The 112169-nt window shown below is 70.9% G+C and carries 108 protein-coding genes, 4 tRNA genes and 1 pseudogene (1 of these 113 only partly in view); 49 read left to right on the top strand and 64 right to left on the bottom strand.

Features of this window, described 5'->3' with window-relative positions; genetic code table 11:
* A pseudogene (locus AB0C73_RS02505) lies at window positions 1-109 on the top strand (RNA repair domain-containing protein); its annotated part reaches 662 nt to the left of the window's first position; the annotation flags it as partial.
* A gap of 113 nt (window positions 110-222) precedes the next feature.
* Window positions 223-2253, top strand: coding sequence for a PIG-L family deacetylase (locus AB0C73_RS02500; RefSeq protein WP_362523658.1), 2031 nt, complete (start codon window positions 223-225; stop codon window positions 2251-2253).
* Between the two features lie 115 nt (window positions 2254-2368).
* Here AB0C73_RS02500 and nshR read toward each other — a convergent pair whose 3' ends face one another.
* The 6 genes from nshR to AB0C73_RS02470 all read right to left on the bottom strand — a co-directional run bounded on the left by nshR (window position 2369) and on the right by AB0C73_RS02470 (window position 8486).
* A complete protein-coding gene (gene nshR, locus AB0C73_RS02495) occupies window positions 2369-3181 on the bottom strand; it encodes an NshR/TsnR family 23S rRNA methyltransferase (RefSeq protein ID WP_362523656.1) in 813 nt (270 codons plus the stop codon).
* A 118-nt stretch (window positions 3182-3299) separates the two neighbouring features.
* Complete coding sequence (gene tuf / locus AB0C73_RS02490; RefSeq protein ID WP_362523654.1) at window positions 3300-4493, bottom strand: elongation factor Tu; 1194 nt, start codon at window positions 4491-4493, stop codon at window positions 3300-3302.
* Window positions 4494-4657: 164 nt separating this feature from the next.
* On the bottom strand, window positions 4658-6784 hold the full coding sequence (fusA, locus tag AB0C73_RS02485; protein WP_362523652.1) for an elongation factor G: 2127 nt from the start codon (window positions 6782-6784) through the stop codon (window positions 4658-4660).
* Window positions 6785-6823: 39 nt separating this feature from the next.
* On the bottom strand, window positions 6824-7294 hold the full coding sequence (gene rpsG, locus AB0C73_RS02480; protein WP_128985143.1) for a 30S ribosomal protein S7: 471 nt from the start codon (window positions 7292-7294) through the stop codon (window positions 6824-6826).
* A 2-nt stretch (window positions 7295-7296) separates the two neighbouring features.
* Window positions 7297-7668 (bottom strand): 30S ribosomal protein S12, encoded by a 372-nt coding sequence (gene rpsL, locus AB0C73_RS02475; RefSeq protein WP_003948652.1) that lies wholly within the window; start codon window positions 7666-7668, stop codon window positions 7297-7299.
* Between the two features lie 365 nt (window positions 7669-8033).
* Window positions 8034-8486: a helix-turn-helix transcriptional regulator gene (locus AB0C73_RS02470; RefSeq protein WP_362523650.1), complete on the bottom strand. Its 453-nt coding sequence runs from the start codon at window positions 8484-8486 to the stop codon at window positions 8034-8036.
* A gap of 244 nt (window positions 8487-8730) precedes the next feature.
* Here AB0C73_RS02470 and AB0C73_RS02465 point away from each other — a divergent pair, with 244 nt between their 5' ends.
* The 3 genes from AB0C73_RS02465 to AB0C73_RS02455 all read left to right on the top strand — a co-directional run bounded on the left by AB0C73_RS02465 (window position 8731) and on the right by AB0C73_RS02455 (window position 10113).
* Window positions 8731-9099: a WhiB family transcriptional regulator gene (locus AB0C73_RS02465; RefSeq protein WP_362523648.1), complete on the top strand. Its 369-nt coding sequence runs from the start codon at window positions 8731-8733 to the stop codon at window positions 9097-9099.
* A gap of 100 nt (window positions 9100-9199) precedes the next feature.
* On the top strand, window positions 9200-9904 hold the full coding sequence (locus tag AB0C73_RS02460; protein ID WP_362523879.1) for a hypothetical protein: 705 nt from the start codon (window positions 9200-9202) through the stop codon (window positions 9902-9904).
* Window positions 9898-10113 carry a hypothetical protein gene (locus tag AB0C73_RS02455; RefSeq protein WP_362523646.1) on the top strand — a complete coding sequence of 72 codons (216 nt, stop codon included), beginning with the start codon at window positions 9898-9900 and terminating at the stop codon, window positions 10111-10113. The genes AB0C73_RS02460 and AB0C73_RS02455 overlap by 7 nt, the downstream gene beginning before the upstream one ends.
* A 55-nt stretch (window positions 10114-10168) precedes the next feature.
* Here AB0C73_RS02455 and AB0C73_RS02450 read toward each other — a convergent pair whose 3' ends face one another.
* Entirely contained in the window at window positions 10169-11017 is an 849-nt protein-coding gene (locus tag AB0C73_RS02450; RefSeq protein WP_362523644.1) for a hypothetical protein, read from the bottom strand.
* Between the two features lie 320 nt (window positions 11018-11337).
* Between AB0C73_RS02450 and AB0C73_RS02445 the strand changes: the two genes are divergently transcribed.
* From AB0C73_RS02445 to AB0C73_RS02430, 4 genes are all read left to right on the top strand, one after another.
* Window positions 11338-11745, top strand: coding sequence for a hypothetical protein (locus AB0C73_RS02445; RefSeq protein WP_362523642.1), 408 nt, complete (start codon window positions 11338-11340; stop codon window positions 11743-11745).
* Between the two features lie 157 nt (window positions 11746-11902).
* The gene (locus tag AB0C73_RS02440; protein ID WP_362523640.1) at window positions 11903-12511 is read left to right on the top strand and encodes a phage tail protein; all 609 of its coding nucleotides are present in this window, start codon (window positions 11903-11905) and stop codon (window positions 12509-12511) included.
* Window positions 12512-12606: 95 nt separating this feature from the next.
* Window positions 12607-12897, top strand: a complete 291-nt coding sequence (locus tag AB0C73_RS02435; RefSeq protein ID WP_362523639.1) for a hypothetical protein — start codon at window positions 12607-12609, stop codon at window positions 12895-12897.
* A gap of 47 nt (window positions 12898-12944) precedes the next feature.
* Entirely contained in the window at window positions 12945-13334 is a 390-nt protein-coding gene (locus AB0C73_RS02430) for a hypothetical protein (protein ID WP_362523877.1), read from the top strand.
* Window positions 13335-13380: 46 nt separating this feature from the next.
* Here AB0C73_RS02430 and AB0C73_RS02425 read toward each other — a convergent pair whose 3' ends face one another.
* The gene (locus AB0C73_RS02425; protein WP_362523637.1) at window positions 13381-14172 is read right to left on the bottom strand and encodes a hypothetical protein; all 792 of its coding nucleotides are present in this window, start codon (window positions 14170-14172) and stop codon (window positions 13381-13383) included.
* Window positions 14173-14479: 307 nt separating this feature from the next.
* On the opposite strand from AB0C73_RS02425, the gene AB0C73_RS02420 reads away from it, so the two are divergent.
* The 14 genes from AB0C73_RS02420 to AB0C73_RS02355 all read left to right on the top strand — a co-directional run bounded on the left by AB0C73_RS02420 (window position 14480) and on the right by AB0C73_RS02355 (window position 26824).
* Window positions 14480-14692, top strand: coding sequence for a hypothetical protein (locus AB0C73_RS02420; protein ID WP_362523635.1), 213 nt, complete (start codon window positions 14480-14482; stop codon window positions 14690-14692).
* A gap of 98 nt (window positions 14693-14790) precedes the next feature.
* Window positions 14791-15918 carry a hypothetical protein gene (locus AB0C73_RS02415; RefSeq protein ID WP_362523633.1) on the top strand — a complete coding sequence of 376 codons (1128 nt, stop codon included), beginning with the start codon at window positions 14791-14793 and terminating at the stop codon, window positions 15916-15918.
* Window positions 15919-15947: 29 nt separating this feature from the next.
* The gene (locus AB0C73_RS02410) at window positions 15948-17150 is read left to right on the top strand and encodes a phage tail protein (protein ID WP_362523631.1); all 1203 of its coding nucleotides are present in this window, start codon (window positions 15948-15950) and stop codon (window positions 17148-17150) included.
* Window positions 17147-18397, top strand: a complete 1251-nt coding sequence (locus AB0C73_RS02405) for a tape-measure protein (protein WP_362523630.1) — start codon at window positions 17147-17149, stop codon at window positions 18395-18397. Before AB0C73_RS02410 ends, AB0C73_RS02405 begins: the two co-directional genes overlap by 4 nt.
* A gap of 39 nt (window positions 18398-18436) precedes the next feature.
* Window positions 18437-19360: a phage tail protein gene (locus AB0C73_RS02400; protein ID WP_362523628.1), complete on the top strand. Its 924-nt coding sequence runs from the start codon at window positions 18437-18439 to the stop codon at window positions 19358-19360.
* A 47-nt stretch (window positions 19361-19407) separates the two neighbouring features.
* The gene (locus AB0C73_RS02395; protein WP_362523627.1) at window positions 19408-20610 is read left to right on the top strand and encodes a hypothetical protein; all 1203 of its coding nucleotides are present in this window, start codon (window positions 19408-19410) and stop codon (window positions 20608-20610) included.
* Between the two features lie 79 nt (window positions 20611-20689).
* Entirely contained in the window at window positions 20690-21880 is a 1191-nt protein-coding gene (locus AB0C73_RS02390) for a hypothetical protein (RefSeq protein WP_362523625.1), read from the top strand.
* Between the two features lie 31 nt (window positions 21881-21911).
* Window positions 21912-23045, top strand: a complete 1134-nt coding sequence (locus AB0C73_RS02385; RefSeq protein ID WP_362523624.1) for a hypothetical protein — start codon at window positions 21912-21914, stop codon at window positions 23043-23045.
* Window positions 23046-23055: 10 nt separating this feature from the next.
* Window positions 23056-24201, top strand: coding sequence for a hypothetical protein (locus AB0C73_RS02380; protein ID WP_362523623.1), 1146 nt, complete (start codon window positions 23056-23058; stop codon window positions 24199-24201).
* On the top strand, window positions 24201-24773 hold the full coding sequence (locus AB0C73_RS02375) for a hypothetical protein (RefSeq protein WP_362523621.1): 573 nt from the start codon (window positions 24201-24203) through the stop codon (window positions 24771-24773). Before AB0C73_RS02380 ends, AB0C73_RS02375 begins: the two co-directional genes overlap by 1 nt.
* Window positions 24774-24789: 16 nt before the next feature.
* Complete coding sequence (locus AB0C73_RS02370; protein ID WP_362523619.1) at window positions 24790-25185, top strand: ATP-binding protein; 396 nt, start codon at window positions 24790-24792, stop codon at window positions 25183-25185.
* Window positions 25186-25267: 82 nt separating this feature from the next.
* Window positions 25268-26179 (top strand): peptidoglycan-binding protein, encoded by a 912-nt coding sequence (locus tag AB0C73_RS02365; RefSeq protein ID WP_362523617.1) that lies wholly within the window; start codon window positions 25268-25270, stop codon window positions 26177-26179.
* Between the two features lie 158 nt (window positions 26180-26337).
* The gene (locus AB0C73_RS02360) at window positions 26338-26574 is read left to right on the top strand and encodes a hypothetical protein (RefSeq protein WP_362523615.1); all 237 of its coding nucleotides are present in this window, start codon (window positions 26338-26340) and stop codon (window positions 26572-26574) included.
* Window positions 26561-26824 (top strand): hypothetical protein, encoded by a 264-nt coding sequence (locus AB0C73_RS02355; protein ID WP_362523613.1) that lies wholly within the window; start codon window positions 26561-26563, stop codon window positions 26822-26824. The genes AB0C73_RS02360 and AB0C73_RS02355 overlap by 14 nt, the downstream gene beginning before the upstream one ends.
* Window positions 26825-26903: 79 nt before the next feature.
* Here the strand turns inward: AB0C73_RS02355 and AB0C73_RS02350 are convergent, their stop codons facing one another.
* The 10 genes from AB0C73_RS02350 to AB0C73_RS02305 all read right to left on the bottom strand — a co-directional run bounded on the left by AB0C73_RS02350 (window position 26904) and on the right by AB0C73_RS02305 (window position 40248).
* Window positions 26904-30803 (bottom strand): DNA-directed RNA polymerase subunit beta', encoded by a 3900-nt coding sequence (locus tag AB0C73_RS02350; protein ID WP_362523611.1) that lies wholly within the window; start codon window positions 30801-30803, stop codon window positions 26904-26906.
* Between the two features lie 99 nt (window positions 30804-30902).
* On the bottom strand, window positions 30903-34385 hold the full coding sequence (rpoB, locus tag AB0C73_RS02345) for a DNA-directed RNA polymerase subunit beta (RefSeq protein WP_362523609.1): 3483 nt from the start codon (window positions 34383-34385) through the stop codon (window positions 30903-30905).
* A 542-nt stretch (window positions 34386-34927) separates the two neighbouring features.
* Window positions 34928-35314 (bottom strand): 50S ribosomal protein L7/L12, encoded by a 387-nt coding sequence (gene rplL, locus AB0C73_RS02340; protein WP_362523607.1) that lies wholly within the window; start codon window positions 35312-35314, stop codon window positions 34928-34930.
* A 119-nt stretch (window positions 35315-35433) separates the two neighbouring features.
* Window positions 35434-35964: a 50S ribosomal protein L10 gene (rplJ, locus tag AB0C73_RS02335; RefSeq protein WP_265863992.1), complete on the bottom strand. Its 531-nt coding sequence runs from the start codon at window positions 35962-35964 to the stop codon at window positions 35434-35436.
* A gap of 308 nt (window positions 35965-36272) precedes the next feature.
* Window positions 36273-37223, bottom strand: coding sequence for a hypothetical protein (locus tag AB0C73_RS02330; protein WP_362523605.1), 951 nt, complete (start codon window positions 37221-37223; stop codon window positions 36273-36275).
* A 173-nt stretch (window positions 37224-37396) separates the two neighbouring features.
* Complete coding sequence (gene rplA, locus AB0C73_RS02325; RefSeq protein WP_362523603.1) at window positions 37397-38125, bottom strand: 50S ribosomal protein L1; 729 nt, start codon at window positions 38123-38125, stop codon at window positions 37397-37399.
* A gap of 105 nt (window positions 38126-38230) precedes the next feature.
* A complete protein-coding gene (rplK, locus tag AB0C73_RS02320) occupies window positions 38231-38665 on the bottom strand; it encodes a 50S ribosomal protein L11 (protein ID WP_362523601.1) in 435 nt (144 codons plus the stop codon).
* Between the two features lie 159 nt (window positions 38666-38824).
* The gene (gene nusG, locus AB0C73_RS02315) at window positions 38825-39742 is read right to left on the bottom strand and encodes a transcription termination/antitermination protein NusG (RefSeq protein ID WP_362523599.1); all 918 of its coding nucleotides are present in this window, start codon (window positions 39740-39742) and stop codon (window positions 38825-38827) included.
* Window positions 39743-39785: 43 nt separating this feature from the next.
* On the bottom strand, window positions 39786-40070 hold the full coding sequence (secE, locus tag AB0C73_RS02310; RefSeq protein ID WP_265863989.1) for a preprotein translocase subunit SecE: 285 nt from the start codon (window positions 40068-40070) through the stop codon (window positions 39786-39788).
* 105 nt (window positions 40071-40175) lie between these two features.
* Window positions 40176-40248, bottom strand: a tRNA-Trp gene (locus AB0C73_RS02305).
* A gap of 291 nt (window positions 40249-40539) precedes the next feature.
* Here AB0C73_RS02305 and AB0C73_RS02300 point away from each other — a divergent pair.
* Together AB0C73_RS02300 and AB0C73_RS02295 are read left to right on the top strand one after the other, a co-directional pair.
* On the top strand, window positions 40540-41766 hold the full coding sequence (locus AB0C73_RS02300) for a pyridoxal phosphate-dependent aminotransferase (RefSeq protein WP_362523597.1): 1227 nt from the start codon (window positions 40540-40542) through the stop codon (window positions 41764-41766).
* Window positions 41767-41893: 127 nt separating this feature from the next.
* On the top strand, window positions 41894-42991 hold the full coding sequence (locus AB0C73_RS02295) for an adenosine deaminase (protein WP_362523595.1): 1098 nt from the start codon (window positions 41894-41896) through the stop codon (window positions 42989-42991).
* On the opposite strand, the gene AB0C73_RS02290 is transcribed toward AB0C73_RS02295, so the two are convergent.
* The 6 genes from AB0C73_RS02290 to AB0C73_RS02265 form a co-directional block, all read right to left on the bottom strand.
* The gene (locus AB0C73_RS02290; RefSeq protein WP_362523593.1) at window positions 42981-44039 is read right to left on the bottom strand and encodes a UDP-N-acetylmuramate dehydrogenase; all 1059 of its coding nucleotides are present in this window, start codon (window positions 44037-44039) and stop codon (window positions 42981-42983) included. The genes AB0C73_RS02295 and AB0C73_RS02290 overlap by 11 nt on opposite strands.
* Before the next feature lie 87 nt (window positions 44040-44126).
* Window positions 44127-44555, bottom strand: coding sequence for a MaoC family dehydratase (locus AB0C73_RS02285; RefSeq protein WP_362523591.1), 429 nt, complete (start codon window positions 44553-44555; stop codon window positions 44127-44129).
* A 2-nt stretch (window positions 44556-44557) separates the two neighbouring features.
* Window positions 44558-45010 (bottom strand): MaoC family dehydratase N-terminal domain-containing protein, encoded by a 453-nt coding sequence (locus tag AB0C73_RS02280; protein WP_362523589.1) that lies wholly within the window; start codon window positions 45008-45010, stop codon window positions 44558-44560.
* A gap of 98 nt (window positions 45011-45108) precedes the next feature.
* Window positions 45109-45273, bottom strand: coding sequence for a 50S ribosomal protein L33 (gene rpmG / locus AB0C73_RS02275; RefSeq protein WP_003956487.1), 165 nt, complete (start codon window positions 45271-45273; stop codon window positions 45109-45111).
* Window positions 45274-45361: 88 nt separating this feature from the next.
* Window positions 45362-45434 (bottom strand) — tRNA-Met (locus AB0C73_RS02270).
* A gap of 44 nt (window positions 45435-45478) precedes the next feature.
* Window positions 45479-45551: transfer RNA gene (locus tag AB0C73_RS02265), tRNA-Thr, on the bottom strand.
* Between the two features lie 271 nt (window positions 45552-45822).
* On the opposite strand from AB0C73_RS02265, the gene AB0C73_RS02260 reads away from it, so the two are divergent.
* Window positions 45823-47136 carry an amidohydrolase family protein gene (locus AB0C73_RS02260; protein ID WP_362523587.1) on the top strand — a complete coding sequence of 438 codons (1314 nt, stop codon included), beginning with the start codon at window positions 45823-45825 and terminating at the stop codon, window positions 47134-47136.
* A 2-nt stretch (window positions 47137-47138) separates the two neighbouring features.
* Window positions 47139-47795 (top strand): SDR family oxidoreductase, encoded by a 657-nt coding sequence (locus AB0C73_RS02255; RefSeq protein WP_362523585.1) that lies wholly within the window; start codon window positions 47139-47141, stop codon window positions 47793-47795.
* 68 nt (window positions 47796-47863) lie between these two features.
* Here AB0C73_RS02255 and AB0C73_RS02250 read toward each other — a convergent pair.
* Window positions 47864-47945 (bottom strand) — tRNA-Tyr (locus tag AB0C73_RS02250).
* A 169-nt stretch (window positions 47946-48114) separates the two neighbouring features.
* Between AB0C73_RS02250 and AB0C73_RS02245 the strand changes: the two genes are divergently transcribed.
* From AB0C73_RS02245 to AB0C73_RS02235, 3 genes are all read left to right on the top strand, one after another.
* The gene (locus AB0C73_RS02245) at window positions 48115-48606 is read left to right on the top strand and encodes a YajQ family cyclic di-GMP-binding protein (RefSeq protein ID WP_362523583.1); all 492 of its coding nucleotides are present in this window, start codon (window positions 48115-48117) and stop codon (window positions 48604-48606) included.
* A 75-nt stretch (window positions 48607-48681) separates the two neighbouring features.
* Entirely contained in the window at window positions 48682-49197 is a 516-nt protein-coding gene (locus AB0C73_RS02240) for a methylated-DNA--[protein]-cysteine S-methyltransferase (RefSeq protein ID WP_362523581.1), read from the top strand.
* Window positions 49190-49819, top strand: a complete 630-nt coding sequence (locus tag AB0C73_RS02235) for an alpha-ketoglutarate-dependent dioxygenase AlkB (protein WP_362523579.1) — start codon at window positions 49190-49192, stop codon at window positions 49817-49819. Before AB0C73_RS02240 ends, AB0C73_RS02235 begins: the two co-directional genes overlap by 8 nt.
* Here the strand turns inward: AB0C73_RS02235 and AB0C73_RS02230 are convergent.
* The gene (locus tag AB0C73_RS02230; protein WP_362523577.1) at window positions 49816-50085 is read right to left on the bottom strand and encodes a GlsB/YeaQ/YmgE family stress response membrane protein; all 270 of its coding nucleotides are present in this window, start codon (window positions 50083-50085) and stop codon (window positions 49816-49818) included. The genes AB0C73_RS02235 and AB0C73_RS02230 overlap by 4 nt on opposite strands.
* Window positions 50086-50142: 57 nt before the next feature.
* Between AB0C73_RS02230 and AB0C73_RS02225 the strand changes: the two genes are divergently transcribed.
* Window positions 50143-51375: an amino acid permease gene (locus AB0C73_RS02225; RefSeq protein WP_362523575.1), complete on the top strand. Its 1233-nt coding sequence runs from the start codon at window positions 50143-50145 to the stop codon at window positions 51373-51375.
* A gap of 82 nt (window positions 51376-51457) precedes the next feature.
* Here AB0C73_RS02225 and AB0C73_RS02220 read toward each other — a convergent pair whose 3' ends face one another.
* The 13 genes from AB0C73_RS02220 to AB0C73_RS02160 all read right to left on the bottom strand — a co-directional run bounded on the left by AB0C73_RS02220 (window position 51458) and on the right by AB0C73_RS02160 (window position 63591).
* Window positions 51458-51850 (bottom strand): YccF domain-containing protein, encoded by a 393-nt coding sequence (locus tag AB0C73_RS02220; RefSeq protein ID WP_362523573.1) that lies wholly within the window; start codon window positions 51848-51850, stop codon window positions 51458-51460.
* Window positions 51847-52710: a zinc metalloprotease HtpX gene (htpX, locus tag AB0C73_RS02215; protein ID WP_362523571.1), complete on the bottom strand. Its 864-nt coding sequence runs from the start codon at window positions 52708-52710 to the stop codon at window positions 51847-51849. The genes AB0C73_RS02220 and htpX overlap by 4 nt, the downstream gene beginning before the upstream one ends.
* Window positions 52711-52861: 151 nt before the next feature.
* A complete protein-coding gene (mscL, locus tag AB0C73_RS02210) occupies window positions 52862-53332 on the bottom strand; it encodes a large conductance mechanosensitive channel protein MscL (RefSeq protein WP_362523569.1) in 471 nt (156 codons plus the stop codon).
* Between the two features lie 40 nt (window positions 53333-53372).
* Complete coding sequence (locus tag AB0C73_RS02205; RefSeq protein WP_362523875.1) at window positions 53373-54941, bottom strand: NADH-quinone oxidoreductase subunit N; 1569 nt, start codon at window positions 54939-54941, stop codon at window positions 53373-53375.
* Between the two features lie 5 nt (window positions 54942-54946).
* Entirely contained in the window at window positions 54947-56500 is a 1554-nt protein-coding gene (locus tag AB0C73_RS02200; protein WP_362523873.1) for an NADH-quinone oxidoreductase subunit M, read from the bottom strand.
* A gap of 27 nt (window positions 56501-56527) precedes the next feature.
* The gene (locus AB0C73_RS02195; protein ID WP_362523567.1) at window positions 56528-58540 is read right to left on the bottom strand and encodes an NADH-quinone oxidoreductase subunit L; all 2013 of its coding nucleotides are present in this window, start codon (window positions 58538-58540) and stop codon (window positions 56528-56530) included.
* Complete coding sequence (gene nuoK, locus AB0C73_RS02190; protein ID WP_362523565.1) at window positions 58537-58908, bottom strand: NADH-quinone oxidoreductase subunit NuoK; 372 nt, start codon at window positions 58906-58908, stop codon at window positions 58537-58539. The genes AB0C73_RS02195 and nuoK (AB0C73_RS02190) overlap by 4 nt, the downstream gene beginning before the upstream one ends.
* Complete coding sequence (locus AB0C73_RS02185; RefSeq protein WP_362523563.1) at window positions 58908-59462, bottom strand: NADH-quinone oxidoreductase subunit J; 555 nt, start codon at window positions 59460-59462, stop codon at window positions 58908-58910. The genes nuoK (AB0C73_RS02190) and AB0C73_RS02185 overlap by 1 nt, the downstream gene beginning before the upstream one ends.
* On the bottom strand, window positions 59459-60037 hold the full coding sequence (locus AB0C73_RS02180) for an NADH-quinone oxidoreductase subunit I (protein WP_362523561.1): 579 nt from the start codon (window positions 60035-60037) through the stop codon (window positions 59459-59461). The genes AB0C73_RS02185 and AB0C73_RS02180 overlap by 4 nt, the downstream gene beginning before the upstream one ends.
* Window positions 60037-61005 carry a complex I subunit 1 family protein gene (locus AB0C73_RS02175; RefSeq protein WP_362523559.1) on the bottom strand — a complete coding sequence of 323 codons (969 nt, stop codon included), beginning with the start codon at window positions 61003-61005 and terminating at the stop codon, window positions 60037-60039. The genes AB0C73_RS02180 and AB0C73_RS02175 overlap by 1 nt, the downstream gene beginning before the upstream one ends.
* The gene (locus tag AB0C73_RS02170; protein ID WP_362523557.1) at window positions 61002-62528 is read right to left on the bottom strand and encodes an NADH-quinone oxidoreductase subunit C; all 1527 of its coding nucleotides are present in this window, start codon (window positions 62526-62528) and stop codon (window positions 61002-61004) included. Before AB0C73_RS02170 ends, AB0C73_RS02175 begins: the two co-directional genes overlap by 4 nt.
* Window positions 62525-63142 (bottom strand): NADH-quinone oxidoreductase subunit B family protein, encoded by a 618-nt coding sequence (locus AB0C73_RS02165; RefSeq protein WP_362523555.1) that lies wholly within the window; start codon window positions 63140-63142, stop codon window positions 62525-62527. Before AB0C73_RS02165 ends, AB0C73_RS02170 begins: the two co-directional genes overlap by 4 nt.
* A complete protein-coding gene (locus AB0C73_RS02160; RefSeq protein WP_362523553.1) occupies window positions 63133-63591 on the bottom strand; it encodes an NADH-quinone oxidoreductase subunit A in 459 nt (152 codons plus the stop codon). Before AB0C73_RS02160 ends, AB0C73_RS02165 begins: the two co-directional genes overlap by 10 nt.
* Window positions 63592-63776: 185 nt before the next feature.
* Between AB0C73_RS02160 and AB0C73_RS02155 the strand changes: the two genes are divergently transcribed.
* The 5 genes from AB0C73_RS02155 (at window position 63777) to AB0C73_RS02135 (ending at window position 70547) form a co-directional block, all read left to right on the top strand.
* Complete coding sequence (locus AB0C73_RS02155; protein ID WP_362523552.1) at window positions 63777-64943, top strand: sensor domain-containing protein; 1167 nt, start codon at window positions 63777-63779, stop codon at window positions 64941-64943.
* A 130-nt stretch (window positions 64944-65073) separates the two neighbouring features.
* A complete protein-coding gene (locus AB0C73_RS02150; RefSeq protein ID WP_362523550.1) occupies window positions 65074-66360 on the top strand; it encodes a sensor domain-containing protein in 1287 nt (428 codons plus the stop codon).
* Between the two features lie 131 nt (window positions 66361-66491).
* Window positions 66492-67196: a response regulator transcription factor gene (locus tag AB0C73_RS02145; protein ID WP_362523871.1), complete on the top strand. Its 705-nt coding sequence runs from the start codon at window positions 66492-66494 to the stop codon at window positions 67194-67196.
* 338 nt (window positions 67197-67534) lie between these two features.
* Window positions 67535-69472: a 2-oxoacid:acceptor oxidoreductase subunit alpha gene (locus AB0C73_RS02140; RefSeq protein ID WP_362523548.1), complete on the top strand. Its 1938-nt coding sequence runs from the start codon at window positions 67535-67537 to the stop codon at window positions 69470-69472.
* A complete protein-coding gene (locus tag AB0C73_RS02135) occupies window positions 69465-70547 on the top strand; it encodes a 2-oxoacid:ferredoxin oxidoreductase subunit beta (protein ID WP_362523546.1) in 1083 nt (360 codons plus the stop codon). Before AB0C73_RS02140 ends, AB0C73_RS02135 begins: the two co-directional genes overlap by 8 nt.
* A gap of 36 nt (window positions 70548-70583) precedes the next feature.
* Here AB0C73_RS02135 and AB0C73_RS02130 read toward each other — a convergent pair whose 3' ends face one another.
* A complete protein-coding gene (locus AB0C73_RS02130) occupies window positions 70584-70979 on the bottom strand; it encodes a helix-turn-helix domain-containing protein (RefSeq protein ID WP_362523544.1) in 396 nt (131 codons plus the stop codon).
* Window positions 70980-71079: 100 nt separating this feature from the next.
* Here AB0C73_RS02130 and AB0C73_RS02125 point away from each other — a divergent pair, with 100 nt between their 5' ends.
* A complete protein-coding gene (locus tag AB0C73_RS02125) occupies window positions 71080-71946 on the top strand; it encodes an NAD(P)H-binding protein (protein WP_362523542.1) in 867 nt (288 codons plus the stop codon).
* 117 nt (window positions 71947-72063) lie between these two features.
* Complete coding sequence (gene rarD, locus AB0C73_RS02120; protein WP_362523540.1) at window positions 72064-73068, top strand: EamA family transporter RarD; 1005 nt, start codon at window positions 72064-72066, stop codon at window positions 73066-73068.
* 163 nt (window positions 73069-73231) lie between these two features.
* On the opposite strand, the gene AB0C73_RS02115 is transcribed toward rarD, so the two are convergent.
* Window positions 73232-73549: a DUF6401 family natural product biosynthesis protein gene (locus AB0C73_RS02115; RefSeq protein WP_362523538.1), complete on the bottom strand. Its 318-nt coding sequence runs from the start codon at window positions 73547-73549 to the stop codon at window positions 73232-73234.
* A gap of 111 nt (window positions 73550-73660) precedes the next feature.
* Between AB0C73_RS02115 and AB0C73_RS02110 the strand changes: the two genes are divergently transcribed.
* Entirely contained in the window at window positions 73661-74113 is a 453-nt protein-coding gene (locus tag AB0C73_RS02110; protein ID WP_362523536.1) for a VOC family protein, read from the top strand.
* A gap of 17 nt (window positions 74114-74130) precedes the next feature.
* On the opposite strand, the gene AB0C73_RS02105 is transcribed toward AB0C73_RS02110, so the two are convergent.
* Together AB0C73_RS02105 and AB0C73_RS02100 are read right to left on the bottom strand one after the other, a co-directional pair.
* Window positions 74131-74829, bottom strand: a complete 699-nt coding sequence (locus tag AB0C73_RS02105) for a DUF6882 domain-containing protein (protein ID WP_362523534.1) — start codon at window positions 74827-74829, stop codon at window positions 74131-74133.
* 10 nt (window positions 74830-74839) lie between these two features.
* Window positions 74840-75355: a DUF1203 domain-containing protein gene (locus AB0C73_RS02100; RefSeq protein ID WP_362523532.1), complete on the bottom strand. Its 516-nt coding sequence runs from the start codon at window positions 75353-75355 to the stop codon at window positions 74840-74842.
* Between the two features lie 166 nt (window positions 75356-75521).
* Here AB0C73_RS02100 and AB0C73_RS02095 point away from each other — a divergent pair, with 166 nt between their 5' ends.
* Together AB0C73_RS02095 and AB0C73_RS02090 are read left to right on the top strand one after the other, a co-directional pair.
* A complete protein-coding gene (locus tag AB0C73_RS02095) occupies window positions 75522-76457 on the top strand; it encodes a helix-turn-helix domain-containing GNAT family N-acetyltransferase (protein WP_362523530.1) in 936 nt (311 codons plus the stop codon).
* Between the two features lie 68 nt (window positions 76458-76525).
* Complete coding sequence (locus tag AB0C73_RS02090; RefSeq protein ID WP_362523528.1) at window positions 76526-77530, top strand: HEAT repeat domain-containing protein; 1005 nt, start codon at window positions 76526-76528, stop codon at window positions 77528-77530.
* A 29-nt stretch (window positions 77531-77559) separates the two neighbouring features.
* On the opposite strand, the gene AB0C73_RS02085 is transcribed toward AB0C73_RS02090, so the two are convergent.
* On the bottom strand, window positions 77560-78774 hold the full coding sequence (locus AB0C73_RS02085) for a helix-turn-helix domain-containing protein (RefSeq protein WP_362523527.1): 1215 nt from the start codon (window positions 78772-78774) through the stop codon (window positions 77560-77562).
* A gap of 118 nt (window positions 78775-78892) precedes the next feature.
* Here AB0C73_RS02085 and AB0C73_RS02080 point away from each other — a divergent pair, with 118 nt between their 5' ends.
* From AB0C73_RS02080 to AB0C73_RS02070, 3 genes are all read left to right on the top strand, one after another.
* Entirely contained in the window at window positions 78893-79939 is a 1047-nt protein-coding gene (locus AB0C73_RS02080) for an alpha/beta hydrolase (protein ID WP_362523525.1), read from the top strand.
* Window positions 79940-79969: 30 nt separating this feature from the next.
* Window positions 79970-81175, top strand: a complete 1206-nt coding sequence (locus AB0C73_RS02075; protein WP_362523523.1) for a serine hydrolase domain-containing protein — start codon at window positions 79970-79972, stop codon at window positions 81173-81175.
* 224 nt (window positions 81176-81399) lie between these two features.
* Window positions 81400-82731, top strand: a complete 1332-nt coding sequence (locus tag AB0C73_RS02070) for a M28 family metallopeptidase (protein ID WP_362523521.1) — start codon at window positions 81400-81402, stop codon at window positions 82729-82731.
* A gap of 90 nt (window positions 82732-82821) precedes the next feature.
* Here the strand turns inward: AB0C73_RS02070 and AB0C73_RS02065 are convergent, their stop codons facing one another.
* Both AB0C73_RS02065 and AB0C73_RS02060 read right to left on the bottom strand, forming a co-directional pair.
* Entirely contained in the window at window positions 82822-84051 is a 1230-nt protein-coding gene (locus AB0C73_RS02065) for a DUF2092 domain-containing protein (protein ID WP_362523519.1), read from the bottom strand.
* Between the two features lie 163 nt (window positions 84052-84214).
* Window positions 84215-85225: a polyprenyl synthetase family protein gene (locus AB0C73_RS02060; protein ID WP_362523518.1), complete on the bottom strand. Its 1011-nt coding sequence runs from the start codon at window positions 85223-85225 to the stop codon at window positions 84215-84217.
* Between the two features lie 294 nt (window positions 85226-85519).
* Between AB0C73_RS02060 and AB0C73_RS02055 the strand changes: the two genes are divergently transcribed.
* On the top strand, window positions 85520-87586 hold the full coding sequence (locus AB0C73_RS02055) for a CocE/NonD family hydrolase (protein ID WP_362523516.1): 2067 nt from the start codon (window positions 85520-85522) through the stop codon (window positions 87584-87586).
* An 86-nt stretch (window positions 87587-87672) separates the two neighbouring features.
* On the opposite strand, the gene AB0C73_RS02050 is transcribed toward AB0C73_RS02055, so the two are convergent.
* Together AB0C73_RS02050 and AB0C73_RS02045 are read right to left on the bottom strand one after the other, a co-directional pair.
* Entirely contained in the window at window positions 87673-88977 is a 1305-nt protein-coding gene (locus tag AB0C73_RS02050; protein WP_362523514.1) for an LPXTG cell wall anchor domain-containing protein, read from the bottom strand.
* 99 nt (window positions 88978-89076) lie between these two features.
* On the bottom strand, window positions 89077-90354 hold the full coding sequence (locus AB0C73_RS02045) for an LPXTG cell wall anchor domain-containing protein (protein ID WP_362523512.1): 1278 nt from the start codon (window positions 90352-90354) through the stop codon (window positions 89077-89079).
* A 304-nt stretch (window positions 90355-90658) separates the two neighbouring features.
* Here AB0C73_RS02045 and fahA point away from each other — a divergent pair, with 304 nt between their 5' ends.
* Entirely contained in the window at window positions 90659-91888 is a 1230-nt protein-coding gene (fahA, locus tag AB0C73_RS02040; protein ID WP_362523510.1) for a fumarylacetoacetase, read from the top strand.
* Between the two features lie 616 nt (window positions 91889-92504).
* Here fahA and nuoN read toward each other — a convergent pair.
* From nuoN to AB0C73_RS01970, 14 genes are read right to left on the bottom strand one after another with little or no spacing between them, the layout of a single operon-like run.
* Window positions 92505-94163 carry an NADH-quinone oxidoreductase subunit NuoN gene (gene nuoN, locus AB0C73_RS02035; protein WP_362523508.1) on the bottom strand — a complete coding sequence of 553 codons (1659 nt, stop codon included), beginning with the start codon at window positions 94161-94163 and terminating at the stop codon, window positions 92505-92507.
* Window positions 94160-95731: an NADH-quinone oxidoreductase subunit M gene (locus tag AB0C73_RS02030; protein WP_362523506.1), complete on the bottom strand. Its 1572-nt coding sequence runs from the start codon at window positions 95729-95731 to the stop codon at window positions 94160-94162. Before AB0C73_RS02030 ends, nuoN begins: the two co-directional genes overlap by 4 nt.
* Window positions 95732-95736: 5 nt before the next feature.
* Entirely contained in the window at window positions 95737-97638 is a 1902-nt protein-coding gene (gene nuoL, locus AB0C73_RS02025) for an NADH-quinone oxidoreductase subunit L (protein ID WP_362523504.1), read from the bottom strand.
* A gap of 10 nt (window positions 97639-97648) precedes the next feature.
* Window positions 97649-97948, bottom strand: a complete 300-nt coding sequence (nuoK, locus tag AB0C73_RS02020) for an NADH-quinone oxidoreductase subunit NuoK (RefSeq protein ID WP_362523502.1) — start codon at window positions 97946-97948, stop codon at window positions 97649-97651.
* Window positions 97945-98790 (bottom strand): NADH-quinone oxidoreductase subunit J, encoded by an 846-nt coding sequence (locus AB0C73_RS02015; protein ID WP_362523500.1) that lies wholly within the window; start codon window positions 98788-98790, stop codon window positions 97945-97947. The genes nuoK (AB0C73_RS02020) and AB0C73_RS02015 overlap by 4 nt, the downstream gene beginning before the upstream one ends.
* Window positions 98787-99383 (bottom strand): NADH-quinone oxidoreductase subunit NuoI, encoded by a 597-nt coding sequence (nuoI, locus tag AB0C73_RS02010; RefSeq protein ID WP_362523498.1) that lies wholly within the window; start codon window positions 99381-99383, stop codon window positions 98787-98789. Before nuoI ends, AB0C73_RS02015 begins: the two co-directional genes overlap by 4 nt.
* On the bottom strand, window positions 99358-100722 hold the full coding sequence (gene nuoH, locus AB0C73_RS02005; protein WP_362523496.1) for an NADH-quinone oxidoreductase subunit NuoH: 1365 nt from the start codon (window positions 100720-100722) through the stop codon (window positions 99358-99360). The genes nuoI and nuoH overlap by 26 nt, the downstream gene beginning before the upstream one ends.
* A complete protein-coding gene (locus AB0C73_RS02000; protein WP_362523494.1) occupies window positions 100719-103205 on the bottom strand; it encodes an NADH-quinone oxidoreductase subunit G in 2487 nt (828 codons plus the stop codon). Before AB0C73_RS02000 ends, nuoH begins: the two co-directional genes overlap by 4 nt.
* Window positions 103202-104551 (bottom strand): NADH-quinone oxidoreductase subunit NuoF, encoded by a 1350-nt coding sequence (gene nuoF, locus AB0C73_RS01995; RefSeq protein ID WP_362523492.1) that lies wholly within the window; start codon window positions 104549-104551, stop codon window positions 103202-103204. Before nuoF ends, AB0C73_RS02000 begins: the two co-directional genes overlap by 4 nt.
* Window positions 104551-105300 (bottom strand): NADH-quinone oxidoreductase subunit NuoE, encoded by a 750-nt coding sequence (gene nuoE, locus AB0C73_RS01990; protein ID WP_362523490.1) that lies wholly within the window; start codon window positions 105298-105300, stop codon window positions 104551-104553. Before nuoE ends, nuoF begins: the two co-directional genes overlap by 1 nt.
* Complete coding sequence (locus AB0C73_RS01985; protein ID WP_362523488.1) at window positions 105297-106622, bottom strand: NADH-quinone oxidoreductase subunit D; 1326 nt, start codon at window positions 106620-106622, stop codon at window positions 105297-105299. The genes nuoE and AB0C73_RS01985 overlap by 4 nt, the downstream gene beginning before the upstream one ends.
* The gene (locus tag AB0C73_RS01980; RefSeq protein ID WP_362523486.1) at window positions 106619-107350 is read right to left on the bottom strand and encodes an NADH-quinone oxidoreductase subunit C; all 732 of its coding nucleotides are present in this window, start codon (window positions 107348-107350) and stop codon (window positions 106619-106621) included. Before AB0C73_RS01980 ends, AB0C73_RS01985 begins: the two co-directional genes overlap by 4 nt.
* The gene (locus AB0C73_RS01975; protein WP_152885510.1) at window positions 107347-107901 is read right to left on the bottom strand and encodes an NADH-quinone oxidoreductase subunit B; all 555 of its coding nucleotides are present in this window, start codon (window positions 107899-107901) and stop codon (window positions 107347-107349) included. Before AB0C73_RS01975 ends, AB0C73_RS01980 begins: the two co-directional genes overlap by 4 nt.
* Before the next feature lie 17 nt (window positions 107902-107918).
* Window positions 107919-108278 (bottom strand): NADH-quinone oxidoreductase subunit A, encoded by a 360-nt coding sequence (locus AB0C73_RS01970; RefSeq protein ID WP_030494815.1) that lies wholly within the window; start codon window positions 108276-108278, stop codon window positions 107919-107921.
* Window positions 108279-108965: 687 nt separating this feature from the next.
* On the opposite strand from AB0C73_RS01970, the gene AB0C73_RS01965 reads away from it, so the two are divergent.
* Entirely contained in the window at window positions 108966-109793 is an 828-nt protein-coding gene (locus AB0C73_RS01965; RefSeq protein ID WP_362523484.1) for a C40 family peptidase, read from the top strand.
* Between the two features lie 79 nt (window positions 109794-109872).
* Here AB0C73_RS01965 and AB0C73_RS01960 read toward each other — a convergent pair whose 3' ends face one another.
* Window positions 109873-110706, bottom strand: a complete 834-nt coding sequence (locus AB0C73_RS01960) for a DUF4253 domain-containing protein (protein WP_362523482.1) — start codon at window positions 110704-110706, stop codon at window positions 109873-109875.
* 69 nt (window positions 110707-110775) lie between these two features.
* Window positions 110776-111129, bottom strand: a complete 354-nt coding sequence (locus AB0C73_RS01955) for a YdcF family protein (protein WP_362523480.1) — start codon at window positions 111127-111129, stop codon at window positions 110776-110778.
* A 291-nt stretch (window positions 111130-111420) separates the two neighbouring features.
* Here AB0C73_RS01955 and AB0C73_RS01950 point away from each other — a divergent pair, with 291 nt between their 5' ends.
* Together AB0C73_RS01950 and AB0C73_RS01945 are read left to right on the top strand one after the other, a co-directional pair.
* Entirely contained in the window at window positions 111421-111663 is a 243-nt protein-coding gene (locus tag AB0C73_RS01950; protein ID WP_362523478.1) for a hypothetical protein, read from the top strand.
* Window positions 111657-112106, top strand: a complete 450-nt coding sequence (locus tag AB0C73_RS01945) for a DNA-binding protein (RefSeq protein WP_362523476.1) — start codon at window positions 111657-111659, stop codon at window positions 112104-112106. Before AB0C73_RS01950 ends, AB0C73_RS01945 begins: the two co-directional genes overlap by 7 nt.
* Window positions 112107-112169 lie beyond the last annotated feature (63 nt).

Below are 112169 nucleotides of genomic sequence, written 5' to 3'. Positions count from 1 at the left end.
GCACTGCGAGGACCTGCTCGGGACGATGAGCGTCCAGGTCACCGAGCTCGTCCTGCTCTCCCGGCGCGGCGACGGACCCATGGAGGTACGGGCGACCGTGCCGCTGGGCGGCCCCCGGGAAACGGACTCCCCCTCCGGTTGAACCCCGCGCGTCGAAAGCCCGTCTAGTCAGGCGCACCAGACCGACCTGGCAGGACACGCACGCACGGGGGACCACGACCGGTGGACGACAACAGAAGACCGACGCGGCGCGGCCTGCTCGCCGGGGCCGCCGCGCTCGCCGCCGGCGCCGCCGGCGCGGCCGTCGCCGGCTGCTCCGTACCCGCACCGCCCGGCCACACCGCCTCGGCCGATCCGGCGCCGGGCCGCCCGATCGCCACCGGCCGGCGGGCGCTGCTCATGCAGTTCGCCGCCCACCCGGACGACGACCTGTACTTCATGAACCCTGACACCCAGCGGCTGCTCGACGCCGGAGTGCCGGTGGTCTGCGTGTACGTCACGGCCGGCGAGCACAACGGCAAGAACCGGATCAAGGGCATGCCCGAGACCCCGCCGGACCGCGCCGCCTACTCCTCCGCCCGCCACCAGGGCCTGCGCCAGGCGTACGCGGAGCTGATCGGCGCCGACCGGTTCACGCCCTGGCGGAAGGGGACCGCCGAGCTCGCGGGCGGCCGCCGTGCCGAGCTCGACGTCCTCGAACACGGCGGGCGCCGGGTCGAGCTGGTCTTCCTCAACCTGCCGATGCACACCCCGCGCCGCTACATGGCGCTGCCCGCCCTGTGGCAGGACCGGGCCCTCGAACTCACCACCCATCTGTCCGCCGGCTCGCCCGTCACCCGCTCCGACACCTACGACCACGGGCAGCTGATCGAGGTGCTCGCCGGGCTGCTCGCCACGTACCGGCCGACGGTCGTGCACACCCTCGACCCCGACCCGGACCTCCAGCACAGCCCCGAGGCCACCCGGCAGCACGACAGCGAGCAGCCGGGCTACTCCGACCACGGCGACCACACCGCCGTCGCCTGCTTCACCTGGGCCGCGCTGCTGCGCCGGGTCGCCGACGCCACCAGGGACGGCGGGCCGGTGCCGGCCTTCACCACGACCGCCTTCCGCGGCTACTACAACCGGCACTGGCCGAAGAACCTGCCGCCGCGCGTCCTCGCCGAGAAGGCCGCCCATCTCGTCCCGTACGGCGGCGATCCGTCCTGGGACTGCGGCAACCCCTCCGGCTGCGGCGACTACGGCGTCGGCGGCGACCGCCCGCTGACCAACTGGAAGGGCTGGGTCCGCGCCACCCACTACCGCTGGCCCGCCCCCGGACCGGCCGTCACCGAGGAGGCGGGCGGGCGGCTCGCCGCGTACGGCGTGCTCGGGCTCCGCGCGGTCCGCTGGCGCGAACAGGAGCGCGGCAGCGGCGTGTTCGGCGAGCCCGAGGACCTGGGCGGCGGCCCGCTGGCCCCCGTGCTCGCCCCGGCGACGCTGCCCGACGGGCGGCTGCTGCTGTTCGGCGTGCGCTTCGCCGCGTTCACCGGCCGCGGCGGCGCCAACCGGCGCGAGGTGGTGCTCCTGGAGCAGCGCTCCCCCGGCGGCCCGTTCCTCGCCTGGAAGGGCCTGGGCGGTCCGGAGCGCGACGACGACCGGGGCCGCCGGATCGGCGCCCCGGTGGCGGTCACCGCTCCGGACGGGCGGGTGCACCTCTTCGTACGCGACGCGGACAAGGGCGTCTCGACGCGGGTACGGGCGGCGGACGGGTCCTGGGGGCCGTGGCGTGCGCTTCCCGCTCAGGAGGAGGTGCAGGACGGACTGGCCGCGCTGCTCGACACAGCGGGCCGGGTGCATCTGCTCGCCGCGGGCCGCACGCACGTACGGCACTGGATCGACGGCTCCCCCGCCGCGCCGCTCCCGCTCGCCGGCGACCCGGTCGCCGCGGTCCCGGCGCCCGGCCCGGCCGGCGTCGAGGTCTTCTACCGCGCCCCCGCCGACGGCCGGCTGCGCGCCTCCTCCGGCCCGGCGCCGCTCTTCGAGGGGTACGGGCCCCTGGCCGCCGCACCCGGCGGCCCTGGGGGCCAGGGGGGCCCGGTGCTCCTCGGCCGCGACCCGAACGGCCGGGTCCAGCTCCTGCGCGACGGCCGCCTCGCGGTCCGCGACCGCGGCACCGCCCCGGCCGGCGCCGGTCCCGTCCTGCACGGGGCGGGCGCGGTGGTGGGCCTCGGCGCGGACGCGCGGCCGTGGGTGTGGCGGCCGGCGCGCTGACCTCGCCCCGAGCCCCCCGGGGCTCACCCCGAGCTCGCCCCGAGCTCACCCCGGCATACGGAAGGGCCCGCCTCCCTGAAGGGAGACGGGCCCTTGGCGTCCGGGGCCCTCGGCCTCAGACGCCGAGATTGCGGCGGGCGCGCGCGTGCAGCGCGATGCCGGCCGACACGGAGACGTTGAGCGACTCGGCCGCCGGGTTCATCGGGATCGAGACCGTCTCGGCCGCGAGGGTGGACAGCTCCCCGGAGGGCCCCGTCTTCTCGCTGCCGAACATCAGGACGACCCGCTCGTCGATGGCGCCGAGGTCGGCGACCGTGTGCTCCCCGTCGGCCTCGAAGACCATCGGGCGCAGGCCGCTCTCCCGCAGGTGCTTCAGCGCCTCGTCGCGGGAGGCGAGCACGATCGGCAGGGAGAAGACATAACCCCGGCTCGCGCGGATCAGACGCCGGTCCGCGATGGTCGGGAGGTCGCTGTCCACGAGCACGATGCCGGCGGCCCCGAGCGCGAACGCGGTCCGGACGATGGCGCCGATGTTGCCGACGATCTTCACCCCGTCGAGCAGGATGATGTCGCCCGTCTTCTCCGTCAGGTCCTTGAAGCGGCTGGGCCGCGGCACCTTGGCGATGCCGAAGACCTTCGGCTTCTTCTCGGCCTTGAACACCTGGTTGGCGAGCGCGGAGGCGAGCAGCCGGACCGGGATTCCGCGCTTCTCGCAGAGGTCGAGCAGCTCGGCCGGCGGCGGCGCGGTGTCCAGGCCGTAGACCTCGGCGAACTCGACACCGGCGCGGATGCTCTGCAGAAGGGGTTCGATGTCCTCGATCAGCACCGTCTTGACGACGGACCGCGAGTGCTTGGTGACATCGATGATCCGCTGAACCGCGGGATCGGAACGTTCTTCGATGATGTCGAGATTGTCGAGACTTGCCACGCCGGAGACGTTACATGACAAAGGGCCCGTACGACTCACGTCGTACGGGCCCTTCGCTTCGTGCTAGGTGCCCTGTGGTGTCAGGGCGACCGGGTCAGCCCGGATGCACCAAGTGGAATTACTTGGTGATCTTGACGACCTGGCCGGCGCCGACGGTCCGGCCACCCTCACGGATGGCGAACTTGAGGCCCTCCTCCATGGCGACGGGCTGGATCAGCGCGACGCTCATGGAGGTGTTGTCGCCCGGCATGACCATCTCGGTGCCCTCGGGGAGGGTCACGACGCCGGTCACGTCCGTGGTACGGAAGTAGAACTGCGGGCGGTAGTTGTTGAAGAACGGGGTGTGACGGCCACCCTCGTCCTTCGACAGGATGTAGGCCTGGGCCTCGAACTCGGTGTGCGGCGTGACCGAACCGGGCTTGATGATGACCTGGCCGCGCTCGACGTCCTCGCGCTTGATGCCACGGAGGAGCAGACCGACGTTCTCACCGGCCTGGCCCTCGTCGAGCAGCTTGCGGAACATCTCGATGCCGGTGACCGTGGTGGTGGTCTTCTCGGTCTTGATGCCGATGATGTCGACGGTCTCGTTGACCTTGAGGACACCACGCTCGATACGACCGGTGACGACGGTGCCACGACCGGTGATCGTGAAGACGTCCTCGATCGGCATCAGGAACGGCTTGTCGACGTCACGCTCGGGCTGCGGGATGGACTCGTCCACGGCCTTCATGAGGTCGAGAAGCTTCTCGCCCCACTCCTTGTCGCCCTCGAGCGCCTTGAGCGCCGAGACGCGGACGACCGGCAGGTCGTCGCCCGGGAACTCGTACTCGGTGAGGAGCTCACGGACCTCGAGCTCGACGAGCTCCAGGATCTCCTCGTCGTCCACCATGTCGGCCTTGTTCAGGGCGACGACGATGTACGGAACGCCGACCTGGCGGGCCAGGAGCACGTGCTCCTTGGTCTGCGGCATCGGGCCGTCGGTGGCGGCGACCACGAGGATGGCGCCGTCCATCTGCGCGGCACCGGTGATCATGTTCTTGATGTAGTCCGCGTGACCCGGGCAGTCGACGTGGGCGTAGTGACGCGACTCGGTCTGGTACTCGACGTGCGCGATCGAGATCGTGATACCGCGCTGGCGCTCCTCGGGAGCCTTGTCGATCTGGTCGAAGGCCGAGGCCTCGTTCAGGTCCGGGTACGCGTCGTGCAGCACCTTGGTAATGGCGGCCGTGAGGGTCGTCTTACCGTGGTCGATGTGACCGATGGTGCCGATGTTGACGTGCGGCTTAGTCCGCTCGAACTTCGCCTTCGCCACTGGGGTCCTCCTGTGGAGTGGTTCTGTACGCCTTACTCATCGGCGCCAGGGTGATCTTTGCTGGGGTGCCGTCCGCCGGGGATCGGTTTCCCTTGTCGGGTCCGACCCCCGGTGGTCGGTGTCAAGCCTAAGGTGTGTGAACGCGCTGCGTTAAACGCGGTGCGTCACTCGCCCTTGGCCTTCGCGATGATCTCCTCGGCGACGTTCCGCGGAACCTCGGCGTAGGAGTCGAACTGCATCGAGTAGCTTGCGCGACCCGAGGTCTTGCTGCGGAGGTCGCCGACGTAGCCGAACATCTCCGACAGGGGCACGAGGCCCTTCACGATGCGGGCACCGTGACGCTCCTCCATGGCCTGGATCTGGCCACGGCGGGAGTTGATGTCGCCGACGACCTCACCCATGTAGTCCTCGGGCGTGGTGACCTCGACGGCCATCATCGGCTCGAGGAGCACGGGCGAAGCCTTGCGCGCGGCCTCCTTGAAGGCCTGCGAACCGGCGATCTTGAAGGCGAGCTCGGAGGAGTCGACCTCGTGGTAGGCACCGTCGTGCAGGATCACACGGACGCCGGTCATCTCGTAGCCGGCGAGGATGCCGAACTGCATGGCCTCCTGCGCACCCGCGTCGACCGAGGGGATGTACTCGCGCGGGATACGGCCACCGGTGACCTTGTTCACGAACTCGTACGAGGCCTCGCCGCCCTCGATCGGCTCGATGCCGATCTGGACCTTGGCGAACTGACCCGTACCACCGGTCTGCTTCTTGTGCGTGTAGTCCACGCGCTCGACGGCCTTGCGGATCGTCTCGCGGTAGGCCACCTGCGGCTTGCCGACGTTGGCCTCGACCTTGAACTCACGGCGCATACGGTCGACCAGCACCTCGAGGTGCAGCTCGCCCATACCACCGATGATGGTCTGGCCGGTCTCCTCGTCCGAGTGGACCTGGAAGGAGGGGTCCTCCTCCGCGAGACGCTGGATGGCGACACCCAGCTTCTCCTGGTCGCCCTTGGACTTCGGCTCGATGGCGACCTGGATGACCGGGGCCGGGAAGTCCATGGACTCCAGGATGACCGGGTTCTTGTCGTCACAGAGCGTCTCACCGGTGGTGGTCTGCTTGAGACCCATCACGGCGATGATGTCGCCGGCGCCCACCGACGCGATCTCCTCACGCTTGTTCGCGTGCATGCGGTAGATCTTGCCGATGCGCTCCTTCTTGCCCTTAACGGAGTTGAGGACAGAGGAACCGGAGTCGAGGCGGCCGGAGTACACGCGGACGAAGGTGAGCTTGCCCAGGTGCGGGTCGCTCATGATCTTGAACGCGAGGGCCGACAGCGGCTCGTCGTCGGACGGCTTGCGCTTCACGACCTCCTCCGGGTCGCCGACCGCGTGGCCCTCGATGGCCTCGATGTCGAGCGGGGAGGGGAGGTAGCGCACGACCGCGTCGAGCAGGGGCTGGACGCCCTTGTTCTTGAACGCGGTGCCGCAGAACACCGGGGTGACCGTGGTGTTCTCCGGGTTGCCGGACTTGAGGGTGATGCGGCGGATGGCCGCGTAGAGCTGCTCCTCGGTGGGCTCGGTGCCCTCGAGGAAGAGCTCCATCATCGCGTCGTCGTTCTCCGCGACGACCTCGACCAGCTTGCCGCGGTACTCCTCGGCGAGCTCGGTGTGGGTGTCGGGGATGTCGACGACGTCGTACATCTCACCCTTGGTGGCCTCGGCGGACCAGACAAGAGCCTTCATGCGGACGAGGTCGACGACGCCCTGGAAGTCGGCCTCGGCACCGATCGGGAGCTGCATCACGATCGGGACGGCGCCGAGGCGGTCCTCGATCATGCCGACGCAGCGGAAGAACTCGGCACCGGTGCGGTCGAGCTTGTTGACGAAGCAGATACGCGGAACGCCGTAGCGGTCCGCCTGACGCCAGACGGTCTCGGACTGCGGCTCGACGCCGGCCACGCCGTCGAACACCGTCACAGCACCGTCGAGCACGCGCAGCGAACGCTCCACCTCGACGGTGAAGTCGACGTGACCCGGCGTGTCGATGATGTTGATCGTGTGATCGACGTCCTCGAGCGGCCAGTGGCAGGTCGTCGCGGCGGACGTGATGGTGATGCCGCGCTCCTGCTCCTGCTCCATCCAGTCCATCGTGGCAGCGCCGTCGTGGACTTCACCGATCTTGTACGAGACACCGGTGTAGAACAGGATCCGCTCGGTGGTGGTCGTCTTGCCCGCGTCGATGTGGGCCATGATGCCGATGTTGCGCACCTTGGCCAGGTCAAGCGAAGTGGTAGCCATAAGGCTTCAGTCTTCTCTCGGTCTCGATGTGGGTTGCGACTACCAGCGGTAGTGCGCGAAGGCCTTGTTGGACTCGGCCATCTTGTGCGTGTCCTCGCGCTTCTTGACCGAAGCACCGAGGCCGTTCGAGGCGTCGAGGAGCTCGTTCATGAGGCGCTCGGTCATGGTCTTCTCGCGACGGGCGCGGGAGTAGCCGACCAGCCAGCGCAGCGCCAGGGTGGACGCGCGACCGGGCTTGACCTCGATCGGCACCTGGTAGGTGGCGCCACCGACACGACGGGACTTGACCTCGAGGGACGGCTTGACGTTCTCGAGAGCGCGCTTCAGCGTGACGACCGGGTCAGCACCGGTCTTCTCGCGGAGGCCCTCCATGGCGCCGTAGACGATGCGCTCGGCGGTGGAACGCTTGCCGTCCAGCAGGATCTTGTTGATCAGCGAGGTGACAAGAGGAGAGTTGTAGACCGGGTCGATGATGACCGGGCGCTTCGGGGCGGGGCCCTTACGAGGCATTCTTACTTCTCCTTCTTGGCGCCGTAGCGGCTGCGAGCCTGCTTGCGGTTCTTGACACCCTGGGTGTCAAGGGAACCGCGGATGATCTTGTAGCGAACACCCGGCAGGTCCTTCACACGGCCACCACGCACGAGCACGATGGAGTGCTCCTGCAGGTTGTGTCCCTCACCCGGAATGTAGGCCGTGACCTCGATACCGCTGGTCAGACGCACACGCGCGACCTTACGGAGGGCCGAGTTCGGCTTCTTCGGGGTGGTCGTGAACACACGCGTGCAGACGCCGCGGCGCTGAGGGGAACCCTCGAGTGCGGGCGTCTTGTTCTTCTCGACCTTGTCCTGCCGGCCCTTACGGACCAGCTGCTGGATCGTAGGCACTACTTCTCCGGTTTCTGTGTGCCGTTCGGTACAACTAACCTGGAACGTCACCGACCCACGCGGTCGGGTGTGTCGTATCGCGCGGACCTCCGCCGAGGGCGGAAAAGGGCGCTGATCGCGGTGGCCGGTCTCGGATCCGGTGCGGTTGAGGACACGCACACGGCTCCGGGCACACCCCAGGCACAAGGCTTGAGCGTACCTATCGCATGGACTCCGGTCAAAACAAATGCCCACGCGCGGGCCCGCCCGGCGGGCGCGGCCGGAACCCGGGGTCCGGGACCGGGGTCGGACCCGGAGTCGAGCCGGGGCCGGACCCGAGGCCTGGGCCCTGGATCGGCGGGTGCGGCCGCGGCCGCACCCGCGGGTCAGTCCCGTGCCGCGCGGCGGGACTCGGACGCCGGGCGGGGGTCGCCGGCGGCCTCGGGCTCGGGCTCCAGGAACTGGTGGACGACCTTGACGAAGACGTCCATCCGCTCGTCGGGGACCCCGAGCCAGCGCGCGAAGTCCTCCATGGTCGGCTGCCAGTCGCCCGGCGGCAGCAGATCCGCCGCGAGCGGCAGCTCCTCCGGGGTCACCCGGCCGGACCGGATCAGCATGTCGCGGACGGAGACCCCGAGGAGCGGGGCGATCCTGCGCATGGTCTCCAGGTCGGGCATGCTCTGCCGCTGCAGCAGCCGGGTCACCGCCGCGCGGTGCACGCCGGCCTCGTCGGCGATCCGGGACTTCCCGCCGCCGCGCGGGCTGTCGATGTCGTAGCCGCGCGCGCGCATCAGGCCCTCGACCCAACCCGCGAACTCGTCGAGCCCTTGAGTGCTCATGTGTACCGCTCTCCCTCTTACTCCCCCACCCTTCGGGCCCCTTACTTTAGCGTGCTTGCGCGCACGGAATTACGTGCTTTCACGCACGCAATCGTGTCGAATCGGTGAAGGGGTCTCCACGAAGGTAGTTGCGAGCTCGCACGCAACATGTCTATGTTGCTGAGCGCCGCACTCGTCGGCCTCACGAGTCCCAAGGGCCCCACACGCCCCAGGGCAGGCGGGGCCCGGAACGTGGAGACCACCCTTGCACCAGCCCGACACCACCCCATGGCAGGCCGCCGCCGCGTGCGCCGGCCTCTCCCCGTCCGTCGTCTTCTCCCGGCGCGGCAAGGAGGCGGCCCCGGCCCTGCGTGCCTGCGCCGTCTGCCCCGTCAGCCGCGAGTGCGAGGCGGCGGTCGCCCCCGCCGAGAGCTGGTTCGACGGCGTCTGCGCGGGCCGGCTGTGGCGCAACGGGCGCCCGGTGAAGCCGCGCCGCCGCCGGGGCGAGGCCGTCGCCCCGGACGCGGCCGCCGCCCTCGACGCGGCCGTCGCTCTGGACGCGGCCGCCGCCACCCTCGTGCCCGCGCTCGCTCCCGCGCTCGCCGGGGCCACCGCCGGAGGCACCCGTGACTGAGCAGGCCGACGCGCCTCAGCGGGCCGAGCAGGCGCCCGCGGCCGGGGGCGGCACCGGAGAGAGCACCGGCACCGCCGTCGGCGCCGGCGCCGACGAGCGGGTGCTGCGCGACATCGTGCTCTGGGCCGCCTCCCTCGTACGCCAGTTCCCCGAGCTCGCGGAGGAGCTCGCGCCCGGCCGCAAGGCCCCCGCCGGCAGTGCGCCGCGCGCGCCGCACGCCGGGCGTGACGAGCTGATCCGCACCGAACGGCGCGAGGCGCTGTTCCTGGAGCAGCGGCACGGCCTGGTCGTGCCCGGCCACGGCGCCGCGCCGATCCGGCTGCACATCTCCGACGCGATCCGCGACATCACCGACGGCGTGGTGGAGCTGGAGGAGGCGGTCTGCGCGCGGCTCGGACTGCCGCGCCCGCGCCGGGCCGGGGTCGTCGAGCGGCTGCGCCGGGTCGTCGGGCTGCTCGACGCCATCGCCGCCCACCCCGTGCTCGCCCGGCACGTACGGGACGAGGTCCGCCGGATGGCCCGCCGCTGCGCGCGGACGCTCGGCGAGGCGGAGACGGTGGTCCGGGTGTCCGGCCGCTGCCCCTGGTGCGACTCGGTGTCGCTGCGGGCCTTCCCGGACCGGCGCGCGGTGCTGTGCGTGAACCCGGCGTGCGTGTGCACGGACACGGCCTGCGGCTGCCAGGACGACCCGGCCTACCGGCACCTGTGGCCGGAGGAGGAGTGGACGGAGCTCGCGGACGCGTCGGGGGCGCGTACGGAGGAGATCGAGGCGGCGATGGACGACACTACGGAGACCACATGCTGAGTTCGACCGCGCTGCCGCTGTCCCTGCCGGCGCTGATCCCGGGCCCGCTCGCCGCCGAGGAGGCGGGGGTCGCCCCGGCGACGATCCGCAAGTGGGTCCAGCTGGGCCATCTGCGGGCCGCGGGCAAGGCGGGCCGGGCGCAGCTGTTCCGCCTGGAGGACGTGTTCGCGGCGGAGCGGGCGGCGCGGCGGAGGCCTCGTACCGCCTGACGCGCTTCTTCTACGTACAGGGCCCCGTGTCTCATCGGAGACACGGGGCCCTTCGTCATGCCTTCAGGAAGTCCTTGAGGGACTCGGCCATCGCGGCGACGAAACGGTCCCGTACGTCCTCCGGCACGCGGTCGAGGGAGAGGTACGGGTTGAGGTCCTCCAGCTCCACCAGGAGCAGCTCGCCGTCGGGTGCGCGGCAGGCGTCGACGCGCTGGATGCCGTGGTCGAGGGTGTTCCAGGCGATGAAACGGCGGGCGAAGTCGAGGTCGGCCGCGGTGGGCTCGTACGGCTCCAGGACCCAGCGCCGCTCGGGGTCGGGGGCGTGGAGGGCGTACTGGAAGCGGTCGTCGACGAAGTAGAAGGAGACCTCGTAGCGGAAGTCGATCCGGGGCTGGACGAGGAGCCCGGCGCCCTCGGTGTAGTCGAGCCCGGCGAGTTCCTCGTACGGGAGGAAGCGCAGCCCTATGGAGTCGGCGCCGGCCTTGGGCTTGACCGCGTAGCTCTCGGCCTCGGGGAGCCGGTCGAGGTCGGCGGGGCGGTCGACGGTGGGGATGACGGGGAGTCCGGCGGCGGTGAGGTCGAGCAGGTACTGCTTGCCGGCCATGTCGCCGCGGCCGTGCAGCGGGTTGTAGACGCGGGTGCCGCGGGCGCGGGCCGCGGCGCGGAAGGCGTCGTAGGCCTCCTGGTAGTGCAGGACGGGCCCGCTGTTGCGGACGACGACGGCGTCGAAGGCGTCCATGAGGGCGGCGGCGTCGCGCGGGTGGCAGAGCGCGATGTCGAAGTGCTCGCGCAGCCGGGCGGTGAGGGCGATGTCCTCGTCGCAGTAGCGGCGCCCCTGGGCCGGGTAGGCGAGGTCGGTGACGTGGAGGAGACGAGGGCGGGCGGCGGGGCGGGCGGTGGTCACGGGCGGCTCCTCGGGCTCGGGGAGCCCCAACCTATCGGGCGGCGACCGCGCCCCGGAAGGGATCCGCCCAGGTCAGAGGGGGCGTGACAGCCCACCCGGTCAGGGATCTCCAAGTCGGCCACCGAACTAGTTGCGTGCGCGCACGCTCTCTGTCACAGTTGGTGCAGCGGCGGAGCTGTGCCCGCGAGACGGGCCGCAGTCTCCGCCGTCCGCCGTCCGGGAGTGCTCCGCGCCCCCGCCCCCCTTCCCCGCGTCGAGCACCCCGGGCGGCCCCCCGCACCACCCGCCCCGTCCCTGAGTCATCCCTGAGGAGCACCGTCATGACCACTCCCCCGAGTGCGTTCCCGGACGTCGAGAAGCTGGTCGTCGACGTCCTCAAGGCCGACCCGGCGCTCGCCGGCGTCACGGTCGCCGTCCAGGCGCCCACCGGTTTCGACGGCACACAGAACGCCGTCCTCGTGAACCGGCGCGGCGGCGCCTGGATCGGCGATCTGCACCTGGACAAGCCGCTGGTCGAGTTCGAGGTGTACGGCCCGACCAAGGAAGCGGCCCACGTCACCGCCAACGCGGCCCGCCGCGCGCTGCTCGCCACCATCGGCAAGCAGATCGGCGGATACCTCGTCAGCGACGTCGAGGAGCAGGACGGGCCCCGCTGGATGCCCGACTACCTCTACCGCGGCGCCAACCGCTACCTCAGCGTCATCGAGCTCTCCCTGAGCGTCTTCTAGATCTTCTGGACACCCGGGAACTCCCCCCGGCGCCCTCGGGCGCCCCACAGACCAGGCCTCGCCGGACCGTCCGGCGGGGCCTTTGCCGTACCCGGCCCCCGGAACCCTCCGGACCGGTGCGGTGCCCCCACCCCTCTCATCAAGGAGAAAACCCACCATGGCAGGAAACAACTCCGCCGAGATCCGCGTCGCCGGTACCGGCAAGCTCTACATCGGCAACGTCGGCGCCACCGCGCCGGTCTTCGGCACCGCGGAGCCGGCCGAGTCCGACTGGGGCACTGGCTGGACCAACCTCGGTTTCACGACGGGCGACGGCGTCACCTTCTCGAAGAAGGACAAGCTGGAGCCCATCGACTCCTGGCAGTCGGTCTCCCCGGTGCACTACATCTACTCGGCCCGTGACCTCTCGCTGAAGTTCTCCCTGCTCCAGTTCAACGAGGACACCCTGAAGCTCTTCATGGGCGGCGGCAAGGTCGAGGCGGACGGCACGCCGGCGGACTCCTACAAGTACGAGATCTCCGAGCGTCCGTTCGCGGACGTGCGCGCCCTCGGCCTGGAGTTCACCGACGCCAAGGCCGGCGCCACCGGCAACGTCGCGGTCACGTACCGCTTCATCATCCCGCGCGGCCAGGTGACCGCCACCGACGACATCAAGCTGGCCCGCAAGGCGGCGTCCACCCTGGGCATCACCTTCACCGCCATGTCGAACGGCGCCGGCCAGCCGCTGGCCACCTTCCACATGAAGGACACCAGCTACGCGGCCTGATCCACCCCTCGGGGCGGGACGGCGCACCGCCGTCCCGCCCCACCCCCTCCTCTCTTCACGCTTCTTCACGCTCTCGAACACAGGAGTAAGCAACCATGGCCCGTTTCGACGTCAACGCCGCTCGCGCCCAGCGACTGGAGGCCCACGGCCGCAGCTGGTCCTTCGAACTGGACGGCGAGTCCTACACGCTCCCCACCGAGCTGTCGCGCAAGACCGCGAAGGCGCTGCGCAAGCTCGACGACAACGACGTGGACGGGCTGCTCGCGCTCCTGATGGGTGAGGAGCAGTTCTCCCGCTTCGAGGAGCACGACCTCACGATGCAGGACATCGCCGCGATCCTGGAGGCCTACGGCCAGGAGACCGGGCTCGGCCTGGGGGAAGACTGAGCCTCGTCGAGTTCGTCGACGAACACGCCGAGGCCCTTGAGGCGGACCTGCTCCGCCATTACGGCGTCGATCTCCTCGACTGGTACCGCGGGGACCTCTCCAGCCGCCGGCTGACGGTCCTGGTCAAGCACCTTCCGCAGGACGGTGCCGTGCAGCGCGAGATCCACGGGGAGTCGGCGGAGTGGTCGCTCTCCGACCATCTGCTCGCCGCCGCGGTGGACCATCTGGCCGTCGCCAACTGGATGTTCCAGTGCGTCAACTCGGACGAGGACGGCGACCAGCCCGAGTTCCCGAAGCCGGTCCCGCGTCCGGGCGTCAAGGACGAGGACGAGGACGGCGAGGGGTCGAGGACGGGGCCGGGGTCGGGCGAGGGCTCCGCGTCGGGAGACGTCCCGGAGGCGATCTCCCCGCTCGCACTCGCCCAGTTCTTCGGCTGAGCCCTTCAGGTGATGCCGCCCCCACGGCCCCCGGAGCCCGTTCCCGTCAGGGAGCGGGCTCCGGGGGCGCTTCCTGTGCTCGCTCGGTGGCCAGCTCCTCCTCCAGGGCCCTGGCCCGTTCGGAGAGCCGGCGCGGGCGGGCGCTCGCGCGCGTGTCCTGCGCGGGCACGTTGGTGAGCGGGGGCACGATCGGGCGCCCGCCCTTGCCGCGGACCACCTTGCGCACGGGCTGGGCGTTCCGCCGGGCGACGCGGGTCTGGTCCGCCTCGGATTCGGGCTCGGGCTCGGGATCCGGTTCCGTCACGGACACGGGCTCGGGGCCGGGGCCGGGGTCGGGCTCGGGGTCGGGCTCGGGGTCGGGCTCGGGGTCGGGCTCGGCCGCCTCGTACGCCGGCTCGGGCCGCTGTTCGAACAGCTCGCGCTCGCGGCGCACCCGCTCCTCGGCCTGGACGACCACGGCCGGCGGTTCGAGCAGCCGGGCGAAGGGCAGCGGGATGACCCGGGCCCCGGCCCCCTCCTGGGCGTCGGTACGGCGCTGCGGGCGCCGGATTCCACGCGCGTCGCCCTGACCCTGGGCGTAGGCGTCGGCCACGCGTCTCTCGTACTCCCGCCGGATGCGCGGGAGTTCGTCGGCCACGGCCTCGGCCCAGCCGGCGGTGAAGGCGGCGGTCTCGCGCCGGTCCACCTCACCGCGGGGCATCACGACGAGATCCTCGGGGGCGTACCCGGAGACGTGGACGAGCTCGGCGAGCCGCGCGAAGAGATGGGGCAGGTCCGGATGGGACTCGAGCCAGTCGATGACTCGCTCCCGCCGGTTACCGCCCGGCTCCGTGTCCATGCGTCTGCACTGCCTTCCAAACCCCCTGGGGTTCCCCCGCGCGCCCCTCGCGCCCCGTCACTCCCCCGACTGTGTCAGGTCCGGGGAACGCGCCCTCCAGAGTACCCGGTCGAACACCAGCCCCGATCAAGGACCAACCCCGCCGGAACCCTGGCGAGAAGACACGCCGTCAGGGGTTTACGGCTCGACAAACCTCGAACAGGTGTTCCACAATCTGTTCGCACAGCAGTTCGATAACGTGGTGCCCCCGCCTCACTCCGCGGCGCCGCCACGCACGCACGGGCAAGCAACCGGAAGGCAGGCGTCCATGACCCAGCAGGCCGAGGCATCGCGACCGCAGATCCCGCTCCACGACCGCCTCGCCCAGCTCCTGGCCGGCCCCGTCGCGCTCGACAAGAGAGCGTTGCTCGGCACGCTGTACGCCGAGGTCAACCGCCGCGAGGCCGTCGCCTACGCGGCCGGCTGGAACGACGCGCTCGCGACGGCGCGGCGCGGCTCCCGCCGGGACGACGACGCCTAGCCGCCCGTACGCGCGCCCCCACGCACGAGCCCCTGCCGAGATCCCTGCGGCAGGGGCTTTTCGGCGCTTGGCCGTCACCGGCCGGAAGCGGAGTAGCCATGGGAAAGTCGATCGACGACCTCTCCACCGAGATCAGCCAGCTGAAGGACGTCCTCACCACCACGAACGCCGACAAGACCAACGGCGCCGAGGTCACCTACAAGGTCCCCCATCCCGACCAGGAGAAGCACAAAGGCGAGTTCGTCGACCAGACGGACCTCGTCTCGAAGCTCAAGGCGTCCCTGGTGGGCGCTGTCCCCAAGCTCCTCACCGAAGAAGCCGTAGCCGCATCGTCCTGGGTCAAGCAGATCGGCGAGAACAACGAAGAGCTCAAGAAGGACTCGATCACGGAGTGGGCCGAGACCGCCGGGCTCGGCGGCTTCGCCGCCACCTGGGAGAAGTTCAAGGAGGGCCAGAACTGGATCCCTTACGCCCTCAGCACCGTCGGGGGTCTCCTGGTCCCCGTGATCGGGCTCATGCTCCTGAACAACTTCACGAACATACAGCGAGGCCTCCAGAACCGGATCCTCGACGGGATGGCTGCCCGGTTCCCCAGCCTCGCCACTCGGCTCGGCGACCGGACCATCGCCATGAACGACGACGGCACGCGTCCCGCCCTGGTGGACCGCGGCCACCTCCAGACCCGCGAGGCGGGCGGCCTGGCCAACCTGGCCGACCCCCCGAACGCGGCGACCCTCACGCCCCTGCGCGAGGCGCTCGACGGCATCAACCAGAAGATCAAGGACTTCAACACCGAGGTCCGCAAGGTCCCGAACGCGCGGAGTCTCGACAAGACGGCGACCGCCATCGGGAAGATCAAGCTCGTCGTCTCGGACCTGAACGTCGAACAGGTCACGAACGCCGCCGAGGCGCTGAAGAAGTTCGCCCCGGAGAAGCTGCCGGACCCGGGCAAGCTCGTCAAGATCAACAAGGCCATGGACAAGGCCGACCCCACCCATATGAAGTCGGTCGCCGAGGCCACCGAGAAGCTCGTCGCCGCGCAGACACACCTCGAACCGCAGCGGTGGCACGACCTCCCGAAGGCCGGCACCCTCCGCTCCGCCGCCAAGGCCGCCGAGCGGCTCGCCGACGCAGGCCACGACGTCGCCGGCGCCTTCGACGCCCTCAAGACCGCGGCCCAGCAGGCCGCCGCCGTCATCGGCGCTCCCGCCGGCTCCGGAAGCTGACCCACCCACCCCCCGAAAGGAGGTAACCCATGTCTCTCAACAGTGCTCTGAAGGGCGCGTCCGACACCCTGCGCGGCCTCAAGACCCAGGCCTCCGGCGCCGCCGGTGACATCAAGAAGGTCGGCGACGCCGGCAAGTCCGCGTCCGGGCAGCTCAAGACGCTCAAGACCAACGCCCAGGGTTCCAACACCCAGCTCAAGAACCTCAAGACCGCCTCGGACAACGCCGAGAAGTCCATGACGAAGGCCGGCAAGACCGCCGAGTCGGCCGGCACGAAGATGGGCAAGTACGAGTCCGGTGCCGGCAAGGCGTCCAAGGGCCAGGACAAGCTCAACAAGTCGATGAAGGGCAATCTGCTCGCCCGGCTCCTCGAACTCTTCATGCCTCTCATCGAGAAGATCGTCGAGATGGCGATGCAGTCGAAGACGATGCAGAAGGTCCTGAAGAAGGCCTTCGACGCCATCAAGACCGTGATCAGCACCGTCATGAAGGCCGTCGGCCCGATCATGAAACAGGCCGGCGCCCTGATCAAGACGGTCTGGAACGGCATCAAGAAGGCCATCTCCACCGTCGTCAAGGCCGTCGCCACCGTCATCAAGACCTACGTCAACATCTGGAAGACCGTCATCACCACGGTGATGAAGGCCATCAAGACGGTCATCAGCGCCGTCTGGAACGGCATCAAGGCCGTGATCACCCCGGTGGTCGACTGGATCAAGTCCACGATCCCGAAGGCCTTCCAGGCCGTGAAGGACAAGATGTCGTCCATCTGGGGCGCCCTGAGCGGCATCGCGTCCCGGGCGTTCGACGGCATCAAGAGCGCCGTGTCCGGCCCGATCAACGCCGTCATCGGCCTCATCAACCGGATGATCGGCGCGGTCAACGGCGTCAAGGTCAGCGTGCCCGGCTGGGTGCCGCTCGTCGGCGGCAAGACCTTCGGCGTGCACATCCCGACCATCCCGATGCTCGCCACCGGCGGTGTCGTCATGCCGCGCAACGGCGGTGTCCCGGCGATCCTCGCCGAGGCCGGCGAGGCCGAGGCCGTGCTCCCGCTCTCCAAGCTGGACCGGCTGCTCGCCCTCACCGCCCGCCGCGCCCGTATGTCGGCGCAGCTGCAGGGCGGCCAGGGCACGGGCGCGGGCCTGCACATCGAGCACTACCACGCGGCCCGTCACAGCGACCCGCAGTCCACGGCCGACGCGCTGATGTACCTGGCGAAGGCGCGCGGATGAGTGCCGCCGTCGCCTTCCGCAACCCGTTCCAGGGCGCGGCACCGGTCCTGAGCACGCTGCGGCGGGGCGTCGGCGACGCGGCCGGCGCGCTGAAGCGGATCAAGGAGGACGCACAGCGGGCGTCCGGCAGCATGGACAGGCTGGCCGCCGGGCTCCGAACGGCGGGGAACTCCGTACGCACCCTCAAGGCCGGCGCGTCCGGCGCGGCCGGCACCCTGCGCCGGATCCAGCAGTCCAAGGCGGCGAACGGGTTCAAGAAGCTGGGCACCGCTGCGGGCAAGGCGGGGACCCTCGCCGCGGTACTCGGCGGCCCCGCCCTCGGCATGCTCGTGGAGATGCTGCTGCCGCTCCTCCCGTTCGCCGACACCGTCACCAAGCTGATGGACACCTACGGCACGGTGATGGAGATCGCCTCCGTCGCCATGACCGGCGTCAACCTCGCCATGCGGGGCAACCCGCTCGGCTTCATCGCCGGCATCCTCCTCCCCGTCGCCGCCTGGCTCATCGAGTACGCGGTGAACAGCGAGACCGGGCAGCGGATCATCCGGCAGGTCATGCAGCAGGTCCTCAAGGGCTTCCAGGCCGTCCTCACGTTCCTGATGCCGGTCCTGAAGCTCATCGGCACCCTGGTGGCGAACTACTTCAAGGCGTACCTGACCGTCTTCAAGACCTTCCTGAAGATCATCGGGGACGCCGTCAACGGCTTCTCCCACGTCCGGTCCATCGTCACCTCCGCCGTCAACGCCCTGCGCGGCATCGCCTCCAGTTCGATCAACGCGATCAGGAACGTCATCCAGCCGCTCCTGTCCCTGTTCACCGACAAGATCCCCGGCTTCTTCAGCCACGCCAAGGACGCGGTGGGCAACGCCCTGCACGGCATGGGCGAGCTCATCAAGGGCGCGCTGACCGCCGTCGTCGGGGTCGTCAAGGGGCCGATCGACGGGCTCATCGCCTTCGCCAACTGGATCATCGACGGGCTGAACAAGCTGAGCTTCGACTTCCTCGGCAAGCACTTCGGCGTCGACATCCCGAAGATCCCGATGCTCGCCGAGGGCGGTGTCGTCTTCCCGTACGCCGACCAGGCGCCCCGCATCGACCCGCTCTCCGCCCTGGAGGCCCGCCGGGTCCCGGCGGTCACCGAGGCGCCGCGGCCGCCGCACCGTATCCGGGACTTCCACGAGGACCCCGGCGCCGGCCCCCGGTCGACCGCCGAGGACCTGCTCTTCCTCGCCGGCGCCCACCGCTGACAACCCCTGACACTCACTCAGAAGTGAGGTGACGGCCCCATGGCCGAGACCACCACCGCATTCGCCGGAAACACCTTCACCGCCGACCTCGCGCCCGGCTCGCTGATCACCCAGGACGGGCAGATCCAGTGGGCCGGGCTGCTCATCGGGCCCGGCACGCCGTTCGCCGTCGACCGCACCGGCCTCCAGGGCTGGGAGGACCTGCCCGAGTACGACTCCTCCGACGCCGAGCGGCCCACCTCGCACGGCGCCTGGCCGGGCTCCCGCTACGCCAAGCCCCGCAAGGTCGGCGGCACGATCGTGCTGATGCCGGAGTACAACGGCGTCCCCGAGGCCCTGCGCGCCCTGCGCCAGGCCCTCGCGCTGCTCGACGAGGAGCGCTGGCTCACCGTCCGGCTGCACGGCGAACTCCTCGCCGTACGCGCCCGGATCGCCCAGCGGGTCGTCCCGGCCGACCAGGGCTTCGCCACCCAGGGCAGCTCGCGCATGTCCATCCAGTGGCTGGCCTCCGACCCGCGCCGCTACTCCGTCAACGAGCAGTCCGTCTCCACCGGCGCCCCGCAGCCCGAGAGCGGGCTGACCTGGCCGCTGACCTGGCCGCTCGACTGGGGGCAGGCCACCTCCACCGGCGACACCGTCGCCGAGAACACCGGCTCGGCGGCCACCCACCCGGTGATCGTCTTCCGCGGCCCGTGCTCCATGCCGAGCGTCACCGACCGGACCACCCGGCGCCGGCTGCGGTACGCGATCGACCTGGCCGCCGGCGACCAGCTGACCGTGGACACCGCCAACGGCACGGTGACGCTCAACAACACGGCCTCCCGCCGGCACACCGCGATGGCCGACTCCAGCCCGGAGGAGCTGTTCACGCTCGAACCCGGCCGCAGCGAGCTGTCCTTCCGCCCCGACTCGGCGGCCCCGGAAGCCGTGATGACCGTCCACTGGCGCAGCGCCGAGTGGTGACCCGGTAGCCGCCGTTCCCCTTCCCCTCCCACCGAGAGGCAAGAACCATGACCGTACGGGCCGCCTGGCTCCAGTCCACGGGCCAGACCCGCGAGGACACCCGCCTCACTCTCGCCGCCCTGCTCACCCCCAGTGGCCAGAGCGCAGAGGAGACCCCGCTGCGCTCCCGCCCGGGCATCCTGCCGGGCGGCTTCGTGCTCACCGGGTCCGCGCCGATGCAGTGCACGATCGGCACCGGCCGCGCCATCGTCCAGGGCAAGGACACCAACCAGGGCGCCTACCTGGTCGCCGCCGTCACGCCCGAGACCCTGACCTTCGAGGACGGCAACGCGCAGTACGACCGGATCGACCTGATCGAGCTGGTCGTCCTGGACGACCAGTACGACAGGACGGGCGTCACCGAGGCCGCGGTCCGCCTGGTCAAGGGCGTACCCGCGGCCGTGCCGGTGGCGCCGGCGAGCCCCGACGGCAGCACCCTGCCGCTCTACACCGTCACGGTGAAGAAGGGCACCTCCGCCGGCACCGGCGGCATCACCTGGACCGGGACCGACACCAAGGTGACGACTCAGCACTGGCCGGTCGTCGCGCTCGGCGGCATCCTCCCCACCAGCGGTTTCAAGGGCGCGTACGCCGGCCAGTACCGCGACGCCGGCAGCACGCTCCAGCGCTGGGACGGCACCGAATGGGTCTCGTACCCGAAGGCGCTCGGCGGCATCGCCCCCAGCGGAACGGCCGCCGGCGGCTACACCGGCCAGTACCGCGACAGCTCCGCGGGCCTCCAGCGCTGGGACGGCGCGGCCTGGCAGTACAACGAGGGCACGGCGAAGCTCCTGCTCGGCGTCACCCAGTACCTGTCCACCCAGCAGCAGAGCGTGTCGCCCAACACCTGGACCGCGATCACCATGCCGACGGTCGAGGTCGACGACTCCACCGGCTGGAACGGCACCAACACCTACACCGTCCCGCGCACCGGCTGGTGGCGCGTCGGCGGCCATGTCAGCTGGCAGAACGACGCCCAGACCGGCATGCGCGGCTCCCGCATCGTGGCCGGCGGTGTCGGCCAGGCCCGGATGACCTGGCTCACCCCGGCCGGCAACGGCGCCATCACCGTCGGCGGCCAGGGCCTGATCCGGCTCACCGCGGGCACCACGCTCCAGCTCCACGGCTACCAGTCGCACACCGCCGCCGTGAAGACGCTCGGCGGCTCCGGCTACGCCTGCGTGCTGACCGCCGAGTGGATCAAGGCCTGATCCGCCGGCCCGCCCGCCGGCCCGCCCCCGTGACCCGCCCCCTGACCCGCCCCTCCCGTACTCCCGAACGGAGAACCCCGTGAACCTGCGCAGCAGCTGGGTCGCCGAGACCGGCCAGACCCGCGAGGACACCCGCCTCACCCAGATCGGCGCGACCACCCCCGTCAACCCCGTCCAGGTCCGCTCGGGCATCCTGCCCGGCTCCTACGGCGGCCCGTACCGCCTGTCCGGCTTCTGGACGGAGGGCGGCACCGCCGCCATGTCGGTGACCGTCCACGAGGGCCGCGCCGTCGTCCAGGGCGACATCTCCCAGGGCGTCTACCCGGTCGCCCTCACCACCCCCGAGGTGCTGACCTTCGCCCCGGGCACCGACCAGCCCCGCATCGACCTGATCGTCATCAGGATCTACGACAGCCTCTACGACGGCCAGCTCCGCCAGGAGGCGAAGGTCGAGATCATCCAGGGCACCCCGGGCAGCCCGGACCGCCCGACGGTACCGCCGCGCTCCCTGCCCCTGTACGAGGTCACCGTCCCGGCCAACGCCAGTGCCGGCACCGGCGGCATCCCCTGGGCGAGCGCCCTGAAGGACCTGCGCACCCCGGTCGTCGCGATCGGCGGCATCCTGCCCGTGGAGGGCGAGGTCCTGCCGGGCGGCTACCCGGGCCAGTACCAGGACACCGCCAACAACCAGCTGCAGCGCTGGGACGGCGGCAAGTGGGTGTCCTACCCGGAGGCGCTCGGCGGCATCGTCCCGACCAGCGCCGGCAACGTGCCGGGCAGCTACACCGGCCAGTACCGGGACACGACCGGCGGCTCGCTCCAGCGCTGGGACGGCACCACCTGGAAGCCGGCCGTCCTGCCCGGGCCGTACTACACCGACACCTCCGACTACGGCGAGACCACGTCGAGCACGTACGTCAACCTCCTCACCGACGGGCCCGCGAACCCGCTCGCCCTCACCTTCACCGCCCCGGCGTCGAAGCAGGTCCTCCTCTCCTTCGGCGCCCGCATCAGGTCGCGCTCCGACCTCTACGCGTACATGGCGCTGAAGCTCACCCAGGGCACCACCGTGATCCAGGAGCCCAGCGACGAGGTCTCGCTGATCTGCGCGAGCGACAACCAGATCTCCACCGCCAGCGCGCGGCGCCTGTCGGGCCTGACCCCGGGCCTGAGCTACACGCTCACGGCCTACTACCGGATCGTCGCCAACACCGCCGGGGTCAAGGGCGGGTTCGACAACGTGTTCATCCGCGTCGACCCGCAGTACTGACCGGCCGCCCACCCCTCTGAGAGGAGACATCATGGTCCTGCGCAGCGGCTGGCTGCAGCCCACCGGCCAGACCCGGGTGACCACCCGCCTCACCGCCCTCGGCGCCACCACCCCCGTCGACCCGGTCGGCTCGCGCTCCGGCATCCTGCCGGGCTCGCCGAACGGCACGTACCGGGTGAGCGGCTACTCCCTGACCCCCATCGGTCCGATGACCGCGAACCTGTCCTACGGCCGCGCCGTCGTCCAGGGCCCGACCGGTCAGGGCGCGTACCCCGTGTGCATCGACGCGAACATGCCCCTCACCTTCGACGACGGCGACCCGTTCAACCCGCGCATCGACGTCGTCCTGCTGCGCGTGTACGACGCCGAGTTCGACGGCCAGAGCCTCAGCGAGGCCGCCGTCGAGATCATCAAGGGCGAGCCGAAGGCCGTGCCGACGCCGCCCGCGGTGACCGGCACCTCGCTGACGCTGTTCCACATCCTGGTGCCCGCCGGGGCCTCCGCCGGCGCCGGCGGCATCCCGTGGACGACCTCCCTCACCGACCTGCGCACCACGACCGTCGGCGTCGGCGGCATCCTGCCGGTCTACAACAACGCCACGGTGCCCGGCGCGTACCCCGGCCAGTACCAGGACGCCAACAACGCGCGCCAGCTCCAGCGCTGGGACGGCACCGACTGGGTCCCCTACCCCAAGGACGTCGGCGGCATCGCCCCCAGCGGATCCCTCTCCACCGGCAGCTACACCGGCCAGTACCGGGACAACTCCGGGGTCCTCCAGCGCTGGAACGGCACCGCCTGGGCCGACTACCAGCCGCCGGTGAAGGTGGAGACCACCACCACCGGCGTCGAGGCGATGGCCAACTGGTCCGTGGGCTACTTCTCCGCGCGCCGGACCCACGGGATCGTCACCTTCAACATCAACGCCAGCCGCACGGGCGCCGACGTCACGGCCTCCACCGCCGGCAACATCAACGACGAGCTCCTGTGCACCCTGCCCGCCGGATGGCGCCCCACGCTCAACTTCGAGGCCTCGGCCAGCGACGGCTACGGCCACGGCAGCGCCGTGATCCTGACGAGCGGCGAGGTCACGCTGCGCACCTGGTCCCCCAACGGTGTGCTGACCGCGGGGCGCAGCATCCGCATCACCGCCACCTACGTCCAGTGAGGGCCGCCGCATGAGCCTCGACACGCCCTACCGGGCCATCTTCTGCGATCTGCTCACCGACCAGACCCTCGACATCCTGCCGCTGCGGGATGTCTCCATCGACGACTACATCGGCAAGTCCGGCTCGCTCTCCGGCACCATCCCGATCCCCAACCAGGAGATCGCCGACCGGGTCAAGAAGGTCCGCGAGGGCCGCACCGCGGTCTATCTGGAGCGCGGCGGCGACCTGTGGTGGGGCGGCATCGTCTGGACCACGACGCTGCAGTCCAGCGGCCGCGGGGTGCTGACCCTCGGCGTGCAGGCCGCGACCTTCGACTCGTACGCGAGCCGGCGCCGCATCCGTACCGACATCTCGTTCACCACCCCGACCGACCAGCTGGACATCGCGCGCCGCCTGTGGGCCGAGCTCGACCTCCAGGACGACCCCACCGTCCCCCCGACGGAGGGCAGGGAGCCGCGCCGCCTCGGGATCAGCTTCGGCACCGAGCAGTCCCCCAAGGACACCCCCCTGCGGACCGCGTCCTGGCGCAAGGGCGACGAGACCGTCTACCTGGAGGCGCTCGACCAGCTCGCCGCTCTGGAGAAGGGCTTCGAGCACCAGTTCCTGGTCTACCGCGACCCGAACGACGGGCGGCGGGTCCGGCAGCTCCGGCTCGGCTCCCCGAAGATCGTCAACGGTGCGACCGACCTGGTCTTCGACCGGCCCGGCTCCATCCTGTCGTACTCCTTCCCGTACGACGCCACCCGCGGCGGCACCACCGCCGTGGCCCGCGGCGCCTCGGTCAACTCCAACGCGGGCGAGGAGTCGCGGCCGATCTCCTCCACCCAGCAGTACGCGAGCGATCTGCTCGTGGACGGCTGGCCGCTGATCGACCTCTCCTCGGACCACAACGAGGTCACCGACACCCTGACGCTCGACTCGCTGGCCACGCGGGAGCTCGACGAGGCCCGCGGCACGGTCGTGATCCCGGCGATCAGCATCCACCTCGGCGGGATCGTCCCGCCCGCGCTCCTCGGCCGCATGGCCCGCATCCGCATCCGGGACGAGTGGTTCTCACAGGGCCTCGACACCCGCTACCGCATCATCGGCGTCAAGGTCACTCCCCCGGAGCGCGGCCGCCCCGACACCGCCGAGCTCTACCTTGAGGAGGCCTGATGCCCAAGCTGCCCGAGGACATCATCGACCGGCTCAACCAGATGGAACGCCGGCTCAAGGCCCTGTCCACGGCCGTCAACACCCGCCCCGCCGTCAGCGAGATCCGGCCCACCGCGCCGACCGGCAGCGTCACCGTCACCAAGCCGCTGTTCCGCATCTTCGACGGCTACGACCACGAGATCTTCGCCGACGACATCCTCACCGGCGGACTCGCCCGGCCCTGGCTGCACCTGATGCCGCCGGTGCCGACCGACGTCACCAAGTGGCCCTCCACCACCAGCGCCACCTTCGTCACCATCGCCCGCTGCTTCAACCCGGTCTGGCAGCCGAAGCTGCGCCTGTCCGTCAACACGGCGGCGTCCAGCGGTGCCACCGGCCAGGTGCGGGTGATGGTCGACGACGTCCAGTTCGGGCCGACCGTCACCGCCGGCTCGACCTTCGACCACCTCAACCTGCTGCCGGGCGACATGAAGACCAAGTTCGGCACCACGATGAAGATCGAGATCCAGGCGCTCGCCGGCGGCGGCACGGTCTACGCCCAGCCCGTCCTCATCTACGGCACCCAGACCTGACCGAGGAGCACACAGCATGAACATCGACCCCACCCAGCCCTGGGGCGTGGCCATCGACTACGCGGGCCGCGCCACCGTCACCGAGAACGGGCACACCGTCCTCGTCCGGGTCTTCGACAACACCCTCGGCGGCATCCTGGAGCGGGACCCGGTCACGGGCCAGTACCCGGCGGTGAACGTCTCCGCGCAGTTGGCCGAGAGTGGTACGGGCGACGTGGTCCTGCGCGGCTCCGGCCTGATCGCGGTGCCGGGCCAGGGCGGCCTGCCGGTCGTCCCCGACGCGACCGCCGTGCAGCGGGCGGTGGCCGCCGCCCTCGCCGACTTCGAGACCCGCCGGCTCGCGTACGCCGCGCTGTGCGCCGCGCAGGCCCCGGTCGCCCCGGAGAACCCGGAGCCGGCCCCCGCCCCGTAAGCCCGCTTCCGTCCCGTACGCCCCGCGCCGACGAACCGGCCGGGGTTTTTCCATGCCCGGAATCCCTTCCCGGAGGTCACAGATGGCAGCCCCCCTCTCCGCGGACCGGTTCGTCGCCGCGCTCCGCGCCGAAGGCGTCACCGTCGTCGAGCACGACGGCTGGCGCACCCACAACCGCAACCAGGTCGGCGCCTGGGGCCCGGTCAGCGGCGTGATGATCCACCACACCGTCTCGTCCGGCACGGCCTCCTCGGTCGCGCTCTGCTACGACGGCTACGCCGGCCTGCCCGGCCCGCTGTGCCACGGCGTCATCGCCAAGGACGGCAGCGTGCACCTGATCGCCTCCGGCCGCGCCAACCACGCGGGCGGCGGCGACCCGTCCGTCCTCCAGGCCGTCGTCAGCGAGACCTACGGGGTACGGCCGCCGGTGCCGCGCGAGCACCAGGGCAGCGCGGGCGCCGTCGACGGCAACTCCCGCTTCTACGGCTTCGAGTGCATCAACCTCGGCAACGGCACCGACCCCTGGCCGGCCGAACAGCTCGATGCCATCGAGCGGGTGTCGGCGGCGCTCTGCCGCGCCCACGGCTGGGGCGCCAAGTCCGTCATCGGCCACTCCGAGTGGTCCGACTGGAAGAACGACCCGCGCGGCTTCGGCATGCCGGGCATGCGCGACCGGGTGCAGGCCCGCCTCGGCAAGGCCCCGGCGGCCCGGCCCACCGCGCCCGCGAAGCCGGCCCCGCCGCGCTACCAGCCCTTCCCGGGCACCTCCTTCTTCCGCACCGCCCCCAGCTCCCCCATCGTCACGGCGATGGGCCGCCGCCTGGTCGCCGAGGGCTGCGGCCGCTACCAGATCGGCCCCAGCCCCCGCTGGTCCGAGGCCGACCGCCAGTCCTACGCCGCCTGGCAGCGCAAGCTCGGCTTCTCGGGCTCGGACGCCGACGGCTGGCCGGGCGCCACGTCCTGGAACGCCCTGAAGGTCCCGTACGTGAAGTAGCCCCCGGCGGTACGAAGGCGGGCGGCGGGCTGAACCGCCTCCGGCTCGGAGGGCTCCACCGACCGGCGCGTCGGCGCACGGCCAGGCCCCGTACCGCAGCGGGCCCCGCCCCCGCCCCGTACCCCCTCCTCCCCCACCCCCACGCAAGGAGAACCACCATGTCCGAAGCCGCCAAGCGCACGGTCCGCACCGTGCTGCAGACCGCGGTCGGCATCGCCGTCGTCCTGCCCGCGCTCGTCGACGCGGCCGGGCTTCCCGAGACCCTGCCGTGGGTCGCCGGGGGGCTCGCCGTGGCCGGGGCGCTCACCCGGGTCATGGCCGTGCCCGCCGTCCAGCTCCTGCTGCCCTCCTGGCTGCGCACCACCCAGGAGGCGGCGGCCGATGACCGAGTCTGACCCGAACGACCCGGTCGCCGTCGCCCTGGAACTGGAGCGGCTGCGCGGCACCCTGGAGGCCGGCTTCGCGCGGGTCGACGGCTCGCTCGCCCTGCTCGTACAGCGCAGCGACCAGACCGACAAGCAGCTGGCCGACCACGAGGCCCGGCTCGACGCGCTCGAACGGGCGCGCTGGCCGCTCGCCAGCATCGGCGCCCTCGCGGCGGTGGCGACGCTCGCCGTCGCCGCCTGGGAGCTCACAGCAAGGTAGGCGACGCCGAGAAACGCCGAAGGGCGGCACCCCGTGGCCGGGGTGCCGCCCTTCATTTCGCGTTACCGCTCACTGCGCCTTACTGGTTGTACGGACCGTAGTCGTAGTCCTCCAGCGGAACGGCCTGGCCGGAGCCCGTGCCGAACGGCGAGTAGTCGATGTCGTCGTAGCCGACGGCCGAGTACATCGCGGCCTTGGCCTCCTCGGTCGGCTCGACCCGGATGTTGCGGTAGCGGGACAGACCCGTACCGGCCGGGATGAGCTTACCGATGATGACGTTCTCCTTGAGGCCGATGAGGCTGTCGGACTTGGCGTTGATCGCCGCATCCGTCAGGACTCGGGTCGTCTCCTGGAAGGAGGCGGCCGACAGCCAGGACTCCGTCGCCAGCGAGGCCTTGGTGATACCCATCAGCTGCGGACGGCCGGAGGCCGGGTGGCCGCCTTCCTGCACCACACGACGGTTCTCGGTCTCGAACTTCGAGCGCTCGACGAGCTCGCCCGGCAGCAGCTCCGCGTCGCCGGACTCGATGATCGTCACACGGCGCAGCATCTGCCGGATGATGATCTCGATGTGCTTGTCGTGGATCGACACGCCCTGCGAGTTGTAGACCTTCTGGACCTCGCCGACCAGGTGGACCTGGACGGCACGCTGGCCGAGGATGCGCAGCACGTCGTGCGGGTTGGTGGCACCCACGGTGAGCTTCTGGCCCACCTCGACGTGGTCGCCCTCGCCCACGAGCAGACGGGCACGCTTCGAGATCGGGAACGCCGTCTCGTCGGTGCCGTCGTCCGGGGTGACGACGATCTTCTTGGTCTTCTCGGTCTCCTCGATGCGGACGCGACCGGCCGCCTCGGAGATCGGGGCGACACCCTTGGGCTGACGCGCCTCGAAGAGCTCGACGACACGCGGCAGACCCTGGGTGATGTCGTCACCGGCCACACCACCGGTGTGGAAGGTACGCATCGTCAGCTGGGTACCGGGCTCACCGATGGACTGGGCGGCGATGATGCCGACCGCCTCACCGATGTCGACCGTCTTGCCGGTGGCCAGGGAGCGGCCGTAGCAGAAGGCACAGGTGCCGACGGCGGACTCACAGGTCAGGACCGAACGGGTCTTGACCTCCTCGACGCCCGCCTTGACCAGGGCGTCGATGAGCACGTCACCCAGGTCGACGTTGGCCGGCGCGATGACCTTGCCGTCCACGACGACGTCCTCGGCGAGCATCCGCGCGTACACGGAGGTCTCGACGTCGTCGGCCTTGCGCAGCACGCCGGCCTCGTCCTTGGCCGCGATCCGCAGCTTCAGACCGCGGTCGGTGCCACAGTCCTCCTCGCGGATGATCACGTCCTGCGAGACGTCCACCAGACGACGGGTCAGGTAACCCGAGTCGGCGGTACGCAGGGCGGTGTCGGCGAGACCCTTACGGGCACCGTGGGTCGAGATGAAGTACTCGAGAACGGTGAGGCCCTCACGGAAGGACGCCTTGATCGGACGCGGGATGGTCTCGTTCTTGGCGTTCGACACCAGACCACGCATACCGGCGATCTGCCGCATCTGCATCATGTTTCCTCGGGCACCCGAGTCAACCATCATGAAGATGGGGTTCGTCTTGGGGAAGTTCGCGTTCATCGCCTCGGCGACCTCGTTGGTCGCCTTGGTCCAGATCGCGATGAGCTCCTGAGTGCGCTCTTCCTTGGTGATCAGACCGCGCTCGTACTGCTTCTGGACCTTCTCGTCCTGCGCCTCGTAACCGGCGACGATCTCCTTCTTCGCCGCGGGAACGACGACGTCGGAGATGGCCACGGTGACGCCGGAACGGGTCGCCCAGTAGAAGCCGGCCGCCTTCAGGTTGTCGAGCGTCGCCGCCACGATGACCTTGGGGTAGCGCTCGGCGAGGTCGTTGACGATCTCGGAGAGCTGCTTCTTGCCGACGGAGTAGTCGACGAACGGGTAGTCCTCGGGCAGCAGCTCGTTGAAGAGCGCACGGCCCAGGGTCGTCCGCAGCCGGAACGAGTCACCCTGCTGCCACTCCGGCTCGCCCTCCTCCGCGACCGGGGGAACCCAGCCGCGCGGCGGGACGGTGCCGATCGGGAAGCGGATGTCGACCGGCGACTGCAGCGCCAGCTCGCCGCCGTCGAAGGCCATGGTCGCCTCGGCCGTGGAGCCGAACGCGCGGCCCTCGCCCTTGGTGTCCCGCAGCTCGCCGTCGGTGGTGAGGAAGAACAGACCGAGGACCATGTCCTGGGTCGGCATCGTCACCGGGCGGCCGTCGGCCGGCTTGAGGATGTTGTTCGAGGACAGCATCAGGATGCGGGCCTCGGCCTGCGCCTCCGCGGAGAGCGGCAGGTGGACGGCCATCTGGTCACCGTCGAAGTCCGCGTTGAACGCGGTGCAGACGAGCGGGTGGATCTGGATGGCCTTGCCCTCGACCAGCTGCGGCTCGAAGGCCTGGATGCCGAGGCGGTGCAGCGTGGGCGCACGGTTCAGCAGAACCGGGTGCTCGGCGATGACCTCTTCGAGGACGTCGTACACGACCGTGCGGCCGCGCTCGACCATCCGCTTGGCCGACTTGATGTTCTGCGCGTGGTTCAGGTCGACCAGGCGCTTCATCACGAACGGCTTGAAGAGCTCGAGCGCCATGGCCTTCGGCAGACCGCACTGGTGCAGCTTGAGCTGCGGGCCGACGACGATGACGGAACGCGCCGAGTAGTCGACACGCTTGCCGAGCAGGTTCTGACGGAAACGACCCTGCTTACCCTTCAGCATGTCGCTGAGGGACTTCAGCGGACGGTTGCCGGGGCCCGTCACCGGGCGACCACGACGGCCGTTGTCGAAGAGGGCGTCGACCGCCTCCTGGAGCATCCGCTTCTCGTTGTTCACGATGATCTCGGGGGCACCGAGGTCGAGCAGACGCTTCAGACGGTTGTTGCGGTTGATCACACGGCGGTACAGGTCGTTGAGGTCGGAGGTCGCGAAGCGGCCACCGTCGAGCTGCACCATCGGACGCAGGTCCGGCGGGATCACCGGCACGCAGTCGAGCACCATGCCGTTGGGCTTGTTGCTGGTCTGCAGGAACGCGGAGACGACCTTGAGGCGCTTGAGCGCACGGGTCTTCTTCTGGCCCTTGCCGGTACGGATGATCTCGCGGAGGCGCTCGGCCTCCTCCTCCAGGTCGAAGGACTCCAGGCGCTTCTGCAGCGCCGCGGCACCCATCGAACCGTCGAAGTACGTGCCGAAGCGGTCACGCAGCTCGCGGTAGAGGAGCTCGTCGCCCTCCAGGTCCTGGACCTTGAGGTTCTTGAAGCGGCTCCACACCTCGTCGAGGCGGTCGATCTCGCGCTGGGCGCGGTCACGGAGCTGCTTCATCTCGCGCTCGGCACCCTCGCGCACCTTGCGGCGCACGTCGGCCTTGGCGCCCTCGGCCTCCAGCTCGGCGAGGTCGCCCTCGAGCTTCTTGGCCCGGTTCTCCAGGTCGGAGTCGCGGCGGTTCTCGATCTGCTGACGCTCCACGGAGACGTGCGCCTCCAGGGAGGGCAGGTCGCGGGTGCGGCGCTCCTCGTCGACGAACGTGATCATGTACGCCGCGAAGTAGATGACCTTCTCCAGGTCCTTCGGGGCGAGGTCGAGCAGGTAGCCAAGACGCGACGGAACGCCCTTGAAGTACCAGATGTGGGTGACGGGAGCGGCCAGCTCGATGTGGCCCATCCGCTCACGGCGCACCTTGGCGCGGGTGACCTCGACGCCACACCGCTCGCAGATGATGCCCTTGAAGCGGACACGCTTGTACTTGCCGCAGTAGCACTCCCAGTCCCGGGTCGGACCGAAGATCTTCTCGCAGAAGAGTCCGTCCTTCTCGGGCTTCAGGGTGCGGTAGTTGATCGTCTCCGGCTTCTTGACCTCGCCGTGGCTCCACTGACGGATGTCGTCAGCGGTGGCCAGACCGATCCGGAGCTCGTCGAAGAAGTTGACGTCGAGCACTATGCGTCAATCCCTCTCAGGGTTGTAAGGCTGTGGGGTCTGATACGGGGGTCCTGGGGCCGGCGGGGGCTCATGGGCTGAGCCCCCACCGGACTCCCGTCAGACCTCTTCGACGCTGCTCGGCTCGCGCCGGGACAGGTCGATGCCGAGCTCCTCCGCTGCGCGGAAGACGTCCTCGTCGGTGTCGCGCATCTCGATGGACATGCCGTCCGAGGACAGCACCTCCACGTTGAGGCACAGGGACTGCATCTCCTTGATGAGCACCTTGAAGGACTCGGGGATGCCGGGCTCAGGGATGTTCTCGCCCTTGACGATGGCCTCGTAGACCTTCACGCGGCCGGTCACGTCGTCGGACTTGATCGTCAGCAGCTCCTGGAGGGCGTACGCGGCGCCGTAAGCCTCCAGCGCCCACACCTCCATCTCACCGAAGCGCTGGCCACCGAACTGGGCCTTACCACCCAGCGGCTGCTGGGTGATCATCGAGTACGGGCCGGTCGACCGGGCGTGCAGCTTGTCGTCGACCAGGTGGTGGAGCTTGAGGATGTACATGTACCCGACCGAGATCGGGTCCGGGAACGGCTCGCCGGAGCGGCCGTCGAACAGGCGCGCCTTGCCGGACGGGAGCACCATGCGCTCGCCGTCGCGGTTCGGGATGGTGTGCTGGAGCAGACCCGCGAGCTCGTCCTCACGCGCACCGTCGAAGACCGGGGTGGCGACGTTGGTGCCGGGGGCGACCTGGTCGGCGCCGATGCCCTGGAGGCGCTGCGCCCACTCGTCCGCGAGGCCGGAGACGTCCCAGCCGCGGCTGGCGAGCCAGCCGAGGTGGATCTCCAGGACCTGTCCCGGGTTCATTCGGGACGGGACACCCAGCGGGTTGAGGATGATGTCGACCGGGGTGCCGTCCTCGAGGAACGGCATGTCCTCGATCGGGAGGATCTTGGAGATGACACCCTTGTTGCCGTGACGGCCGGCGAGCTTGTCACCGTCGGTGATCTTGCGCTTCTGGGCGACGTAGACGCGGACCAGCTGGTTCACGCCCGGAGGAAGCTCGTCGCCCTCCTCGCGGTCGAAGACGCGGACACCGATGATCTTGCCGGTCTCGCCGTGCGGCACCTTCAGGGAGGTGTCGCGGACCTCGCGGGCCTTCTCACCGAAGATCGCGCGGAGCAGGCGCTCCTCCGGGGTCAGCTCGGTCTCACCCTTGGGCGTGACCTTGCCGACCAGGATGTCGCCGGCCGTGACCTCGGCACCGATGCGGATGATGCCGCGCTCGTCGAGGTCGGCCAGGACCTCCTCGGAGACGTTCGGGATGTCCCGGGTGATCTCCTCGGGGCCGAGCTTGGTGTCACGGGCGTCGACCTCGTGCTCCTCGATGTGGATCGAGGAGAGGACGTCGTCCTGCACGAGGCGCTGCGACAGGATGATCGCGTCCTCGTAGTTGTGACCCTCCCACGGCATGAACGCCACGAGCAGGTTCTTGCCGAGCGCCATCTCACCGTTCTCGGTGGCGGGGCCGTCGGCGAGGACCTGGCCCTCGATGACCCGGTCGCCCTCGGAGACGACGACCTTCTGGTTGACCGAGGTGCCCTGGTTCGAGCGGGAGAACTTGTGCAGGCGGTACGTGATGTAGGTGCCGTCGTCGTTGGCCACGGTGATGTAGTCCGCGGACAGCTCCTGGATGACACCGTCCTTCTCGGCCTTGAGCACGTCGCCGGCGTCGGTGGCGCAGCGGTACTCCATGCCGGTACCGACGAGCGGGGCCTCCGACTTAATCAGCGGAACGGCCTGACGCATCATGTTCGCGCCCATGAGGGCACGGTTGGCGTCGTCGTGCTCGAGGAACGGGATCATGGCGGTCGCGACCGACACCATCTGGCGCGGCGAGACGTCCATGTAGTCCACGTCGGCCGGCGGGACGTAGTCGACCTCGCCACCACGGCGGCGGACCAGAACGCGGGGCTCGGTGAACTGGAGCTCGTCGTTCAGGGTCGCGTTCGCCTGGGCGATGACGAAGCGGTCCTCCTCGTCGGCGGTGACGTAGTCGACCTCGTCGGTGACCTGACCGTCGATGACCTTGCGGTACGGCGTCTCGATGAAGCCGAAGGGGTTGATCCGGCCGTACGAGGCGAGCGAACCGATCAGACCGATGTTCGGGCCTTCGGGGGTCTCGATCGGGCACATGCGTCCGTAGTGGGACGGGTGCACGTCTCGGACCTCGAAGCCGGCCCGCTCACGGGACAGACCACCCGGGCCGAGCGCGGACAGACGCCGCTTGTGCGTCAGGCCGGACAGCGGGTTGTTCTGGTCCATGAACTGCGACAGCTGGCTGGTGCCGAAGAACTCCTTGATGGAGGCGACGACCGGCCGGATGTTGATCAGGGTCTGCGGCGTGATCGCCTCGACGTCCTGGGTGGTCATGCGCTCGCGGACGACGCGCTCCATGCGGGCCAGACCCGTGCGGACCTGGTTCTGGATGAGCTCGCCGACGTTGCGCAGACGCCGGTTGCCGAAGTGGTCGATGTCGTCGGGCTCGACGACGATCGAGTTGCCGTTGGCGCCGACCGTCTCGGTCTCGCCGGCGTGCAGCTGCACCAGGTACTTGATGGTCGCGATGATGTCGTCGGTGGTGAGGACACCCGCGTCCAGCGGCTCGTCGGCGCCGAGCTTCTTGTTGACCTTGTAGCGGCCGACCTTCGCGAGGTCGTAGCGCTTCGGGTTGAAGTACAGGTTCTCGAGCAGCGTCTGGGCGGCCTCGCGCGTCGGCGGCTCGCCCGGACGGAGCTTGCGGTAGATGTCGAGCAGCGCGTCGTCCTGGCCCTGGGTGTGGTCCTTCTCCAGGGTGGCGCGCATGGACTCGTACTCGCCGAACTCCTGCAGGATCTGCTCGGTGCTCCAGCCGAGGGCCTTCAGGAGGACGGTGACGGACTGCTTGCGCTTGCGGTCGATGCGGACGCCGACCATGTCGCGCTTGTCGATCTCCATCTCCAGCCAGGCACCCCGGGACGGGATGATCTTGGCCGAGAAGATGTCCTTGTCGGACGTCTTGTCGATGGAGGAGTCGAAGTAGACACCGGGGGAACGCACGAGCTGCGACACGACGACACGCTCGGTGCCGTTGATGACGAAGGTGCCCTTGTTGGTCATGAGCGGGAAGTCGCCCATGAAGACCGTCTGGGACTTGATCTCGCCGGTCTCGTTGTTCGTGAACTCGGCGGTGACGAAGAGCGGGGCACCGTAGGTGAAGTCCCGGTCCTTGCACTCGTCGATCGAGTTCTTCGGCGGCTCGAAGCGGTGGTCGCGGAAGGTCAGCGACATCGACCCGGAGAAGTCCTCGATCGGGGAGATCTCCTCGAAGATCTCCTCCAGACCCGACTTCGTGGGGACGTCGTAACCCGACTCGAGGGCGGCCTCGACGCGAGCCTTCCAGGCGGCATTGCCGAGCAGCCAGTCGAAGCTCTCGGTCTGAAGCGCGAGGAGGTTCGGAACCTCGAGGGGCTCCTTGATCTTTGCAAAGCTGATGCGCAGCGGGGCGGTGCTGGCGCCGTTGTTCGTATTGGTCGAGGCGTTGCGCGAGGCGGCCAAGAGGGGGTCCTTCCGAGGGCTCGGACTCACTGCGCGCGTACCGGTCCCTAGCGGAGCTCCTTGGAAGACGATTACCCGATTGGCCAAAAGGCCAGGTCAGAGTGGGTCGACCAGCGAAGCGGTTGCGAGGGTATGCCCCTGGTGACGGGCAGGGGGCAGCTAACAGGCAGCGCAAAGGGTCAGTGTAGCCACTTGGCTCACTGATGTCCAGAGCGAGTTCTTCCAGACCCTCGTTGTACTCAACTCCGCGGTGCCTCGCGCCCTGCGGCGCACCTCGATACTGCCCGTTCGGTCGTCGATCCATGCCTCGGAATCGGATCGATGTGACGACGCGTCCTGAGAATTGCGCGGTCCGTGCGGTTCGTCAAGGCCCCCGCCTCTGCCCGGCGCACGGCGAAGATCACCTTACTCCGCCGCCGAGGGCCCCTACGACCGCCGCCACGCCGTCTCAGGGAACGCCGAAGGGCGACCACCCAGATGGATGATCGCCCTTCACGCTGCGAGCGTTACACGCTCAGAGGGTCGCTGCTCGCGACGAGGTGTTACTTGACCTCGACAGCGGCACCGGCGGCCTTGAGGGCCTCGGCGGCCTTGTCAGCGGCCTCCTTGTTGACCTTCTCGAGGACCGGCTTCGGGGTGCCGTCGACGAGGTCCTTGGCCTCCTTCAGACCCAGGGAGGTCAGCTCACGCACGACCTTGATGACCTGGATCTTCTTGTCGCCGGCGCCGGTGAGGATGACGTCGAACTCGTCCTTCTCCTCGACCTCGGCGACGGCACCGGCGCCCGGGGCACCCGGGGCGGCGACGGCGACGGCCGCGGCGGCGGTGACGTCGAACTTCTCCTCGAAGGCCTTCACGAACTCGGAGAGCTCGATGAGGGTCATCTCCTCGAACTGGGCAAGCAGCTCGTCCTGGGTGAGCTTCGCCATGATGGGCGATCCTTCCACTAATTCGGCAGGTGCCGGATGTTCATGTGAGGCGGGCGTACTGTCGGCCCGCTGTGACCCGTTCCGCCCGTATGGCGGTACGGATCAATGCGCGAGCCGAATTACTCGGCACCGCCCTGCTCGGCCTGCTTGGCGCGCAGCGCGTCCACGGTGCGGACGAGCTTCGACGGCAGAGCCTGGAAGAGCTGAGCAGCCTGAGACTGCTTGCCCTTGAAGGCGCCGGCCAGCTTGCTGAGCAGAACCTCGCGGGACTCGAGGTCCGCAAGCTTCTTGATGTCGTCGGCGGAGAGAGCCTTACCGTCAAGGACACCAGCCTTGATGATGAGGTTCGGGTTCTCCTTGGCGAAGTCACGCAGAGCCTTCGCCGACTCCACCGGGTCACCGGTGACGAAGGCGACCGCCGTCGGACCAGCGAAGTGGTCGTCGAGCGCGGTGATCCCAGCCTGGTTGGCCGCAATCTTGGTCAGCGTGTTCTTCACCACGGCGTACTGGGCGTTCTCACCGAGCGAACGACGCAGCGTCTTGAGCTGCGCCACGGTGAGACCCCGGTACTCGGTCAGCACGGCGGCGGTGGAGCTCTGGAACGCGTCCGCGAGCTCGGCCACCGATGCAGCCTTGTTGGGCGTCGGCATAGTGCTTCAGCCTCCTTCCGGGTGATGAGGACCGCTCAGAAGGGGCTGAACAAACGAAAACGCCCCGGGCGCAGGCGCACGGGGCTCAGCTCGACCGAACCGGAGTGAACCGGACCGGGAACTCTTCCACTGTCACCTGCGCGGGTCGCTCGCATCTCTCAGCGAATCCTTCGGCCTCCGCGCCCTTGCAGGCACGGCGACGACCAGCGGTCTTTGGCTTCTGTGGAAGAGTACGCGACGGTGGCGTCCGGGAGCAAATCGCCCCCGCGGGCCGCTCCTGGGCCGGCCCTGGGCCGGCCCGGGACCGATCAGCCCTGGGCGCCCTGTCCGGCCTTCCCGGCCTCCTTCAGCATCGTGAAGAGGTCGAAGGTGTCCTCGGCCGGCGGCGCCTGGACGGACGCCTTCGTGCCGTAGTCGGTGTACTTCGTGGTCATCTTCATGGACCCCTCGGGCATCTTCACGCCGAGGATCATCTTGACCGGGTAGCCGTCGGCGTTGACCCAGATCTCCGTGTCGTAGCCCTTGATGCCGGACTTCTCCACGTTGTCCAGGAGGGTCTTGCGGTCCTTCTCCGGGACCAGGTCGTCGTACGCCTTGTTGCTCTTGAGCATGTCCTCGACGCTGAGCGTGCCCTTGTAGTGCTCGGCGTCCGCGCCGTCGACCTTCTCCGGTCCGACGTGCTTCAGGTTCGGGGACTTCAGCAGGAGGCCCAGCTGCTGGGCGGGGTCCTGGTTCATGCTGTCCAGGCCCTTGGTCATCTGCCTCTGCAGGGCCGGGTCGCCGGCCTCCTTCGCCATGGCGGCGAAGTCCATCTTCATCCAGCGCTTGCCTTCGAACTGGGCCGCCAGCTCGGCACCCATGTCCATGTACATCGCGTTGTCGCGCATGATCACGCGGATCTTGTCCGGCATGCCCGCGTCCGCACCGGCCTGGCCGCCCAGCACCGAGCCGTTCATGGTGACGTCCATGACCGCCGGGTCCCAGCCCTGCACGCCCGTCATCGTCGTCGTGCCCGACTGCTCGCCGACGCCCGTCATCTCGATGGTCGCGCTCAGCCGCACCGTCTTGGCCTCGGCCGTCTTCTCGAACGCGGCGGTGAGCGCCTGCGTCACGTCCTCGACGCCCTGCGCCGCCGCCTTCGCGGGCGCCTCGGCCGCCTTCTTGGCGTCGCCACCCTGACAGCCCGCCACACCCGTCACGACGGCCACGGCCGTCAGTGCCACACCCGCGCGCTTCCATGCGGAAACGGAAACCGTCATGAGTCCCACCCCTTGTGGATCGTCGTTCTACCCCGTCCCGACCGTAGCCCAGGGCACCGACAACACCCCAACGAAAAACCGCCCCCCGGGCCTCCGAAGAGGCCCGAGGGGCGGTTTCAGGACGCTGGAGCCCTACGCCTCACGAGAAGGACAAGACTCCCGAGCCGTCAGGCTCAGACCGCGGCCGGGTCCTCCTCGACGAGGAGGTTGCGGGTGCGGTTCGAGTCGACCGGGATGCCGGGGCCCATCGTGGTGCTGATGGCGGCCTTCTTGATGTAGCGGCCCTTGGCGGCGGACGGCTTCAGACGGAGGATCTCCTCCAGGGCCGCGCCGTAGTTCTCCACCAGCTTGGTGTCGTCGAAGGACACCTTGCCGATGATGAAGTGCAGGTTCGAGTGCTTGTCGACGCGGAACTCGATCTTGCCGCCCTTGATGTCGTTGACAGCCTTGGCGACATCCATGGTCACGGTGCCGGTCTTGGGGTTCGGCATGAGACCACGCGGACCGAGCACGCGGCCGAGGCGGCCGACCTTGCCCATGAGGTCCGGGGTGGCGACGACGGCGTCGAACTCGTTCAGGCGCTGGCCCTTGGCGATCTCGTCGATGAGCTCGTCGGAGCCGACGATGTCGGCGCCCGCGGCGGTCGCGGCCTCGGCACGGTCACCGGTCGCGAAGACCAGGACCCGGGCGGTCTTACCGGTGCCGTGCGGAAGGTTCACGGTGCCACGGACCATCTGGTCGGCCTTGCGCGGGTCGACACCCAGACGGAAGGCCACCTCGACGGTGCCGTCGAACTTGGAGGTGGAGGTCTCCTTGGCCAGACGCACGGCCTCGAGCGGGGCGTACAGCTTCTCCCGGTCGATCTTGGCGTCGGCAGCCCGGAGGGACTTGCTGCGCTTCACTTCTGCTCCTGGGGGTTCAGGTTATGGAGTCGTGGTGCGGGCCAGCGCCGGCCCTACCACTGGGCGGTATCGATTTCCGACTACCGCCAGGTGCCAGTGGGCTGATCAGCCCTCGACCGTGACGCCCATGGAACGGGCGGTGCCGGCGATGATCTTCGCGGCGGCGTCCAGGTCGTTGGCGTTCAGGTCGGGCATCTTCGTCGTGGCGATCTCGCGGACCTGCGCCTCGGTGATCTTGGCGACCTTGGTCTTGTGGGGCTCGCCGGAGCCCTTCTCCACACCGGCGGCCTTGAGGATCATCTTCGCGGCCGGCGGGGTCTTGGTGACGAAGGTGAAGGAACGGTCCTCGTAGACCGTGATCTCCACCGGGATGACCCAACCGCGCTGCGACTCGGTCGCGGCGTTGTAGGCCTTGCAGAACTCCATGATGTTGACGCCGTGCTGACCGAGCGCGGGGCCGACCGGCGGAGCCGGGTTCGCCGCACCGGCGTTGATCTGGAGCTTGATAAGCCCCGTGACCTTCTTCTTCTTGGGAGGCATAGCTCTCTCCGGGTCCTAGTGAGAGTTTTCAGCCGATCCATCCGGTCATCCGGATGGAGGCATACCGCACAACGATAACGGGTATCTGCGTGCGGCCAAAAACCGAGCAGGTCAGAGCGGCTTTCACAGCCCCTCTGACCTGTCCGGAAACCTGTGGTGTCAGTTCTTCTGGATCTGGTCGAAGCTGAGCTCGACCGGGGTCTCGCGACCGAAGATCTCGACGAGGCCCTTGACCTTCTTCGAGTCGGCGTTGATCTCGTTGATCGTGGCCTGGAGGGTGGCGAAGGGGCCGTCGGTGACGGTGACCGAGTCGCCGACCTCGAAGTCGAGCACCTGGACCTCGACCTTGCGGGCCGGAACCGGCTTGCCCTCGGCCTCGGCGGCCTCACGGGCGGCCTTCTCCTCGGCCTCCGGGGCGAGCATCTTGACGATCTCGTCCAGGGTCAGCGGGTACGGGTCGTAGGCGTTGCCGACGAAGCCGGTGACACCGGGAGTGTTGCGGACGACACCCCAGGACTCGTTCGTCAGGTCCATGCGGACGAGCACGTAACCGGGCAGCTTGTTCTGCCGGACGTTCTTGCGCTCGCCGTTCTTGATCTGGACGATCTCTTCCTCGGGGACCTCGGCCTGGTAGATGAAGTCCTCGACGTTCAGCGAGACCGCACGCTGCTCCAGGTTGGCCTTCACGCGCTTCTCGTAGCCCGCGTAGGTGTGGATCACGTACCACTCGCCGGGCAGACCGCGCAGCTCGTCGCGGAGTGCGGTGACCGGGTCGACCGGAGCGGCGGGCTCGGCCTCTTCCTCGGCCTCGACGGCGTCCTCGGCGGCCTCGGTCTCCTCGGCTTCCTCAGCCTCTTCCTCGGCGGCCTCGACGTCGGCGACCTCGGTGCCGTCGTCCTCGGCCTCGACCTCGTCGGTCTCGACGTCGGTCTCGGTCTCGACAGCGGCTTCCTCGGCAGCCTCGCCGGCCTCGGCGTCCACAGCTTCGGCCTGGTCCTCGTCGGCCGCCTCGACGATGTCCTGCTCGTCCTCGACGGACTCGGACTCGAAGGCGTCGTTCAGGTTCGCGTCAGACACGGTGGCTGCTTCTTCCTGCGCTACAGATGGGTGGAACAAAAAGTCAGCCGAAGACGTACTTGACTGCTTCCTGGAAGCCATAGTCAATCACGGTCACGAGACCGATCATGATGACAACGAAGACAATCACCACAGTGGTGTACGTCGTCAGCTGGCTGCGAGTGGGCCAGACAACCTTGCGGAGTTCCGCGATGACCTGGCGGTAGAACAGCGCCAGGCGGCCGAGAGGGCCCTTCTTTCCGCGCTTGCCGCCCTTCCGGGTCTTCTTCGACTCCGGCGCGGCATCCTCGGCATCAGGCATGTCGATGGAGCCTACGGCATCCGTCACGATGTCTCACCTGATTCCGGGTCGTGGCCGTGCCGCGCCCGGATTGGAGCCGCACGGCGGTGCAAGGAGTACGTACATGCGCACACAACCTGGCGGTGTGTGTAGCAGGGCCGGAGGGACTTGAACCCCCAACCGCCGGTTTTGGAGACCGGTGCTCTACCAATTGAGCTACGACCCTTTGTGGCTTCCCCAACCTACCGCATCGTGAGACGCGGCCGGTGCGGGCCAACGAGCAGTGAGTGTACGTGGTCATGGGCCCCTACGTCGAACAGAAACCGCGCCGACCTGCCGCAGGGCCCGTCCCGGAGCCTTCCGGAACTCCTCCAGGACCCCTCCCAGGCCCCTCCCAGGCCGCTCGCAGGCCCCTCCCAGGGCCTCGCGAACCGTGCGTACGACCGGGATTGACCGGTCCTGTCCGCTCCGTGAAACCTGCGTGCCGGGCCCGGACGGGGTCTGGGACGATGGCCGTATGAGCGCTGCTACCTCTCCCACCGAGCGGCGGGTCTCCGCCCGGATCGGTGCGATCTCCGAGTCCGCCACCCTCGCCGTCGACGCCAAGGCCAAGGCCCTCAAGGCCGCCGGGCGCCCGGTCATCGGCTTCGGCGCCGGTGAGCCCGACTTCCCGACGCCGGACTACATCGTCGAGGCGGCCGTCGAGGCCTGCAAGAACCCGAAGTACCACCGCTACACGCCGGCCGGCGGCCTGCCCGAGCTCAAGGCCGCCATCGCCGCGAAGACGCTGCGCGACTCCGGCTACGAGGTCGACGCCTCCCAGGTGCTCGTGACCAACGGCGGCAAGCAGGCCATCTACGAGGCGTTCGCCGCGATCCTCGACCCGGGCGACGAGGTCATCGTCCCGGCCCCGTACTGGACCACCTACCCGGAGAGCATCCGCCTGGCCGGCGGTGTCCCGGTGGAGGTCGTGGCCGACGAGACCACCGGCTACCGGGTGAGCGTGGAGCAGCTGGAGGCCGCGCGCACGGAGAGGACCAAGGTCGTCCTCTTCGTCTCGCCCTCCAACCCGACCGGCGCGGTCTACAGCGAGGCCGACGCCGAGGCGATCGGCCGCTGGGCCGTCGAGAAGGGCCTCTGGGTCCTGACCGACGAGATCTACGAGCACCTGGTCTACGGCGACGCGAAGTTCACCTCGCTGCCGACGCTGGTGCCCGAGCTGCGCGACAAGTGCATCGTCGTCAACGGTGTCGCCAAGACGTACGCGATGACCGGCTGGCGCGTGGGCTGGCTCATCGCCCCCAAGGACGTCGTGAAGGCCGCGACCAACCTGCAGTCGCACGCCACCTCCAACGTGAGCAACGTGGCGCAGGTCGCCGCGCTCGCCGCCGTCTCCGGCGACCTGGAGGCCGTCGCGAAGATGCGCGAGGCCTTCGACCGGCGCCGCCAGACGATCGTGCGGATGCTCAACGAGATCGAGGGCGTCTACTGCCCGACCCCGGAGGGCGCGTTCTACGCGTACCCGTCGGTGAAGGCGCTGCTCGGCAAGGAGATCCGCGGCAAGCGCCCGCAGACCTCGGTCGAGCTGGCCGCGCTGATCCTGGACGAGGCCGAGGTCGCGGTCGTCCCGGGCGAGGCCTTCGGCACGCCGGGCTACCTGCGTCTGTCGTACGCGCTGGGCGACGAGGACCTGGTGGAGGGCGTCAGCCGCGTGCAGAAGCTGCTCGCGGAGGCCCGCGACTGAGCACCCCTTGACGTCGAGGTGTGCTGCCCCTGCTTCTTCGGAAGCGGGGGCAGTTTTTACGTTCGAGCAAGGTCCCGATCGGGGAAACGGACTGTATTCGTCCATTCGGGTGCGGCAGGATCGGGCGATGGAGCACCTTCCTCACCGCGACCTCAGCCTGCTGCCCAAGGCGCATCTGCACCTGCACTTCACGGGTTCGATGCGGCCCTCGACCCTGCTGGAACTGGCCGAAAAGTACGGGGTGCACCTCCCCGAAGTCCTCAAGACCGGCACACCGCCGAAACTGCGGGCCACGGACGAGCGCGGCTGGTTCCGCTTCCAGCGCCTCTACGACATCGCCCGCTCGTGTCTGCGCGAGCCCGAGGACATCCACCGCCTGGTGCGCGAGGCCGCCCAGGAGGACGTCCGGGACGGCTCCGGCTGGCTGGAGATCCAGGTCGACCCCACCTCGTACGCGCCGCTGCTCGGCGGTCTCATCCCGGCCCTGGAGATCATCCTGGACGCGGTCGACTCGGCCGCCCGGGAGACCGGCCTGGGCATGCGGGTCCTGGTCGCGGCGAACCGCATGAAGCACCCCCTGGAGGCGCGCACCCTGGCCCGGCTCGCGGTGCGCTACGCGGACCGGGGCGTGGTCGGCTTCGGGCTCTCCAACGACGAGCGGCGCGGCATGGCCCGCGACTTCGACCGGGCCTTCGCCATCGCCCGCGAGGGCGGTCTGCTCGCGGCCCCGCACGGCGGCGAGCTGACGGGCCCCTCCTCCGTACGGGACTGCCTGGACGACCTGCGGGCGGCCCGGGTCGGCCACGGCGTGCGCGCGGCGGAGGACCCCCGGCTGCTGCGCAAGCTCGCCGAACGCCAGGTGGCCTGCGAGGTGTGCCCGGCGTCCAATGTGGCCCTCGGCGTCTACGACAAGCACGAGGACGTCCCCCTGCGCACCCTCTTCGACGCCGGCGTCCCGCTGGCCCTCGGCGCCGACGACCCGCTCCTCTTCGGCTCGCGCCTGGCCGCCCAGTACGAGATCGCCCGCCGGCACCACGCCTTCACGGACGAGGAGCTGGCCGAACTGGCCCGCCAGTCGATCCGCGCCTCGGCTGCCCCGGAGGACGTACGGCGGAAGCTGCTCGCGGGCGTGGACGACTGGCTGGCGGCGCCGGCCGGCCGCTCCGGTCAGCCGGTCCAGGCCATGGTCCCGGCCACGGTCCCGGCCATGAACGTCAGAGGCTGACGCCGACCGTCACCGGCTCGTTGACCAGCGTGATCCCGAACGCGTCCCGGACCCCGGCGACGACCTCCCGGGCCAGCGCCAGCAGGTCCTCGGTGGTCGCCTCGCCCCGGTTGGTCAGCGCGAGAGTGTGCTTGGTGGAGATCCGGGCCGGGCCGGAGCCGTACCCCTTCACGAAGCCGGCCCTGTCGATCAGCCAGGCCGCGGAGGTCTTCATCGCGCCGTCCGCGCCCGCCGGGTACGCGGGCGCGGCGGTGTCGGGCCCGAGCCGCTCGGCGACGCGGCCGAGGAACGCCTCGTACTCCTCCGCCGTGAGGATCGGGTTGGTGAAGAAGGAGCCCGCCGACCACGTGTCGTGGTCCTCCGGGTCCAGGACCATGCCCTTGCCGGCCCGCAGCCGCAGAACCGTCTCCCGGGCGTGCCCGAGCGCCACCCGGTCCCCGGCCCCGACGCCGAGGGCGCGGGCGGTCTCGGGGTAGTTGACCGGCGCCGACATCCCGTCGGCGTCCTCCAGATCGAAGCGGACCCGCAGCACGACGTAACGGTCCGGCTGGTCCTTGAAGACGCTGTGCCGGTACGAGAAGGCGCACTCGGCGTTGGTGAGGGTGACCGTCTCCTCGGCCCGGCGGTCGTACGCGACGACCTCGGTGACCGTGGCGGACACGTCCTGCCCGTACGCGCCGACGTTCTGGATCGGGGTGGCGCCCGCGGAGCCGGGGATCCCGGCGAGGCACTCGATCCCGGCGAGCCCGGCCTCGACGGTCCGCGCGACGGCGTCCGTCCAGACCTCGCCGGCGGCGAGTTCGAGCCGCGTCCCGTCGAGCGAGAAGCCCTTGGTGGCGATGTGCAGGGCGGTGCCCTCGAAGCCCTTGTCGCCGATGACCAGGTTGGACCCGCCGCCGATGACGAGCAGCGGCGTACCGGCGGCGTCCGCCTCGCGGACCGCGGCGATCACCTCGTCGTCGGTGGTGGCGGTGACGATCCGGATGGCGGGCCCGCCGAGCCGGAAGGTGGTCAGGGGCGCGAGGGGGGCGTCGTGGAGTACGTGCACGGCCACAAGAGTACGGACCTTCTCCCGCGACAGTGAAAAAGCAGAAGCCCCCGGCGCGCAGGCACCGAGGGCTCCTTCGTATCCGGGTCAGGCGAGCCGGACCACGGCCCGGCTCATGCCGAGCACCTTCTGCCCGGCGGAGGTCGCGGTGAGGTCGACGCGCACCCGGCCGTCGTCCAGCTTCGCGGCCACCTTCGCCGTGACCTCGATCACGGCGCCCTGGTCGTCGTTGGGGACGACGACCGGCTTGGTGAAGCGGACGCCGTACTCGACGACGGCGGCCGGGTCGCCGGCCCAGTCGGTCACGACGCGGATCGCCTCGGCCATGGTGAACATGCCGTGGGCGATGACGTCGGGGAGGCCGACCTCCTTGGCGAACTTCTCGTTCCAGTGGATCGGGTTGAAGTCACCGGAGGCACCGGCGTACTGCACCAGCGTGGCGCGGGTCACGGGGAAGGTCTGGGCGGGCAGCTCGGTGCCGACCTCGACCTCGTCGTAGGCGATCTTCGCGGTCACGGTCAGGCCTCCTCGGGGGCGCGGGACACGAGCTTGATCCAGGCGGTCACGACGTGCTCGCCGCTCTCGTCGTGGACCTCGCCGCGGATGTCCATGATGTCGTTGCCGGCGAGGGACTTGACCGCCTCGATGGTGGTGGTCACCGTGAGGCGGTCACCGGCGCGCACCGGCCGGGTGTAGACGAACTTCTGGTCGCCGTGCACCACGCGGCTGTAGTCCAGGCCCAGCTGCGGGTCCTCGATGACCTGGCCCGCGGCCTTGAAGGTGATCGCGAAGGGGAAGGTCGGCGGGGCGACGACGTCCGGGTGCCCGAGGGCCTTGGCGGCCTCCGGGTCGGTGTACGCGGGGTTGGCGTCCCCGATCGCCTCGGCGAACTCGCGGATCTTCTCGCGGCCGACCTCGTACGGCGCGGTGGGCGGATAGGTCCGGCCCACGAAGGACTGGTCGAGCGCCATGGCCTCGATACCTCCTGCTGGATCTGTTGCGATAGATCTGTTGCGATAAACGACACGAGGCCGCCCCCTGGTGGGGACGGCCTCGTGTTCGAGCCTGATTAGCGCGTCTCGCGGTGCGCGGTGTGCGAGTTGCAGCGAGGGCAGTGCTTCTTCATCTCAAGACGGTCCGGGTTGTTACGCCGGTTCTTCTTGGTGATGTAGTTCCGCTCCTTGCACTCCACGCAGGCCAGCGTGATCTTCGGGCGGACGTCGGTGGCAGCCACGTGAGTGCTCCTTGACGGACGGATGGATGGATGAACGCATAGCAGAGTAGCCGATCGCAGGACCGACCCCACAATCGGCTACCGTGTGTAGCGGTGACCGGACTTGAACCGGTGACACAGCGATTATGAGCCGCTTGCTCTACCGACTGAGCTACACCGCTTTGATGATCCGGACCCCGCCCGAAGGCGGGACCCCTCTCACCAGAGCCCCAATACGGAATCGAACCGTAGACCTTCTCCTTACCATGGAGACGCTCTACCGACTGAGCTATTGGGGCGAGCGAGGAAGACATTACACGGTCTGCGGCCCATCCCCCAAATCCGTTTCGCGCACCCTTCCCGTGCCCCGCGCACGGCGCCTGCGCTGCGGCTTCCCGCCCACCGCCCCGCCCGCCCCGTACGCCACACGTGCAGTCATCGGTACGACTATTGCGCTCCTCCTCGAAGGCGGCCGCGGCCGCCCCTAGGCTCGGGCCCGCGCTGCGTGATCTTGATCCTGGCGAGAGCTTGATCCCGGCGAGCCGTGTGTCTGGACCCCGAGGAGCCCGATTGTCCGCCGACAGCAAGCAGCCCCCGCCGCCGCAGCCCGACGACCGGGGCGCGGCCACCGCCGCCGACAGCGTGTCGCTGCTGCTCGCGAACGCGCGGCTCACCGACGGGCGCACCATCGACGTGCGGCTCGGCGGCGGCCGGATCGAGGCCGTGGGCACGGCGGGCAGCCTGACCGCCGTCGGCGCGCGGGTCGACCTGTCCGGCTATCTGCTGCTGCCCGCGCCCGCCGAGCCGCACGCGCACCTCGACACGGCGCTCACCGCCGACTCGGCGGCCGGCCCCGGATCCCCCGGCCCCGTCTCGTACGCCACCGACGACGTCCAGCGCCGGGCCACCGAGGCCGCCCTGCTCCAGCTCGGGCACGGGGCGACGGCACTACGCGCGCACGTGCGGATCGGCGACGTGCACGGTCTGGGGCCGCTGGAGGCGGCGCTGCAGGCCCGGCGTTCGCTGCGCGGGCTCGCCGAGCTGACCCCGGTGGCGATGCCGCGGCTGCTCACCGGGATCGCGGGCGCGGACGGGCTCGTGATGCTGCGGGACGCGGTGAAGATGGGCGCGGGGGTGGTCGGGGGCTGTCCGGATCTCGACCCGGACCCGACGGGGTACGTGGAGGCGGTCCTGGAGGTGGCGGCCGAGCACGGCTGCCCGGTGGACCTGCACACCGACGGCGACGACCCCGCGCGCCTCGCACGCCTCGCCGCGATGGCCGGCGGGCTGCGCCCCGGCGTGGCCATCGGCCCGTGCGCGGGTCTGGCCCGCCTCCCCGCCGACCAGGCCCGCCGGGCGGCCGACCAGCTGGCGGCGGCCGGGGTGACCGTGGTCTGTCTGCCGCAGGGCGGCTGCGGGGCGACCGAACGGCGCGGGACGGCGCCGGTACGGCTCCTGAAGGCCGCCGGGGTGCGGGTCGCCGCGGGCGGCGGCGCGCTGCGGGACGTGTCGAACCCGGTAGGACGCGGGGACCCCCTGGAGGCCGCCTTCCTGCTCGCCTCGCTCGGCGGCCTGCCCGCCCCCGAGGCGTACGCGGCGGTGAGCGCGGACGCGCGTGCGGCGCTCGGTCTCCCGGAGGTACGGGTCGAGGCGGGCTTCCCGGCGGAGCTGCTCGCGGTGCGGGGCGAGCGTCTGACGGGCGTGCTCTCGCTCGCGTACAGCCGGATCGTGGTGCACCGCGGGCGGGTGGTGGCGCGGACGAGCGCGGTGCGCGAGTACTGCGACTCGGCGGCCGCCCTCGACCTGCCGCGGCAGGTACGGCCGGAGCGTCCGGAACGGCCCGACTCGGGAGGCCCGGGCGGGCCGGGGGCCGTACGGTCGTGAGTATGCGCGTAGTCATCGCCGGAGGACACGGCCAGATCGCCCTGCGTCTTGAGCGGCTGCTCGCCGCGGGCGGACACGAACCGGTGGGGATCGTCCGCCGCCCCGAACAGGCCGCGGACCTGCGGGCGGCCGGCGCCGAGGCCGTCGTCCTGGACCTGGAGTCCGCCTCGGTCGAGGACGTCGCGGCGGCCCTGGAGGGCGCCGACGCGGCCGTCTTCGCGGCCGGCGCGGGCCCGGGCAGCAACGCGGCCCGCAAGGACACCGTGGACCGCGCGGCGGCCGTCCTGCTCGCGGACGCGGCGGAACGCGCGGGCGTACGCCGCTACGTCATGGTCTCCTCGATGGGCGCCGACGCCTCCCACCCCGGCGACGCGGTCTTCGACGCCTACCTCCGCGCCAAGGGCGCCGCCGACGACGCGATCCGCGCCCGCCCCGCCCTCGACTGGACCATCCTGCGCCCCGGCATGCTCACCGACGACGCGGGCACGGGCCTGGTCCGCCTGGAGGCCCGCACGGGCCGCGGCCCCGTCCCCCGCGACGACGTGGCCGCCACCCTCGCCGAACTCCTCGACACCCCGGCCACCGCCGGCCTGACCCTCGAACTGGTCTCGGGCAGCATCCCGCTGTCGGTCGCGGTGAAGGACATCGCGGGCAACTGATCCTCAGAAAGGCTCCCGTACATGCGAGAAGGTCCCCGGTGCGAACACCGGGGACCTTCTGCATCGCGTGGCGGCGCCAGGATTCGAACCTGGGTAGGCTAAGCCGACGGATTTACAGTCCGCTCCCATTGGCCACTCGGGCACACCGCCATGGGATCGCTGCCCCGGAGCCGCTTCTCGGCCGCGCTCCCTGGCAACGAGGAAAACAATACCTGATCCCCAGGGGTGCTTCGCCACCTGATTGATCACGGGTTGGCGGCGGCCCGGGTGGCTACGCTTTGCGGTGTACCGAACGCATCCGAGCAAGGAGCCTCACCTCATGGCCGACTCCAGTTTCGACATCGTCTCCAAGGTCGAGCGGCAGGAGGTCGACAACGCCCTCAACCAGGCCGCGAAGGAAATCACGCAGCGCTACGACTTCAAGGGCACCAACGCCACGATCTCGTGGTCGGGCGAGAAGATCCTGATGCAGGCGAACGGCGAGGAGCGGGTCAAGGCGATCCTCGACATCTTCCAGTCCAAGCTGATCAAGCGGGGCATCTCGCTGAAGTCGCTGGACGTCGAGGGCGAGCCGCAGCTGTCCGGCAAGGAGTACAAGCTCTTCGCGTCCATCCAGGAGGGCATCTCCCAGGAGAACGCGAAGAAGGTCGCCAAGGTCATCCGCGACGAGGGCCCCAAGGGCGTCAAGGCGCAGGTGCAGGGCGACGAGCTGCGGGTCAGCTCGAAGAGCCGGGACGACCTGCAGGCCATCATCGCGCTGCTCAAGGGCAAGGACTTCGACTTCGCGCTGCAGTTCGTGAACTACCGGTAGGCAGACCGGGACGGTCGAGGGCCGCGTCCGAAAACCGCCAGCCCCTCCCCCGGGCCGGCGCGCACACTGGAACGTATGACGAGCACTCTCTACACCCGGACCGACGGACCCCTCGGCGCGATGCTCCTGGTGGGGCGGGTCGCCGGCGGGGGACGGGTCGTGTTGCGGTCGCTGTCCCTGGAGGGGCAGAAGGGGGCCGTGGAGGTCCAGGACGGCTGGGTGCGCGCGGACGGGGCGTTCGAGGGCGTCCTGGGGCAGCTCGACGCGTACTTCGCCGGGCGGCGGGACGGTTTCGACCTGGTCTTCGAGGAGGCCGGGACCGAGTTCCAGCGGAAGGTCTGGCGGGCCCTGGAGGAGATCCCGTACGGGACGACCGTCTCGTACGGGGAGATCGCGCGGCGCGTCGGTTCCCCGGGGGCCGGGGTACGGGCCGTGGGCACCGCCATCGGGCGCAATCCGCTGCTCGTGGTGCGGCCCTGTCACCGGGTGATCGGGGCCGACGGGAGCCTGCGGGGCTACGCGGCCGGGCTCGACCGCAAGGAGCGGCTGCTCGCGCTCGAAGGGGCCCTGGGTCGGGAGAGCGGTGGCTGAGGGTCTTTTCCCGCGCGAGCGGAGCGAGCTGGCGCCCGGGGCGGTGCACGTGCCGGGGTGGCTGTCGTTCGAGCGGCAGCGGGAACTGGTGGCCGCCTGCCGGGAGTTCGGGCGCGGGCCGGTCTCGTACGAGCACACCGTGCTGCCGGGCGGCGGGGTGATGTCGGTGCGCTCGCTGTGTCTGGGGCGGCGCTGGGTGCCGTACCGCTACCTGGGGAGCGAAGAGAACCTCGTCGAACTGCCGGAATGGATGGGCGAGATCGGGCGCGAGGCGCTCGTGGATGCCTTCGGGGAGCACGGCGGTTTCCAGCCGGACACCGCGCTCGTCAACTTCTATGGCGACGGCGCCCGGATGGGCATGCACCAGGACCGTGAGGAGCGGTCGCCCGCTCCCGTCGTGTCGCTGAGCCTCGGCGACACGTGCGTCTTCCGGCTCGGGAACACCGAGGACCGTGGACGGCCCTATACGGATGTGGAGTTGGCGTCCGGGGACCTGTTCGTCTTCGGCGGGCCGTCGCGTTTCGCGTACCACGGGGTGCCGAAGGTGTACGCCGGGACCGCCGCCCCCGGGCTGGGACTCAGGGGGCGGCTGAACATCACCCTCAGGGAGACGGGCCTTTAGCGTTCGCGCGAGTGGCCGAAAAGAATCCGGTACGCGATCAGCAGCACCAGAGAGCCGCCGATCGCCGAGAGCCAGGTGGCGCCGTCGTAGAAGTCCTGGGTGATCGGGCGGTCCAGGAAGCGGGCCGACAGCCAGCCGCCGAGGAACGCGCCGACGACGCCGATGACCGTCGTGCCGATCAGGCCGCCCGGGTCGCGGCCCGGCAGCAGGACCTTGGCGATGACGCCGGCGAGCAGTCCGAGGACTATCCAGCTGAGGATGTTCATGTCCTGGAGGACGCCCGGTGGCCCCGGGCGGTTGCCGGACCCCCTAATGTGCGGGGCATGACACAGGAACTGCGCCGCACCCTCGGGGTGTTCGACGCCGTCGTCATCGGGCTGGGCTCGATGGTCGGCGCCGGGATCTTCGCGGCGCTCGGGCCCGCGGCCCGAGCGGCGGGCCCCGGCCTGCTCCCGGCGCTCGGTGTGGCCGCGGTCGTCGCCTACTGCAACGCCATGGCCTCGGCCCGGCTCGCCGCCCGCTACCCGGCTTCCGGCGGCACCTACGTCTACGGGCGGGAGCGGCTCGGCGCGTTCTGGGGTTATCTGGCGGGCTGGGCGTTCGTCGTCGGCAAGACCGCCTCGTGCGCGGCGATGGCGCTCACCGTCGGCGCGTACGTGTGGCCGGAGCAGGCGCACGCGGTCGCGGTGGCCTCGGTCGTCCTGCTGACCGCCGTCAACTACCGCGGTGTGCAGAAGTCCGCGCTGCTCACCCGGATCATCGTGGCGGTCGTGATCGCCGTCCTGGCGGCCGCCGTGGTGAGCGTCGCCGGGGCCGGGGAGGCCGGGCGGCTCGCGCTCTCCGGGGACGTGCCGGCCGGCGGTGTGCTCCAGGCGGCCGGGCTGCTCTTCTTCGCCTTCGCCGGGTACGCGCGGATCACGACGCTCGGCGAGGAGGTCCGCGACCCGGAGCGGACCATTCCGCGGGCCGTGCCGATCGCCCTCGGCATCACCCTGGTCATCTACGCGGCCGTCGCCGTCGCCGTGCTCGCCGTCCTCGGGCCGGACGGGCTGGCCGCCTCCCCCGCCCCGATCTCGGACGCGGTACGCGCGGCGCACGCCGACTGGCTGGTTCCCGTGGTCACCGTGGGCGCGGCCGTCGCCGCGCTCGGCTCGCTGCTCTCGCTGATCCTCGGGGTGTCCCGTACCACCCTCGCCATGGCCAGGGACGGACATCTTCCGGCCACCCTGGCCGCCGTCCACCCCCGCTTCCAGGTGCCGCACCACGCGGAGCTCGCGGTGGGCGCCCTGGTCGCCGTGGTGGCGGCGACGGTGGACGTGCGGGGCGCGATCGGCTTCTCGTCCTTCGGGGTCCTCGTCTACTACGCGATCGCCAACGCCTCCGCCTGGACCCTGGGCCCCCGCCACCGCCCCCTGGCCCTGATCGGCCTCGCGGGCTGCGCGGCGCTCGCGTTCTCGCTGCCGCCGGCCTCCGTGCTCGCCGGGCTCGGGGTCCTCGCGGTCGGCGTGGTGGCCCACGCGGTCAGGCGGGGACGCCCCGAACCCCCGCGGACCTGATGCTCGGGGCCTGAGGCTCGGGGCCTGAGGCTCGGGGCCTGAGGCTCGGGGCCTGAGGCTCCGGTCTGGAGCCTCCTTCGCACTACCAGGAGGCGTACGGCTGGTCCGTGGGGACGATCTCCTTGCCGAGCGGGAGCAGCGACAGCGGGATCATCTTGAAGTTGGCGATGCCCAGCGGGATGCCGATGATCGTGAGGCACTGCGCGACGCCGGTGACGACGTGGCCGAGGGCCAGCCACCAGCCGGCGAGGATCAGCCACAGCACGTTGCCGATGCAGGACGGCGCGCCCGCGTCGCGGCGGTCGACGACCGTGCGGCCGAAGGGCCACAGGGCGTAGAGGGCGATGCGGAACGAGGCGATCCCGAAGGGGATGCCGATGATCGTGATGCAGAGCAGCAGTCCGGCGGCGAGATAGCCGAGGAACAGCCAGAAGCCGCTGAGCACCAGCCAGATGATGTTGAGAACTGTCTTCACGGGCGACGACCTGCCATCTGCTCGAGCCGGGCGATGCGCTCCGCCATCGGCGGGTGGGTGGAGAACATTTTCGACAGCCCCTGTCCCGGACGGAAGGGGTTCGCGATCATCATGTGACTGGCGGTCTCGATCCTGGGCTCCGGCGGCAGCGGGAGCCGCCTGGTGCCCGCCTCCAGCTTGCGCAGGGCGCTCGCGAGGGCGAGCGGGTCGCCGGTGAGCTGGGCGCCGGAGGCGTCCGCCTCGTACTCGCGGGAGCGGGAGATGGCCAGCTGGATGACCGACGCGGCGATGGGTCCCAGGATCATGACGAGGAGCATGCCGAGCAGTCCGGGGCCGCGGTCGTCGTCGGAGCGCCCGACCGGGATCAGCCAGGCGAAGTTCACCAGGAACATGATCACGGAGGCGAGGGCGCCGGCCACCGAGGAGATCAGGATGTCCCGGTTGTAGACGTGGCTCAGCTCGTGGCCGATGACTCCGCGCAGCTCGCGCTCGTCGAGGATGGCCAGGATGCCCTCGGTGCAGCACACGGCCGCGTTGCGCGGGTTGCGGCCGGTGGCGAAGGCGTTCGGCGCCTGGGTGGGCGAGATGTAGAGCCGTGGCATCGGCTGGCGGGCCTGGGTGGAGAGCTCGCGGACCATCCGGTAGAGGGCCGGGGCCTCAAACTCGCTCACGGGCCGGGCGCGCATGGCGCGCAGGGCCAGCTTGTCGCTGTTCCAGTACGCGTACGCGTTGGTGCCGAGCGCCACGAGGACCGCGACGATCAGGCCCGTACGCCCGAAGAAGCTGCCGATGACGATGATGAGGGCCGAGAGCCCTCCGAGGAGTACGGCGGTCCTCAGCCCGTTGTGCCGGCGGTGCACGGTACGCCCTCCAAGTGGTGCGGCAGGGGAACCCTTTGCTCTGTGGGAGTCCACCGTCCAGTGGACCCTCCCCACCAGGTCAACGCCAGGCGGGAAGCTCCGGTTCCCCAGGTCGCGGGGGGTGCGCGTGGGCCGTACGGGTGAGGGGGCGCTAGCGCTGGGCGGGCACGGGGGTCTTCGTCAGGCCCGCCTTGGCCAGGGCGTCGTCGAGCGGCTCGACCTCGCTGGTGCAGTGGCCGCAGCGGGTGGCGATGGCCGGGATCTCGGTGAAGCAGCGGGGGCAGTCGCGCTTCGCCGACTTCGGGTCGGCCGCCTCCTCCTTGGCGAACTTGGCCTGGAACTTCGCCATGGGGAGGACGAACAGGAAGTAGAGGACGGCGGCGGTGATCACGAACGCGATGGCCGCGGCGATCGCCAGACCGTACGGGAAGACGGTCTTGCCGACGGTGAACTGCGCCTCGCTGAAGTCGCCGACCGAGCCGGTCGCGAGACCGATGAGCGGGGTGATGAACGCCTTGCTGAAGCCGGTGACGACGGCCGTGAACGCCGATCCGACGGCCAGACCGATGGCCATCGAGACGACGTTCCCGCGAAGAATGAAGTCCTTGAAACCGTTCAGCACGGTGGTTCCGCTCCTTGTGAGGGTTTGAATTGTGGGGGGGTCAGAACAGGCTGTTCGACGCGTAGCGGAGCGCGAACTGCGGCCAGCCCGAGAGGACCACGCCCGCGACGGCGGTCAGCGCGACGGCCAGGGTGGCCGGCGCCGTCGTCCGCAGCGACACCACGGGTCCGGCCGGTGCGGCCGCGCCCTCGGGACGGCGGAACAGCAGCGCCGTCCACCGCAGGTAGTAGGCGAGGCCGATCACGACGTTCACGCCCATGATCACCGCGAGCCAGCCGAGGCCCGCGTCGATGGCCGCCGAGAAGACGGTCACCTTCGCGAAGAGGCCGATGATACCCGGGGGCAGTCCGGCCAGGTTCAGGAGGAAGAAGGCCATGGCGAGGGCGGCCGCCGGGCTCGTCGCGTACAGCCCGCGGAAGTCGGAGATCCGGGCCTCGGGGTGCGTACGGGCGACCAGCGCGACGACCGCGAAGGCGCCGAGGTTCACCGCGGCGTACATCAGGGCGTACGCGACGGTCGAGCCGATCTGGTCGTCGCCGGAGTACGCGGCGGCGGCGATCGGCACCAGGAGGTAGCCGGCCTGGGCGACGGACGACCAGGCGAGCAGCCGGACCGCGCTCCACGCGCGCGTGGAGACCTGCCGCAGGGCGGCGACGTTGCCGGCGCTCATGGTGAGCGCGGCGAGCACGGCGAGCGCCGGGCCCCAGACGTCGGCGTACGAGGGGAAGGCGACGACGGTCACCAGGATGATGCCGGAGAAGCCGACGGCCTTGCCGACCACGGAGAGGTACGCCGCCACGGGCAGCGGGGCTCCGACATAGGTGTCGGGCACCCAGAAGTGGAACGGGACGGCCGCGGTCTTGAAGGCGAAGCCGACGAGGGTGAGCACGACGCCGGTCCGGGCGAGGGTCTGCAGCGGGCCGGGCACGTCGCCGAGGCGCTGGGCGACCTCGGTGAGGTGGAGGGTGCCGGTGGCCGCGTAGACGAAGCTGACGCCGAGCAGGGTCACGGCGGTGGCGGTGACGGACGACAGGAAGAACTTCAGCGCCGCCTCGCCGGACATCTTGTCGCCGCGCCGGAGGCCGACGAGCGCGAAGGCGGGCAGCGAGGCCACTTCGAGGGCGACGACGAGGGTGGCCAGGTCGCGGGAGGCGGGCAGCAGGGCGGCGCCGGCGGCGGAGGACAGCAGCAGGAACCAGTACTCGCCCGCGGGCAGCTTGCGGCGGGTGCCGTCCGTGTCGTCGAGCGAGAGCAGCGCGGTGACGAGCGCGCCCGCGAGCACCAGGAACTGGATGACCAGGGTGAAGGTGTCGGCGGTGTAGCTGCACGCGCGCAGCTGGGTGGCGGCGGTGAGGCAGAAGGTCGAGCGGTCGCCGGCGCGCAGCGGGGCGAGCAGGGCGAGCGCGGCGGCCAGGCCGCCGATCGCGGTCCAGCCGAGGAGCCGCTTGCGTGCCTCGGGGACGAACAGGTCGGCGACGAGGATGACGAGCGCGACGAGGGCGGTGAGGGCGGGTGGCGCGATGGCGAGCCAGTCGACGGACTGGACGAGGTCGGCGCCCTGGACGAGGTCGGCGCCCTGGGCGAGGTCGGCGCCCTGGGCGAGCTGCACTGGCTTCACTGCTTGCCTCCCGCGAGGAGCTGCTGGACGGCCGGGTCGGTGAGGCCGAGGAGGACGGCGGGCCACAGTCCGGCGAGGACGGTGAGGGCGACGAGCGGGGTCCAGGCGGCGAACTCGTAGCCCTGGACGTCGGCGATCGCGGTCTCGCCGGCCGGGCGGGGGCCGCCCATGCACACCCGGCGGACCACGACGAGGAGATAGGCGGCGGTGAGCAGGGTGCCGAAGGCGCCGATCGCCATGAAGGTGAGGAAGGCGGGGCGGCTGAGCCCGGCGGCCGGGTCGAAGGCGCCGAACAGGGCGAGCATCTCGCCCCAGAACCCGGCGAGGCCGGGCAGGCCGAGGGAGGCGACGGCGGCGAAGGCGAGCAGGGCGCCGAGGCGGGGGGCGCGGCCGTAGAGGGCGGCGCCGGTGGCCCCGGCGAGGGTGTCGAGGTCGGCGGTGCCGTAGCGGTCCTTGAGGGCGCCGACCAGGAAGAAGAGCAGGCCGGTGATGAGGCCGTGGGCGATGTTGGCGAAGAGCGCGCCGTTGACGCCGGTGGGGGTCATGGTGGCGATGCCGAGGAGGACGAAGCCCATGTGGCCGACCGAGGAGTACGCGATGAGCCGCTTGAGGTCGCCCTTGGCGCCGGGCTTCGCGAGGGCGAGGCAGGCGAGTGATCCGTAGACGATCCCGGCGACGGCGAAGGCGGCGAGGTACGGGGCGAAGGTGCGCATGCCGTCGGGGGCGATCGGCAGGACGATGCGGACGAACCCGTATGTGCCCATCTTCAGGAGCACACCGGCCAGGAGCACCGAGCCGACGGTCGGGGCGGCGGTGTGGGCGTCCGGGAGCCAGCTGTGCAGCGGCCACATCGGGGTCTTCACGGCGAGCCCGAGGCCGATCGCCAGAACGGCGATGACCTGCACGGATGTGGTCAGTCCACGGCCGTTGTCAGTGGCCAGTGCCACCATGTCGAACGTGCCCGCCTTCACGCCGATGAGGAGCAGGCCGAGCAGCATCACGACCGAGCCGAGCAGCGTGTAGAGGATGAACTTCCAGGCGGCGGCGCGCCTGCCCTCGCCGCCCCAGCGGGCGATGAGGAAGTACATCGGGATGAGGACGGTCTCGAAGGCCAGGAAGAACAGGACGAGGTCGAGGACGGCGAAGGTCGCGAGGGTGCCGGACTCGAGGACGAGGAGCAGGGCGACGAAGGCCTTGGGGGCGGGGCCCGCGGGGGGCTTGAAGTAGCTGTAGAGCGCGCAGAGGAAGGTCAGCAGCGCGGTCAGGACCAGAAGGGGGAGGGAGATGCCGTCGACACCGAGGTGGATGTGCACGTCGAGTGCCGTGATCCACGTGATGTCGGTGCTGGCCTGCATCGTCGAGGGGTGGTCGTGGTCGAAGCCGAGCGCGAGCACGATCGCGGCGAGCAGGATCACGCCGGTGACGGTCACGCCGTGGCGGAGCACGGCCTGGTCGGGTGACGTCCCCTTCAGCCCGGGCGGGGCGGGCAGGAGAGCTGCCGCGGCGCCGAGGAGCGGGCCGGCGACGATCAACGCGAGAAGGAACTGCATCACGGATTCGCTGATATCGATCACGGCTCACGCTCCGGCGGCGACGTTGGCGAGGACGACGGCGACGATCGCCAGGACGACGGAGCCGGCGAGCAGCGCGCTGAGGTAGGTCTGCACGTTGCCGGTCTGGGCGCGGCGGACGAGCCAGCCGAGGCCCTTGACCGAGCTGCCCGCGCCGCTCACGTAGGTGTCGACGACCTCGCGGTCGAGGAAGCGGACCAGGGAAGCACCGGCGAGCACGGGCCGGACGAACAGCGTCCGGTAGACGGCGTCGAGGTGGAAGCCGGCGGCGGCGTGCGGGTGCAGCGGGCCGAGCAGCGCGCGGCCGGGGTCGGCGGGGTCGGCCGCGGGGTGCGGCAGGTCCAGGGCCTCCGCCTCGACCTGGCCGGCCTCGGCGTCGGGGTGGGCGACGTGCGGGGCGCCGTACGCGGTGCCGTTCGGGGCGCCGTTCGGGACCGTGGCTGGGGCGGCCTTGGCGGCGAGGGTGCGCCGGATCGCGTACGTGAGCGCGCCGCCGACGACCGCGAGGCCGGTGCCGAGGACGGCCGTCGTGAGCGTCGGGGTCAGCGGGTGTCCGTCGAACCAGTCGTCGAGGTAGGCGGCGGTCAGTCCGAAGCCGAGGGAGGGGATCGCGAGCACCCACAGGACGGTGGTCATGGCGACCGGCTGCCGGCCGTGGTCGGGGGCGTCGGCGCCCCGGCCGCGGAAGGCGAGCAGCCACAGCCGCATCGCGTACGCGGCGGTGAGCAGTGCGGTCAGGAGTCCGGCGACGAGCACGATCCAGCCGGCTCCGGCGGGGGCGACGGTGCGTTCGCCGGTGGCGGTGTGCTCGGCGGCGACGAGGACGGCTTCCTTGGAGAAGAAGCCGGCGAAGGGCGGGATCGCGGCGAGCGCGAGCAGACCGACGCTCATCGTCCAGTAGGCGTCCGGGATGCGCTTCGCGAGGCCGCTCATCCGGGACATGGCGGTGAGCGAGTTCGTACCGGCGGCGTGGATGACCGCGCCCGCGGCGAGGAACAGCAGCGCCTTGAAGGCGCCGTGGGACAGGAGGTGGAAGACGGCCGCACCGCGGTCGCCGACGGCGAGTGCGCCCGACATGTAGCCGAGCTGGCCGATCGTCGAGTAGGCGAGCACCCGCTTGATGTCGTCCTGGGCGAGCGCGGCGAGCGCCGAGCCGACCATGGTCAGCGCGGCCATGACGGCGAGCACGGTCAGGGCGGCGGCGGAGGCGGCGAAGACGGGCAGGAGCCGGGCCACGAAGTAGATGCCGGCGGCCACCATGGTCGCCGCGTGGATGAGCGCGGAGACGGGGGTGGGGCCGGCCATCGCGTCGGGCAGCCAGGTGTGCAGCGGGAACTGCGCGGACTTGCCGGCGACGCCCGCGAGCAGCAGCAGCGCGACCAGGGTGGGGTGGTCGAGGCCGCCGGAGGCGACGGCACCGAGCACCCCGGTGATCCGGAAGGTGCCGGCGTCGGCGGCGAGCGCGAACAGGCCGATGAGGAACGGCACGTCGCCGAGCTTGGTGACGAGGAAGGCCTTCAGGGAGGCCGAGCGGGCCTCGGGGGTCTCCCAGTAGTGCCCGACGAGGAAGTACGAGCAGATGCCCATGATCTCCCAGCCGACCAGGAGCACCATCAGGTCGCCGGAGTAGACGACGAGCAGCATCGCGGAGGTGAAGAGGGAGACGAGCGCGGCGTACGAGGGGTAGCGCGGGTCGTGGCGCAGATAGCCGGTCGAGTAGATCTGCACGCAGGTGGCGACCACGCCGACGAGGATCGCGACGAGGGCGGCGAAGCCGTCGATGTGCAGGGCGAGGTCGATGGGGACCGAGCCGGTCGGGGTGAGCTGGGTGGCGGCGTCGATCGCCTTCCCGCCGCCCTGACGCCCGGCCACGACAGCGGCGAGCACGGCCGCGGCGAGGGTGGGCAGCACGGCGAGCGGGCGGGTGAAGCCGGGTGCGGCGCGGCCGAGGAGGAGGCCGGCGGCGGAGCCGAGGAAGGGCAGGAGGGGGACGAGGACGGCGAGGGTCGTGGTGGTCACGCGGTGGCCTCGGCCTTCTCGTCGGCGGACGGTTCGCCGGCGGGTTGCTGCACCTGGGGCGCTGTCTCCTTGGTGTCGCGGAGGCGGTCGACGTCCGAGGTGCCGCGGTTGCGGTAGACCATCAGGACGATCGCGAGACCGATGCCGATCTCCGCGGCGGCGATGGCGATGGTGAAGAGGGTGAGCGCCTGGCCCGCGTGCAGGGTGTCGCGGAGCCAGACGTCGAAGGCGACCAGGTTGAGGTTGACGGCGTTGAGCATGAGCTCGACGGACATCAGGACCAGGATCGCGTTGCGGCGGGCGAGGACGCCGTACACGCCGACGCAGAAGAGGAGCGCGGCGAGGACGGCCGGGTAGGCGAGGTGCATCAGTCCCGCTCCCCTTCCTGCTTCTTGCGGGACAGGACGATGGCGCCGACGAGGGCGGCGAGCAGCAGGACGGACAGCGCCTCGAAGGGCAGCACCCAGTGCTGGAAGAGGATCTCGCCGGTCACCTGGGTGGAGCCGAGGGCCGGTCCTTCGAGATCGACCCAGGTGGTGCGGAAGGCGTCGACGACCACCCACACCAGGGCCGCCGCGGCGGCGACGGCCACGGCGAGGGCCACGGGCCGGTTGCGGGAGTCGGCGTCCGGGGAGCGGCCGATGGGGGCCCTGGTGAGCATGAGCCCGAAGAGGAGGAGGACGACGACGGAGCCGACGTAGATCAGCACCTGCACCCAGGCGATGAACTCGGCGGTGAGCAGGAGGTACTCGACGGCGAGCCCGCCGAGCGCGACGACCAGCCACAGCGCGGCGTGCACGAGCTGCCGGGTGGTGACGGACACGGCGGCGGCGCCGAGGGTGACGAGGCCGACGAGGAGGAAGGCGATCTCGACGCCGGTGGGCGAGAGGAAGGCGTGGCTGCTCTGGGCGGCGAGGATCACTGCGGGCCCTCCTGCTGCTGGGCCTGCTGTGCCTGCTGGGCCTCGGTGGCTGCCTGGGCGGCGGCCTTCTCGGCGGCCTTGCGCGCGGCGGCGATCTCCTTCGGCTCCTCCGCGCGCGGGTCGAGCGCGGGCGGTTCCGGCACCGTCCACATCCACTCACGGAGCTTGTCGCGTTCGTGCGTCAGCTCGTGGATGTCGGTCTCGGCGTACTCGAACTCGGGCGACCAGAACAGCGCGTCGAAGGGGCACACCTCGATGCAGATCCCGCAGTACATGCAGAGCGAGAAGTCGATGGCGAAGCGGTCGAGGACGTTCCGGCTGCGCTCGCGGCCGCCGGGGGCGGCGGCCGGCACCGTCTCCTTGTGGGAGTCGATGTAGATGCACCAGTCGGGGCACTCACGGGCGCACAGCATGCACACCGTGCAGTTCTCCTCGAACAGCCCGATGACCCCGCGGGTGCGGGGCGGCAGTTCGGGCTGCGCGTCCGGGTACTGCGCGGTGACGGACCTGCGGGTCATCGTGCGGAGCGTGACGGCGAGGCCCTTGGCGAGGCCGGAGCCGGGGATCGGGGACATCAGCTGATCGCCACCTTCACGATGCCGGTGAGCGCGATCTGCGCGAGAGCGAGCGGTACGAGGGTCGTCCAGGCCAGCTTCTGCAGCTGGTCCTCGCGCAGGCGGGGGTACGAGACCCGCAGCCAGATCACGACGAAGGCCAGGACGGCGGTCTTCAGCAGGGTCCACACCCAGCCGAGGCCGTCGGCGCCGCCGGGCCCGTGCCAGCCGCCGAGGAAGAGGACGGTGGTGAGGCCGCAGAGCACGACGATGCCGGCGTACTCGGCGAGCAGGAACAGCGCGAAGCGCAGTCCGGTGTACTCGGTGTACGCGCCGAAGATGATCTCCGAGTCGGCGATCGGCATGTCGAACGGCGGGCGCTGGAGTTCGGCGAGCCCGGCGGTGAAGAACACGAGCGCGCCGACGATCTGCCAGGGCACCCACCACCACTCGAAGGCGTCGAGGATGCCGGGCAGCGAGAGCGTCCCCGCCGCCATCGCGACGGACGCGGCGGCGAGCAGCATCGGCAGCTCGTACGCGAGCAGCTGTGCGGCGGTACGCAGCGCCCCGAGCAGCGAGAACTTGTTGGCCGACGCCCAGCCGGCCATCAGACTCCCGAGCACCCCCACGCCCATCACGGCGAGCACGAAGAAGATCCCGGCGTCGACCACCTGCCCGACGGCGCCCTCGCTGGGGCCGATGGGGATGGCGACGAGGACGAGCAGGTACGGGAGCAGGGCGACGGCCGGCGCGAGCTGGAACACCCGCCGGTCGGCGTCGCTCGGTACGACGTCCTCCTTCTGCGCGAACTTCACCCCGTCCGCGACCAGCTGCGCCCACCCGTGGAACCCACCGGCGTACATGGGCCCGAGCCGGCCCTGCATGTGCGCCATGACCTTGTGCTCGGTCTGCCCGACGACGAGCGGCAGGACGAGGAAGCAGAGGAACACGACGACCAGCCGGAGGGCGACGTCGACTACGTCGTTCACGCGGGATCGCCTCCGGCGGGGGTAGTGGGCTCGCCGTCGCCCGGCGCGGGCGGGGCGTCGGGGGCGGGCTCGCCCTGTGCGGGCGGTGTCTCGGGGGTGGGCTCGCCGCCCTCGCCGCCCTCGGCGGGCGGCTCGGCGGGCGTGCCCTGCGGCGCGCCTTCGGCAGGCGGGGCCTCTGGAGCGGGTTCGCCCTGCGCGGGCGCGGCGGGCGCCGGGGCCGACGCCTCCCCTTCGCCTTCGCCGAAGGCCGGACGTGCGTGATGCCACGGGGCGTCCGAGCTGCGGGTACGCGGAGTGGCCGCGGGCCGCGGACCGGCCGGAGCCGGTGCTGCCGAGCCCGGCTCGGCGCCGCCCTGAGCAGGCGCCTCCGGCGCAGCCGGCGTCTCCGGCGTGCCGGATGCACCGGATGCACCGGATGCACCGGATGCACCGGATGCACCGGATGCACCGGATGCACCGGATGCACCGGATGCAACAGCATCCGGGCCCTCCGCGCGCTGGCTGGCGGAGCCGCCGCTCGCGGAGCGGCTGCGGCGCGGACCCGCCGGGGCCGGTGCTGCCGAGCTGGGCTCGGCGCCGCCCTGAGCAGGCGCCACCGGCGCCCCGGCCTCCGGGGCCTCCGCGCGCTGGCTTGCCGAACCCGCGCTCGCGCTGCGGTTACGACGCGGGCCGGGCCCCGGCGCAGCCGGGGTTTCCGGCGTCCCGGTCGCGCCGGGTACGCCGACACCCAGATCCTCCGCACGCTGGCTGGCGGAGCCGCCGCTCGCGGAGCGGCTGCGGCGCGGGCCCGCCGCCGGCTCCGCCGGGGCGGCCGCGTCCGGGGCGCTCTCTCCCGCCGTGCGCGCACGCCGCACCGGGCGGTCACCGGCGCCCGCGTCCGGCTCGCCCGCCGTGCGGGTGCGCCGGGCCGGGCGGGCGGGGGCGGCGGGGAGCCGGCCCTTGAGGGGGCCCCAGTCGTTGGGGTCGGGGACGCCCGGGGGGAGCATCTGGCGGCGCTTGGGGGCGTTGGGGTCGTGGGACTCGCCGGGTTCCTTGGCGCCGGGCCAGGCCTTGGCGACGCGGGCGGCGAGGACGAAGTCCTTGCGGAGGGGGTGGCCCTCGAAGGTGTCGGGGAGGAGGAGGTGGACCAGGTGCGGGTGGTCGGTGAAGGTGACGCCGAACATCTCGTACGTCTCCCGCTCGTGCCACGCCGCGCCCGCGTAGACGGCCACGGCGGAGGGGAGGGACGGGGAGGCGTGCGGGACCGTCGTACGGAGCAGCAGGCGGCGCACGCCGCCCCGGCCCACCGACGCCACGTGCGCGCACACCCGGAAGCCCACGCCCGGCTCGTCCACCGCGCTCAGCCAGTCGAAGTAAGTGAGGCCCAGCTTGTCCCGGGCGATCTCGAGCGCCGCGATCCACGAGGCCGTCGGCACGTCGACCGTCAGCAGGTCGTACGCCCGTTCCGCCGTCGCCTCCTCGCCGAAGAGCTCCGTGACGGAATCCGGGAGACTCATGTAGCTGTCCGCGAAGTTCTCGCTCATGCCGGGTCGCCTCCCGGCGCGGTCGGGGTGACCGGCGGCGTGACCAGCGGGCTCGTGAGCTGGGAGACGGACGGCGCCGCCGCCCCCGCCCCGTACCGCTCGCCCAGGCTCTCCCGCGCGATCTTCTCCTGAAGCTTGAGGATGCCCTGCAGCAGCGCCTCCGGCCGCGGCGGGCAGCCCGGCACGTACACGTCCACCGGGATGATCTGGTCCACCCCCTTGGTGACGGAGTACGAGTCCCAGTACGGGCCGCCGCAGTTCGAGCAGGCGCCGAACGAGATGACGTACTTCGGCTCGGGCATCTGCTCGTACAGCCGCTTCACCGCCGGCGCCATCTTGTCCGTCACCGTGCCGGAGACGATCATCAAGTCTGCCTGCCGCGGGCCCGGCGCGAAGGGGATCACGCCGAGGCGGATGAAGTCATGGCGCGCCATCGACGCCGCGATGAACTCGATCGCACAGCACGCGAGGCCGAAGTTGAAGACCCACAGGCTGTAGCGGCGGCCCCAGTTCAGGACCACCTTCATCGGCTCCGGCGCCAGGCGGGCCAGCGGGCCGAGCCTGGGGGCGGGCAGAGCGCCGGGCAGGGGGTCGGGCAGGGGGGTCACAGCCATGCCAGGACGCCCTTCTTGTACGCGTAGAGCAGGCCCACGGCCAGGAAGCCGAGGAAGACGAACATCTCGACGAGCGTCGTCGCCCCGTAGCCGGGCGCGGCGAACACCGTGGCCCACGGGAAGAGGAAGATCGAGTCGACGGCGAAGATCACGTAGAGGAAGGCGTACACGTAGTAGCGGACCTGCGTGTGGGCCCACCCCTCCCCCACCGGGTCGACACCGCACTCGTAGGTGAGGAGCTTCTCGGGGGTCGGGACGACCGGGCGGAGCAGCCGCCCCGCGCCGAAGGCGATCGCGACGAACAGCACGCCGAGCACGGCGAGCAGTCCGACGACGGAGTACGCCTCGAAGTAGTCCGCCGCGAGGTGCGCCTCGAAGTGGTCCGCCGCGACGTGCGTCTCGAAGTGGTCCGCCGCAGAATTCGCCGCGACGACGGTCGGTTGCCTCACGTCCGCCCCTCGGTCCTGATGCCTCTGATGCCTCTGATGCTTCGTCCCTCTGTACGCACGCGAGTCTAGGCCCTGCTAAAGGGAGCGTAAGCAGCCGCGGGCGGCCTCGGGTGGGGTTATCCCCCCTCCACTCCGGCCACCTCCCCCATGGCGTGCCCGGCCCTCCGACAGACAATCTTGACCTCATGAGCAGCCACTCCGACTCGCCTCCGCCGCCGCCCGCCCGCCTCGCCTACGGCCGGTACACCTGGAAGGAGGTCGCCCACCTCCTCGCCGATCTGCCGTGCGCGCTGGCCGGTTTCCTGTACGCGGTGGTGACGGTCTCCCTCGGCGTGGGCCTGGCGGTCACCGTGATCGGGCTGCCGCTGCTCGCCCTCGGGCTCGCCGGGGCGCGCGGCATGGGCGCAGCGGAACGCGGCCGGGCCCGCGGTCTGCTCGGCGTACACGTGGACAGGCCGAGCCGGCTGCCGCGCCGGGACGGCTTCTTCCCTTGGCTGTGGGCGCAGTTGAAGGACCCGGTGGCGTGGCGCAGCCAGCTGTACGGCTTCATCCGGCTGCCGTGGGGCGTGCTCACCTTCGCCGTGACGCTGGTGTCGCTGATCGTCCTGTGGCCGGTGCTGCCCTTCGTGGCGCGCGGGCTCACCAACGTCGACCGGGCCATGGTGCGCGCCCTGCTCTCCCCCTCCGACGAGCTGGAACGGCGCATCGCGGAACTGGAGTCGGACCGCGGCGTCGTCGTCGACACCGCCGCCGCCGACCTGCGGCGCATCGAACGCGACCTGCACGACGGCGCCCAGGCCCGGCTCGTCGCCCTCGCGATGGGCCTCGGCCTGGCGAAGGAGAAGCTGCTCGACGACCCGGAGGCGGCGGCCGCGATGGTCGACGAGGCGCACGGCGAGGTGAAGCTCGCCCTCCAGGAACTGCGCGACCTCGCCCGCGGGATCCACCCCGCCGTCCTCACCGACCGCGGCCTCGACGCCGCGCTCTCCGCGGTCTCCGCCCGCTGCACGGTGCCCGTGAAGGTCTCCGTCGACCTGGCGGCGCGGCCCGCCGACGCGATCGAGGGCATCGCCTACTTCACCGTCTCCGAACTCCTCCAGAACGTGTCCAAGCACGCCCGCGCCCGCTCCGCCTCGGTGGACGTCTGGCGGGCGGAGGACAGGCTGATGCTCCAGGTACGGGACGACGGCGTCGGCGGCGCCGACCCGGCCACCGGCAGCGGTCTCGCCGGCCTCGCCGAGCGGCTCGGTGCCGTGGACGGTGTCCTCGCCGTCGACTCCCCGGCCGGCGGCCCCACCACGATCACCGCCGAACTCCCCTGGCGCGACCGGGAGCAGCCGGCCCGGCAGTAGCCCCCGTCATCCCCGCAGCCCCCGCCCCCGCATCCGCGCCCGCACCCCACCCCACCCGTACATACGCCGGCGACCTCCCCGTATGTACGTCTCCTCGGCATACCCCCATCACGTCAGAAACGGATCTCCGATGGCCTCCCACCGCCTGCCCGCCGGCCTCCGTGCCCCCTTCGAGGGACGCACCTGGCGCGAGCTGGGCTATGTCCTGAGCGGCTTCCCGCTCAGCGTCCTCTCCTTCTGTGTCGCCGTGACCCTGGTGTCGGCGGGTGCCGGGCTGCTGGTCACCTTCCTCGGCATCCCGGTCCTGGCCGGAGCCCTCGCGGTCTGCCGCGGCTTCGGTGCCGCGGAGCGGGCGCGGGCGCGCGGGATGCTCGGGCTCGACGTGCGGGCGCCGGAGCCGGTCCGGGGGAGGACCGGGGGGCCGCTGTCGTGGATGGGCGCGATGCTGAAGAGCGGGGCGTCCTGGCGGCATCTGCTCTACGCGCTGCTGCACTTCCCGTGGGCGGTGTTCACGTTCTCCGTCTCCGTCGCGGTGTGGTTGTGGAGCTGGAGCCTGTTCACGTATCCGCTGTGGCAGTGGGTGTTCCCGATGTACGCCGGACAGGACGGGCTGCAGATCTACGGCGACGAGTCCCACGACGTCCTTCTGGACTCGCCCTTCGAGATCGCCGTCACGAGTCTCGTCGGCCTTGCCTTCGTGCTGATCGCGCCCTGGCTCCTGCGCGGCATGGTCGCCGTGGACCGGTTGATGGTGGCGGGGCTGCTCGGCCCGTCGCGCCTGGCCAGCCGCGTCACGGAGCTGGAGTCGGACCGGGGGGTGGTCGTCGACACCGCCGCCGCCGACCTGCGGCGCATCGAGCGCGACCTGCACGACGGCGCCCAGGCCCGGCTCGTCGCCCTCGCGATGGATCTGGGGCTCGCGAAGGAGAAGCTGGCCGGGGACCCGCTCGCGGCGGCCGCGATGGTCGACGAGGCGCACGGCGAGGTGAAGCTCGCCCTCCAGGAACTGCGCGACCTCGCCCGGGGCATCCACCCCGCCGTCCTCACCGACCGCGGCCTCGACGCCGCGCTCTCCGCGCTCGCCGCCCGTTCCACCGTGCCGGTGTCGGTGGAGGTGGACCTGCCGGGGCGGCCGGCCGCGGCGATCGAGGGGATCGCGTACTTCACCGTCTCCGAACTCCTCCAGAACGTCTCCAAGCACTCCCGGGCCCGCCGGGCCTGGGTGGACGTGTGGCGGACCGACGACCGGCTGATGCTCCAGGTACGGGACGACGGCGTCGGCGGCGCCGACCCGGCCATCGGCAGCGGCCTCGCCGGCCTCGCCGAGCGGCTCGACGCGGTCGACGGCGTCCTCGCCGTCGACTCCCCGGCCGGCGGCCCCACCACGATCACCGCCGAACTCCCCTGGCGCGCCTGAGCCCCACGGCTCGCATCTCCAGGCCGAACGGCTCGCATCTCCAGGCCGAGTTGAACCCTGTTCCCGCCCCCCGCGTCCCTACTGCTGCGATGCTGAGGGCCGACAGCGAGACGAACAGGGGCGTGAGGGACATGGGCGGCGCGGTGGGCGCGGCTGGCGGGGTGAGCGGGGCGGGGGTGCGCGTGGTGATCGCCGAGGACTCGGTGCTGCTGCGCGAGGGTCTGACCCGGCTCCTCACCGATCTGGGGCACGAGGTCGTGGCCGGGGTCGGCGACGGCGAGGCGCTGGTGAAGACGGTGCACGACCTGGCGGCCGAGGGCGCGCTGCCGGACGTGGTCGTGGCGGACGTACGGATGCCGCCGACGCACACCGACGAGGGGGTACGGGCGGCGGTGCGGCTGCGGAAGGAGCACCCGGGGCTCGGGGTGCTCGTCCTGTCGCAGTACGTGGAGGAGCGGTACGCCACCGAACTGCTTGCCGGTTCCAGTACCGGCGTGGGGTATCTCCTGAAGGACCGGGTCGCCGAGGTCCGGGAGTTCGTGGACGCGGTCGCGCGGGTGGCGAAGGGCGGCACGGCGCTCGACCCCGAGGTGGTGGCGCAGCTGCTGGGCCGGAGCCGTAAGCAGGACGTCCTCGCGGCGCTGACCCCGCGCGAGCGGGAGGTGCTCGGGCTGATGGCGGAGGGGCGTACGAATTCGGCCATCGCGAAGCAGCTGGTGGTGAGCGACGGCGCGGTCGAGAAGCACATCAGCAACATCTTCCTGAAGCTGGGACTCTCGCCGAGCGACGGGGACCACCGCCGGGTGCTCGCCGTACTGACGTATCTCAACTCGTAGAACGCCCCCCGAGGCCCAGTCCCGATTCCTGGACTTCTGACGAACCGTCAGCTATCCAGGGGGGTGTCGATTCCGGCCCGTCACCGGCGCTCGACGGAGCGCGACCCGCGGCTGGAGCGTGACTGGACCGCAGGGGTCACAGAGAGCGACAATTGACCATATAAAGGCGACGCGGGCGTCTCGAAACGAGGTCCACGATGCGAGAAGTCCCGGGAAGGCCCTCCCTGCGGTCGTAGGGTGGGCCACGGGATGGCCGGGGAGCCGGCCGTCCCCCGAGCCTTCTCCGCGGGCGACAGCCTCGGCGGAGAGAACCCTTGCCGCGAGGGAGGTCCAGTTCAGTGACCAGCCAGGTCAGCAGTGAGGCCGGCGAGGCCCTGGTCGGGGAGCAGCGCAGCGCTCCGACGACGGCCGAGCACGGCGCCGCGAAGGAGGTCCGCCGGCTCGACCGGGTGATCATCCGCTTCGCGGGTGACTCGGGTGACGGCATGCAGCTCACGGGTGACCGGTTCACCTCGGAGACGGCGTCCTTCGGGAACGACCTCTCCACGCTGCCCAACTTCCCCGCGGAGATCCGCGCCCCCGCCGGCACCCTGCCGGGCGTCTCGTCGTTCCAGCTGCACTTCGCCGACCACGACATCCTGACCCCGGGCGACCGCCCGGACGTCCTGGTCGCGATGAACCCGGCCGCCCTGAAGGCCAACATCGGCGACGTGCCGCGCGGCGGCGAGATCATCGTCAACACCGACGAGTTCGCCAAGCGCGCCATGGCCAAGGTCGGCTACGCGACCTCGCCCCTGGAGGACGGCTCGCTGGCCGGCTACCGGGTGCACCCGGTGCCGCTGACCACCCTCACGGTGGAGGCCCTGAAGGACTTCGGCCTGTCCCGCAAGGAGGCCGAGCGCAGCAAGAACATGTTCGCGCTCGGGCTGCTGTCCTGGATGTACCACCGGCCCACCGAGGCCACCGAGACCTTCCTGCGCAGCAAGTTCGCGAAGAAGCCCGAGATCGCCGAGGCGAACGTGGCCGCGTTCCGGGCCGGCTGGAACTTCGGCGAGACCACCGAGGACTTCGCCGTCTCCTACGAGGTCGCCCCGGCCACCCGCGCGTTCCCCACCGGCACGTACCGCAACATCTCCGGGAACCTGGCCCTGTCCTACGGCCTGATCGCCGCCGCCAAGCAGGCGGACCTGCCGCTCTACCTCGGCTCGTACCCGATCACCCCGGCCTCCGACATCCTCCACGAGCTCAGCAGGCACAAGAACTTCGGCGTGCGGACCTTCCAGGCCGAGGACGAGATCGCGGGCATCGGCGCCGCGCTCGGCGCGGCCTTCGGCGGCTCGCTGGCCGTGACCACGACCTCCGGCCCGGGTGTGGCGCTCAAGTCGGAGACCATCGGACTCGCGGTCTCGCTCGAACTGCCGCTCCTCATCGTCGACATCCAGCGCGGCGGCCCGTCCACCGGTCTGCCCACCAAGACCGAGCAGGCCGACCTCCTCCAGGCCATGTACGGGCGCAACGGCGAGGCCCCGGTGCCGGTCGTGGCCCCGAAGACCCCGGCCGACTGCTTCAACGCCGCACTCGAAGCGGCCCGGATCGCGCTCACCTACCGCACCCCGGTCTTCCTGCTCTCCGACGGCTACCTCGCCAACGGCTCCGAGCCCTGGCGGATCCCGGACGTCGACGAGCTCCCCGACCTGACGACCCCGTTCGCCACCGGCCCGAACCACACCCTGGCCGACGGCACCGAGGTCTTCTGGCCGTACAAGCGCGACCCCGAGACGCTGGCCCGCCCCTGGGCACCGCCCGGCACCCCCGGCCTCGAACACCGCATCGGCGGCATCGAGAAGCAGGACGGCACGGGCAACATCTCCTACGACCCGGCCAACCACGACTTCATGGTCCGCACCCGCCAGGCCAAGATCGACGGCATCGAGGTGCCCGACGTCGAGGCCGACGACCCGGACGGCGCGGACACCCTCGTCCTCGGCTGGGGCTCCACGTACGGGCCGATCACCGCCGCCGTACGCCGACTGCGCCGCGCCGGCCACCCCATCGCCCAGGTCCACCTGCGCCACCTCAACCCCTTCCCCAAGAACCTCGGCGAGGTCCTCAAGCGGTACGAGAAGGTCGTCGTGCCCGAGATGAACCTGGGCCAGCTCGCCACCCTCGTCCGGGCGAAGTACCTCGTCGACGCCCGCAGCCACAACCAGGTCAACGGAATGCCGTTCAAGGCCGAGCAGCTCGCCGCGGCCCTCAAGGAGGTCATCGATGAGTGAGACGGGATCGGAGTCGGGTGAGACGAAGGAGTCACTTCTGCAGCTGGTGCCGAAGTCCGAGGCACGGCTGTCCATGAAGGACTTCAAGTCCGACCAGGAAGTCCGCTGGTGCCCCGGCTGCGGCGACTACGCCGTCCTCGCCGCCGTCCAGGGCTTCATGCCCGAACTCGGCCTGGCGAAGGAGAACATCGTCTTCGTCTCCGGCATCGGCTGCTCCTCCCGCTTCCCGTACTACATGAACACCTACGGGATGCACTCCATCCACGGGCGCGCCCCGGCCATCGCCACCGGCCTGGCGACCTCGCGCCGCGACCTGTCGGTCTGGGTCGTCACCGGTGACGGCGACGCGCTGTCCATCGGCGGCAACCACCTCATCCACGCGCTGCGCCGCAACGTCAACCTGAAGATCCTGCTGTTCAACAACCGGATCTACGGCCTCACCAAGGGCCAGTACAGCCCCACCAGCGAGATCGGCAAGATCACCAAGTCGACCCCGATGGGCTCGCTCGACGCGCCCTTCAACCCGGTGTCGCTGGCGCTCGGCGCCGAGGCCTCGTTCGTGGCCCGGACCGTGGACTCCGACCGCAAGCACCTCACCTCGGTGCTGCGCCAGGCCGCCGAGCACAACGGCACGGCGCTGGTCGAGATCTACCAGAACTGCAACATCTTCAACGACGGCGCCTTCGAGGTCCTCAAGGACAACGAGCAGGCCAAGGAGGCCGTGATCCGCCTGGAGCACGGGCAGCCGATCCGCTTCGGCGCCGCGCTCGACAAGGGCGTGGTGCGCGACCCGGCCACCGGCGACCTCCGGGTCGTCACCGTGACGCCGGAGAACGAGTCGCGGATCCTCGTCCACGACGCCCACTCCGCCTCGCCGACGACCGCCTTCGCGCTGTCGCGGCTCGCCGACCCCGACACACTGCACCAGACGCCCATCGGGGTGTTCCGGTCGGTGGAGCGGCCGGTGTACGACACGCTGATGGCGGAGCAGCTGGAGAAGGCCGTGGAGCAGCAGGGCAAGGGCGACCTGGCGCAGCTGCTCACGGGCAAGGACACCTGGACGGTGGTGGGCTAGCCGCCCGCGCCGGCTTTCGTACGGTTCACGAGGGGTTCACGAGGGGTCGCTCGCCGCACGGCGGGCGGCCCCTCGCCGTGCCTCGTAGTCCTCGCGAGCCTCCAGTACGGCGCCGAGGCGGTGCTCCGTCCAGCGGCCCAGCTCCGCGACGAGGCCGGCGGCCTCGGTGCCGAGCGGGGTGAGGCTGTAGTCGACGCGGGGCGGGATGACCGGCTGGGCGTCGCGGTGCACGAGGCCGTCCCGCTCCAGGGTCTGGAGGGTCTGGGTGAGCATCTTCTCGCTGACCCCGCCGATCTCCCGGCGCAGTTCGCCGAAGCGGTACGAGCGGTCGAGCAGCGCGATCAGGATCAGCACGCCCCAGCGGCTGGTGACGTGCTCCAGGACGAGGCGCGAGGGACACATCGCGTCGGGCTTCTTCCCACTTACCGGCATGCCAGTACCTTACTTCAAAGTGGGTACTTACGAATAGAGAGCGCCGGTCGTACGGTGAGTGCATTGCCACGGAACACCGCCGGAGTGAAGGAAGAGACCCATGAGCATCGTCGTCACCGGAGCCACCGGAAAGCTCGGCCGCCTTGTCATCGACGCCCTCCTCGCCACCGAGCCCGCCGGGTCCGTCGTGGCCGTCGTCCGCGACAAGGCCAAGGCCGCCGACCTGGCCGAACGCGGCGTCGAGCTGCGGATCGCCGACTACAGCCGGCCGGAGACGCTGGCCGGGGCCTTCCGCGCCGGGGACCGGGTGCTGCTGATCTCCGGCAGCGAGGTCGGGCAGCGGGTGGCCCAGCACACCGCCGTGGTCGGCGCCGCCAAGGCCGCGGGCGTCGCCCAGCTCGCGTACACCGGCGTCCTCGGCGGCCCGGAGGCCGACTTCCTGCTCGCCGAGGAGCACAAGGCGACCGAGCAGGCGATCCTCGACTCCGGTCTGCCGTACACCTTCCTCCGCAACGGCTGGTACACGGAGAACTACACCGAGAACCTCGCGCCCGTGCTCGCGCACGGCGCCGTCGTCGCCAACGCCGGCGAGGGCCGGGTCGCCTCCGCCACCCGCGCCGACTACGCCGCCGCGGCCGCCGCCGTACTGACCGGCCCGCTCGACGAGCACACCGGCCGGGCGTACGAGCTGAGCGGCGACGTCTCGTGGTCCTTCGCCGAGTACGCGGCCGAGGTGGCGCGGCTCTCGGGGAAGCCGGTCGCGCACTCGGACGTGCCCGCCGCGGCCCACCTGGAGATCCTGCTCGGCGCCGGGGTGCCGCAGCCCTTCGCCGAGATCCTGGTCGACGTCGACGAGGCCGTCGCGCGCGGCGCGCTCGCCGCCCGCGGCGACGATCTGTCCCGCCTCATCGGCCGCCCGACCACCCCGATCGCCGAGACGATCGGCGCCGCGCTGGCCGCCTCGTGACCGACCGCATGGCACCCCTCCTTGATCCGTAAGGACCGTATGCCGATACGGACATGACAGCCGGCCCTGCGCGGCGCTACCTTCGACGGGACAGCGTGGCGCGGGGCAGGAGGTCCGGTGGAGACGAAGAAGAACGAGGCACGAGCAGGACTGCTCTACGGGATCGGCGCCTACGGCATGTGGGGTCTGGTCCCGCTCTTCTGGCCGCTGGTCAAACCGGCCGGCGCGGTCGAGATCCTGGCCCACCGGATGGTCTGGTCGCTCGCCGTGGTCGGCCTCGCGCTGCTCGCGCTGCGCCGCTGGGGCTGGATACGCGACCTGGTGCGCAGCCCGCGCAAGCTCGGGCTCATCGCCGTCGCCGCGGCCGTGATCAGCGTCAACTGGGGTCTCTACATCTGGGCCGTCAACAACGGCCGGGTCGTCGAGTCGTCCCTCGGCTACTTCATCAACCCGCTCGTGACGATCGCCCTCGGCGTCCTCGTCCTCAAGGAGCGGCTGCGCCGGGCGCAGTGGGTGGCGGTCGGTGTCGCCTTCGTGGCCGTCGCCGTCCTCTCCGTCAGCGCCGGGCGGCCGCCGTGGATCTCGCTGACCCTCGCCTTCTCCTTCGGGCTGTACGGCCTGGTGAAGAAGCAGGTGAACATCGGCGGCCTGGAATCGCTCGCCGCCGAGACCGCCGTGCAGTTCCTGCCCGCGCTCGGCTACCTGCTGTGGCTGAACAGCTCGGGCTCCCTCGCCTTCGGCGCGCACGGCGCCGGGCACGCGGCCCTGCTCGCCGCGACCGGCCTGGTGACCGCGATCCCGCTGATCTGCTTCGGCGCGGCCGCCATCCGCGTACCGCTCTCGACCCTCGGTCTGCTGCAGTACCTGGCGCCGGTCTTCCAGTTCCTGCTCGGCATCCTCTACTTCCACGAGGCGATGCCGGCCGAGCGCTGGGCGGGCTTCTCACTGGTGTGGCTCGCGCTGACGATCCTGACGTGGGACGCGCTGCGGACGGCACGGCGCAGCCGGGCGGCGGTGGAGGCGGCGAAGGTCACTCACGTGACCGAAGCGACCGCGCCCGGGACCGCCCTCGGCACCGCGACCGCGGAAGCCGCATCGCCCGCGCCGTCCGGGACATCGTGAACGGCGCGCTCGGCCAGATGTCGTACGGCAAGTCGTCGCGACGGCGGCCTGGGCGTTCATCGTCGCGCTCGGCGTGATCGTCACGCCCGGCCAGGCGGGCATCGCCACCGCGAACGGCGGGGGTGACGGGCCGCGGTGAGGCGGCGGGCGGCCCGGACAAGCTCTAGGCAGCCAGCAGGTCGTGCTCGCGGATCAGCCAGCAGACGGCGGTCAGCCGCAGGGTGGCGAAGTCGTGCCCGACCGGTTCGGTCCAGTCGACCTCGGACAGCCAGTCGGTGAACCCGAGGACGTAGTCGGCGAGTTCCTCCCGGCGCACGGTACGCGGCCGGGGTCCGCGCTGGGCGGGGATCAAGGCGTCGCACACGGCCGCCGCGTGCTGATCGACGGCGGCCACCAGCCCCGGCTCGAAGCCGAACTCCGAGAGCCGGGGCATGTAGGTGGCGGCGACGCCGACCAGGGGACAGCCGGGCGAATCGTTCATTCCTATACATTACGCTCGGCCGACCGGGCCGCGGCCGTGACCTTCGTCGCAGACATGCGTCGCCGCCTTCGTCACAGCGCGGCTGTCGGAGGCCGCCCCTATAAAGGGTCCATGACCGCACTCCACTGGAAGCTCGTCATCGACGCGGCGGACCCGCACGCCCAGGCCGCCTTCTGGGCCGCCGCCCTCGCGTATCACGAGGAGGACCACAGTCCCCTCATCACCCGGCTCCTCGAAGCGGGCGCCGCCCCCGCCGAGGCCACGGCCACCGTCCGCGGCCGGCTCGCCTGGCGCGACCTCGCGGCCGTCCGTCACCCGGACGACCCCTTCGACCCGGACACCGACACGGGCCTCGGCCACCGCATCCTCTTCCAGCGCGTCCCGGAACCGAAGACCACCAAGAACCGCCTCCACCTCGATCTCCACCCGGCTCCGGGCACCCGGAAGGCGGAGGTCGCCCGGCTCACGGAGCTCGGCGCGACGGTACGGCGCGAGGTCGCGGAGATGGGCGGCGCGTGGACCGTGATGCAGGACCCGGAGGGCAACGAGTTCTGCGTGCACTGACCCGTCGGCCCGCGGCCCTACGCCCCCGGACGCAGCTTCAGCTCCACGCCCGCGATGCGGCCGAGTGCGTCGAAGGAGACCTCGGCCGCGCCCGCGCCGTGCGGGAGCTCGGCGAGGAGGCGGGTGGGCTCGCTGCGGTACGGGACGCCGTGGTGGTCGAAGTAACCCTCGACGACATGGCGGGGTGAGCGGCCGATGAGGCCGGCGCCGGCGAGGAGGGTACGGGGCAGGGCGACCGGGTCGAGGACGGGGCGCGGGACCTGGGGGTCGTCGGGGAGGAAGTAGACCTGGGTGGCCGGGCCGGCGGGCGCGCCGATGTAGCCGGGAGCCTCGGCCACGCCCATCCCGGTGAAGGCGAGCGTCTCGGCGGCGCGCCGCGGGTCCTCGAAGCCGCTCAAGTCCACGACCTCGGCGGTCAGTTCGGGGATGCCGTGGGCCCGTCCGTACCGCTCGACGGCCCCGGCGAGCGCGACGGCCTCGGTGCCGCGGAGGCCGGGGTTCGCCCAACCCCACATCCAGGACTGCTCGTTCATGTCGTACGTGCCGAGCACGCCGACCCGCAGCTCGATCCCGCCCTGCTGATAGCGACAGGTCACCAGGTCGGCCGACCACTCCCCCTCGGGCACGAAGCCCATCAGGGCCTCCAGCTGGGCCGCGCCCCAGGCGGCGTGCCGCTCGGCCTCGAACAAGAACACGTCACTGAATGTCTCCACCATGCGGCAGACCCTAGCGCCGCACCTCGAAGTGGAAGCAGCCGTACTCCACGGCCCGTACGTGCACCAGGACGACGGCCGGATCCGCGAAGGCCTCCGCGAAGGCCTCGTCGAACCCCTCGGTGGCGGCCTCCGGGATCTCCAGGAGCCGTCCGCCGACGATCCGCCCGCGGGCGTCGTAACGGCGCAGGGTCCGCAGCGCGCCCGCCCGGCCGAAGGGGTACGCCGTCGACGCCGCCGGGTCCGGGCCGCCGCACTCCTCGGCGTGGACGAAGACGGGCCCCTGCTCGTCGTACGCCCCGGGCTCGGCTCCGCTCTCCGCCGCCCACCGCCGCAGCGGCGCGTACGCCACGAGCGCGATCCGCTCCCCCACCCGCGCCCCGCGGAGACAGCACCTCAGGGGTTCCCCGCCCTCGGTCACGGTGTACGGCACGCAGTCCCGCCCGGCGTCGTCGGTGCGACGCAGCTCGGCGAGGGCGGCGGGCGCGATGGGCAGTGCGGTGTACGCGGTGCGCGTGGTCGTCGTCATGCCCACCACCCTCGCGCGGGCGCGGCCCACCCGCTGGCGGGTTTCGGACGCGTAGCTCGCGCCGCCGCGAACCAGCTCACTCGCCCAAACCACCCCTACCCTCTTTGCGAAATCCTTGACTCAAGGCAAGTATTGAGTCAAGGAAATTCGCGAGGAGGAGGGCACCATGAGCGGCCGGGACGACCTCGATGCGGCGGTGGCCGAGGTGCGGGAGTTCAACCGCGTGTACACCCGGCTCATCGGCGCGCTGGACCACCCGGAGAAGCTGCGCACTCCGTACTCCCTCACCGAGGCCCGCGTCCTCTACGAGCTCACGCGCAGCGACCGCACCCACGTCCAGGGCCTCCGCGAGGAGTTGGGGCTCGCGGCGTCACACCTGAGCCGGATGCTCGGCCGGTTCGAGGAGCAGGGGCTGATCGTCCGGGAGCGGCACGTCGGTGACGCGCGCCACCAGCAGGTCCAGCTCACCGAGGCCGGGCGAGCCGTGGCGGCCAAGCTGGACAAGCGGTCCAAGGCGGCCATCTCCGACCTGCTCCGCGGCTGCAGCGGGGCCAGGATCCGGAATCTGACCGAGGCGCTGCGCACGGTGCGCGCCACGCTCACCGGCCCGCCCGCCGGGGCAAGGATCCGGGTGCGCGAGCCGGCCCCCGGGGACCTGGGCTGGATCGCGCAGGCGCACGGGGCGCTGTACGCCGCCGAGTTCGGCTGGGACGCCGACTTCGAGGCGCTGGTCGCGCGGATCGTCTCCGACTTCGCCGAGGACCACGACCCGTTGCTGGAACGGGTGTGGATCGCCGAGCTGGACGGCAGGCCGGTGGGCAGTGTGATGTGCGTACGGGACTCGGCCCCGGCCACCGCTCGGCTGCGGCTGCTCCTGGTGGACCCGTCGGCGCGCGGCTACGGGCTCGGCGATCAGCTCGTCGACGCGTGCGTCCGGTTCGCGCGGGAGGCCGGCTACCGCGAGCTGGTGCTGTGGACCAACGACGTACTCACCGCCGCCCGCAAGATCTACACCCGGGCCGGCTTCGTACTCGTCACGGAGAAGCCGCACCACAGTTTCGGCCACGACTTGGTCGGCCAGGACTGGCGCCTGACGCTGTAGCACGGGCGCCGGGGCCGTCAAGGGCATGCGGCACTCGCCCCTGACCCGGTCGTTCTACGATCGCGCGCATGGCGACCTTCGTGCATCTGGCCCCCGCCGTCCACGCCGCCCGCATCCGGCGCGGCGGGATCAAGGCCCACGCGCACAGGCACGGGGCAGGTGAGACGCGCGGGGTGTATCTGTTTCCCGTTCTGCCGTCGTACCCGCTCACCCACCAGTGGCTGCGCGAGCTGGCGCGGCGGCCCGGTCCGCGCGGGTACGTGGCCGTGCACGTACGGCTGCCGGACGAGGAGGCGGTGACCGTCGGGCGGTACGGCGACCGGGAGCCGGAGGCGACGACGGCGGCGGGGGCCGTGCGGCGGATCCGGGGGCTCGCGGACGCGCGCGGCTGGGAGGTGTTCCTGCCGCGGGCGGTGGGGCGCGGGGAGATCCGGTACGTGCGGGAGGTGCGGCAGGTCAACGGCTGGCGGTACCGGCCCGACGCGCACGGGACCGCCCCCTGCCTCTGCGACGCGTGCCGGGTGCCCGGCGAGTACGGGTCGCGGCGGCTGAGCGAACGGCGCGGGAAGCCGGAGTACGGGTACGGACTCGCGCCCGCCGGGCGCGTGCTCCTCGCCCGGCTCGAACGGGCCGAACTCCGGGGTGACACGGGTGCGTTGTGCGAGGCCTTGCGGTGGTACGGGCTCCGCCGGCGCGGGCCGGTGGGGCGCCTGGCCGCGTTCGCCGGGCACCCGGACACCGAGGTCCGGCAGGAACTCGCCCGGACGGTCGCCCGGTGGTCCAGATCGGCGCCCGAAGTGGACGTGCTGCTACGGCAGTTGGCGGGTGACGCGGAGGCCGAGGTACGCCGGACCGTCGCCGAGGCCGTCGCGTACCGTACGACCCCGGCAGCCGACGCTCTCCTGACGGACCTGACCCGCGACCCGTCCCCCGCCGTGCGTGACGCCGTCGTCGACGGCCTCGTCCACCGCGAGACGCCGGAGGCCGAGGCCCTGCTGAGAGTGCTCGCGGAGGACCCGGACGAGGGCGTGCGCGAGTCGGTGGCGCTGTTGTGGGACCACCCTGGCTCGTAACCGAGCACACCGCGCCCAGCCACCGGGGCTCAGCCGTCGAGCAGCCGCCACACCGTCAGCGCCAGCCGCATCCTCGTGAGCCCCGTCGGGTCCGTCAGGTCCACGCCCAACGTCCGCGACAGCTGGTCGACACGGCGCGAGACCGTGCTGTGGTGGAGGTGGAGGCGGTCCGCGGCACGGCGGACGGACGCGGTGGCGCAGTAGGCGTCCAGGGTGGCCAGGTCCTCCGGACGGCTGTCGGCGATACGGGCGAGGGCCGCCACGTCCGGGTTGGCGCGGGCGACCGCGTCCGGGACCTCCGCGAGGAGCGCCAGGGCGCCCAACTCGGCGTAATGGACGACGGGTTCGCGGTCCGTGGTGAAGCGGAGAGCGGTACGGGCGTGGCGCCAGGACGTGTCCGGTCCGGCGGGACCGGTGGTGGGCTCCGCCCGTGGCCCGTCAGGGAGCCGAGCCGGGCCCACGCCAGCACCTCCGGTCCACCCGACATACCCGCGCCCGTCCTGCCCGACCCGTACGCCGTCGGAGAGGCCGGCCGCCGCGCCCCCTGCCCGTACGGCCTCGGCGGTCCCGGGCCCCGCCACCCCCGCTCGTACTCCCTCCGGGAACGCGCCCCGGTCCACGGCCGTGGCCAGCAGCACCCCGACGTCCTCGCACGGCGCCGCCAGCGCCGCCGCCTTCACCAGGCCGTGCGGGCAGACCGCCGCGCCGACCCGGTCGAGCGGCACGGCGCCCGAGCGCACCGCGACGACGTGCAGCGGCGCCCCGGCGGCGAAGCCGAGCAGCCGCAGGGCGCGGGCGCGGGCCACCTCGTCCGTGCCGGCGGCGACGGCGAGTTCGACGAGGGCCGGGTCGGCCATGGTCGTACGGGCCGGGCCGTAGCGCTCGACGGCCGCCGCGACCGCGATCGCGAGCCGGTCGAGCAGGACCTCGTCGAGCTGGTGCGGCGGGCCGGGCCGTTCCAGCCACACCTCGCCGATCTCCTCCTCGTCGAGGACGACCGGCGCGGTGGTGGAGGCGGGCCGGGGCGGGGCCGTCGCCTCCGTGCCCAGCGGTGAGACCCGGATGGCCCGGCCCGTGCCGTGCAGCCGGATCCCGGTGACGCACTCGGCCAGGCCCGCCGAGGCCCGCGCGAGGGCGGGCAGGTCGACGCGGCGGCGCATCAGCGTGTCGTAGAACGCGACGACGCGGATCGCTCCGTCGACGTACGGATCGAGTCCGGACACGCGCAGGGCAAGTGCCTCCATGCCGGAAGGATAGAAGCCGGACGGTGCGGGAGGGGTGCGCCGATCGGTGCGCGATCGGGGCCGGACGTGCGACGGACGGCGGCTGTCCGGGCGGGCGGTGCCGGTCAGGATGGGCGCCATGAACCTCGACCCCGAACTCGAAGCCTTCGTACCGCTGTTCCCCCGCGCCGACCTCTCCGACCCGGTCGCGGCGCGCACGCTGCTCGCCGGCCTGGCCGCCAACGTACCGGCGCCGGAGGCCGAGGGGCTGGTGGTCGAGGACGAGACCGTTCCGGGCGGCTCCGAGCCGGGGCGGCCGCCCGTACCCGTACGGATCTACCGGCCGGTCGGCGCGCGCGGCGCCGTCGTCTGGCTGCACGGCGGCGGGTTCGTCGCGGGCGGCCTCGACACCGAGCACCCCTGGGCCACCCGGATCGCCGCAGGCTCCGGCCAGGTCGTCGTGTCCGTCGGCTACCGGCTCGCGCCGGAGCACCCGTACCCCGCTGCCCTGGACGACGCCTGGGCCGTACTGAACTGGACCGTCCGGCACGCCGACCGGCTCGGCATCGACCCCGGCCGCATCGCGGTCGGCGGTCACAGCGCGGGCGGCGGCCTCGCCGCGGCCCTCGCCCTGCGGGCACGGGACGAGGGCGGCCCTTCGATCCGCTTCCAGCTGCTCAACCAGCCGCAGCTGGACGACCGCCAGGAGACCTGGTCGCAGCGGACCTTCACGGACACGCCGTGGATCGACCGGGACAAGGCCGGCGCGTCATGGCGGCACTACCTGGGAGCGCTGAAGGGTTCGGACGGCCAGGGCGACGTCGGCGGCGCCAGCCCTGAGGGCGACACGGGCGGTGCAGGCGGCACGGGCGGCGCCCCGCCTTCGGGGCCCGCCAGCCCCGACGGCGCCCGCCCTTCCCGTCCCTCGGCCCTCGGCTACGCCGCGCCCGCCCGGGTCGCCGACCTGGCCGGGCTGCCCCCGGCGTACGTCGCCACGGCCGAGCTCTGTCCCAACCGCGACGAGGACATCCACTACGCGCTGCGGCTGCTCCAGGCCCGGGTGTCCGTCGAACTGCACCAGTGGCCCGGCACCTTCCACGGCTCGCAGGCCATCGTCACCGCCGATGTCTCGCAGCGCCAGAACGCCGAACTGGGCGCGGTGCTCCGGCGCGCCCTCACCGACTGACTGAACCCACCCAGCGAGGAGTACGAACTCATGAACCTGCGACTGGCGTTGATAGGGCTCGCCGCCTTCAGCGTGATGGCGAGCACCACCCCCACCGCCGCGGCGGGCACGCCCCCCGCCCCGGCCCCCGCTCCCACCCCGGGGCTCGACCCCGCCGGGCTCCAGTCCGCCCTCGACGGCCTGCACGCCGCCGGGATGCCCGGCGCGTTCGCCGAGGTGCGGGACGCGGGGCGCACCTGGCGCGGCGCCGCCGGTGTGGCGGACCTGGAGACGGGCCGCCCGGTCCGGCCCGATCTGCTGCACCGGGTCGGCAGCATCACCAAGACCTTCACCTCCGCCGCCGTGCTCCAGCAGGTCGAGCAGGGCCGGATCCGGCTCGACGCGCCGATCGGCGACTACCTGCCCGATCTGGTGCCGGGCGAGCGCGGCCGTACGGTCACGGTGCGGATGCTGCTCAACCACACCAGCGGCATCGCCGAGTACATCCCGTACGCCTTCCCCTCCGTCTCCGGCGCCCAGGAGCCCGTCTCCTCCCGCAGCCTCGACGAGAACCGGTTCACCCACTTCCGTACGCACGACCTGATCGCGCTCGGTCTCGCGGCCCCGCCGTCCGCCGAGACCGGCGCGCTCCCCGGGATCTACTCCAACACCAACTACCTGCTGCTCGGGGAGCTGTTGGAGAAGGTGACGGGTGTCCCGGCGGAGGAGTACATCACCCGCAACGTCATCGAGCGGGCCGGTCTGCGCCACACCTTCTTCCCCGCCGGGCCGCGCATCGAGGGGCCGCACTCGAAGATGTACGAGGCGCTGGGCGGCGCGATCGACCCGCCGCGCGACTACAGCGTCTACACCATGTCGTGGGACACGACCGGGGCCGGTCTGGTGTCCACGATGGAGGACCTCAACCGCTTCTACGCCCGGCTGCTCGGCGGCCGGATCATCGGCCCGGCCGCACTGGCGGAGATGCAGCGCACGGTGCCGGTGATCGCCCTGGACGGGTCGACGATCTCGTACGGCCTCGGGCTGCTGAAGGTCGAGGTGCCGGGCTGCGGCACGTTCTGGGGGAACGAGGGCACGGTGTGGGGCGCCGGGACGGTGTCGATGACGCGCGCGGACGGGCGGCGCCAGGCGTCCATCGCCATCAACCTCATGCGGTGGAGCCGGCCGTCCACGATCGACGACGCGTTGGCGCGGCTGAGGCTGCGGGCGGTGGGCTGCTCGGGGGCCGTTCGCTGAGCGAACAGCCCTGACCGGATTCTGCTCTTGACGGGAAGTCAAACTCTCACTGAACATTCGTCACGCACGGCACAGCCGCCCGTGCGCATGAGCCCGTCGCACGACAGCACGCGCACCACAGCATTCGCACCACAGCACGCGCACAGCTCCACGCCTCGCGTCACCCACGGCGCGAGGCGCTCGCACGTTCCGTCCATCCCCAGTTCGGAATCCGGAGCCCCCACATGAAACTCTCCGCGAGACTTTCCGTGAGACTGTCCGCCCTGGCCGGCGCCTCGGCCCTCGTCCTCGGCGCCTTCGCGGGCGCCGTCCCGGCCTCGGCCGCTTCCTCCGCTTCGTCCGCCGTCACCCCGCCCGACATCCCGCTCGCCAACGTCAAGCAGCACCTCGCCGACCTCCAGTCGATCGCCTCCGCCAACGGCGGCAACCGCGCCCATGGGCGTACGGGCTACAAGGCGTCGATCGACTTCGTGAAGGCCAAGCTGGACGCGGCCGGGTACACCACGTCCCTCCAGCAGTTCTCGTACAACGGCTCCACCGGCTACAACCTGATAGCCGACTGGCCGGGCGGCGACCCCACCCAGGTGGTCATGTCCGGCGCGCACCTCGACTCGGTGACCGCCGGGCCCGGCATCAACGACAACGGCTCGGGCTCCGCGGCCATCCTGGAGACCGCGCTCGCCGTCTCCCGCGCCCAGCTCCAGCCGACGAAGCACATACGTTTCGCCTGGTGGGGCGCCGAGGAACTGGGCCTGGTCGGCTCGAAGTACTACGTGAACAACACGCCGGCCACCGAGCGCGCCAAGATCAAGGCGTACCTGAACTTCGACATGATCGGCTCGCCGAACCCGGGCTACTTCGTCTACGACGACGACCCGACGATCGAGCAGACCTTCAAGGACTACTACGCGGGCCTCGGCATCCCGACGGAGATCGAGACCGAGGGCGACGGGCGCTCGGACCACGCGCCGTTCAAGAACGCGGGCGTCCCGGTCGGCGGGCTGTTCTCCGGCGCCGACTACGTCAAGACCTCCGCGCAGGCGCAGAAGTGGGGCGGTACGGCCGGCCAGGCCTTCGACCGCTGCTACCACTCCTCGTGCGACACCTCGGCGAACATCGACGACACGGCCCTGGACCGGAATTCGGACGCCGTCGCGTACGCGGTCTGGAACCTGTCGAGCGGCTCCACCACTCCCCCGCCGACCGGCACGGTCTTCGAGAACACCGCCGACGTCTCCATCCCGGACTACCCCGGCGCCGCGGTGACCTCGTCCGTGACCGTCAGCGGTGTCGCGGGCAACGCGCCCAGCAATCTCGCGGTCGGCGTGGACATCGTCCACAGCTGGATCGGTGACCTCGTCGTGGACCTGATCGCGCCGGACGGCACGGTCTACAACCTGCACAACCGGACCGGCAGCAGCGCGGACAACATCAACCAGACGTACACCGTGAACGCGTCGAGCGAGGTCGCGAACGGTGTGTGGAAGCTGCGGGCGCAGGACAAGGCGTCGGCCGACACGGGTTACATCAGCGGCTTCAAGCTGACGTTCCCGTAAGCCGCGCCGCTGCGCGGACATGAAACGCCCGGGTGGGTCGGTGACCATCGCCCCGACCCACCCGGGGTCCCAACTCTCGCTCCTTCGGGATTACTTGCTCGCGTTGGCGGCGTTCACGAGGGCGTCCGGAGTGACCGCGCCGACGTAGATCTTGCCGTCGTCCGTCATCAGGGCGTTGACGATCTTCGTCTTGAAGACGGTGCCGGAGCCGAACTTCCCGCTCACCTTGTCGCCGAGGGAGTCCAGGAAGCCCTGGACCTCCTTCGGCGCCTCGCCGGTCTCGGGCGCCGGGGCGCCGGTGTCGATCCTGGCGATGGTGGTCCAGCCCTCGCCGATCATCTCGGGCTCGCCGGCGCCGCCCTTGCCGCCCTTCTCCCCCTTCGCGCCCCTCTCGCCCTTCGCGCCCTTGCCGAGGTCGCCGAAGAGCCCGCCGAAGCCCTTCCCGAACTCGTCCTCGGCATCCTTGCCGGCCTTGTCCGCCGCGCCCTCCGTCACCTTGGCGCCCTTCGGCGCCTTGAAGTCGAAGGTGTCGGCGGCGGGCTTGGCGAAGTCCACCTTGGTGAAGCCCGCGTCGACGACCGGCTTGCCGCCGCTGACGGAGTCGAGGGTGAACTTCAGCGGGGTGCCGTTGGCGGCGTCCACCGCGATCTTGACCGACTCGATGGTCGAGCCGGTCTGCTTGGGCTTGATGACCAGCTGGTACGCGTCGCGCCCGGCCACCTTGGCCGTACCGCCGACGGTGATCGAGGTGGTGTCGCCGGCCGCCTTGAGGACCTCGTCGGCGAGCTGCTTCGGCGTGGCGGGCAGCTCCTTCTCCGAGGCCTTGCCGTGCGCGGCCTTGCCGTGCGGGCCCTCGCCCTTCTCCGCCTTCTCGTGGAAGACCTCGTCCGACGCGCTGTCGTACGCCCAGACGTCGTCCCCGTTGTGGATCAGGCTGTACTCGTCCGAGCCGTCCAGGATCGTGAGCTTCTGCCGGTCCGGGCCGTCGGCCGCGACCCGCAGCGTGTGCGAGCCCGAGACCAGCTCGGTGAGCTTCGCCGACGGGTCGGCGCTCGCGGATCCGCCCGGCCCGGACGGGACGGCCGACGGGAGCAGCCCCGCGACGGACGGCAGCCCCAGGTCGGTGCTGATCCTGAACGTGCCGGACAGGGTCTGCGTGTCCGACGCCGCGATCTTCTCGATGAGCTGCTGCGCCGTGATCTCCGGCAGATCCGGGTCCCCCGACGCCGCGAGCGCCGGCACGAGCCCGATGGTCGCCGCGGCCACTCCGGCCACCGCGACCGGGACGACGTAACGGCTCGCCTTGCGCTGTCCTGCCATGGTCTGCGTTCCCTCCGTGCCCTGGTGTCCGATGACTCCATCTCACCAAGAACCGGGCCCGGATTCGTCAGCCCCCGGGATCAACCTCGCGTACCTCTCCGGGATGACCCGCCCCTAGGGCGGGTCCCCCGGGAGACCACTCGGGCCGGGCCGACCGGCCCGGTCAGCCGGCCCGGTGCACCACCGCGTCGCACAGCTCCCGCAGCGCCGACTTCGCGTAGCCCTCGGGGAGGGGGGCGAGCATGGCGCGGGCCTCCTCCGCGTAGCGGACCGTGTCGCGGCGGGCCTGCTCCAGGGCGGGGTGGACGCGGAGGCGGCGGAGGGCCTCGGCGTGGCGGGCGTCGTCGGTGAGGTCGCTCTCGATAAGGGCGAGGAGCTCCAGGTCGTCCGGGCGGCCGTGGGCGGCCGCGGCGGCGCGGAGGTGGAGCACGGGCAGGGTGGGGACGCCCTCGCGGAGGTCGGTGCCCGGGGTCTTGCCGGACTCGTGGGAGTCGGAGGCGATGTCGAGGACGTCGTCGGCGAGCTGGAAGGCGACGCCGAGCCGCTCGCCGTACTGGGTGAGGATGTCGACGACGGACTCGTCGGCGCCGGACATCATCGCGCCGAAGCGGCAGGAGACGGCGACGAGCGAGCCGGTCTTGCCGCCGAGCACGTCGAGGTAGTGGTCGACCGGGTCGCGGCCCTCCTGCGGGCCGGCGGTCTCCAGGATCTGGCCGGTGACCAGGCGCTCGAACGCCTCGGACTGGATGCGTACGGCCTCGGGGCCGAGGTCCGCGAGCGTGTGCGAGGCGCGGGCGAAGAGGAAGTCACCCGTGAGGACGGCGAGCGAGTTGCCCCAGCGGCTGTTGGCGCTGGCGACCCCGCGCCGTACGGCCGCCTCGTCCATGACGTCGTCGTGGTAGAGCGTGGCCAGGTGGGTGAGCTCGACGACGACGGCCGAGGGCACGACACCCGGCGCGTACGGGTCGCCGAACTGCGCGGCCAGCATCACGAGCAGCGGCCGGAACCGCTTGCCGCCCGCCAGGACCAGGTGCTGGGCGGCCTCGGTGATGAACGGCACGTCGCTCTTGGTGGCGTCGAGGAGACCGGCCTCCACGGCGGCGAGACCGGTCTGGACATCGGCTTCGAGAGCCTGGTCCCGCACGCTGAGGCCGAACGGCCCGACGACGGTCACGAGGGGTTCTCCTGTCTGCTGACCCTGTCTGCTGACGCCTGCTGACGCTTGCCGGACCGCACGCCCGCGACGTCCCGGTCCCCCGGTTTGTCGATGTGTCGGTCCACTCACTCAAGCCAGCGTATCCGGTCACGTTTCGATCACCGTGGGCGCCTTCCCGTCACCCCCGGTATGTTCGTGATCAGTCGATACGACCAGGCACAGGCGTTTTGTCCCGAACGGTGATCGACGCGGCCCGGAACACGGTACGAACGACGAGCAGCCGCCCCCCGTCCATTGAGGTGACCCGACCCGATGAACTCGAAGCCGAGCAAGCCGAGCGAGCCGAGGATCCGTACCGACTTCCCTCACGAGACCCGCCACAAGGACCTCCGGATCCCGCTGCCGGACGGTACGAAGCTGTACGCGCGCGTGTGGCGCCCGGTCACCGACGAGCCCGTACCCGCCCTGCTCGAATACGGGCCGTTCCGGCTGACCGACGCGACCGCGCCCCGCGACGCGCAGCGCCACCCCTGGTACGCGGGCCACGGCTACGCCTCCGTACGGGTGGACGTGCGCGGGCACGGCAACAGCGAGGGGCTGCCCGGCGACGCGTACGACGCCGTCGAGCTCGCCGACGGCGTGGCGGTGGTGAACTGGCTCGCCGAGCAGCCCTGGTGCACCGGCCGGGTCGGCATGTTCGGCATCTCCTGGGGCGGCTACGACAGCCTCCGGATCGCCGCGCTCGCACCCGAGCCGCTGAAGGCGGTCGTCACCGTCTGCGCCCCCGACGACCGCTACGCCGACGACCTGCTCTACCGGGGCGGCTCCGTCCTCGCCACCGGTATGCACGCCGGGGCGGCCGCGCTGCTCGCCTTCACGGCCCGGCCGCCGGACCCGCGGTACGCCGGCGAGGAGTGGCGGGCGATGTGGCTGGAGCGCCTGAACGCCGTCCGGCCGTACGTCCACACCTGGCTCTCGCACCAGACCCGCGACGCGTACTGGCAGGAGCACGGCGGCGTCCGCGACGCCCACCACGCCCACGACGCCCACCACGCCGTCCGCGCCGCCGTGCTCGCCGTCGGCGGCTGGCACGACCCCTACCGCGACACCGTGCTGCGCCTCGTCGAGCGCCTGCCGCAGGACCGGGTGCGCGGCATCATCGGGCCCTGGGCGCACCAGTACCCGGACCGCGGGCTCGCGCCCGGCCCGGCGATCGGCTTCCTCCAGGAGACCCTGCGCTGGTGGGACCACCACCTCAAGGACCTCGCCAACGACGTGATGGCCGAGCCGCTGCTGCGCTCCTGGATCAGCGACTCGCACCCGCCGGCCACGGTGTACGAGAAGCTGCCGGGGCGCTGGGTCACCGACCCCGCCTGGCCGTCGCCGTACGTCACCCCCGTGACGTACGCCTTCCAGGGCGCCCCGGTGGTCGTCGACTCGCCGCAGCAGACCGGGCTCGACGCGGGCCGCTTCCTGCCTCTCGGCAACGACGCCGACCTGCCGCCCGACCAGCGCGACGAGGACGCGCACTCGGCCTGCTTCGACTTCCCGGTCCCGGAGGTGCCGGAGGGCGGGGCTCCCCTCGAAGTCCTCGGCCGGCCGTCGGTACGCCTCCGCCTGATGACGCCCGCGCCCACCGGCCAGGTCGTCGCCCGGCTCTGCGACATCGCCCCGGACGGCTCCTCCACGCTGGTCACCCGGGGCGTGCTCAACCTCTCCGCGCGGTACGGCCCGGACAGGGCGGTCGAGGCGCAGATCGGCGAGTGGGAGTCGTACGGCATCGAGCTGTCCGGCATCGGGCACGCCTTCGCGCCGGGCCACCGGGTGCGGCTCGCCGTCTCGTCCGCGTACTGGCCCTGGATCTGGCCCCAGCCGGACGCGGCGGGCTTCACCCTCGACCCGGCCGGCTCCTCCCTCACCCTCCCGGTCCGCGCCGCCCCCAAGGACGACGCGGTGGACTTCGAGGAGCCGGAGCAGTCCGCGCCGCTCGGAGTCAGCCACCCGAGCACGCTGGAGGAGCCGCGGCCGGAACGGCTGGTGGTCCGGGACGTGGCGAAGGGCGAGTGGCGCCTGGAGGTGGTCCCGCGCCCCGACGGCGCCCGGACCCGGGTCTACCCGGACGGCCTGGAGCTCACGGAGGACGCGGTCGAGACGTACACGATCGACGAGTCCGACCCGCTGTCCGCCCGCACCCGCTCGGAGTGGACGATCCGCCTCCACCGCCCGGAATCGGCGTGGGACGTGCGGATCGAAACCCGCTCGGAGATCTCCTGCGACGCGGATACGTTCCTGACGTCGGATGAGGTGATCTGCACGGAGGGCGGCGAGGTCGTCTTCCACCACACGTGGGAGGAACGCATTCCGCGTACGGCGGGATGAATTCCGGTTGAACGAACGCGCAATGGCACGCGGAAGGGCTCGCATTCCGTGTCGGAATGCGAGCCCTTTACTGTGCTGCGGCGTTATCAGGCGTCCGAACCGGCCTTACGGCGGCGGACCATGACCATCGCACCGGCACCGAGCACCACGGCCGCGCCGCCCGCGAGGGCGATCGGCATCGTGGAGGAGCCGGCGCCGGTGGAGGCCAGCGAGCCGCCCGTGTGTGTCGTGACCGGAGTGGTCGACGAGCCGCCCTGCGCGGTGGCGTTGCCGTTGCCCTTGCCGTTGCCCGTGGCGGGCTTGGCGGGCTTGGCGGGCTTGCTCGGCTTCGCGGCACCCTCGGTGATCGTGAAGTCGGCGTCGGCATCGCCGCCCCAGCCGCAGGTGCCGTCCTCGGCGTCGTAGCCGACGGTGGCGAGGAGCGAGGCGAAGGCCTTCGGGGCCTTGGCGTCGACCGCGACCCGCAGCCGGACGTCGGCCGTCGCGCCCGCCTTCATCGGCTTGAGGTGGACCAGGGCGGAGTCCTCGTCCAGGTCCACCCACGGCGCACCGCCGACCGAGGCCTTGAGATCGAGCCAGTGGTTGAGGTTGCCGTCCCCGCTGGCCGCGTTGATCAGGTGGAGCAGGGCGTCCGGCGCCGCGATGGCGGCCCCGGTGCCGTTGGTGACGCGCAGGGAGAAGTCCCCACTGGCGCCGGCGGCGATCTGCTTCGGGCCGGTCAGGCGGACGGTGAAGGACTTGGCGAGGTCCTTGCAGTCCTCGGGACCCTCCTCGCCCGCCTCCTCGGCCTCCTTCAGGGCCTTTTTGGCCTCTTCGAGGGCCTTGGCAGCGTCCTCGTCCGGCTTCTGGTACTTCACGGAGTACTCGCGGGCAGCCGCGACGCGGGCGTCGTCGACGGCCACGTCCGCCTTCTTCACCTTGTCGTCGGCGGCGGTCTTGGCGGCCGCGGCCGTCGCCGCCTCGGCCTTGGCGCCGGTCACGGCCTGCTGGGCCGCGTCCTTCTCCTCCTGCGTCGCCGACTCGGGCAGCGCGGCCAGCGCCTTCTCGGCCGCGTCGAGCTTCGCGTCCGCGGCCGTCTTCGCCTCGGCGGCCGCCGCGGCCTGCGTCTTGGCCTCGGTGAGCGCGACGGCCAGCGGGTGGGTGCCACCCGACTCCAGCGTCTTGAAGACGCCATCGATCCAGACGTTGCCCTGCTGGCGAGCCTTCTCGGCCTCGTCGTACGCCTTCTGCGCCTTGGCGACCGCGAGCTTCAGCTGCTCGATCGTCGGCTTCTGCTGCTGCGTCTGCGCGGCCGGCTTCGTGTCGGCGAACGCGGGCGCGGCGGAAAGGAACACGGCCGGCGTGGTCACGGCGGCGGCGACGGCGGTCGCCAGAATACGGCGCATCTTCATGAGGAGTTCCCCCTGTGGTCGAGCAGGGCCCCGGTCCCGGCGAACGCCGGAACCGGGGCCCTTTGTCACGGAATTGCTGTGGTGCGTGCGGGCGGTCGCTTACGCGTCCGCGCCGGCCTTGCGGCGGCGGACCATGACCATCGCACCGGCACCGAGCACCACGGCCGCGCCGCCCGCGAGGGCGATCGGCATCGTGGAGGAGCCGGCACCGGTCTTGGCGAGCGAGCCGGTGGCGGTGGTGGACGTGCCGGTGGTGCCGGTGGTCACCGGGGTGGTGGACTGACCGCCCTGCTGGGAGGTGTTGCCGTTGCCGCCGGTGGAGCCGCCGGTGGTGCCCGGGGCGGGCTTGTGGGCCTTGACGATGCCGAACTCCGCGTAGGAGCCGTCCTCGTCGTAGCCGCAGGAGCCGTCCTCGTTGATGTAGGCGCCGCCGGCGACCACGATGCCGTCACCGGCCGGGGCCTTGGAGTCGACCGCGACCTTCAGCTTGAAGTCGAAGGACTTGCCCGGCTTGAGGGAGGCGGAGCTGGCGAAGCCGTTCTCGCCGACCGGCTGCCACTTCGGGCTGGTCGAGGAGGACCAGGTGAGGTGCAGGTACTTGTCGAGGTCCTCGCTCAGGTTGAAGGCCTCGGCGTAGCCGCCGACCTCGCCCAGCTCGGCCTTGCCCTTGTTGGTGATGCGGAAGGTGAAGACGCCGCTGGCACCGGCGGTGATCGTCTTCGGGCCGGTCACGGAGGTGACGAGGCTCTTGTCGACCTCGCACTCCTCGCCCGGCTCCTCCTCCAGGGCCGCCTCCAGCGCCTTCTTGGCGGCGTCGAGCTCCTTGGCGGCCTGCTTCTTGGTCTCCTGGGCAGCCGCCAGGTCGCGGGCGGCGGCGACGCGCGCGTCGTCCAGGGCGTCCTGCGCCTGCTTGGCGGCGGCGGCCTTGGTCTCGGCGGTGGTCTTGGCGGCGGCGGCCTCGGTCTCCGCGGCGGTGACGGCCTGCTGGGCGGCGGTCTTCTGCTCCTCCGTGGCGTCGGCGGGCAGTTCGGCCAGGGCCTTCTGGGCGGCGTCGAGCTTCGCGTCGGCGGCCGTCTTGGCGGCGGCGGCCTCGTCGGACGCCTTCTTGGCGTCGACGGCGGCGACCACCAGCGGGTGCTTGTCCCCGGCCAGCGCGTCGAGGGTGTCGTTGAGCTTGTTGACGGCCACGACGGCGGCGTCGTACGCGGTCTGCGCCTTGGTGACCGCGAGCTGCAGCTTCTCGATGTCCGACTTCTGGTCCTGCGTCTGCTGCGCGGCCGGCTTCGTGTCCGCGAACGCGGGCGCGGCGGAAAGGAACACGATCGGCGTGGTCACGGCGGCGGCCACGGCGGTCGCGACAATGCGGCGAATCTTCAAGATGGACCTTTTCTGGTAGGACCAAAAGGAAAAACAAACAGAGTTGTGGGGATCGCGCCCGCGGATACCTCACGCGGCGCGACACAGCCAGATCGTATGACCGGAATAGAGCCCGGGAATAGCGAGATTGACGAGTTCGTGACAGGCGCTAAGTCGACACAGCCGCCTCACAGGCACCACAAAGAGCGCGAACACGGACAGTTGCCCACGGAGGCCGCACTTTCTGTGTGACACATGTCATCAGCGCCTCGGCGCACGACCCGTAACGTGTCCCCCACACACCTGGAAAGCGAGGCAAGCACCGATGCCCGAGCAGAGCCCGCTCGACCTGCCCGAGGGCGACCCCTTCGGCCCGCACAACCTTCCGTACGGCGTCTTCTCCACCGCCGACGAGCCCGACCGCCGGAGGCTCGGCGTCCGGATCGGCGGGTACGTGCTCGACGCCGGGGCCGCCGCACACGCCCTCGGGTCGCCGTACGCCGCGCTGCTCGCACAGCCCAGCCTCAACCCGCTGCTCGCGGCCGGCCGCACCGCCTGGCGCGACGTGCGCCGCGCGCTGGTCGGCTGGGTGACCGTGCCCGCGCACCGGCCGGTCGTGGAGCCGCTGCTGCACCCGCTGGACACGGTCACCCTGCACCTGCCGTACGAGGTCGCCGACTACGTCGACTTCTACGCGAGCGAGCACCACGCCACCAACGTCGGCAAGATCTTCCGCCCCGACGGCGACGCGCTCACCCCGAACTGGAAGCACCTGCCGATCGGCTACCACGGGCGGGCCGGCACGGTCGTCGTCTCCGGCACCGACGTCGTACGCCCGGCCGGCCAGCGCAAGGCGCCCGCCGACCCGGCGCCGGTCTTCGGCCCCTCCGTCAAGCTGGACATCGAGGCGGAGGTCGGCTTCCTCGTCGGCACCCCGTCCACGCTGGGCACGCCCGTCCCGCTCGCCGACTTCCGCGAGCACGTCTTCGGCCTGACCCTGCTCAACGACTGGTCGGCGCGGGACATCCAGGCCTGGGAGTACGTGCCGCTCGGCCCGTTCCTCGGCAAGTCCTTCCAGACCTCGGTGTCGGCGTGGGTGACCCCCCTGGAGGCCCTGGACGCGGCCCGGGTCGCCCCGCCCGCACGGGACTTCGAGCTCCAGCCGTACCTGGACGACTCCGCCGAGGAGGAGCCCGGCGGCTTCGACCTGCGGATCAGCGTCGCCATCAACGGCGAGGTGGTGTCCGAGCCGCCGTTCGCCTCCATGTACTGGACGGCGGCCCAGCAGCTCGCCCACATGACCGTCAACGGCGCCTCGCTGCGCACCGGCGACCTCTACGGCTCCGGTACGGTCTCCGGCCCCGAGGTCGGCCAGCGCGGCTCGCTCCTCGAACTCACCTGGAACGGCCGCGACGCCCTCGACCTGCCCGACGGCAAGCGCACGTTCCTGGAGGACGGCGACGAGGTCACCCTGACCGCCTGGGCCCCCGGCCCCGACGGCACCCGCGTCGCCCTCGGCGAGGTCACCGGCCGGATCGTCCCGAACCCCGCTTGATCGGCTGCTTCCGCCATGTGTGCCTCTCCCGTGAGGCACACATGGCACAGGCAGTGGTCCGGGTGCGGGCTGTGCGGTGAGATCTCGGCACGGTACCGGCGCGCGTACCGCTCCAGCCTCCCGGCGGCCTCACCCGCCGCCTCCTCCGTGCCGAACCCGTCGCGGCACCATGTCGTGGCCAGCCGCTCCAGGACGCGCGGGCTGTGCACCTGCTTGGCCCGGAAGTTGTACAGATGGCGCGTCGCCAGATCGACGACGATCCACCGGCTGGTGTGCCGCTCACGGCCGAGCACCGTGAGCCGGTCGCCGAAGGGCCCCCAGTAGACGTGAAGGACGTGGACCTTCGCCCCGCCACGGAACGCCTTCGTGCCATTGCGCAGCTCCTGGCCGCCCCTCCCGCACCGGCGCCAGGTCACCACGTTCGCCGCCACCAGCCAGACCGGTTCCGTCCGCATCGGCTCACCCCCTCGATTCCGCGTCAGCGTAGGGCGGACTCCCGGGCCGGGCGACGGGATAAACGCGTCCCCGCCCCCTCATGGCCGCGCCCGCGTCGAAGGGCCCGGCTCCCCACCGCGGGAGACCGGGCCCTTCGACGTACGGATCAGCGTCGTACGCGTCAGCGCACGAACACGCTCGCCTGGCTCGCCAGGTCCAGGAAGTACTGGGGCGCGAAGCCGAGCACGAGCGTCACGACCACACCGGCCGTGATCGCCACCGAGGTGAGGCCGGAGGGGACGGAGACCGTGGGGCCGTCCGCCTTCGGCTCGCTGAAGAACATCAGCACGATCACCCGGATGTAGAAGAACGCGGCGACGGCCGACGAGATCACACCGACCACGACAAGCACGCCCGCGCCGCCGTCCGCCGCCGCCTTGAAGACCGCGAACTTGCCGGAGAAGCCGGAGGTCAGCGGGATGCCGGCGAAGGCGAGCAGGAAGACCGCGAAGACCGCCGCGACGAGCGGCGAACGGCGGCCGAGACCGGCCCACTTGGACAGGTGGGTGGCCTCGCCGCCCGCGTCCCGCACCAGGGTGACGACGGCGAAGGCGCCGATGGTCACGAAGGTGTAGGCGCCCAGGTAGAACAGCACCGAAGAGACGCCGCTGGGCGTGGCCGCGATGACACCGGCCAGGATGAAGCCGGCGTGCGCGATCGACGAGTAGGCGAGCAGCCGCTTGATGTCGGTCTGGGTGATGGCGACGATCGCACCGCCCAGCATCGTGACGATGGCGACGCCCCACATGACCGGCCGCCAGTCCCAGGTCAGGCCCGGCAGCACCACGTACAGCAGGCGCAGCATCGCGCCGAACGCGGCGACCTTGGTGGCGGCGGCCATGAAGCCGGTGACGGGGGTCGGCGCGCCCTGGTAGACGTCCGGGGTCCACATGTGGAACGGGATGGCGCCGACCTTGAAGAGCAGGCCCATCAGCACCATGGCGAAGCCGATGAGCAGCAGCACGTCGTTGCCCATGGTGGCGGCGAGCGCCGGGTCGATCGCGGGGACGTCGCCGCTGACGACGTCGGCGATCGAGGCGTACGTGACGGAGCCCGCGTAGCCGTAGAGCAGGGCGATGCCGAAGAGCAGGAACGCCGAGGAGAAGGCGCCGAGGAGGAAGTACTTGACCGCGGCCTCCTGCGACATCAGGCGCTTGCGGCGGGCGACCGCGCACAGCAGGTAGAGCGGGAGCGAGAAGACTTCCAGGGCGATGAAGAGCGTCAGCAGGTCGTTGGCGGCCGGGAAGACCAGCATGCCGGTGACCGCGAACAGGGCCAGCGGGAAGACCTCGGTGGTGGTGAAGCCGGCCTTGACGGCCGCCTTCTCCTGCTCGCTGCCGGGTACGGCGGCGGCCTCGGCGGCGAAGGAGTCGACGTGGTGGCCGTGGTCGGCCGGGTCGAGCCTGCGCTCGGCGAAGGTGAGCACCGCGAGGATGGCGGCGAGCAGGATGGTGCCCTGGAGGAACAGGGCAGGACCGTCGACGGCGATGGCGCCCATGGCCGCGATGTGGGCCTTGGTGGAGCCGTAGCCGCCGGCGGCCAGGCCGACGACGGCCGCGAAGGCGGCGGCGAGGCCGAGGACGCTCAGGAACACCTGGGTGAAGTGGCGGGCCTTGCGCGGCACGAAGGCCTCGACGAGGACGCTGACGACGGCCGCGCCGACCACGATGAGCACGGGCGAGAGCTGGGTGTACTCGATGTGGGGTGCCGGGATCTTGTCGATCGGCCCGGCGGCCGTCGTCCACAGGGTGTGGACAGCCGTGGCGCTTGCGTTGCTCACTTGGCCGCCTCCACTTCGGGCTCGGGGTCCGTCTGCTGGACATCGGACATGGTGTGCTGGACCGCCGGGTTGACGACGTCCGTCAGCGGCTTCGGGAAGACCCCGAGGAAGATCAGTACGGCGATCAGCGGGGCGACCACGACGAGCTCCCGGGCCCGCAGGTCGGGCATGGAGCGGGTCTCCTCCTTCACCGGGCCGGTCATCGTCCGCTGGTAGAGGACGAGGACGTAGAGCGCGGCGAGGACGATTCCGGTGGTGGCGATGATGCCCGCCACCGGGTAGCGGGAGTACGTGCCGACCAGGACCAGGAACTCGCTGACGAACGGGGCGAGTCCGGGCAGCGACAGGGTCGCGAGACCGCCGATCAGGAACGTGCCGGCGAGGATCGGCGCGGTCTTCTGCACACCGCCGTAGTCGGCGATGAGCCGCGAGCCGCGCCGCGAGATCAGGAAGCCGGCGACCAGCATCAGGGCGGCGGTCGAGATGCCGTGGTTGACCATGTAGAGCGTGGCGCCCGACTGGCCCTGGCTGGTCATCGCGAAGATGCCCATGATGATGAAGCCGAAGTGGGAGATCGACGCGTAGGCGACCAGGCGCTTGATGTCGCGCTGGCCGACGGCGAGCAGCGCCCCGTACACGATGCTGATGAGCGCGAGGACGACGATCGCCGGCGTGGCCCACTTCGACGCCTCCGGGAAGAGCCCGAGGCAGTAGCGGAGCATCGCGAAGGTGCCGACCTTGTCGACCACGGCGGTGATGAGGACGGCGACCGGGGCGGTGGACTCCCCCATCGCGTTGGGCAGCCAGGTGTGCAGCGGCCACAGCGGCGCCTTCACCGCGAAGGCGAAGAAGAAGCCGAGGAACAGCCATCGCTCGGTGCTGGTCGCCATCTCCAGGCTGCCGTTGGCGCGCGCCTCGGCGATCTCGGTGAGCGAGAAGTTCCCGGCGACGACATAGAGCCCGATGACGGCGGCCAGCATGATCAGGCCGCCGGCCAGGTTGTAGAGCAGGAACTTGACCGCCGCGTACGAGCGCTGGGCCGCCGCGTTCTCGTCGGAGCCGCTGTGCGCGCGGTCGCCGAAGCCGCCGATGAGGAAGTACATCGGGATGAGCATGGCTTCGAACAGGATGTAGAAGAGGAAGACGTCGGTGGCCTCGAAGGAGAGCACCACCATCGCCTCGACCATGAGGATCAGGGCGAAGAAGCCCTGGGTCGGCCGCCACCGCTTGGAGGAGGTCTCCAGCGGGTCGGCGTCGTGCCAGCCGGCGAGCACGATGAACGGGATGAGCAGCGCGGTGAGCCCGATCAGGGCCACCCCGATGCCGTCCACGCCGAGCTCGTAGCGCACGCCGAAGTCCTTGATCCAGGCGTGCGATTCGGTGAGCTGGTAGCGGTCGCCGCCCGGCTCGAAGCGGGCGAAGACGACCGCGGCGAGCACGAGGGTGGCGAGCGAGACGAGCAGCGCCAGCCACTTGGCGGCGGTGCGGCGGGCCGCCGGGACGGCGGCGGTGAGCACCGCGCCGACCGCCGGCACGGCCGCCGTGACCGTAAGGAGCGGGAAAGACATGAGCGTTACACCGCCCTCATCAGCAGGGTCGCGGCGATGAGCACCGCCGTACCTCCGAACATGGAGACCGCGTACGACCGGGCGTAGCCGTTCTGGAGTTTGCGCAGCCGGCCGGAGAGTCCGCCGACGGAGGCCGCGGTGCCGTTGACCACGCCGTCGACGAGGCTGTGGTCGACATAGACCAGGGAGCGGGTCAGGTGGGTGCCGCCGCGGACGAAGACGACGTGGTTGAAGTCGTCCTGGAGCAGGTCGCGGCGGGCGGCCCGGGTGAGCAGGGAGCCGCGCGGGGCGACGACCGGCACCGGGCGGCGCCCGTACTGGAGCCAGGCGAGGCCGACGCCGAGGAGCATGACGACGACGGTGGAGGCGGTGATCGCCCCGGCGCCGATCGGCGGGTGCCCGTGCTCGAAGGAGGTGACCGGCTCCAGCCACTTCACGAAGCGGTCGCCGATGCCGAAGATGCCGCCCGCGAACACCGACCCGAGGGCCAGCAGGATCATCGGGACCGTCATCACCTTCGGTGACTCGTGCGGGTGCGGCAGCTCACCGTTGGCGTCGGGCTGCCAGCGCTTCTCGCCGAAGAAGGTCATCAGCATCACGCGGGTCATGTAGTACGCGGTGATGGCGGCGCCCAGGAGGGCGCAGGCGCCGAGGATCCAGCCCTCGGTGCCGCCCTTGGCGAAGGCCGCCTCGATGATCTTGTCCTTGGAGAAGAAGCCGGACAGGCCCGGGAAGCCGATGATCGCGAGGTAGCCGAGGCCGAAGGTGACGAAGGTGACCGGCATGTACTTTCGCAGGCCGCCGTAGTGCCGCATGTCGACCTCGTCGTTCATGCCGTGCATGACCGAACCGGCGCCGAGGAAGAGCCCGGCCTTGAAGAAGCCGTGGGTCACCAGGTGCATGATCGCGAAGGCGTAGCCGATGGGGCCGAGGCCGGCCGCCAGGATCATGTAGCCGATCTGCGACATCGTCGAGCCGGCCAGCGCCTTCTTGATGTCGTCCTTCGCGCAACCGACGATCGCACCGAAGAGGAGCGTGACGGCGCCGACGACGGTGACGACGAGCTGGGCGTCCGGGGCCGCGTTGAAGATGTCGGCGGAGCGGACGATCAGATAGACACCGGCGGTCACCATGGTCGCGGCGTGGATGAGGGCCGAGACCGGGGTCGGGCCCTCCATCGCGTCGCCGAGCCAGGACTGCAGCGGCACCTGGGCGGACTTGCCGCAGGCGGCGAGCAGCAGCATCAGCGCGATGGCGGTGAGCTTGCCCTCGCTCGCCCCGTCGTGGGCCGCGGACTCCAGGACCGGGCCGAAGGTGAAGGTGCCGAAGGTGGTGAACATCAGCATGATCGCGATCGACAGGCCCATGTCACCGACCCGGTTGACCAGGAAGGCCTTCTTGGCGGCGGTGGCCGCGCTGGGCTTGTGCTGCCAGAAGCCGATGAGGAGGTACGAGGCGAGGCCGACGCCCTCCCAGCCGAAGTAGAGCAGCAGGTAGTTGTCGGCGAGGACGAGCAGCAGCATCGCCGCGACGAACAGGTTGAGGTAGCCGAAGAAGCGGCGCCGCCGCTCGTCGTGCTCCATGTACCCGATGGAGTACACGTGGATGAGCGTGCCGACCCCGGTGATGAGCAGTACGAAGGTCATCGAGAGCTGGTCGAGCTGGAAGGCGATGTTCGCCTGGAAGCTCCCGACCTGGATCCAGCTGAACAGGCTCTGGTACAGGGTCCGGTCGTCGGCGCTCCTGGAGAGCATGTCGGCGAACAGGACCAGGCCGATCACGAAGGAGGAGCCGGCGAGTACGGTGCCGAGCCAGTGCCCGGCCTTGTCGAGCCGCCGTCCGCCGCACAGCAGGACGGCCGCTCCGAGCAGGGGCGCCGCGACGAGCAGCGCGATGAGATTGTCCACGGTCAGCCCCTCACAGCTTCATCAGGCTGGCGTCGTCGACCGAGGCCGAGTGACGGGCACGGAAGACGGACACGATGATCGCGAGTCCGACGACGACCTCCGCGGCGGCCACGACCATCGTGAAGAAGGCGATGACCTGGCCGTCGAGGTTGCCGTGCATACGGGAGAAGGTGACGAACGCGAGGTTGCAGGCGTTGAGCATCAGCTCGACGCACATGAAGAGCACGATCGCGTTCCGCCGGATGAGCACCCCGGTCGCACCGATGGTGAACAGCAGTGCGGCGAGATACAGGTAGTTGACGGGATTCACCGCGAGGCCTCCTCTCCGTCACGGGCCTTGCGCCCCAGGCGTTCGGCCGAGCGCTGTTCCAGCGCCTTGAGGTCGGCGAGCGCCTCGCCGGACACGTCCCGGATCTGGCCGCGCTTGCGGAGCGTGGAGATCACGGTCAGATCGGCCGGGGTGCCGTCGGGCAGCAGACCGGCGATGTCCACCGCGTTGTGCCGGGCGTAGACGCCGGGTGCGGGGAGCGGCGGCAGGTGCTTGCCGTCCCGGACCCGCTGCTCGGCCAGCTCGCGCTGGGTGCGTGCGCGTTCGGTGCGCTCGCGGTGGGTGAGCACCATCGCGCCGACGGCGGCGGTGATCAGCAGGGCGCCGGTGATCTCGAAGGCGAAGACGTACTTGGTGAAGACGAGGGCGGCGAGGCCCTCCACGTTTCCGCCGTAGGCCCCGTTGGCCGCGCCGAGCCCGTTGAACTCCGTCAGCGAGGCGTTGCCGAGGCCGGCGATCAGCAGGATGCCGAAGCCGAGCGCGCAGGCGGCGGCCCACCAGCGCTGTCCCTTGATGGTCTCCTTCACGGAGTCGGCGGCGGTGACGCCGACGAGCATGACCACGAAGAGGAACAGCATCATGATCGCGCCGGTGTAGACGATGATCTGGACGATGCCCAGGAAGTAGGCGCCGTTGGCGAGGTAGAACACCGCCAGGACGATCATGGTGCCGGCGAGGCAGAGCGCCGAGTGGACGGCCCTGCGCATGAGGATCGTGCACAGGGCGCCGATGACGGCGACGGTGCCGAGGACCCAGAACTGGAAGGCCTCACCGGAGGACGTCGTGTAGGCGGCGAGGGTGGTCGCCGCGAGGTCCGTGCTCATGCGTCCACCTCCTCCGGCTCGCCCTTCTCCCCCTTGGAGACGGCGACCTGGCGGACGGTCCCGGGCGCGGCCTCGGTGACCAGGCCTCGGTAGTAGTCCTGCTCGTCCATGCCCGGGTAGATCGCGTGCGGGCTGTCGACCATGCCCTCCGTGAGGCCCGCGAGCAGCTGCTCCTTGGTGTAGATCAGGTTCTCGCGGGAGGAGTCGGCCAGCTCGAACTCGTTGGTCATGGTCAGCGCCCGGGTGGGGCAGGCCTCGATGCAGAGTCCGCACAGGATGCAGCGGGCGTAGTTGATCTGGTACACCCGCCCGTACCGCTCGCCCGGCGAGTAGCGCTCCTCGTCGGTGTTGTCCGCGCCCTCCACGTAGATGGCGTCGGCGGGGCAGGCCCAGGCGCACAACTCGCAGCCGACGCACTTCTCCAGGCCGTCGGGGTGCCGGTTGAGCTGGTGCCGGCCGTGGAAGCGGGGCGCCGTCGTCTTCTGCTGCTCCGGGTACTGCTCGGTCAGCCGCTTCTTGAACATGGCCTTGAAGGTCACGCCGAATCCGGCCACCGGATTCTGGAAATCAGACACCGTCCGTCTCCTTTCCATCACTCGCAGTAGCAGTATCGGGGCCACCACTGACAATCAGCTCCCGCTCCGAGCGGGGCCGACGCCGCGGTACGGGCGGCAGGGACTGTCCGGGCTTGGGCGGTACGGGGAAGCCGCCCGCCATCGGGTCGAACTCACGGGCCTCGGCGGGGGCCTTCGCGGCGGCGCCCTTGGCCTTCTTGTCGCGGAACATGTCCGCCACGAAGGACAGCAGCAGCACCGCGAGCACGGCCCCGGCGACGTACAGGACGATGGTCCGGAACTCGTAGCCCTCGTTGCTCAGCGCCCGGACGGTGGCGACCAGCATCAGCCAGACCACCGAGACGGGGATGAGGACCTTCCAGCCCAGCTTCATCAGCTGGTCGTAGCGGACACGGGGCAGCGTGCCGCGGAGCCAGATGAAGAAGAAGAGCAGCAGCTGGACCTTGAGGACGAACCACAGCATCGGCCACCAGCCGTGGTTGGCGCCCTCCCAGAAGGTGGAGATCGGCCACGGTGCCCGCCAGCCGCCGAGGAACAGGGTGGTGGAGACGGCCGAGACGGTCACCATGTTCACGTACTCGGCGAGCATGAACAGCGCGAACTTGATGGACGAGTACTCGGTGTTGAAGCCGCCGACCAGGTCGCCCTCGGACTCCGGCATGTCGAAGGGGGCGCGGTTGGTCTCGCCCACCATGGTGACGATGTAGATGATGAAGGAGACCGGGAGCAGCAGGACGTACCAGCGGTCGGCCTGCGCCTCCACGATGGCCGAGGTCGACATGGACCCGGAGTAGAGGAAGACGGAGGCGAAGGCGGCGCCCATGGCGATCTCGTACGAGATCATCTGCGCGGCCGAGCGCAGACCGCCGAGCAGCGGGTACGTCGAGCCCGAGGACCAGCCGGCGAGGACGATGCCGTAGATGCCGACGGAGGCGACCGCGAGGACGTACAGCATCGCGATCGGCAGGTCGGTGAGCTGCATCGTGGTGCGCTGGCCGAAGATCGAGACCTCGTTGCCGGCCGGGCCGAACGGGATCACGGCGATGGCCATGAAGGCGGGGATGGCGGCGACGACCGGGGCGAGGACGTAGACGACCTTGTCCGCCCGCTTGACGATCACGTCCTCCTTGAGCATCAGCTTGACGCCGTCCGCGAGGGACTGGAGGAGACCCCAGGGGCCGTGCCGGTTGGGGCCGATGCGCAGCTGCATCCAGGCGACGACCTTGCGCTCCCACACGATGGAGAAGAGCACGGTCACCATCAGGAACGCGAAGCAGAAGACGGCCTTGATCGCGACGAGCCACCAGGGGTCCGTGCCGAACAGGGAGAGGTCCTCCGCGGCGAGCAGCGTGTTCACGCCTGCACCTCCTTCGTGGTGACCGCCGGGCCGATCCGGACCAGGTCGCCGGGGTGGGCGCCGGTGTCGGCGAGGATGCCGTGGCCCGTGGAGTTCAGCGGGAGCCAGACGACCCGGTCGGGCATCTCGGTGACGGCCAGCGGGAACGTCACCGCACCGGCCGGGCCGGTGACTTCGAGCTGGTCGCCGTCCTTGACGCCGGTGTCGGCGGCGGTGGCGGCGGAGAGCCGGGCGACGGCGGCGTGCCGGGTGCCGGCGAGCGCCTCGTCGCCCTCCTGGAGACGGCCGAGGTCGAGCAGGAGACGGTGTCCGGCGAGGACCGCCTCGCCGTCGCCGGGGCGGGCGGCGGCCTGGCCGGGCTCGGCGGGCTCGGAGGCCCGCTCGCCGGTCCAGGGGCCGAGCCGGTCGAGCTCGCCCCGGATCGCCCGCAGGTCGGGCAGCCCGAGGTGCGCGTCCATCGCGTCGGCCAGCATGTGCAGGACCCGGGCGTCGGTCGGAGCCAACGCCCTGGTCATCTGCTCGGGCTTGAGCGCGGCCTCGAAGAGCCGGCCGCGTCCTTCCCAGTTGAGGAAGGTGCCGGGCTTCTCGACGACCGCCGCGACCGGCAGGACCACGTCGGCCCGCTCGGTGACCGCGCCGGGGCGCAGCTCCAGGGAGACGACGAAGGCCGCGTCGAGTGCCTCACGCGCGCGTGCCGGGTCCGGCAGGTCGTCGACGTCGACGCCGGCGACGAGCAGGGCGGCGAGTTCGCCGGTGGCGGCGGCCTCGATCATCTGGCCGGTGTCCCGGCCGTAGCCGTGCGGGAGGTCACGGACGCCCCAGAGGGCGGCGACCTCCTCACGCGCGCGGGGGTCGGTGGCGGGCCGGCCGCCGGGCAGCAGGGCGGGGACGGCACCGGCCTCGACGGCGCCGCGCTCGCCGGCCCGGCGCGGGATCCACACCAGTCGGGCGCCGGTGGCGGTGGCGGCCCGTACGGCGGCGGTGAGCGCGCCGGGCACGCCGGCGAGCCGCTCGCCGACGGCGATCACGGCGCCGTCCTCGCGCAGCGCCTCGGCGGCGGCGAGGCCGTCCGCCGAGAGGCCGGCGCGGGAGGTGAGGGCGTCGAGCCACTCGCTCTCGGTGCCGGGGGCGGCGGGCAGCAGCGTGCCGCCCGCCTTCTCCAGGCCGCGGGTGGCGAACGCGGCGACCGCGTACGTCCGCTGGCCCTTCTTCCGCCAGGACTTGCGCAGCTTCAGGAAGACGCCGGGGGCCTCCTCCTCGGACTCCAGGCCGACGAGGAGGACCGCCGGGGCGGCCTCCAGGGACCGGTACGTGACACCCGTACCGTCCAGGTCACGTCCGCGTCCCGCGACGACGGAGGCCAGGAAGTCGGCCTCCTCGCCGGAGTGGACGCGGGCCCGGAAGTCGACGTCGTTGGTGCCGAGGGCGACCCGCGCGAACTTGGCGTACGCGTAGGAGTCCTCGACCGTGAGGCGCCCGCCGGTCAGCACACCGGTGCGGCCGCGCACGAGCCCGCGGGCCGCCGCCTCCAGGGCCTCGGGCCAGGACGCGGACTCCAGGTGACCGGACTCCGGGTTGCGCACGAGCGGCGTGGTGAGCCGGTCGCGCTGCTGCGCGTACCGGAAGCCGAACCGCCCCTTGTCGCAGATCCACTCCTCGTTGACCTCGGGGTCCTCGGCGGCGAGCCGCCGCATGACCTTGCCGCGCCGGTGGTCGGTGCGGGTCGCGCAGCCGCCCGCGCAGTGCTCGCACACGCTCGGCGACGACACCAGGTCGAAGGGGCGGGAGCGGAAGCGGTACGCCGCCGAGGTCAGCGCCCCGACCGGGCAGATCTGGATGGTGTTGCCGGAGAAGTACGACTCGAAGGGGTCGCTGTTGCCGAGGCCGACCTGCTGGAGCGCGCCGCGCTCGATCAGCTCGATCAGCGGGTCGCCGGCGATCTGCTGCGAGAAGCGGGTGCAGCGCGCGCACAGCACGCACCGCTCGCGGTCGAGCAGCACCTGCGTGGAGAGCGGGATCGGCTTCTCGTACGTGCGCTTCTTCCCGTCGAAGCGCGACTCGGCCTGCCCGTGGGACATGGCCTGGTTCTGCAGCGGGCACTCGCCGCCCTTGTCGCAGACCGGGCAGTCCAGCGGGTGGTTGATGAGCAGCAGCTCCATCACCCCGTGCTGGGCCTTCTCGGCGGCCTTCGACGTCAGCTGGGTCTTGACGACCATGCCGTCGGTGCAGGTGATGGTGCAGGAGGCCATCGGCTTGCGCTGGCCCTCGACCTCGACGATGCACTGGCGGCAGGCGCCGGCCGGGTCGAGCGCCGGGTGGTCGCAGAACCGGGGGATCTCGATGCCCAGCTGCTCGGAGGCCCGGATCACCAGGGTCCCCTTGGGGACGGAGGTCTCGATGCCGTCGATGGTCAGCGTGACGAGATCCTCCGGCGGCACGGCCGCGTCCCCGCCCCCTCCGGGAGCGGACGTGGTGACCGTCATGCGTTCACCTCCCGGTGCTTGTCCGCCCAGGCCGTCGACTTGGCGGGGTCGAAGGGGCAGCCCTTGCCCGTGATGTGCTGCTCGTACTCGTCGCGGAAGTACTTGAGCGACGAGAAGATCGGCGAGGCGGCGCCGTCGCCGAGGGCGCAGAAGGACTTGCCGTTGATGTTGTCGGCGATGTCGTTCAGCTTGTCGAGGTCGGCAAGGGTCCCGGCCCCGTTTTCGATGGCACGCATCAACTGGACCAGCCAGTAGGTGCCTTCGCGGCACGGCGTGCACTTGCCGCAGGACTCGTGGGCGTAGAACTCGGTCCAGCGGGTGACGGCGCGGACCACACAGGTGGTCTCGTCGAAGCACTGCAGCGCCTTGGTACCGAGCATGGAGCCGGCGGCGCCGACGCCCTCGTAGTCGAGCGGGACGTCGAGGTGCTCGTCGGTGAACATCGGGGTGGACGAGCCGCCCGGGGTCCAGAACTTGAGCCGGTGCCCGGGCCGCATCCCGCCGCTCATGTCGAGCAGCTGACGCAGGGTGATGCCGAGCGGGGCCTCGTACTGGCCGGGCGAGGCGACGTGCCCGCTCAGCGAGTAGAGCGTGAAGCCCGGGGACTTCTCGGTGCCCATGGACGTGAACCAGTCCTTGCCCCGGTTCAGGATCGCGGGAACAGAGGCGATGGACTCGACGTTGTTCACCACGGTGGGGCACGCGTACAGACCGGCGACCGCGGGGAAGGGGGGACGCAGCCGGGGCTGGCCGCGGCGTCCTTCGAGCGAGTCGAGCAGGGCGGTCTCCTCACCGCAGATGTACGCGCCGGCGCCCGCGTGCACGGTGAGCTCGACGTCCAGGCCGCTGCCGAGGATGTTCTTGCCGAGGTAGCCCGCCGCGTACGCCTCCCGCACGGCCTCGTGCAGGCGGCGCAGTACGGGGACGACCTCACCGCGCAGATAGATGAAGGCGTGGCTGGAGCGGATCGCGTAACAGGCGATCACGATGCCCTCGACGAGGGCGTGCGGATTGGCGAAGAGCAGCGGGATGTCCTTGCAGGTGCCCGGCTCGGACTCGTCCGCGTTGACGACGAGGTAGTGGGGCTTGCCGTCGCCCTGCGGGATGAACTGCCACTTCATCCCGGTGGGGAAGCCGGCGCCGCCGCGCCCGCGCAGACCGGAGTCCTTGACGTACGCGATGAGGTCGTCGGGCGACATCGCGAGCGCCTTGCGCAGGCCCTCGTAGCCCTCGTGCCGGCGGTAGGTCTCCAGGGTCCAGGATTCGGGCTGGTCCCAGAAGGCCGACAGGACGGGTGAGAGCAGTTTCTCGGGGCTGCTGTTGTTGATCTCGGCGGCCAACGTCATCACTCCCCCTCCTCACTGGTGGCCTCACCGCGCGGGTGGACGATCCGGGTGGGCGGCCGGGTCTCGCCCTTGGCCAGGCGCAGGCCGACCAGGGAGGCCGGGCCCGCGCCGCCGGAGGCCTCGACGGCGCCCTCGCGCTCGTCGGGGAAGCCGGCCAGGATCCGCGCGGTCTCCTTGAAGGTGCACAGCGGCGCGCCGCGGGTGGGCGAGACGGGACGGCCCTCGATCAGGTCGTCGACCATCTTCGTGGCGGACTCGGGCGTCTGGTTGTCGAAGAACTCCCAGTTGACCATCACCACGGGCGCGTAGTCGCAGGCCGCGTTGCACTCGATGTGTTCGAGGGTGATCTTGCCGTCCGCTGTAGTCATATCGGGCCCGTCGTTGCCGACCCCGAGGTGCTCCTTGAGCTGCTCGAAGATGGCGTCGCCGCCCATGACCGCGCACAGGGTGTTGGTGCAGACGCCGACCTGGTAGTCGCCGGACGCCTTGCGCCGGTACATCGTGTAGAAGGTCGCGACGGCGGTGACCTCGGCCGTGGTCAGGCCGAGCATGTCGGCGCAGAACCGCATGCCCGTACGGGTCACGTGGCCCTCCTCCGACTGCACGAGGTGCAGCATCGGCAGGAGCGCGGAGCGGGACCCCGGGTAGCGGGCGATGATCGCCTTCGCGTCCTCCTCCAGGCGCGCGCGTACCTCGGCCGGGTAGTCGGGGGCGGGCAGCTGGGGCATCCCGAGCGGGATCTCCGTCATCGGTCGACGCCTCCCATCACGGGGTCGATGGAGGCGACGGCGACGATGACGTCGGCGACCTGGCCGCCTTCGCACATCGCGGCCATGGCCTGGAGGTTGGTGAACGAGGGGTCGCGGAAGTGGACCCGGTAGGGGCGGGTGCCGCCGTCGGAGACGACATGGACACCGAGCTCGCCCTTGGGTGACTCGACGGCCGCGTAGGCCTGGCCGGCCGGGACCCGGAAGCCCTCGGTGACCAGCTTGAAGTGGTGGATCAGGGCCTCCATGGAGGTGCCCATGATCTTCTTGATGTGGTCGAGGGAGTTGCCGAGGCCGTCGGGGCCGAGGGCCAGCTGCGCGGGCCAGGCGATCTTCTTGTCGCCGACCATGACCGGGCCCGGCTCCAGGCGGTCGAGGCACTGCTCGACGATCCGCAGCGACTGGCGCATCTCCTCCAGGCGGACGAGGAAGCGCCCGTAGGCGTCGCAGCTGTCGGCGGTCGGGACCTCGAACTCGTAGTTCTCGTAGCCGCAGTACGGGTCGGTCTTGCGCAGGTCGTGCGGGAGGCCCGCGGAGCGCAGGATCGGGCCGGTGGCGCCGAGCGCCATGCAGCCGGTGAGGTCGAGGTAGCCGACGTCCTGCATACGGGCCTTGAAGATGGGGTTGCCGGTGGCGAGCTTGTCGTACTCCGGCAGGTTCTTCTTCATGGACTTCACGAACTCGCGCACGGCGTCGACGGCGCCGGGCGGCAGGTCCTGGGCGAGGCCGCCGGGGCGGATGAACGCGTGGTTCATGCGCAGGCCGGTGATCAGCTCGTACAGGTCGAGGACCATCTCGCGGTCCCGGAAGCCGTAGATCATGATCGTGGTGGCGCCGAGCTCCATGCCTCCGGTGGCGATGGCGACCAGGTGCGAGGAGAGCCGGTTGAGCTCCATGAGGAGCACCCGGATGACGGTGGCCCGGTCCGGGATGTCGTCGGTGATGCCGAGCAGCTTCTCCACGCCGAGGCAGTACGCCGTCTCGTTGTAGAACGAGGTGAGGTAGTCCATCCGGGTGACGAAGGTGGTGCCCTGCGTCCAGGTCCGGTACTCGAGGTTCTTCTCGATGCCGGTGTGGAGGTAGCCGATGCCGCAGCGGGCCTCGGTGACGGTCTCGCCGTCGATCTCCAGGATGAGCCGGAGCACGCCGTGCGTGGACGGGTGCTGGGGGCCCATGTTGACGACGATGCGCTCGTCGTCGGCCTTGGCGGCGGACTGGACGACCTCGTCCCAGTCGCCGCCGGTGACCGTGTAGACGCTGCCCTCGGTCGTCTCCCGGGAGGGGGCTTCGTTCGGGGTGTTCACGAGTACGACCTCCGCTGGTCCGGAGCCGGGATCTGGGCGCCCTTGTACTCGACGGCGATGCCGCCGAGGGGGTAGTCCTTGCGCTGCGGGTGGCCCTGCCAGTCGTCCGGCATCATGATCCGGGTGAGGGCGGGGTGGCCGTCGAAGACGATGCCGAAGAAGTCGTAGGTCTCGCGCTCGTGCCAGTCGTTGGTCGGATAGACCGGGACGAGCGACGGGATGCGCGGGTCGGCGTCGGGCGCCGAGACCTCCAGGCGGATCAGCCGGCCGTGGGTAAGCGAGCGCAGGTGGTAGACGGCGTGCAGCTCGCGGCCCTTGTCGCCCGGGTAGTGGACGCCGGAGACGCCGGTGCACAGCTCGAAGCGGAGGGCGGGGTCGTCGCGCAGGGTGCGGGCGACCCGGACGAGGTGCTCGCGCTCGACGTGGAAGGTGAGCTCGCCCCGGTCGACCACCGTCTTCTCGATGGCGTTCTCGGGGACCAGGCCCTGCTCCTCCAGCGCGCCCTCGAGTTCGTCCGCGACCTCGTCGAACCATCCGCCGTACGGGCGGGAGGCCGGGCCCGGCAGCCGGACCGAGCGGACCAGGCCGCCGTAGCCGGAGGTGTCGCCGCCGTTGTTGGCGCCGAACATGCCGCGCTGGACGCGGACCTCCTCGCCGTGCTCGCCGCGCTGGCCCGGCAGGTTCTGCGCGCTGAGCTCCTTCTCGGGGTTCGGTGTCTCGTCGCTCACCGGAGCAGACCCTTCATCTCGATCGTCGGCAGCGCCTTGAGCGCCGCCTCCTCCGCCTCGCGGGCCGCCTCCCGGGCGTTCACGCCGAGCTTGGAGGTCTGGATCTTCTGGTGGAGCTTGAGGATCGCGTCCATCAGCATCTCGGGGCGGGGCGGACAACCCGGCAGATAGATGTCGACCGGGACAATGTGGTCGACTCCCTGCACAATCGCGTAATTGTTGAACATTCCGCCCGAGGAGGCGCAAACCCCCATGGAGATGACCCACTTGGGGTTCGGCATCTGGTCGTAGACCTGCCGCAGGACGGGCGCCATCTTCTGGCTGACACGGCCGGCCACGATCATCAGGTCGGCCTGGCGCGGGGAGCCGCGGAACACCTCCATGCCGAACCGGGCCAGGTCGTAACGCCCGGCGCCGGTCGTCATCATCTCGATGGCGCAGCAGGCGAGGCCGAAGGTCGCGGGGAAGACGGAGGCCTTCCGGACCCAGCCCGCGGCCTGTTCGACGGTCGTCAGCAGAAAACCGCTCGGCAGCTTCTCTTCGAGTCCCATGGGTGCTCCTCAGCCCCTCAGTCCCATTCCAGGCCGCCGCGCCGCCACACATACGCGTAGGCGACGAAGACGGTGAGCACGAAGAGCAGCATCTCCACGAGCCCGAAAAGCCCCAGGGCGTCGAAGGTGACGGCCCAGGGGTAGAGGAAGACGATCTCGATGTCGAAGACGATGAAGAGCATCGCCGTCAGGTAGTACTTGATCGGGAAGCGACCGCCGCCGGCCGGCGTCGGAGTGGGCTCGATGCCGCACTCGTACGCTTCAAGTTTTGCCCGGTTGTACCTTTTTGGCCCGATCAGCGTGGCCATGACCACGGAGAAGATCGCAAACCCTGCTCCCAGGGCACCGAGCACGAGGATGGGCGCGTACGCATTCACGCTCCTCGCTCCTTCCAGTCGTCCTTGACCGTTGGACCGCACCATCGGACTTCCGCCGCTGCGGGCCCGAGAGAAGATCGCCCACATGTGAGGCAGTTCACAAGCCCGACGCCGCGTATCTTAAGCCCGCCTCTCTGTGATCTGCGACACGGGGTGCGCCAAGGACTTTGTGATCTCTGCCACCTGACGAACGATCATGAAGTCGGATGAGCGGTGATCTTGCCACTCGAAGCGCCCAGGCGATCACCAGATGTGACATCCGGACCGGAAATCGCTGGTCGGAGGGGTGGCGCACTATCAAGCGCCCAGGGGCGCGCGCAAATTGGAGATGGGACACGACAGGGTGATAACGCAGTCATGATCACCCGCACGAGGGCCGAACGTCCCTGCATGGTCACGTGCACGCGTTCACGAGCGCTCGACCGTGGCCGGACTGTGACCTGCACCACACGTTCCCGTCTCCCGAAGAACGGGGCTTGGCCATCGACGTGAAGAGGTGGTAAGCGGCGGGCAATTCGGGCGTTTCATTGAAAACCCGTGATCAAGGCCCCAATGGGCCGTGCCCGTTTTGCCCGTTACGGCGTCAATAAGGGCGCCCGATAAGCGGATTAAGAGGTTCCGGACGTAACTGTGGCGCAACCCACGTTTCTTGAAGGGAACCCTGAAGCCCTGATAGCGGTTGTACCCATGTCCCAGACCGCTCCCATACGTAGCCACCGGAAGCCCCGCCAGAGCGCCTCGAAGCTCGCGCTCCGGGCCGGAGTTGCCGGTGGCGTCCTCAGCACCATCGCGGTGGCCGGCGCCGCCGCCCCGGCGACCGCCGAGCCGCTGACCGAGAAGACCCTCGAGATGCCCACCCTGGGCTCCCTCGGCGCCGACCTCGCGAGCGCCGTCTCCGCCTCCGCCGAGGCGAGCCAGCAGGAGGCTCTGGACCAGAGCCTCGCGGCCCAGGAGAACGCCGCGCTGCAGAAGGCCGCCAAGGACGCCAAGAAGGCCAAGGCCGAGGCCGACCGCAAGGCCGAGGCGGAGAAGGCCGAGAAGGCCCGCGCCGAGGCCCAGGAGCGCGCCTCGCGCACCGCGGCCCGCACCACCCTCTCCGCGAAGTCCTCGTCCTCCTCGGGCTCCGTCGCGAGCTCCTCCAGCAGCTCCCAGGTCGCCACCGGCTCCGCCGCCGCGATCGTGGCCTTCGCCAGGGCCCAGGTCGGCGACGCCTACGTCATGGGCGGCACCGGCCCCAACTCCTGGGACTGCTCCGGCCTCGTCCAGGCCGCCTACCGCCAGGCCGGCATCGACCTCCCCCGCATCTCGGGCGACCAGTCGAGCCGCGGCACCGCCGTCTCCCTGAGCAACCTCCAGCCGGGCGACATCCTCTACTGGGGCTCGCGCAGCGGCTCGTACCACGTCGCGATCTACGTCGGCGGCGGCAAGTACGTCGGCGCGCAGAACCCGTCGACCGGTGTCGTCGAGCGCGACCTGGACTGGGACCCGCCGTCGGGCGCCGTGCGCATCCTCTGATCGCGCGCGCCGACTCGTACGCGGCGACTCGTACGCGACGAAGGGCCGTCACTCCTCGGGGGAGCGACGGCCCTTCGCCTCAGTCCCACCAGAACGTCCAGTGAGAGTTGCCCACCAGAGCTTCCTCCGCGTAGAGGCGCAAGGTCTCGTATCCCTGCCAGATGTTGTCCGGGCAGAAGGCGAAGTGTTCCACGGCGACCGCGAGGGCTTCTTCCACGGTTTGCGGGGGTGCCGCCACGGACAGATCCAGACGGTCGTAAGAGAGGGCAATCACCCGGACGCCGAAGCGGTCCTCCCATGATCGGAGTACGGCGCACAGGCGAGCCACGTCGTTCTCGTGGTTGAGCGGCCCCGTCCAGCCGATCGCTGCCGGAAGATCCGCGGAGCGGACCGCGGGGGCCAGGGCGAGCCGAGGGCTCGAGAGCCGGTGCTCCACGAGACCGGCTGCCACTTCCGCCGCGATCGCGTCCGGATCCGCCGCCGCATATCCCCGCGGGGCCAGTCCGGGCCAGTCGCTGCTGTACGGGGCGATGGTTTCGCCCTCGCCCTCGTCGTCCTCGTTCTCCTCCGTGTCCGCCACCGCAGCGTGCCACGACTCCCTGAGGACGCCCTCGGCATCGTGATCGTCCGGGACCGACATCATGCCGGGGTCCAGCTCCGTGTTCCACCAGCCCGCAACGCCTGCGTCGTCTTCAAGCAGAACAGGCTGAAGTCCCCCTCCACCGCGAGCCGGTGCGCACTGGGCCCAGGCGGCCGTACCGGCGATCCCATCGGCAACCCAGAGCAGGGGCTCGGGCCAAGGACCCGAGTGCGTTTCGGTGACGAACGACCCCGGCGGCAAGGTGAGACCCAGCCTCTCACCACCCCTGGGTTCGGTCGACAACGCGGACAGGGGGTTCACATCCATCGGCATGACGCCGAAGGTAGCGACACCCACTGACACATCGATCCCCCTCCGAGGGCCCCGCTCGAAAGCAGACTCTCAGGAGCTGATGAGGCGGCTGTCGAAGCCGGAGTTCACGAGCCGCTGGTAGGCGCCGTACACATCCTCCGGCACGTCCTGTTCGACGGCGATGGTGACGTTCTGGCCGGTGTTCGCCGCCTTCGGCTCTACGAGGATCGCCTCGTCCGGCACCCCCAGGCTCAGCGCGTGCTCCCGGAAGTGCACGGCTTCGCCGCGCGGGAAGCGGGCGCGGGTGATGGGGCTATTGCCGCCGCTGAAGACCAGGGTGGGGAAGAAGCCGGCGTGATACAGGTGGGCTGCCGTGGCGGCCACGCCCAGATCGTGGCTGCCGAGTCCGATCGCCGCAGAGCAAGGCCGCCGCTCATGACCCATCTGGTGGTAGTTCCAGATGAGCGTCGCGTCGTGGTACCCGCTGCATGGGGGAGGCGACCGGCCGTAAGGGGACGGTCGGCACGGTGATCCGCCGCGTGGCCCACATGCGACCGCTCGACGGCTCCGGGCGCGAGTGGACGGCGGACCCGAAGGGACTGCAGCCCGTGCGGCCGTTCGGCCGGGGCCAGGGGTGATACCCGGGCACCACGCGCCAGGTCGGGAGGGCCGACGGCTGCTGTGCGGCCACGACTCCCGGAAGATTTTTCCTACCAGCGGTGCTACTTTTTGGGTATGAGCAGCCACGTAACCCACCAGTCCACCGAGCGGGCCGGCAAGAGGTCCGTGTCACTTGCGCAGTCGTTGATCAAGGAAGTCGAGGAGCGTACCGGCAAGAACGGTTTCTCCTCCGTCGTGGCCGAAGCCCTGGAGGAGTGGCTCGCCGCGCAGAAGCTCCGCGAGGTCGTGGCCGCTGACCGCAAGGCGTTCGGCCCGGTATCCGCCGAAGCGCTGCGGCAGGCGGAACAGGAATGGTGAGCAAGCGCCTCAAGGTCAAGGCAAAGAGTGAGGGCACGCTCGTCCTGGACGCCCAAGGGCTTTCGCTGCATGTCGACGGCGACGAGGCGATGCGGGCGCGCATCGAGGTCGCCCAGCAGAGCGGTAGACGAGTGGCGCTGTCCGCCCTGACGCCCTTGGAGGTGCGGCGAAGTGGGCAAGCCGCCCAGCGGCTCCAGTTCGTGCTGTCCCGGTTCGACGTCAAGCCGGTCAGCGACGAGGTGATGGACGCCGCGGCAAAGCTGCTGGACGTCTCGGGCCTTGACGGACACGAATGCCTCGTGGACGCACTGGTGGTGGCCACGGCCGCGCTCTGCACACCTCCGGTACTGCTCGTCACATCCGACAAGTCGCACATCCCTGCGCTGTGCAAGGCCGCCGAGGAGCTTCCCGGCTCGCCGAGGGTGAAGATCGTCAACGTCTGAGAGCTCGATCGTCGTACGCCGGGCCGCTCGGCCTTGTGCCGCGCGCCCCGGCCTCAGACGATC

The sequence above is a fragment of the Streptomyces sp. NPDC048623 genome (assembly GCF_040650755.1).
GTDB lineage: Bacteria > Actinomycetota > Actinomycetes > Streptomycetales > Streptomycetaceae > Streptomyces.
The sequence above is the reverse complement of the archived record's forward strand: the minus strand, read 5'-3'. Positions and strand labels throughout refer to the sequence as shown.

What these genes read in the sequence shown, in the direction of transcription:
- AB0C73_RS01950 (WP_362523478.1), top strand. Translation starts at nt 111,421, where the DNA reads ATGAGCAGCCACGTAACCCACCAGTCCACCGAGCGGGCCGGCAAGAGG.
- AB0C73_RS02095 (WP_362523530.1), top strand. Translation starts at nt 75,522, where the DNA reads ATGAGCGGCCGGGACGACCTCGATGCGGCGGTGGCCGAGGTGCGGGAG.
- fusA (WP_362523652.1), bottom strand. Translation starts at nt 6,784, where the DNA reads ATGGCTACCACTTCGCTTGACCTGGCCAAGGTGCGCAACATCGGCATC.
- AB0C73_RS02245 (WP_362523583.1), top strand. Translation starts at nt 48,115, where the DNA reads ATGGCCGACTCCAGTTTCGACATCGTCTCCAAGGTCGAGCGGCAGGAG.
- AB0C73_RS02085 (WP_362523527.1), bottom strand. Translation starts at nt 78,774, where the DNA reads ATGGAGGCACTTGCCCTGCGCGTGTCCGGACTCGATCCGTACGTCGAC.
- AB0C73_RS02330 (WP_362523605.1), bottom strand. Translation starts at nt 37,223, where the DNA reads ATGACGGTTTCCGTTTCCGCATGGAAGCGCGCGGGTGTGGCACTGACG.
- AB0C73_RS02150 (WP_362523550.1), top strand. Translation starts at nt 65,074, where the DNA reads ATGGCCTCCCACCGCCTGCCCGCCGGCCTCCGTGCCCCCTTCGAGGGA.
- nuoK (WP_362523565.1), bottom strand. Translation starts at nt 58,908, where the DNA reads ATGCACCTCGCCTACCCGGCCGTCCTCGCCGCGCTCCTCTTCTGCGTC.
- AB0C73_RS02145 (WP_362523871.1), top strand. Translation starts at nt 66,492, where the DNA reads ATGGGCGGCGCGGTGGGCGCGGCTGGCGGGGTGAGCGGGGCGGGGGTG.
- AB0C73_RS02115 (WP_362523538.1), bottom strand. Translation starts at nt 73,549, where the DNA reads ATGAACGATTCGCCCGGCTGTCCCCTGGTCGGCGTCGCCGCCACCTAC.
- AB0C73_RS02300 (WP_362523597.1), top strand. Translation starts at nt 40,540, where the DNA reads ATGAGCGCTGCTACCTCTCCCACCGAGCGGCGGGTCTCCGCCCGGATC.
- AB0C73_RS02110 (WP_362523536.1), top strand. Translation starts at nt 73,661, where the DNA reads ATGACCGCACTCCACTGGAAGCTCGTCATCGACGCGGCGGACCCGCAC.
- AB0C73_RS02400 (WP_362523628.1), top strand. Translation starts at nt 18,437, where the DNA reads ATGGCCGAGACCACCACCGCATTCGCCGGAAACACCTTCACCGCCGAC.
- AB0C73_RS02455 (WP_362523646.1), top strand. Translation starts at nt 9,898, where the DNA reads ATGCTGAGTTCGACCGCGCTGCCGCTGTCCCTGCCGGCGCTGATCCCG.
- AB0C73_RS02075 (WP_362523523.1), top strand. Translation starts at nt 79,970, where the DNA reads ATGAACCTGCGACTGGCGTTGATAGGGCTCGCCGCCTTCAGCGTGATG.
- AB0C73_RS02180 (WP_362523561.1), bottom strand. Translation starts at nt 60,037, where the DNA reads ATGTCCCCGATCCCCGGCTCCGGCCTCGCCAAGGGCCTCGCCGTCACG.
- AB0C73_RS02050 (WP_362523514.1), bottom strand. Translation starts at nt 88,977, where the DNA reads ATGAAGATGCGCCGTATTCTGGCGACCGCCGTCGCCGCCGCCGTGACC.
- AB0C73_RS02155 (WP_362523552.1), top strand. Translation starts at nt 63,777, where the DNA reads ATGAGCAGCCACTCCGACTCGCCTCCGCCGCCGCCCGCCCGCCTCGCC.
- AB0C73_RS02070 (WP_362523521.1), top strand. Translation starts at nt 81,400, where the DNA reads ATGAAACTCTCCGCGAGACTTTCCGTGAGACTGTCCGCCCTGGCCGGC.
- AB0C73_RS02470 (WP_362523650.1), bottom strand. Translation starts at nt 8,486, where the DNA reads ATGAGCACTCAAGGGCTCGACGAGTTCGCGGGTTGGGTCGAGGGCCTG.
- AB0C73_RS02135 (WP_362523546.1), top strand. Translation starts at nt 69,465, where the DNA reads ATGAGTGAGACGGGATCGGAGTCGGGTGAGACGAAGGAGTCACTTCTG.
- AB0C73_RS02410 (WP_362523631.1), top strand. Translation starts at nt 15,948, where the DNA reads ATGTCTCTCAACAGTGCTCTGAAGGGCGCGTCCGACACCCTGCGCGGC.
- AB0C73_RS02385 (WP_362523624.1), top strand. Translation starts at nt 21,912, where the DNA reads ATGGTCCTGCGCAGCGGCTGGCTGCAGCCCACCGGCCAGACCCGGGTG.
- fahA (WP_362523510.1), top strand. Translation starts at nt 90,659, where the DNA reads ATGCCCGAGCAGAGCCCGCTCGACCTGCCCGAGGGCGACCCCTTCGGC.
- nuoE (WP_362523490.1), bottom strand. Translation starts at nt 105,300, where the DNA reads ATGACGGAGATCCCGCTCGGGATGCCCCAGCTGCCCGCCCCCGACTAC.
- AB0C73_RS02170 (WP_362523557.1), bottom strand. Translation starts at nt 62,528, where the DNA reads ATGAGCGAGAACTTCGCGGACAGCTACATGAGTCTCCCGGATTCCGTC.
- AB0C73_RS02415 (WP_362523633.1), top strand. Translation starts at nt 14,791, where the DNA reads ATGGGAAAGTCGATCGACGACCTCTCCACCGAGATCAGCCAGCTGAAG.
- AB0C73_RS02295 (WP_362523595.1), top strand. Translation starts at nt 41,894, where the DNA reads ATGGAGCACCTTCCTCACCGCGACCTCAGCCTGCTGCCCAAGGCGCAT.
- nuoI (WP_362523498.1), bottom strand. Translation starts at nt 99,383, where the DNA reads ATGGAAAGGAGACGGACGGTGTCTGATTTCCAGAATCCGGTGGCCGGA.
- rplK (WP_362523601.1), bottom strand. Translation starts at nt 38,665, where the DNA reads ATGCCTCCCAAGAAGAAGAAGGTCACGGGGCTTATCAAGCTCCAGATC.
- AB0C73_RS02000 (WP_362523494.1), bottom strand. Translation starts at nt 103,205, where the DNA reads ATGACGGTCACCACGTCCGCTCCCGGAGGGGGCGGGGACGCGGCCGTG.
- AB0C73_RS02355 (WP_362523613.1), top strand. Translation starts at nt 26,561, where the DNA reads ATGACCGAGTCTGACCCGAACGACCCGGTCGCCGTCGCCCTGGAACTG.
- AB0C73_RS02200 (WP_362523873.1), bottom strand. Translation starts at nt 56,500, where the DNA reads ATGCAGTTCCTTCTCGCGTTGATCGTCGCCGGCCCGCTCCTCGGCGCC.
- AB0C73_RS02280 (WP_362523589.1), bottom strand. Translation starts at nt 45,010, where the DNA reads ATGGCGCTCGACCAGTCCTTCGTGGGCCGGACCTATCCGCCCACCGCG.
- AB0C73_RS02030 (WP_362523506.1), bottom strand. Translation starts at nt 95,731, where the DNA reads ATGTCTTTCCCGCTCCTTACGGTCACGGCGGCCGTGCCGGCGGTCGGC.
- AB0C73_RS02090 (WP_362523528.1), top strand. Translation starts at nt 76,526, where the DNA reads ATGGCGACCTTCGTGCATCTGGCCCCCGCCGTCCACGCCGCCCGCATC.
- AB0C73_RS02380 (WP_362523623.1), top strand. Translation starts at nt 23,056, where the DNA reads ATGAGCCTCGACACGCCCTACCGGGCCATCTTCTGCGATCTGCTCACC.
- rpsG (WP_128985143.1), bottom strand. Translation starts at nt 7,294, where the DNA reads ATGCCTCGTAAGGGCCCCGCCCCGAAGCGCCCGGTCATCATCGACCCG.
- AB0C73_RS02100 (WP_362523532.1), bottom strand. Translation starts at nt 75,355, where the DNA reads ATGACGACGACCACGCGCACCGCGTACACCGCACTGCCCATCGCGCCC.
- AB0C73_RS02165 (WP_362523555.1), bottom strand. Translation starts at nt 63,142, where the DNA reads ATGGCTGTGACCCCCCTGCCCGACCCCCTGCCCGGCGCTCTGCCCGCC.
- AB0C73_RS02015 (WP_362523500.1), bottom strand. Translation starts at nt 98,790, where the DNA reads ATGAGCACGGACCTCGCGGCGACCACCCTCGCCGCCTACACGACGTCC.
- rplJ (WP_265863992.1), bottom strand. Translation starts at nt 35,964, where the DNA reads ATGCCGACGCCCAACAAGGCTGCATCGGTGGCCGAGCTCGCGGACGCG.
- AB0C73_RS02425 (WP_362523637.1), bottom strand. Translation starts at nt 14,172, where the DNA reads ATGGACACGGAGCCGGGCGGTAACCGGCGGGAGCGAGTCATCGACTGG.
- AB0C73_RS02360 (WP_362523615.1), top strand. Translation starts at nt 26,338, where the DNA reads ATGTCCGAAGCCGCCAAGCGCACGGTCCGCACCGTGCTGCAGACCGCG.
- AB0C73_RS01955 (WP_362523480.1), bottom strand. Translation starts at nt 111,129, where the DNA reads ATGGGTCATGAGCGGCGGCCTTGCTCTGCGGCGATCGGACTCGGCAGC.
- AB0C73_RS01975 (WP_152885510.1), bottom strand. Translation starts at nt 107,901, where the DNA reads ATGGGACTCGAAGAGAAGCTGCCGAGCGGTTTTCTGCTGACGACCGTC.
- AB0C73_RS02055 (WP_362523516.1), top strand. Translation starts at nt 85,520, where the DNA reads ATGAACTCGAAGCCGAGCAAGCCGAGCGAGCCGAGGATCCGTACCGAC.
- AB0C73_RS02435 (WP_362523639.1), top strand. Translation starts at nt 12,607, where the DNA reads ATGGCCCGTTTCGACGTCAACGCCGCTCGCGCCCAGCGACTGGAGGCC.
- AB0C73_RS02125 (WP_362523542.1), top strand. Translation starts at nt 71,080, where the DNA reads ATGAGCATCGTCGTCACCGGAGCCACCGGAAAGCTCGGCCGCCTTGTC.
- nuoF (WP_362523492.1), bottom strand. Translation starts at nt 104,551, where the DNA reads ATGACGTTGGCCGCCGAGATCAACAACAGCAGCCCCGAGAAACTGCTC.
- AB0C73_RS02405 (WP_362523630.1), top strand. Translation starts at nt 17,147, where the DNA reads ATGAGTGCCGCCGTCGCCTTCCGCAACCCGTTCCAGGGCGCGGCACCG.
- AB0C73_RS01945 (WP_362523476.1), top strand. Translation starts at nt 111,657, where the DNA reads ATGGTGAGCAAGCGCCTCAAGGTCAAGGCAAAGAGTGAGGGCACGCTC.
- AB0C73_RS02375 (WP_362523621.1), top strand. Translation starts at nt 24,201, where the DNA reads ATGCCCAAGCTGCCCGAGGACATCATCGACCGGCTCAACCAGATGGAA.
- rplL (WP_362523607.1), bottom strand. Translation starts at nt 35,314, where the DNA reads ATGGCGAAGCTCACCCAGGACGAGCTGCTTGCCCAGTTCGAGGAGATG.
- AB0C73_RS02080 (WP_362523525.1), top strand. Translation starts at nt 78,893, where the DNA reads ATGAACCTCGACCCCGAACTCGAAGCCTTCGTACCGCTGTTCCCCCGC.
- AB0C73_RS02440 (WP_362523640.1), top strand. Translation starts at nt 11,903, where the DNA reads ATGGCAGGAAACAACTCCGCCGAGATCCGCGTCGCCGGTACCGGCAAG.
- AB0C73_RS01960 (WP_362523482.1), bottom strand. Translation starts at nt 110,706, where the DNA reads ATGCCGATGGATGTGAACCCCCTGTCCGCGTTGTCGACCGAACCCAGG.
- AB0C73_RS02255 (WP_362523585.1), top strand. Translation starts at nt 47,139, where the DNA reads ATGCGCGTAGTCATCGCCGGAGGACACGGCCAGATCGCCCTGCGTCTT.
- AB0C73_RS01965 (WP_362523484.1), top strand. Translation starts at nt 108,966, where the DNA reads ATGTCCCAGACCGCTCCCATACGTAGCCACCGGAAGCCCCGCCAGAGC.
- AB0C73_RS02420 (WP_362523635.1), top strand. Translation starts at nt 14,480, where the DNA reads ATGACCCAGCAGGCCGAGGCATCGCGACCGCAGATCCCGCTCCACGAC.
- AB0C73_RS02230 (WP_362523577.1), bottom strand. Translation starts at nt 50,085, where the DNA reads ATGAACATCCTCAGCTGGATAGTCCTCGGACTGCTCGCCGGCGTCATC.
- AB0C73_RS02065 (WP_362523519.1), bottom strand. Translation starts at nt 84,051, where the DNA reads ATGGCAGGACAGCGCAAGGCGAGCCGTTACGTCGTCCCGGTCGCGGTG.
- AB0C73_RS02395 (WP_362523627.1), top strand. Translation starts at nt 19,408, where the DNA reads ATGACCGTACGGGCCGCCTGGCTCCAGTCCACGGGCCAGACCCGCGAG.
- AB0C73_RS02130 (WP_362523544.1), bottom strand. Translation starts at nt 70,979, where the DNA reads ATGCCGGTAAGTGGGAAGAAGCCCGACGCGATGTGTCCCTCGCGCCTC.
- AB0C73_RS02105 (WP_362523534.1), bottom strand. Translation starts at nt 74,829, where the DNA reads ATGGTGGAGACATTCAGTGACGTGTTCTTGTTCGAGGCCGAGCGGCAC.
- AB0C73_RS02445 (WP_362523642.1), top strand. Translation starts at nt 11,338, where the DNA reads ATGACCACTCCCCCGAGTGCGTTCCCGGACGTCGAGAAGCTGGTCGTC.
- AB0C73_RS02370 (WP_362523619.1), top strand. Translation starts at nt 24,790, where the DNA reads ATGAACATCGACCCCACCCAGCCCTGGGGCGTGGCCATCGACTACGCG.
- AB0C73_RS02240 (WP_362523581.1), top strand. Translation starts at nt 48,682, where the DNA reads ATGACGAGCACTCTCTACACCCGGACCGACGGACCCCTCGGCGCGATG.
- AB0C73_RS02225 (WP_362523575.1), top strand. Translation starts at nt 50,143, where the DNA reads ATGACACAGGAACTGCGCCGCACCCTCGGGGTGTTCGACGCCGTCGTC.
- AB0C73_RS02365 (WP_362523617.1), top strand. Translation starts at nt 25,268, where the DNA reads ATGGCAGCCCCCCTCTCCGCGGACCGGTTCGTCGCCGCGCTCCGCGCC.